We start from the raw sequence: 112,469 nt of genomic DNA, 5'->3' as shown, positions 1-112,469 counted from the left end.
TGGCGTAGGATCGCAAGAATTTGGGGTTCACTATATCTCGTCATCTTCATCAAAAATCTCCTCAGATATCTTGCCGAGAAAATTCTACTTTTGAACACCACTAATTTTAGGGGGGATTACCGGGGGACTACTGCTAATTGCTAAATAAACTGATGCAGGAAACGGACCAAAGCTTCTAAAAAACATGAGTAGTTTAGAACATCACGACCGTCCGAGGGTTTCTTGGGAAGCGTTTTATTACTGTTTATGCCAAAATTTTCTAGATCTAATACAAAGGCGCGCGTCGGTCTGACCAAATTTTAGTTTTGTATTTTTAAGTTAAAGACAGTGAAAGATTTGCGAATGTTGGCCTGTTCTATGAGGTCGTCACTTTTCCCACATGAATTTTATCTCGCACGAGGAGTTCAAAAAAGCTATCCCCCGACATCGGCCGACAAAGTGCGTAGCCTTGGAGCGCGTGACATCCCATGCTTCGAAGGGTGTCGATGTGAAATTGGGTTTCAATGCCCTCAGCGATAACTTCAATATCAAGGGAGCGCCCAATCTCAATTAGAGAAGCAACAATTTTCCGCGCGGACGGGGAGAAACTAATTGGAGTAACAAGTTGATTGTCAATTTTAAGGCGCATGGGGCGAAGCTTTTGTAGGGCAACAATCGACGCGAACCCTGTCCCAAAATCATCGATTTCAATTTCGATTCCCATGTCCTTTATGCCTGCAACATTATCTTTCAGCATCTGATTTTCATCATCCATAAAAATCGATTCTACTAATTCAAAACATATGGAACCACGTGGAATATCCAGTTTTGCGAGGTCATCCAAAATATGTGGACTAGCTATCTGCCTCGCGGACACATTTACCGAAATCCTTGGTACAATGGCTCCCGCCTTTTGCCAGCTAATGCGATCTGCTAAAACACAAAGAAGTATTGCACGGTCAATATCGGCATCTCTTCCTATTTCTTTTGCGTTTTCAAGAAAATCTTTGGGAGTGAGAAGGCCACGGGTTGGGTGGTTCCAACGGGCGAGCGCTTCGACACCAAAAAACGACAAATCCGAACCGCTGTATTGGGGTTGATAATAGGGTATCATTTGCCCTTCTGTCAGCGCGATTTCTATCTCAGATAGAAAACTATTTTTGCGATCTAAAGTGCGTCGAAGTTCTGCGTCGCAGAGTTGAAACTGGCCTCTTCCCAAGATTTTAGCCTCATATAATGCGACATCGGCGTCCCTTAGGATGTTTTGTGGAGTTGTCGTGGAAATAGCGTCCGTAGCAATACCGATCGACGCCCCAATTGTTATTTTTCCATTTGAAACACTGAGAGGTAAGGATAATCGGCGGATTATTTTTTCCGCGAGGGTTTGCAGATGGTTCTCTTGCGCGAAAAAACTCTTACTTTTTCTGCTAATGAAAATGATGAACTCATCTCCACCGAGTCTAATAACATGATCTTGATCGTCAATAAGAGTTCTTAGGATATTGCCGACTTGATTTAGAATATTGTCACCTGCGAAATGGCCTAATGTGTCATTTACAGTCTTAAATCCGTCCAAATCTATCTGGAGAACACCAGCAAAAGCTTCGCCCGCGGCGTAGCTCACTTTGTGTTCTTCAAGGCGTTGATCAAGGAAGCGACGATTGGGAAGTTCAGTAAGTGCGTCGTGGTGAGCAAGGAACTCTACGCGCTGTCTCGCCAGTTCTATTTCAAAGTTTTTCTCTTTTAAATTTTGATTTGCGGCCTCGATCGATTTTTGCATTTCTGTTTCTTCGGTAACATCCCAATTTACTCCAACAATTTTTGTACGCCCTTTGAATTGAATTATGTTTGCTAAAGAACGGACATGGCGAATGCCGCCATTTGGCAATAGGATTCGGTAAACGGATCTAAAATGAACGCGCCCACCAACCCCAGCCTCAAAATCAGCTTCTGCTCGTTCGCGATCTTCCGGGTGAATGCGAGCCGCCCAATCAGTATGGTAGTGTTCCCTAAAGGAGGGGGGGTATCCATATAGTTCATTCATCCGCGCATCCCAGATGATCGTTTTTTTGTCGACATCAAATTCCCAAACTCCAGCCCCAGCGGCTTCCATGGCGAGGTGAAGGCGTCGGGATTGCCGATGTAGATCGCCCTTTTGCTCCGAAAGAACATCAATATACTCATGGCGCTGGTGTATGAGGAATGCGGAGGCAAGCATGGGCGCAATGATCATCAGGGCTGCAACCAAAAACGCACTTCGAAGAAGCCAGAGTGCTGGAGGTATCGTTTTCCAGCCCTCTTTTGGCACCGCTGAAATTCGCCATGCGCCCGTGGGAAGACGAACTTCCATTTGAACGGGGGTGTTCTGAATTGTTTCTATATTCCCAAAAAACATCTTCCGTTCGCCATTTACAGTATCTTGGCTTTCAAGGGCAATGCTGATTTTTGAATACGGATCATAAAGGCCGCTCGTTGAGTAAAGACGGTCCAGATCAATGACGGCTGCAAGGACCCCCCAGAAGGGTTCGGACGGGGCGTGCATGTTGAAAATCGGGTAGCGCCCAATAAAAGCTCGCCCCCCTTGAACAAGTTCGACTGGCCCGGTGAGAACCAATTTTTTTGTGTCACGAGCTTGCAGCACGGACGCCAGCTGATTCGGAAGCGTTCTGTAATCTACGCCGATTGTCGGCTCATTGCCCTTGGTTGGGTAAACGAGTTTGATTATCATGTCTGGCGCGGCGGCCACGTTGCGAACGTTTTTACTATTGCGGAAAAATTCCGCCGCAAGCTCAGTAAAGTTTTCCTGCGACATGTCGGGTTCGACCGAAAGCGCCGCTGCGAGACCCTGCGCGAGGTAGAGGTCGCTGTTGAGGTGAATCTCAAGATTGGCACGTACGTCGTTGGCTAGGGTGCTGACATCATCTCTCAAGGACTGAGCAAAAATCTTTTTAGTTTGAAGCTCCGTCACATACCAAACGGACGCAACCAGAAGCGCGGCAATAATGGCAGGCAATAAAGATAATTTCGGAAAAAACCGTAGTCTGTTTTTCCGGTTTAAGGCGTCTTGAGGCAGTTTGTTTGCTCCTACTGATAATTTTCGTCCAGATTCGGACCTAAGTGAGTTTTGTGCGGCGTGTCCCTATTATGTTCACTGTTTAGAGCAGCGTCGCGGTCTTTATCATATTCGAACCCAGCATGTGTTTTAGCGGCCCAAGTTCAAATTGCTGTTTAAATGCTAACACATAAAAGATTAACGGGGCCTTTCCCTTGGGGCAGCATTGGCTGTGACCGCTTCATCATAGACCTCTGCGCCCAAAGTCAGTTCCAAACAAATTGCCGCTGCGTTAAGTTCCTCTCTAAGAGCGTCAATATTGTCAGTCTCTGCTACGGATTGTGCTGCCGCTAATTTGGCGTGAAGCGCGCTGGCTCCCATTGATGCGCTCAGGCCCGCAAGCCTGTGAATTTGAATGACAAGGTCTTTGGGTTGGCTGGCTGGCGGCTGATTGCTTAAATCTTGGATGAGATCCTGAAACCCCTTTTTCATTTCGCTGCGAAAACGGGCGCAGGTTTTTGCAAAGCGTTCAGGGCCGAGGATGTCCCTAATACTTTCTATCTGTTGGATGTCCAAAAGCTCGCCAGCAAGGGTAGGTGCCTCCGTTTTGGCCACGGGCTTAAATCCCAAGACAGAGAGAATGCCTGCGCGGCTGACTGGCTTAACAAGAACATCATACATCCCCGCAGCAAGGCAATCATCACGGCTTTCTTGGCTTGAATGGGCTGTGAAGCCAATTATTTTTGCATCCGCAGACGCGCCCTTCATATTCCCTCGGAGCATTTTCGTGGCGGCGATGCCGTCTAATACCGGCATGCTGATATCCATGAATATATAGTCAAACTTCGTTGCATTTGCCGCCTCGACTCCCGTTTGCCCGTTTTCTGCAGTCTGCACCTCTAGGCCCACATCCTCAAGAAACTCCAGCATGAGCGTCCTATTGATCGCATTATCCTCCACTAAAAGGGCCCGAATGCCTTGTGAACGGTTCCCAACGGACGGGGGCGCGTTGAAGGCGGGCTCGCCTAGGTTTGTCTCTGGCGATGGGCAATTTACAAACGGAAGCTTTACCCAAAATGTACTCCCCACACCGACTTCGCTTTCAACCCCCATCTCGCCGCTCATCGTTTGAACCATGCGGCGGGTAATGCTGAGCCCAAGGCCGGTTCCATCTGCGTCACGGTCGTATCCAGTGTTCAACCGCACGAAATCGTTGAATATATCCTCTAGCTTGTCTTTGGGAATGCCGAGTCCGTTGTCAGTCACATGCACCTCAAAGCAAACAGTTTCGTCGTCTTGCAAAAATGTGCCAAAATCAATCTGGATGTGCCCATTTTGAGTGAACTTGATCGCGTTCCCCAAAAGATTAATTAAGATGCTCCGAAAACGCCTTTTGTCGCCAATGTAAAAACCGGCATCTGCCCCCGTGAAATCAGCGCCCAACGAATTCCCCCGCGCGCGGGCCAGGGACTGGGCGTTCTCCATAATCTCCTCAATGGCTTCTAGCGGACTAAACCTGTCTTTGCGGGGGGCCGTTTCTGAGGCATCCAAGCTTGCGATGTCTAGAACATCATTGACGTGGCTTAAAAGATGGGCAGCCGACGAGCGCGCGATCGAAAAGAATTTGTTTTGATAGGGCGTAAGCGTCGTGGAGGACAAAACTTCATGTGCGGAAATGACCCCATTTAAAGGCGTACGCATTTCGTGGCTCATAATTGTAATGAAGTCGGATTTGGCCTTGGCCATTTTGAGGGCTTCGTCGCGGGACCGCAGGATATTTTCCTTGATGGCCTCGCGCTCCGAGATGTCGCGCACAAAGGAAATGAAAATCGTTTGGTCGCCATCGACAGCGGGTGCAATCGAAATCTCGATTGGGATGACTTCACCCCCTTTTTTCAACCCGTTAAGTTGCAGGAGCCCCTTTCCAACAAGGGGGCTCTCGCCGGTTTCCAAATGCTGACGGATTTCCGAGCGCATGATCGATCGATTGCTTTCGGGGATAAGGTAGTGAAGGGCCTGTTTGCCCAGAACTTCGTCGCGCGAATAGCCAAAAACATGCTCGGCGGCGCCATTATAATCCAAGAGAACACCATTTTGATCGCTGACAATTACCGCATCAAGCGACGCCCCGATGGTCGACTGCAGGCGCGCTGTGACATTGGTCAGAGTTACTTGAGTTGCCCGTGCTTCACGAACGGAACGATAGAGGAGGACCACGACTGAAATAAACGAAACCGCCAGGAGGAGGGCGATGACCAAAATTTGAATAAGAAGTTTGGACAACTGTGCGCGGTGATCATCAGAAGTTTTGGCAAAAATCTTGGTTGTTTTGCTTGAGAGCTCTTGCAAAAACGTGTCCTGAGCCTCAATTTGCGCATATAGAATTGGAAGGTCATACCGCAGTTCTTTATCCGGCTGGTCGATGATCGTTGCAAGTTCAATTGTTTGGGCTTGGAGTGAATCCAGAAGCGCAATTAGCTGCGCATCTGGCGTAAGATATTTGGAACTCCGCATAGAAGTAACAGTCTCTGAGCGCGAATAATACAAATCAAATCTACGCCGAAGGGGGGCCAAATCCGCATCTGGAGATCGCATTGCCAAAAGGAGAGCTTGTTGCAGACGAGCCTGCTCGACGTTCAGCTGCGTTAGTGTCCATTGTGAGCCACCATTCGGAGAGGACTCAAGCAGTTCAAGATGGTCGCGCACTGATTGACTCAGGGGGATAACCGCCGCGACAAGCCCAAAAATTGCTAGGCTCAGAACAACAAAACGCCACTGTTGGAGGCCGAATTTTCGGATGTTGCTCATTCGGCTCCTTGAAGGTTTCGCGCCTAAACTCCGGAGGTGCGCTTCCGCAAAGCAACCTTAGCGTGCAATCTTCGCGTTGAGGAGAAAAAACTACTCGAGGACTTCAATTTCTTCGAGTTGCCAAATGCTGCGAGTATAAATGGTCTCTGTGCGGTATTTTTTTTGAGTATCAAAGGGATAAACAATCCAAAGTGGGCCTTTGTCTCGCAAGGACATAAGCTCTCTATCCATTTCATACGCAACAATAGGATAGAGATCGTCAGCCTCCGGCGCTGGAAAATTGATGGCATAGTCATTTGCTGCGCGCGCGCGCAGGGTCACCGGCTCAGCGCCATCAATCGACTTAACTTGTGCAAGAAGTGTCGAGAGCGGGACACCTTTAAACCGGTGCACGCCTTCAGTCCATATTGTCGAGGTCACAAAAGTTTCGCTAGGGAGTGCTTGGAGCATATCAATTGAAAACGCAGCACTCCCTTCCTTTTCATACCCCAATATGTTTTGCCCAGACACCGTCAATACAATTTCCGAATGTGGCTGCTGCTCTTGACTCGCGTATGTTATACCCGTGAGTGAGATCGCGAAGATGGCAGCTGTGCCAATTATGGAAACCGGTTTGAAATACATTGACCGTCCTTTTCAATTGTTTTTATTATATAGTCTCTGCGATAAAAAATGTTTTGGCAATTTGGGATAGTTGTCTATACTTTTGTATAGTATTTATTTTTTTTGCGATTTGTATTGGCTTTCTTTTTTCGGCGTAAAGGCTTGCGCGGAAGAGTTTCGGGTTTTGATGGATTTCTAGGAGATATTTTTGCGCGTTCTGGTTATCGATGATCATACAATGGTGCTTGATATGATCTCTTCCCTTCTTGCTAACGAGACAGATATGGATGTTGCTGTGGCAACGGATTTTCCAACCGCGCTTGAGCTTCTCAACACAGGGCGTCCTTATGATCTCACGCTTTTGGATTTTAGTATGCCAGGGATGGTCGGACTTGAAGGCCTTGCCGCAGCGATCAAAGTTTCTCAGGGCAAGCCCGTGGCAATTATGTCGGGTGTGGCCAGCAAAGAAACCGCAGTGGAGGCCATTAACGCGGGGGCCGCTGGGTTTGTCCCAAAAACGATGCATGCAAAATCGCTTGTGAGTGCCGTGCGATTTATGGCGTCGGGCGAAATATTCTTACCTACGGCCTTTATGGAATCCACGGGCGAAAAGGCCGAAGTCCACCCGATAATTAAAGATTTTACGCAACGTGAGTGTGAAGTTCTTGAGGGGGTTTGCCGCGGATTGTCCAATAAGGAAATTGCGCGAGAATTGGATCTGCGCGAGGTGACGATAAAGCTCCATATGAAAAACCTGTCGCGAAAAATTGGGGCGAACAATCGTACACATGCGGCCATGATTGCGCGCAACGCGGGCTTGTTCACGCCCTAGCGAAACCCATGTAGCAACGGGGAAACGGGCGCGCACACACGTATTGCGCAAGCACGCACAGTGTTTTTCCTATTTTTGGTGCCAAAACGCGGCTAGTTTTACCTGACCCCAAAAATTGGACGCCCAAAAATGACAGATTTTTTACTTCTCGCCTTTATCTTCCTCATCGCGGGGGTCTTCTCGGTACCTATTGCGGCACGGCTCGGGTTGGGATCGGTGCTTGGATATTTGATCGCGGGTATCCTCATTTCTCCTTTGCTTGCGCTCCTGCACGTCGATGTCGTGTCGATTCAGCATTTCGCCGAGTTCGGGGTTGTTATGATGCTGTTCCTCGTCGGGTTGGAGCTTGAGCCAAAACTGCTCTGGGCTATGCGGGCAAAACTCCTCGGTCTTGGGGGCGCACAAGTTGCCTTTACGACGGGCGCTGTGATGCTCGCGGCAATGGCACTTGGCCATGTGTGGAGTATTGCCCTCGCGATTGGGCTTGTCTTTGCCCTGTCCTCGACCGCCATTGTGCTGCAAACCCTTGGTGAAAAGGGGTTGATGAAAAGCGATGGCGGGCAGGCCAGTTTTTCTGTGCTGCTGTTCCAAGATATTGCCGTGATCCCGATGCTGGCCCTCATTCCTTTGTTGGCGCTTACCGACCTAACAGATGTGGTGCAGCACGCCGCATCGGTCGCTGACGCCGGTGCACATGAAGATGGGATGAGTCTGGTCGCCGAGTTAAATGCTTGGCAAACCACGCTTGTTACGATTGCTGCCGTTGCTGCCGTCGCCATTGGTGGCAATTATCTGACAGGCCCGATTTTTCGCTTTATCGCGGGTGCCCAATTGCGCGAGTTGTTTACCGCAACGGCGTTGATGATTGTGATCGGCATTGCTTTGCTCATGTCTCTTGTCGGCCTCTCGCCTGCGTTGGGCACGTTTCTCGCCGGCGTTGTCTTGGCCAATAGCCCATACCGCCACGAGCTTGAGTCCGACATCGAACCGTTCAAAGGCCTTTTGCTCGGTCTTTTCTTTATGACCGTTGGTGCCAGCGTAAATTTCCCCCTGCTGTTTGCAAATCTCGGGTCAATCATCGGCCTTACGCTCGGATTGATTGCGATCAAAGCGGGTGTTCTCTTTGTTCTGGGCGTTTTGTTTAAACTCTCTGGAAGTGATCGCTGGCTGTTTGCGATGGGCCTTGCGCAGGCGGGTGAGTTTGGGTTCGTTTTACTGTCCTTCACCGTTGGCGCGAACGTCATTCCCGCAGAAATCGCGGACCAGTTGTTGCTCGTTGTGGCGCTGTCGATGCTCCTGACGCCGGCTTTGTTCATTCTGTACGATCATGTGATTGCGCCGCGCTACCTAGTTGATTTGGAGCGAGAGGCGGATGAGGTTCCCGAGAATAGCCACATCATTATTGCCGGACATGGCCGTGTTGGCGGTATTGTGTCGCGGATTTTACAAAGCGCAGGTTATACGCCGACTGTGATTGATTTTAGCTCCAAGCAGCTCGATATGTTGAGTAAATTTGGCGTCCGGGCCTATTACGGCGACGCGACGCGCCCCGATATGCTCCATTCGGCGGGGATTGATCAGGCCAAGATGTTGGTCGTTGCCATCGACGGCAAAGAAGCGATCACGGAACTGGTGAAATACGTAACACAGACGCATCCGCATGTGCATGTTGTGGCGCGCGCCATCGATCGAAATCATGTGTACGATCTTTGGTTCGCTGGATGTCGAGACGTTATCCGTGAAACCTACGATAGTTCCCTGCGCATGGGGCGCTCTGGTTTGGAGGCTCTGGGGGCCACACGCGCGCAAGCGGATCGTGCGTGTCAGGCCTTTGATGTGAGTGACCGAAAATCAATTCTGGCTATGGCAGAGCACTATGATCCGGAACTTTCCTATGAAGAAAATGACACCTACACATCCAAAGTCCGCGAATATGCACAAGAGTGGGCGGCGGATTTAACCTCGGAAATCGCGGCTATCTTGAGTGAAAAACCAGCCCCAAGGTCGGATGAGGCCGACCCCTTGGCCAAGAAGAAATGAATCTACGTTTTTGGTTAGGGCACAAGGGATCGAAAATTGTACCAATTCTCAATTTGATACTGTAACCTAGAATCCTCATGCTCAATTGTTAGGGCATGATTGACGAGTATCAGGGTTGTGCTTCGGTGCAACCCTTTCCCCAAACGGCAGTCTATCCGTTGAAATAATATAATTTCCTTGATTGTTTACAGTTTGGTGGCAGAATAGAGGGACATAATCTTAAGGAGTAGGCCTATCCTATGTCGGTTTTTGCAATTGCTGCTCAGCTGAAAAAAATGCTTCTCGGGATGGAGAAGGACTTGGGGTTTGACACGTTGTCGGAGTCCGAGAAGTCTATTTTGTATGCTGTCATCGATTTGGAAGGCGGAAGCGCAATTCATTCCAGTTTGATAAAATCCCATGAGTTGACCGACAGCTTGACGAAACCCACATTCCATCGCGCCCTAAAATCCCTGGTTTCAAAAGGGTATATTATTCATGAAGATGGTACGAAAACGGGTCTGTATCGATTTAAGAAAGCTAACTTTAAGACCTCATAAGGCGGGCTGCGCTTAATGGGAGGGAATTTTCAGGTATCTTATTGAAAAGTATTGTTTATTTAAGTTTTTGGCGCGGTGTTCTTTGGGCATAGGATGGTTTGCAAATGTTCCGTGATAGCACTTGGATTGTGCCAATGATTTTGGTCACATCCGCTTATCTAGTTTGTTTTTATGTGACGTTTCTCATTATTTTCCCTTTTCAGAATGCCGTGTTTGGAACCATTCCGGTTTACGCGAGCTTATTGTACTTGCCGCATGGCGTACGGGTTTTGGTGGCCCGTTTTTATGGTTGGAAGGCGGTTGTCTTTCTCGCGCCGGCCACCTTGCAAACCCACTACTACTTAAGCGGTTGGAAAGGCGGGGCTGAAATTAATCTTATCTCCGTGGGTGCAAGCCTTTTGTGTGCCCCTTTGAGTTTCTGGATTTACGAAAAGTTGAAAAACGCTGTGGGTAATGGTGGTAAACCCAATTTCGATTGGCGCAGCCTCTTGATCGTTGGTGTGATGGCATCGTTGATCAATGCTCTGGCGTTGAACCTGTATCATTTTGATCTGGCTCCGATGGAAATGTTGCGCGCATCCCTCGCTTATTCGATCGGCGACATTTCGGGGCAATTCTTGATCATGTTCCTTCTCATGATGAGTTTTCGGTGGGCGCGAAAATTTGAAAGGGCGTAAACATACATCCCTTTAAGTCGCCCAAAACCGAAAAAAAAGGAGCCCCGCGAAGCTCCTTTTCCATTGGTTGGTTGCACAGGTTCGCTAGAAACCCTCGACCACAATTTTCCCTTTAGCAGTGCCCGTTTCAATGAGCTTGTGGGCCGCACGCATATTTTGTGCGTTGATCGGCGAGAGGATTTCGCTGACGGTCGTCCGAATGCGCCCCGCGTCGATTTCACCCGAAACATAGGTGAGCAGTTTGTGCTGCTCTATCATGTCGGGCGTCTCAAACATGGCGCGTGTGAACATGAGTTCCCAATGCAAACTCGCAGCCTTGGTTTTCATTCCCGCCATCGGCATCGGCAAATTGGTGTCGTCGATTGTGACGATTGCTCCTTGGGGACGAATAAGCTCAACCGCTGTATCCCAATGCCGCATGTCATTGAAAATTGCAATATGATCAACATGTTGGAAGCCAAGGGCACGGACTTGCTCTACCATTGGTTGGCGATGGTTCACAACGTGATCCGCCCCAAGTTCCTTAACCCAGCTTACCGTTTCGGGACGGGACGCTGTGGCAATGACCACAAGACCCGCGGCTTTAGCGAGCTGAATGCCGATCGATCCAACACCCCCACCCGCGCCAATAATCAAGAGGGTTTGCCCCTTGTTGGCACCGTCACGGTCGATCCCCAATCGATCAAAAAACGATTCATAAGCTGTAATTGTTGTGAGGGGCAACGCGGCAGCTTCAGCAAAGTTAAGAGATTTTGGCTTTATTCCGACGATACGCTCATCAACGAGTTGAAATTCGGAATTCGACCCCGCGCGTGTGATATCGCCAGCGTAATAGACCGCGTCACCCGGTTTGAAAAGCGTCACTTCTGGCCCCACGGCCTCAACAACACCGCTCGCATCCCAGCCCAAAACGCGTGGCGTTTCTTCCACCGTATCTTTGGGGCTGCGAACTTTTGTGTCGACGGGATTAACGGAAATGGCTTTGACCGCGACCAAAAGATCACGTCCCAGCGCCGTCGGTTTGGGAAGCTCCACATCTAAAAACGAATTTGGATCTTCGATGGGTAGGTAATGTGTAAGGGCAACAGCTTTCATGGTATTTCTCCTAATTTCAATCGTTTAGCTCACGATTGTCATCTCATTCAAAATGAATTCAGCAACCGCACCGTCGGTTGCTTTTTTATAGGCACCAATATGCGGAGCGTTCAAATGCGTTAGCCACAATTCGCGGGTGTCCCAGTTTTCATAGAACATGAAGTGGCTGGGGTTTTCGTTGTCTTGGTGAAGGTCATAGTTGACACAACCGGCCTCTGCGCGGGTCGCATCGATGAGTTTCAATAACTCGGCTTTGACCAACTCGACTTGATCTGGGTTGGCCTTAATATTGGCGACGATGGTAAGTTTGGGCATTTTGACGTTTCCATTGTTGTTGTGTGACATCACTTAACGACTTGCGTGCGGCGGATAAACGGGCAGTATTCGGAATAATAATCCGGAGAAACCGTACAATGTTGCTCAATAATATCGCCCTCTTCTTGCAAATCGTCGAAAAAGGCAGCCTCACTGCTGCTGGCCGCGAATTGAGGCTATCCTCAACCACCGTTTCCGAACGCTTAGCCGCCTTGGAGGCGCATTTCGGGGTCGTTCTTTTGAATCGTACAACGCGCGCAATCAGCCTTACCGAAGAAGGTCGCACGCTTGTTGATGGCGCCAAGCAGGTACTCGGAGAAGTTGAGGACCTTGAAGCGCGTATCCGGTTTGGGGCGCAAACGCTTTCGGGTCCAATCCGCATAAGCGCCCCAAGCAATCTTGGGCGAACCCATATTTCAAGAGGAATCACGGAATTCTTGTCCGATCATCCTGCGATTTCGATCGAATTACTGCTCTCGGACGGATACGTCGATCTCGTGGGGGAGGGGTTTGACATGGCGTTTCGGTTTGGCCCCGCAATAGACAGTTCCCTGCGCTCCAAAAGTTTGGGTCATAGTCGCAGGTTTGTTTGTGCGTCTCCCTCCTATTTGGAAAAACACGGAGCCCCCCAAATCCCTGCCGATCTAAAGGAGCATAATTGCTTGGTGATGCGATTTGGCGCGAAGTTGGATAATGTCTGGCAGTTCGGACCAAGTCCCCTCCCACAAATCGTGTCTGTGCGGGGTAACCGCGTGGCCAATGACAGTGCTCTCGTGCAGCAGTGGTGTCTTGAAGGGCATGGCATCATTCTGAAATCAGAGTTGGATGTAAGTGCTGAGATCAAAGCGGGCAACCTTGTCGCGCTCTTGGAAAATCATCCGCCGTCGCCGACTCTGTTGCAAATGCTTTTTCCGCCAAGCCGCGCACAACCAAGGCGCGTCCGCGCACTCGTGGACAAGCTTTCGCACGTCCTTCAAGAAGCGGAGTGGAGAAAGGGATGATATGCATACCGGTCGGAACAAGTCCTGGAATTTGCATTCGACCGTGAATTAGGATGCGCCTGTGTTGGCTGGACCGAGGCGGAAATTCGCGTGGCAGAAGGGTTTTGGGCCTCTAGCTACGGTGGATGGGCATATTGGAGCGACGTAAAATAGACGAAGCGAAAGAACCATTCGCCTGCTTCCAATGCCAAGTTTGCGTGGAAGCGTCCAGCGATCAAGAGTATGGCTGCGGGGTACCAAGGGTAGTGTGGCCCTTGCCGGTTGAAGACGCCACAATCGACAAGTTTTAATCCAAGACAAGTTAATTGGTTGTGCGCGATGTTTTAAAACGCGCGCCGGACGTCAAACACCTTCAGCATATGATTTACACTTACTTGTTTCGGGATCTGACAGCTGACCGCTTGTTTCAGGTCTGGTGTGGGAGTATTTCAGATATCCGCATGCGGCGTGGGGTCGGTAGTTTTTTTGCCCAGAAACCTTTGTATTACATGTGCTTTGAGTAGTGAATCGGCTGGCAACTTCTGGTGTCTTGGCACCTCTGAACGCGACAAACATGACAGCTGTGTTTTAATTTACCCATTATTGAACTGAGTCTCGGCATTCATCCCTTGAGCGACCAGTTCGCGCTCGGCCCTTTAGAAATTCCTCCTGACAAATAGCACACATAGTTCCCCATGCTTCATTAATACTATTGCCTGCGGAAACACCTTGAAATGACATCCCTTCAACGACCACCATTCTGAAATGGTTCGGAAAAGTCGCCCCCTTTTAGGTTAGAAAAACATAAGCGCCGTGTCTAAGTGGCCCTTTTTTGTCAGGGGCCGGTGCTTCTATTAGAAAGCCGCATTCTCGTATTTCGCTCCAAAGCACATATCGATTGATGCCTGTTTATTTGAATGCCAAAGGGAAAAAATATGGTTCTTCCCATTTAGGCTCAGCATTCAAATACGCTACTTTTAGCGCGGGTCTTTTTCGGAAATTGACACTTTGGCAAGAACGTCGCAGGTTGGAGGTGATTGGGAGAAATTTAGTGCAACATGTTGGTTCAACTGAGAGCGTCACTGCGGGTAACGGTTTGGCATTGCGCGTCCGGTCACTTCTTTGTCGAGTTGCCGAGCAAGCGCCTCCGATCACCTATCAAGGTTTAGCGAAGGCCTTAGACCTCTCGCCGCCAAATACGATCCATCAACTTACAGTCGCGTTAGAGTGCCTGATAGAGGAGGATGTCGCTGCTGCGCGCCCGTTGATCGCTGCCCTCGTGGTTAGCAAAGCGAGGGATGGGTTGCCCGCGCCTGGCTTTTTCGATTGCGCACGCCGTTTTGGGCGCTTTCACGGGGACCCTTCCGGACCCGAGAGTTCGGCGTTCTACGCGGCAGAGTTCGATAAGGCCGTCGAGTTCTGGTGCGTGCCTGCCAATTCCCAGGTTCAATAGCTATCCTGAAAATTGAGCTTGAAGCACTCTGCGGCCCGATTTGACGAATATATTCGGACCCCGAGGAGCGTGGAAAATCTCCCAGTTTTACATGTCTTCTAAGCGCACTCGTTCAGTCGTCGTTTTTAGATTGAGTATCTCAGATACTCTTGAGCAACGCCCCAATTTCAGAGGCGCTCAGAACACGCCCACTTGAGACGACTTTTTCGTCGATCACGAGGCCGGGTGTGGACATGATTCCATAACTGGCGATGGCGACAATATCGGTCACTTTCTCAATGTCCGCATCCAAGGCGGCCGATTGTAAAGCCGTCTTGGTATTCTCCGCCAAGGCCACGCATTTTTTGCAGCCAGATCCCAAAATTTTGATGATCATTCTTCTCTCCCTTTTTAGACGAATAGATGTGCGGTCGCATTGAAAATATAGCCGATCAGGACAATCCCCACGGTGACGATGCCGACAAACACTGCCATCAGGGGCAGTTTTACTACCCGTTTAAGCATGATCATCGACGGTAAAGACAGCGCTGTAACGGCCATCATGAAAGTCAGCGCTGTGCCCAACCCAACGCCCTTTTGCACCAAGGCTTCCGCGATGGGTAGCGTGCCAAAAATATCGGCGTACATCGGAATGCCAGCGAATGTCGCGACCAAAACCGACCACCACTTATCCTGCCCTAGCAGGGCTGAAATGAAGGTTTCCGGAATCCAGTTGTGGATGGCCGCGCCGATACCGACGCCGATCAAAACATAGATCCAAACACGGTGCACAATTTCGATAACTTGATCCGCGGCGTAGCGCAGTCGTTCACGACGGCTTATTGTGCCGTTGTTATCATGGTCGCTGACGGGGCTTTGATAGACAAAGGCCTCAACCTGATTTTCCAGCTTGAGATAGCCGATCAGGGTTCCACCAAGAACGGCCAGTACCAACCCAATCGCTACATAAGCCAATGCGATACTCCAGTTGAAAATACTGGCTAGGAGTATCACCGAGGCCAGATCGACCAGTGGCGAGGAAATCAGAAACGAGAAAGTTACGGCTAGCGGCAGGCCCGCGCTCGTAAAACCAATAAAAAGCGGGATGGAGGAACAGGAGCAAAATGGCGTGATGGTTCCAAGCAAAGCCGCCATAACATTGGCCCCAAGACCTTGCCGCTGCCCAAGAATGCGGCGGGTGCGTTCCGGAGGAAAATAGCTTTGCACATAGGAAATGCTGAAGATCAGAACCGAGAGCAGAATGAATATTTTAATAACATCGTAGATGAAGAAGTGAACGCTTCCCCCTATCTGGCTCGCGGGATTTAGGCCAAAACCTTCGCGCACCAGTAACGTGACCAAATCCGAAAGCCATTGCATGCGCAGTAGCTGGTCGTTCAGCCAGATCAAGACATCACGCATTCATTAGACCCCAAAAAAAGACACTGAGAAAGTCCGCCATCATGGAGGAAGCGTATTGAACCCGATACGAATTGACTTTGATTTCAATCAACCCAAATCAATTTGCGACAATGTGTCCAACTTCTTGAGGGTCTTTGCAGGCATGGACATGACATTCCAATTCAAGTGTGATGTGGGACAGTCCAAACCCGTCGCGCAAAGCGTCCTTAACTGCAAGTTTCACGCGGTCTGCTTCGGTCCAGACGCCAGCCTTAATCACAATATGCGCGTCCACAGCTGACTCGTGTTCCTGCATTTGCCACAGATGCAGATGATGCACGTTCTCCACGCCCGATACCGCGCGTATGGCTTTTAAAATCGCGCGCGTATCAAGATCAGGAGGGCTGCCGAGCATCAAGATACGCACCGCGCCGCCGATTTCAGTCACAGATTGCCAAAGGATATAGCCCGCAATTACCAGCGTAATAAGCGGGTCAATCAGCCGCCAATCATACAATATGATCACGGTGCCCGCGATGATGACCGCAACGGATCCAAGGGCATCAGCGACATTGTGGAGGAACGCCGCGCGAATATTCATACTTTGTTTTGACAACGCGTAGGTCAGAAGAGCGGTGGCAGCATCAACTAAAAGCGCAAAAAACGCGATGACAACTACCAGCCACCCGTCAACGCTGGCAGGATTGAAAAGCCGCGCCACAGCCTCATAGGTCAGATATAATCCGAGCAGGATGAGGGTCGTGTAGTTGATCAAAGCTGCCACAATTTCCGCACGGCCATAGCCAAACGTCATCGTGTCGTCGGCGGGCCTTTGCGCGATCTTGCGTGCCACAAAAGCGAGAATAAGCGAGAGTGCATCCGACATATTGTGAATTGCATCTGCAATCAACGCCAAACTACCAGACAAAATGCCACCGATAATCTGCACGACTGTAAGCAGAATATTGACCGTAATGGCCCAGAAAATCCGCGTATTCCCAGAGTTGGGGTCAATATGATGATGATGTCCTGACAGCTTGAATTCTCCTCTACTGTTCGATTCCCTTAGGCCTAGCATGTCTGCGGTCAGCCGTCAGTGAGTGTGCCAAACTTTTCTGGCTCGGTACGACAAAGTGGAATTTTTGAGTGAAAAAGCGAAAATGGGCGTAACTTGGGGCTAGCATCAATCTATTTTGCAACTACAAGTGCCACCTCGCATCTTGTAAAGAGGTGGCACTTCTTGACAAAATCAAGCGACAATATTCCAGACAATCCCCGCTGCAAACGCGCCCGTCATGGCGATCCCGAGGTAGGCCACAAACACGCGCGGCTTGACTAAGGCCCAGACGGCGAGGGCCGCAGGGATGCAGCTTACCCCCCCAGCGATCGCGAAGGACATGGCCGCGCCGTTGCTCATGCCTTGTTCCAAAAGCGCGTGGATGAGGGGCACGGCGGCGAAACCGTTGAGATAAGCTGGTGCTCCGATCAAAGCGCCGAGCGCGATAGGTTTGAGACCTTCGCCACCAAGGAAACTCGCGATGGTTTCGGCCGGAACATAGCTCAACATCAGGGCTTCGATCAAATACGCAAGCAACAACCATTTCCCCAAAAATAGCGCATTTTCGACCACGGTTTGGCGAAATGCTGTCCGTCTTGGCGCTTCTTTCCAGAATTTCCAAACGGGCTTGCCATCAAAAGGAGAGGGGCCGCAACCACAGCCCGAGGATTGGACCGCTTTGCGCAACGGGTTTGCGAATACGGCGCTTTTGGCAAAGAGTTTTACGGTGAAGCCGCCCATGATCCCCAGGCTGATGGCGGCGATCCCTTTGGCAAAGGCAAATTCCCATCCAAGGGTGCCCGCCGTCACCAAAAACATGGCGGGATCCATCAAGGGAGAGGCCAGCCAAAAGGCCATAACCGCCGAAAGTGGTGCGCCGAGCGCCAAAAGGGCTGCTATAAAAGGAATGACTTCGCAGGAACAAAACGGTGATAAGCCCCCAAGGGCCGCCGCCATAAAGATCATCCGAACTTCGCGCCCTTCAAAGGCTCGCGCCAACAGGGCTTCGGCGCCAGAGGCCTTGAGATATCCCACCATCAGCACAGCAAAAACGATAAAAACGCCCGTGTGAAGGATGGCAGACCCGGCAAAGCTCAGAGTCGGGAAAAATTGTGCAGGATCGAACAGAGCGACGAGCAATGGGATGATGAGGATCGCCACCCACGCCATGTCGAGGCGTTTCCAGAGGGGCGCATTTGGGGAAGGTGTATGCGAATGGGTGTGTGTTGTTTCAGACATGGCTGTGCTCGTGGTCTGTAGAGGGGCAATCGGCGCAACATTCGCGCAAGAGATAGTCGGCAAGCTTTTGCATCTCGGAATAGGCCGCAGCAGCACAAATAACGCTGCGCCCCTTTTTCTCCTGCGTTACAAGGCCCGCTTGGGTGAGTATTTTCAGGTGGTGCGTTAGGGTGGAGCCCGTTACGCCACTGCGTTCGCCCAAGGTGCCAATCGTTGCGCCTTCCGGTCCTGCGCGCACTAAACAGCGTAAAACTTCAAGGCGTTGCTCGCTTCCAAGGGCCGCAAAGCTAGAGGCGGCCACGTGAATATCGAGCGGAGAATCGGGATTTGCATTAGTTGTTTTCATATTTCTATAATTGTAGAAATATAGAAGTTAGTCAAGCCCCTTGAAGCCGCGCATAAATTGGGAAAAACTAACGTATGACTGGCACCCTCCAAGATTTAGACCGCAATATCCGAGGCTGTGTACTGTGCGAGGAGCGCTTTTCGCAAACCTCAACAGCCCATAAACCACGTCCAATTATTTGGTTGAATGGTCGCGCCCCGATTTTGATTGCCGGCCAAGCACCAGGAGCACGGGTTTATAAAAGCGGTATCCCATTTGATGATCCCTCGGGCGAACGCTTGCGAGACTGGATGGGGGTGGAACGCGAAATGTTTTATGACCGCACGCAAGTTTCCATCCTCCCTATGGCGTTTTGCTTTCCGGGGTATGACCAAAAAGGGAGCGATCTTCCACCGCCTGCCGTGTGTCGCAAAACGTGGCATCTTGACATTTTGCAACATTTATCGCCCCGATTAACTCTTTTGGTGGGTGGTTACGCCCATAAATACCACCTTGGGGCCGCAAATGGCGCGAGCGTCTCGGCGACAGTTCAAGATTGGCGCAGTCATGCGCCGCACGTGTTTCCCTTGCCACATCCGTCGTGGCGCAATACTGGCTGGATCAAGAAAAACCCGTGGTTTGAGGCTAACCTTCTTCCGGCCCTGCGCGCGCGTGTTCATGAGGTGCTAAATGAAAACTGAGACTCCCCTCGACGTGGCCTATGCCGCTATGCTGTCCACCCCCGAAAGCGATACCGCGCGGTTGCCGTATTTTGAGCGCCTTGCTGATAGTGAGTTGTTCCTATTGCTTGAAAGGGAAGCGGATGCAGACAAAATCTCACCTGAGCTGTTTGAAACCGAGGAGGGGCGTTTTGTTTTGGCCTTTGATCGTGAGGAACGTCTGGTAGATTTCACCGGACACGCGGCTCCCTATGTGGCGCTCTCGGGGCGGATCATCGCGCATATGGTTGTGGAGCAGGGGATCGGGCTTGGCGTTAATCTGGGGGTTGAGGGGGGCGAAAACCTTCTAGATTCAGAGGCACTTGGCTGGCTTTTGCAAACGCTCGATCACAAGCCAGAAGAGGTTGAGGACGTGCCGCAAGAGCTTAACCCGCCCAAAGGTTTGCCGGATGTGTTGCTCGGCGCGTTAGATCGAAAACTTCCCTCTGCCGTTGGCCTTGCGACCTCCGCGCATTTGGCCGCAGTGACTTATAAATCTGGGCGGCGTGGGCATCTTTTGGCGTTTTTAGACGCAAAGCTCGGGGCCGAAGAAGCGCTGGCGAATGCCGTGAGCGAAGCCCTGACCTTCTCTGGCATTGAGGCGGGGGAGTTGGATGTCGTGTTTGTGGGGCGTGACGACGAGTTGACGGCGCCCTTGTTGCGGGTCGCCTTGAGCTTTGATCTGCCACAACCCGAACGGGCCGAAGCTGTTGAAATCGCGGCCCCAGGGTCCGACCCTAGCAAGCCGCCAATTCTACGTTAGTAGCCCGCAGTGCGGTCCACGAGGAAGAGAAACTCTTGCCCCGCCTCGCCACGTTTGATGTTGTCGGCGATGATTTCACTCGCGGTATCGGCGCGGGTTTCTGAGGCGATATGGGGGGTGATGGTGACGTTTGGATGCGCCCAATAGGGGTGGTCCGAGGGCAGAGGTTCAAGCCAAAACACATCAAGCGTCGCATGCGCGACCTGCCCATTTGAGAGGGCACTTAACAGCGCGTTGTCATCAATCAGTGCGCCGCGACCCGGATTAATAATGACCGCTCCTTTGGGCAAAAGTGCCAGAGCCTCGGCATTGACTATTTTTTCAGTTTGTGGGGTGTGGGGCAGGAGAAGGACGAGAATTTCAGCCTCTGAGAGCAAGGCTTTTAAGCCCGCGTCCCCCGAGAAACTGGTAATTCCGTCAATGTCCTTGGGGCGGCGGCTCCAGCCCAATACATTGAAATTTAGGGCGGCAAGACTACGCGCACAATCTTGGCCAAGCGCGCCAAGCCCCAAAATTCCAACAGTTCGATTTCGCGCCAAAGGTGGAACACTTTGTTTCCAGTCCAAAGGTTTAGCCTGAATATAGGTATCCATTCCGAGATGGTGACGCAGCACATGCCCGCAAACATACTCGCGCATACCTTCGGTAAGGCCGGTGTCAACCATGCGGGCCAGCGGGATGTTGAGGGTAGGATTTCTCGTCAGATTCTCTACTCCAGCCCAGAGGTTAAGAACGGCTTTCGCACCCGTGAACGGGGTGAAATCCGAAACCGGACCATTGGGCGCAAAAACCAGATAGTCCACACTCGCGGGGTCTTCAAATTCGCAGCGTAAATCCACATCCAAACCAGCTTTCTGGAAGCTTGATTTAAGGGCGTCCTTATAAAAACCCCACCGCTCAGGTTTCGCGGAAAAGAGTACATTAATCATGGGGAATCCTATCTCGGACGGTGGATATGGGCGCTTTGGACGAGGCCAAATGCGGCGAGCAAAACGATCATCGCAGATCCGCCGTAGGAAACCAAGGGCAGGGGGACGCCGACCACAGGGGCAAGGCCCATTACCATCGACATATTCACAGCAAAATACAGAAAGAAGGCGGCAGAAATTCCGAGAGTGAGCAGCGATGCAAATCGGTCTTTGTTTTGGAAGGCCGATACCATGCAAAATATAATGATGAGCAAATAGATACTAAGGAGGGAAAAACCGCCAATAAAGCCGAATTCCTCGGCGAGAGTCGTGAAAATAAAATCGGTGTGTTTTTCGGGGAGGAAGTTTAGGCGGCTTTGGGTGCCCTGCATAAAGCCACGCCCCGTCCATCCCCCCGACCCAAAAGCGATTTTGGATTGTGTGATGTGATATCCCGCACCAGAGGGGTCAAATGAAGGGTCGATAAACGTGTCAATCCGACGGTATTGATAGTCCTTAAGGAATTGCCAAGGCGTTCCGCGCACCTTAAAAACTGCAGTGACTGCGCCCACAACAAGGGCGATTACCGCGCCGAAATACCACCAGCTGACCCCCGCCAAAAACATCACGATTGCCCCACCCGTGACCAGTAGGATCGACGTGCCCAAGTCGGGTTGTCGCAATACCAAAGCCGTTGGGACTGCGATTACTAAGAGCGGGAAAAGTACCCACAAGGGATGTGAGGTTTTCTTAATATCGAGCCAGTCGTAGTAGGCAGCGAGCAGCATCACGAGGGAGATTTTCATCAGTTCGGATGGTTGCAGGCGCATGAAACCAAGATCAATCCAGCGTTGCGATCCTTTGCTTTCATCGCCGATTAAATCCACCACAACAAGCAAAACAAGCGTACCAATATAGGCCACCGTCGCGATGTTGCGCCAAAACCAAATCGGCGTCATTGCGATTGCAAACATAAGCACGATACCAAGGCCAAACCGTTTTATCTGCGGCTCGGCCCATGGGAACATGGAACCACCAGCCACCGAATAAAGCATCATAAATCCGACACAGCACACCGTAGCTAGCAGCAGCAAAAGAGGCCAATTGAAATAGAGGATTTTGCGAAAACCCCGTGGCGTCGTTTTGACGTTATACTCAAGATAACTCATACGGGATCTTGCTCAGCTTCGACTTGGTTGGGGTCGAGGGCTTGGATGCGAAGCTGTTGGGTGCGGATGGTGGCGCGGTCGTTGCTGGGATAGGCTTCGAGCGGGGGCGTGCCGCCATAGAGGGCCTGCAACGCAATGTCACGCAGGATCGGAGCAGCCGTTGATGACCCACCGCCACCGTGTTCAACCACAACTGAGATCGCGTATTTCGGTGATTCATATGGGGCAAACCCCGTAAACAACGCGTGGTCGCGTTTGTCCCACTCGACATCGGCATTGCGCACAATACTGTTTCCCGACTGGGACGTGCCAGATTTCCCCGCGATGCGCATGGAATCCTCGACAATACGCGACCCATACCCCGTGCCGCCGGATTCGTTTGAAACGGCGAACATGGCTTTTCGTACCGCCCGCAAATGGTTTTCATTGATCCCCATATCCGTGCCGCCAAGTTCGGGTTGTTTGATCCCATCCAGCGATGCAATCATCCGAGGTTCTACGGATTTTCCGGTGGCCAAACGTGCTGACATGACGGCCACTTGAAGCGGGGTGGCAAGGACGAGGCCCTGTCCGATCGAGACGTTCAAACTGTCGCCAATGACCCACTCTTTGCCAAGTTCCTCGCGTTTCCACGCTTTGTCCGGTGCCACACCAGCCGAAACCGCTGACATTGGGATGTCAAATTTTGTGCCGTACCCAAGACGACGGGCCATTGCGGCAATGTTGTCGATCCCGACACGCTGTGCGACTTCGTAGTAATACACGTCACAGGACATTTTTAGGGAGTTGTGAAGATTCACATTCCCGTGCCCTGCGCGTTTCCAACAGTGAAACCGACGCCCGCCAACTTCAACATAGCCTCGACAGCGGATCGTTTCTTGAGGAGTGATGACGCCTGCCTCTAGGGCGGCAAGAGCCGTCACCATTTTGAAGGTCGATCCGGGAGGGTAGCGGTCTTGTACGGTTTTACTCGCGAGGGGGCGATAGGGGTCTTGGGTGAGGGTTGAATAATCCTTCACTGAGATCCCTTTTACAAACAGGTTCGGATCAAAGGACGGTGCCGAAGCGCAGGCAACCACGTCGCCATTCTCCACATCGATCACAATTGCCGAAGCACTCAGCCCTTCCATTCGCGCTAAGCAATACTTCTGAAGGTCAGCGTCCAACGTCAGTTGAATCGCCTTGCCCGCTTGGCCCTCTTCGCGGTCAATTTCCCGAATAATGCGTCCCGTTGCGTTGACTTCTACACGTTTTACGCCGGCCGACCCGCGCAGGGTTTTCTCGGTTTTTGCTTCGGTTCCAAATTTTCCGATCTGGAACCGAGGGATGCGCAGCAACGGATCTCCGTCATCTATGCGTTGCAAATCATAGTCGCTCACAGGGCCAACATATCCCACCACATGGGCGAAATCCGCGCCATAGGGGTAGGCGCGCGAGAGGCCAACTTCGGGCGTGATCCCCGGTAAGGCGGGCGCGTTCACGGCGATTTTGGCGAAGGCTTCCCACGAGAGGCGGTCCGCGATTGTAACGGGCGCGGATGGTCCCGCATTGCGCAACTCTTTTTTAATCCGCGCGATATCACTGGGCGTCAGGACAACGATGTGGGACAGCCGCTCCAACACAACATCCAAATCGCGGCTGTCTTCCTTACGCACCACCACGCGATAGTTTTGCTGATTTTGCGCAATGACGTTGCCGTTGCGATCATAGATCAGCCCGCGTGCGGGGGCCAAAAGGTGCATGTTGACGCGGTTTTCTTCTGCGAGGTTGCGGAACTGGTCTGCTTGATCCACTTGCAATTGCCGCATCCGCAGAACCAAAAGCCCCATGAAACCAACCTGACTCGCTCCCAGAATAAGGCCACGCCGCGTGATTTTGCGCGCGCTTTCCTCTGTATCTTTTGGAGGCCGCCTCATGACGACCTCCCTTTGGATTCCGCAAGTTTACCGGTTGTGCCAAGAAGGGTGAGCCATCCCAAAAGGACGGTAAAAACCGGATACAGCAACACAGTGCCGATTAAGTGTTGAAGGCTGAGACCGAGTGTTGAGAGGTCGATTGCGACAATGAACAACGTGAACCGATAGCCCAAAAGTACCCCGCAAATGACACTCGCAACCAGCGCCCATTCGACGAAAAACGGCAACTCGCTATTTACGCGCGCGCGGCTGCGCAAAAATTCGGCCCCAATCACAACATAGGCCGTCAGCAACCCCGGGGGGCGCAAAAGAAAGAGGTCAAGAATAATAAAAACACCCGCGATAAGCCCAATCGGAATGGTCTTCGGTCGGCGCATTACAAGAACATAGGTCAAACAGAGTATCACATCAGGTCCAGCCCAACTTGAGGGGGCAGTTGAAAGGGGTAACAGATGCGAGAATAGGGCAATTCCAGCAATTCCTACATATAGGATCACATAAACCCAATTGCCAGTTTCCGAATGCTCACTCACTGATCGCGACCTCCGGCAGGGGAAGTTCTTGCTCAACGAGAGGAGGTAGAAGCGCCTCTCCATTGGGCAAAATGAGCGTGCCGTTCTCCATCAACGAATGGATTGTACCGCTGCGCAAGACGCGCAAAAACTCGAGCCGCTCATTGTCAGCGGCGAGTCGCACTCGCAAGCGTCGATCTGGGCCAAGCGCGAGTTGCCCCACCAAAAGCCCCGCTGGGAAAACGTTGCCATCGCCCGAAGTGACAACTTGATCTCCCGGACGGACAAGCTCGGGGCTCTCGACAAATTCCAAAAGCGGCGCGATTGAGTTGTCGCCATTGAGCAAGGCGCGTTGCCCTGAGGGTTGAATGGTGACGGGGATCGAACTGTTGCTATCGGTCAAAAGAATGACGCGCGATGTGTCCTTCCCGACGCCAGAAATTCGCCCGACAAGGCCAATGCCGTCCATTGTCGCCCAGCCATCATGAATCCCGTCGCGCGACCCAACATTCAACAAAACCGACTGGCGAAACGGGCTGCCACTGTCGGCCAAAACCACGCCGGTGACGTGGGTCAATTTGGGATCAAGACGCACATTGTTTAAATCAAGCAAGCGGGCATTCTTCTGTTCCAGTTGCAGCGCGGCTTCTTTCCAAGCTTTCATTTGTTGTAATTCTCGGCGCAACTCTTGGTTTTGCTCGTATATTTTAGTGTAGCTTTGGAAATCCTCGATCATGTTGCTCGCGGCCGAAACTGGTGCCATTGCCCACGAAAAACTCGGAATAATTGTGTCAATAAATTGAGCGCGAAATCGCTCCATCCGTGGGTTGTCGATCCGCCAAATCAGAAAGAGCACCAGAAGCAGAACAACCATAATCCCGACCAGAATGCGTCTGATCGGGCGGGTGTAGTTTTCTGATGCATTTCTATCCATTACAGCGGTGCCCCCCAAGGGAATTTAGCTGTCGTAATCAATGACGTGGCGGAGTTGCTTCTCGTATTCTAGGGCTTTGCCCGTTCCCAAAGCCACACAGTTTAGACTCTCGTCTGCGACCGAAACCGCGAGGCCAGTTTGCTCGCGCAAGGCTAGATCAAGCTCACCCAAAAGCGCGCCGCCGCCTGTAAGCATAACGCCCCGATCCACAATATCCGCCGCCAAATCTGGAGGGGTTGCTTCAAGCGCGGTCATCACGGCTTCACAGATTTGCTGCACGGGCTCAGCGAGGGCTTCGGCGACCTGCGCTTGGTTGATTTCGATTTCTTTTGGCACACCATTCAAAAGGTCACGCCCCCGAATTTTCATGCTTAACCCACGCCCATCGTCGGGCATCCGCGCCGTACCGATGGAGGTTTTGATCCGTTCTGCCGTCGCTTCGCCGATCAGGAGGTTCTGCTGGCGACGTAGGTAGTTGATGATCGCTTCGTCCATACGGTCGCCACCGACGCGTACCGAACGCGCATAGACGATATCGCCCAAGGAAAGCACGGCCACCTCGGTGGTGCCGCCGCCGATATCGACGACCATGTTGCCAGTTGGATCCGTGATGGGCATTCCCGCGCCAATGGCCGCAGCAATGGGTTCCGCGATCAAGCCTGCACGACGCGCGCCTGCCGACAAAACAGATTGGCGAATGGCGCGTTTTTCAACAGGGGTCGCACCATGGGGCACACAGACGATAATCTTGGGTTTGCTAAACATCGTGCGCCGGTGGACCTTGCGGATGAAGTGTTTAATCATCTCTTCGGCAACGTCAAAATCGGCAATGACACCCTCGCGCATCGGGCGGATGGCCTCAATGCTTCCGGGGGTGCGACCAAGCATCAGTTTTGCGTCTTCTCCGACGGCCAAAACCTGTTTGCGCCCGTCTTTGACGTGATAGGCCACAACCGAGGGTTCGTTCAGAATAATGCCTTTGCCTTTGACATAGACAAGCGTGTTCGCTGTGCCGAGGTCGATTGCCATATCTGTTGAAAACAGTCCGAAAAAACCTGCCATGAAGTTGTGTCCTAAATTGAGTCCGTTCCAGCCCGCGAGTCGCGGACTCAAAAGGCTTACCTGTTATAGGCGTTCATGGTTTATGGGGTAAAGGGCGCATTATAGTTCATTTGGCGGGTTCTTGCCGCTTATACATTTGCAACATTTGGGCTCGAACACTGGCGTCAAAATGCTGTAAAATTTCACATATCCAACAATCCGCAAATTTTCTCATCTCGTTTGACAGAAAAAGGGTACAGAAAAACGACTTTCTGTACCCCAAGCTAGAACTAATTTTAGGCGCGATCTTTGTAGTTAACCGATTTCACGTCCTCGTTCGGCACAGATTTCTCGCGGCGAACGATCAGACGGTTGAGCGCGTTGACATAGGCTTTGACGCTCGCGACGACCGTATCGGTGTCCGCAGACTGGCCTATGGAAATCCGGCCATCCTCTTCCATCCGCACAGAGACAGTTGCTTGTGCATCCGTGCCCTCGGTCACCGCATGCACTTGGTACAGTTGCAAACGCGCGGAATGAGGGAACAGAGCTTTGACCGCATTGAACGACGCGTCAACAGGACCATCCCCAGTGGCAGTTACTGCCTTATCTTCGCCGTCGATTGTGAGGGTCAGGGCTGCTTCTTGTGGGCCTTCTGTGCCGCAAACCACACGCAGGGATTTCACCTTGATGCGGTCATTCTGCTCTGTGGCGTCGCTGTCGCGCATCAGGGCGATCAAGTCATCCTCAAAGATTTCTTTCTTGCGATCCGCCAATTCCTTGAACCGGACGAAAACGTCCTTCAGTTGATTGTCGGCCAATTCAAAACCGAGGTCAGCCAACTTCGAGCGCAACGCGGCACGGCCTGAGTGTTTGCCCATAACAAGATTGGTTTCGGTCAAACCCACGTCCTCGGGGCGCATGATCTCGAAGGTTTCGGCGTTTTTCAACATGCCGTCTTGGTGGATGCCGCTCTCGTGGGCGAAAGCGTTCTTGCCAACAATGGCTTTGTTGTATTGCACAGCAAAGCCAGAAACGGCGGCGACGCGGCGCGAAATTTGCATGATCTTTTTGGTATCGATGCGGGTTTGATAGGGCATGATGTCATTGCGGACTTTGAGCGCCATCACGACTTCTTCTAACGCAGTATTCCCAGCGCGTTCGCCCAGTCCATTGATGGTGCACTCGACTTGACGCGCGCCCGCTTCGACGGCCGCCAAAGAGTTCGCCGTCGCCATGCCAAGATCGTTGTGGCAATGCGTGGCAAAAATGACCTCATCCGCACCTGGAACATTTTCCAGCAAACGGCGGATGATTTCCGCACTTTCGCGCGGGGCGGTATAGCCGACGGTGTCGGGAATGTTGATCGTTGTTGCGCCTGCCTTGATCGCGATTTCTACTACGCGGAACAGGTAGTCCTCTTCGGTGCGGGTGGCATCCATCGGCGACCATTGCACATTGTCACACAGGTTGCGCGCATAGGTGACAGTGTCGTGAATCCGTTCGGCCATCTCGTCTTTGTTCAAGTTCGGGATCGCGCGATGCAGGGGCGACGTACCGATAAACGTGTGGATGCGGGGGCGTGCCGCGTGTTTGACGGCTTCCCAGCAACGATCAATGTCTTTGAAGTTGGCACGCGCCAATCCGCAAATCACCGATTGTTTGGCAAGACGTGAAATCTCGCTCACGGCGGCGAAATCGCCCTCCGAGGCAATGGGGAAGCCGGCTTCAATTATGTCGACGCCCATATCGTCGAGCATCTCGGCGATTTCCAACTTCTCGGTGTTGGTCATGGTCGCGCCTGGGCTTTGTTCGCCGTCACGCAAAGTTGTGTCAAAAATCAAGACTTGGTCTTGTTTGGATTTATCTGTCATGTGTGAAATCTTTCGTCGTTCTTAGCTGTCTGGAAAGAAGCGTATCGCTTCGGTGCATGGCGCGTTGTCCTCCCCTGAGCGTTCGCGCCAAACAGGCACGCTCAGAGGCAGCTAAGAAGGAGGAGGGCACGGAGTCCAAGTGCACGGCCCAAAACGGGCGCGTCTGCGATAATGGAAATATGTGCGTTTGCGTTCATAGGGGGATCATAGCCGCCAAGTGACGAAAGGGAAGAGCAATTCTGAAAAAATATCCGGAGACCGTCTATTCGGATGCGGGGGCCTCGGTAGGTGTGTCGGTCGCGGGGGCAACGTCTTTTGGCGTGAAGGCCCCGTTCGTCCATTCACCCGCTTGTTCTTGTCCTGAAGCAAAGGCCATTGTGCCCTTGCCGTGGCGTTTGCCGCCTGCAAAGTTCCCCGTGTACACATCACCGTTGGCATAGGTCGTCACGCCTTGGCCATGCATCACGCCATCCGCCCAAGACCCAAAGTATTTAAATCCGTCCGGCATCGTGATTTCGCCAATACCCGCGCGTTTGTTGTCTAGAAATTCGCCTGTATAAACAGAGCCGTCGGCGTATTTGACCGTGCCATCACCAGAGCGTTTTCCCGCTTTCCAGCCGCCAATATATTCATAGCCGCTTGGGTAAGTCATTTTGCCGGTCCCATCGTATTGTGCGTCAAGAAAGCCGCCCTCATAGATTAGACCATTTGACTGGGCCGCGCGGCCCTCGCCTTGAATGACACCTCTGCTCCAACCGCCGTCATAGGAACCACCGTCGGAATACTTGATACTTCCGTTGCCATGCGGCAGGCCGTCCAGAAAGCCGCCAGTGTAAACAGATCCGTCGGGATACGTAATTTCGCCCTTGCCCTCGATTTTCCCTGCACGCCACGCACCCGTGTAACGATAGCCCTCAGATCCCGTAAAGGTACCAAGGCCTTCGCGATTATCCGCCTTAAAGGTGCCCACAAACGTGTCGCCGTTTGCATAGGCCACACTTCCTTCGCCCTCGCGCGCTCCGGCCACAAATGTACCCGTGTAGACATCGCCATTGGCTTGCGTCAGAACACCTTCGCCGTGAAATTGATCGTTCTGCCAAGTGCCCGTATAGACAAGCCCGTCGGCCATCGTAAGAGTGCCTAGCCCCGCGCGCAGACCTTCAGAAAGAAGTCCCTCGTAGATCGCACCATCGGGGTAGTTGATTTTGCCCATGCCGTGTTTTGCGCCGTCTTGCCATTCGCCCGCGTAAACATACCCGTTGGGGCTTTGCATGGTGCCGACGCCGTGGTGCAACGCGTTTTTCAAACCGCCCTGAAAGGTCACCCCGTTGGCATATTCAACCACGCCATTACCGGTGATTTCGCCATCAACCCAGTCGCCTTCATAGGTACCGCCATCGGCAAAAGTGATTTTGCCAAATCCATTTGGGCGGCCTTTAGAGAAATTACCTTCGTAAACCGATCCACCGGGGAATTGCGCAATCCCAAGACCACGGATTTCGCCCTCAAACCACTCTCCGTCGTAAACATACCCGTTGGGAAGAGTATAATGTCCGCGACCGTGCTGTTTTCCATCAACGAAAGTGCCCTCATAGAGACCCCCATTTGAATATTCCTTAGCGGATTCCTCCTGCCCAAAGGCAAGTGCAGGGACGAGGCCCACAACAAGGACTGCCGCGCAGAGAAGGGCGGTTGAGGCTCCGAAAATGTCGGAAAAAATGGGCTGAAATTTTTTAACGGTTGTCGCGTAGGGCACAGCTAATCCTCTTGGGTGGCAGGATATTCCATTGGTCATCCCAAGGGATTACCAAGCGATAGCTTAGGCGAGGCTGCATCAGGGGGCAATGCGTTTTGCAACACTCTTAACCCGAAAGCCAGATGCGGGTCTTTCCCTCGCGGTCGCACAGGGGTAAACAACCTCTATTACTCGCAAAAAGCAGGACTGGCCCGTGACATTTCGTTTGACCCTCGCGCAACTTAATCCAACTGTCGGGGCCATAGCCGCCAACATTCAAAAAGCCCGTGATGCATGGGAAATCGCCCGTGAAGCTAAGGCGCACATGCTGGCACTGCCTGAGATGTTCGCGGTGGGCTATCAGACCCAAGACTTAGTGCGGAAACCCGCGTTTTACCTGCACGCAATGCAGGCGATTGAGGGCTTGGCGGAAAGCTGCGCAGAGGGTCCGGCGATTGGCATTGGCGGGCCTTATTTTGACGGCACGAATCTGTTCAACGCCTATTATATCCTCGAACAGGGTAGAATTGCGCATCGGGTCCTCAAGAGTCACCTGCCGAACGAGACAGTGTTCGACGAAGTGCGAATCTTTGAACCCGCACGCGAGAATAGGCCATATAAAATTGGCCCGATGACTATCGGTAGTCCGATTTGCGAAGACAGTTGGCACGCGGGTGTTGCGGAAAGCTTGGCCGGGCAGGGGGCCGAAATTACCCTCGTGCCCAATGGTTCGCCCTATTATCGCAACAAGTTTCCGACGCGCCTAAAGCACATGCGCGCGCGGGTGGCGGCGACGGGCACGCCGTTAATCTATCTTAACATGGTTGGTGGCCAAGACGATCAGGTCTTTGATGGCGGCACTTTCGTCGTCGATACGGATGGCCACGTTGTTGATTGTATGCCTGTGTTTTCCGAAGAAATTCGCCACATTGATTTTGTGAATACCGATGGTCAGTGGAACGTTGCGAAGGGGCAAGTTTCGAAGCATCCGGATGAATGGGAACAGGATTATCACGCGATGGTTCTGTCGCTGCGCGATTACATGTCCAAGACCGGTTTTAAGAAAATCTTGCTAGGTATGTCTGGCGGAATTGACAGTGCGATTGTGGCGACAATCGCCGTAGATGCGCTTGGCCCACAGAACGTACGTTGTGTCATGTTGCCGAGTGAATATACGTCACAGGGCTCGCTTGACGACGCCAAAGAAGCAGCTGAAAATCTGGGCTGCCATTATGATTTTGTCCCCATCGCGCAAGGTCGTGCCGCCATAACAGAGACCTTAGCGCCGCTGTTCCAAGGCTTTGAGGCGGGCCTTGCCGAAGAGAATATCCAATCGCGTTTGCGTGGGCTTTTACTGATGGCCATGTCGAATAAATTTGGCGAAATGCTTTTGACAACGGGCAATAAATCCGAGGTCGCCGTAGGATATGCCACGATCTATGGTGATATGGCTGGTGGATATAACCCCATAAAAGATATGTATAAAACGCGTGTGTTTGAGCAATGCCGTTGGCGCAACGCCCAGCACCGTGACTGGATGATGGGGCCCAAAGGCGCGGTCATTCCCGTGTCTATTATCGATAAGCCACCAAGCGCGGAATTGCGACCTGATCAAAAAGACGAAGACAGCTTGCCGCCCTATGAAGTGCTCGATGCGATCTTAACAGGGCTGGTGGACAACGACCTCTCTGTCGCCGAAATCGTGGCTCAAGGTCATGCGCGCGAGACGGTTAAAAAAGTCGAACACCTGCTGTATATTTCCGAGTATAAACGCTTCCAATCCGCTCCGGGAACCCGCCTCACCAAGGGGGCTTTCTGGTTGGATCGACGCTACCCCATAGTGAACCGTTGGCGCGACGAAGGCTAAGCGGCATTTGCGAAAAGGGAGAGCATTATGGCCAATAAAACGCTACCCACCGATGTACCGGTTGACGATTTTTTGGCCGCCGTTCCCTCCCAGAAAAAAACGCGCCGACGCCGTTGAACTCGACGCACTTTTTCGGCGCGTGACGGGGTTTGATCCGGTGATGTGGGGCCCCAGTATTGTTGGTTATGGGCGGTATCATTACCAATACGAAAGTGGTCGCGAAGGTGATTTTTTGGCGACGGGGTTCTCACCGCGCAAGGCGAATTTCTCGATATATATTCTTCCGGGGTATGCCGATTTTAGCGATATTCTCGCAAGCCTCGGAAAATTTAAAATTGGAAAGTCCTGCCTTTATTTCAATAAGTTGGCGGATATAGATGTCGCGATTCTTGAGCGCCTAATCAGCGCGGGGTTGAAGGATTTAAATACCCGTTGGCCCCTTAACTCAAGTTAACGCGCAGGCTTCTCACTGATCCATAAATGGATCGTGCCCGTCACCACAGCCACCCCCTGCGTATCATGCGCCACCACGGTCACGTCCAAATTTCCCACTTTCCACGCTGATGGATCAACGCTTGCCGTGCAGGTCAAATCCGTATTCGCTTTTGCAGGGTATTCCAACGTCATACCCTTGGGAATCCACCGAAAATTCGCGGGAACCGAGGCTTCCGCCATAAAGCCCATCGCCATTTCCAGACCGTTTGCAATCGCAATCACATGCATTGTGCCAATATGGTTTTGGACCGCACGCCGTTTCTTGATCAGAATATCACAGCGATGAGGCTCAAGCCGCGTCACGAGGGGGCGGACGGTTTTGAAATACGGAGCCTTGCGGGCTGCGTAGGCCGAAAAAAGCTGCGCCCCATAAGGAAGCTTGAGAGCCTTTTTATACGTCCGCATAATGTATGTATCTGTCATGAGACCCCCGTTTTTTGATTCCAATGCCACATTTTGCATTGAATTGCGCCCCTAACGTTGGGTCGTTCGCTTGCTCAGACTAAAATTGCATCGTAGAAGGGACCAACCCTACTTAAAGGCAGTCCCATGACAACCACTCGTTTTGCTCCAAGCCCCACTGGCTATATCCACATTGGTAACCTGCGCACGGCGCTGTTTAACTTCATGATCGCACGGGCTGCGGGGGGAGAATTTATCCTTCGGATTGACGACACCGACCCAGAGCGCAGCAAGCAAGAATATGTGGATGCGCTCAAAGAAGATTTGACGTGGCTGGGCCTCACTTGGGACCGGACCGAACGCCAGTCCGCGCGGATTGATCGCTATGAAGAAGCGGCGCAGAAGTTGCGCGATGATGGTCGCCTTTACGAATGTTTCGAAACACCGGTAGAACTTGATCTAAAACGTAAAAAGCAACTCAACATGGGGAAACCCCCTGTGTATGATCGCTCGGCTTTGGCACTTTCGGAGGCGGAAAAAGACGCGCTTCGGGCGGAACGTGGCGGGCACTGGCGGTTTAAGCTCAAGCAAGAGCGCATCAACTGGAACGACGGTATCCTCGGCGATTTGTCTATCGACGCGGCGAGCGTTTCCGATCCGGTTTTGATCAAGGGCGACGGGCAGTTCCTTTATACTTTGGCGTCCGTTTGCGATGATGTTGATTACGGCGTGACCAACGTGGTGCGTGGCTCCGACCACGTGACCAATACCGCCACCCAAATCCAAATTATCGAGGCTTTGGGCGGCACCGTTCCAAGCTTTGCGCACCACTCCCTTTTGACGGGGCCACAGGGCGAAGCCTTGTCTAAGCGTTTGGGAACACTTTCCCTACGCGATATGCGCGCCGCGGGAATCGCACCGATGGCTATCCTGAGTTTGATGGCGCGGCTCGGGTCATCTGATCCGGTGGAATTGCGCAGTGAAATGAGCGATTTGATTGCCGGTTTCGATATTTCCAATTTTGGGGCCGCACCAACAAAATTCGACTCAGAAGACCTAAAACCTTTGACTGCCAAGCTCCTTGCCGAACAACCGTTCGAGAAAGTTGCGGATGCTATCGCGGCGCTGGGAGTGCCAGACGATATCGCGGCTGATTTCTGGGAGGCAATCCGTGAAAACATCGCCACCATGCGTGATCTGGCACCGTGGTGGGCCTTATTTAGCGAGGGTTGTGATCCCGTCATTGAAGCTGAGGATACGGAGTTTGTGCGCGAAGCCATGGCGTTGTTGCCCGACGGGCCGTTTGATCGTGACACATGGAGCGCTTGGACCACAGCCGTTAAGGAAGCAACGGGACGCAAAGGACGCGGATTGTTTATGCCATTACGCAAGGCACTGACTGGCATGGAACACGGTCCGGACATGAAAACAGTCCTTCCATTATTGCAGGTTATTCGCGCAAAATCCTAAACTCTGTGCGCCAGCGCAGAGTGACGTGTGAATTTTGGACGCTTTCTTTTGATTTCTGCGGCGGTATAGTCGCAGAAAATTGATCGGATTTTCAAATGTCGTCCCCTGCTGCTCAGGCCACCTTCCTTACAGGGAACTTGTTTCGTCATGTCACCGTAATGTCCGTTACGGCCAGTCTTGGGCTGATGGCGGTATTTTTGGTCGACTTTGTCGATATGATTTTCATCTCAATGCTAGGCAAGGCAGAACTAGCGGCGGCCGTGGGCTATGCAGGAGCGATTTTGTTTTTCACCAGTTCCTTTGGGATTGGCATGGCGATCGCTGCGGGGGCTTTGGTCTCACGGGCTTTAGGGTCTGGAGATGCTAATATGGCCAGCCGCCGCGCGGGGACGGCCTTGCTTTATGGTGTGATTTTAGGCGCCATTTTCGCCGCGATTGTTTGGTATTTCGTACCTGTTTTTGCAGCTTGGATGGGAGCCACGGGCGAGGTTCACGGGCTGACGGTCACCTATTTGCGGATCATCGTTCCGAGTCTCCCTTTCCTGATTGTTGGCATGGCTGGCGGTGCGGTTTTACGTGCGCATGGGGCGGCGCGTCACTCGATGATGGCCACGATCATGGGCGGCTTCGTTAACGCGATTTTGGACCCGATTTTGATCTTCGGGTTTGACCTTGAATTGACAGGGGCTGCAATGGCTTCAGTTGCCGCACGGGTTGCTATGGCGGCCTATGCATTGATCATGATTTACAAGCATCACGGGGGGCTGCAAAAGCCAACAAAAGTGGAATTTAGCGCCGATTTCCCCGCCCTCTTTCAAATCGCTATCCCAGCAGTCTTGACCCAACTTTCCACCCCCATCGGCCAAGCCTATGTGATTGCTAGCATGGCGGAATATGGAGAAGAGGCCGTGGCGGGAATGGCCGTTGTTTCGCGCCTTGTGCCCTTATCATTCGCGGTTATTTTTGCCCTGTCTGGTGCAATTGGACCGATCATCGGACAGAACTATGGGGCGGGATCGTTTGATCGCGTGCGCCAAGCTGTGAAAGACGGGTTGCTGTTTATTGCTATCTATACGGTGCTGGCAGCAGGCGTCCTTTTTGCTTTGCGTGGGCCGATTTTGGCATTGTTTAACGCAGACGGTTTGACGGCGGAATTGATCTTGTTGTTCTGTGGGCCGCTCGCATTGTTGTGGTTCTTTAACGGGGTGATTTTCGTGGCAAATGCGGCGTTCAATAATCTTGGGCACCCGTTCTACTCCACTTGGGTGAACTGGCTGCGCCACACGTTGGGAACGATCCCCTTTGTCCTGTTAGGGAGTGCTTGGTATGGTGCCAAAGGCATTCTGATCGGGCAAGCGCTCGGGGGAATTGTTTTTGCTATTGTCGCGCTGGTTCTCGTGCGAAAAGTAATTAGAAAAACCACAACGGGCGACGGGGGTATCGTGATCCAACCAGAACCGTTCGCACGTCAAGCGCGTCAGTTAAGCCTGCTGCGGTTTCATCGCTAGACGGGCTATGAAATCATCCACCAATGCTGTTTGATCTGGACTGAGAATGCGGGCGCGGGGGTATTGCGGCGTGGCGCGATCGTTCAGGATCGGAGTGTCCCAGCCATCGGTGGTCGCAAAAAACCTCGCGACGCCTTCCTCGCCATATTCAAGCAAAAAACCCTGAACCACGACATCCAGATAGCTCAAAAGTATCCTTGGGGCATGGGGCGATTGGAACGGGACTTGAAGAGGCACGGCATAGATCGCAATTTCGGGAGTGTGCGAAAGGGGATGCGCCACCGTGGTCGCGACGTGGCGATCATAACCGCTTTCGCGCTCGTCTAAGGCCTGCCAATTGGCGTTGGGAACTTCCGCAATTAGCCCGTCAATTTCGCTTGCCGCACAAGGGGTTGCTGTGAGCAAAGACACCGGATGATGCGGCGTATGCCGCCATGTGCGACGCCAGCCTGAGATTCGGGCCGTGTGGGCGTTTTCATACAAATGGGTCGATTTATTAACCAGCGAGCCATAGCCAAAAAAGAATGGATTTTTCATATCCCAGCATTTACGCAGTATGCGGCCGAATACAACCCCTTGTCGGATGCGCAATTCAACGGTATTAATTTGGCATCTCAGTGGGAGAATCTATGCAACGTTCGCGTTGCATAGTGCCGAAGGAGCAACCGCCCCGGTAAACTCTCAGGCATCAGGACCACGGGGATGTACGAAAACTCTGGAGAGTGGTCGCAAGGCCCGCCGAAGGGATAACGATCTCAGGCGCAAAAGACAGAGGGGGCATCAGAAAGGCACGCATCGGGCGGGCTTTGAATGGTGCCGCGCGCTTGCACGTGCATCAGAGAATGGGGACGCCAGATGACTGATGCCGTATTAGAACAGACCGTTTTTCATGATTTACACGTCGAGCTTGGGGCCAAAATGGTGCCCTTCGCAGGATACGCAATGCCCGTGCAATATCCGCCGGGCGTGATGAAAGAGCATTTGCATACACGCACCAAAGCGGGGCTATTTGATGTGAGCCACATGGGGCAAGTTTTGCTTCATGGCGATAATCCGGCTGAATCCCTTGAGCGTTTGGTACCTGTGTCGCTTATTCCACTGGCTGAAGGGCGTCAGCGCTATGCGATGTTCACCAATGAAGACGGCGGAATTCTTGATGACTTGATGGTTGCAAACCGTGGCGACCACCTGTTTTTGGTCGTAAATGCGGCCTGCAAAGACGCCGATATCGCGCATATGAAAGCCGGATTGCCAGATTGCCAAATCGAGGTGATTGAAGATCGGGCGCTTTTGGCCCTTCAAGGCCCAGCAGCCGAGTCCGCCCTTTCAGCGCTTGTGCCATCCGCGGCCGAGATGGTGTTTATGGATGTGTCCGTGGTTGCTTCAGAATATGGCGAGTTGTGGATATCACGCTCGGGATACACCGGAGAAGATGGCTATGAAATCTCGGTTTCAAACGAGCAAGCGGTTGCCTTTGCCCAAGCTTTGCTCGCCCAGGATGACGTGGAACCGATCGGCCTTGGCGCGCGCGACAGCCTGCGTCTTGAAGCCGGACTTTGCCTTTATGGCAACGATATCGACACAACAACAACACCCGTTGAGGCCGCGCTGGAATGGGCCGTCCAAAAAGCGCGTCGTCACGGTGGCGCGCGCGAAGGCGGTTTCCCCGGCGCGCAGGTCATCCTTGCGCAGTTTGAAACGGGCGCAAGTCGCCGCCGTGTGGGCATCCTTCCCGAGGGCCGCGCCCCGATGCGCGCGCATACACTTCTTTTCGCCGATGAAGCGGCCACAGAACCTATGGGCGAAGTGACCTCTGGCGCATTTGGCCCGAGCATCGAAGGCCCGATGTCGATGGGTTATGTAGCCACTGAATTCGCCCAAACGGGCACCAAGATTTTCGCCGAACTGCGCGGCAAACGGGTGCATGCAACCGTGGCCGACATGCCGTTCCGCCCATCCACTTATAAACGCTAAAATTCAACAGGAGAAACCCCATGAAATACACTGAAGAACATGAATGGCTGCGCATCGAAGACGACCTTGTTGTTGTTGGAATTACGGCCCACGCCGCAGAGCAACTTGGCGATGTTGTCTTTGTTGAATTGCCCGAAGTTGGCACTATGGTCGTAAAAGACGACGAAATCGTTGTGATCGAAAGCGTGAAAGCGGCGTCCGACATTCTTGCGCCCATCGACGGTGAAATCATGGAAGTGAACGACTCGATCGTAAACGAGCCGGGCAAAGTAAACGACGACCCTGAAAATGACGCTTGGTTCGTGAAGCTTAAGGTCGACGATCTCGGCCCGATGGACGACATGATGGACGAAGCGGCTTATAAAGCCTTTATCGGTTAAGGAAAAAAATGCCCTATCAAACCACTGGTTATAACACCTACGATTTCGCCAACCGTCGCCACATTGGCCCTTCGCCCGAAGAAATGGCGCAGATGCTTGAGGTGATCGGATATCCGTCGCTTGATGCGCTGATTGATGCAACGGTTCCTGACAGTATTCGTCAGACCGAGCCCTTGCCTTGGGCGCCCATGACAGAGCACGGTTTGCTTGCGAAAATGCGTGTGACGGCAAAGAAAAATAAGGTGATGACCAATCTGATCGGGCAGGGGTATTACGGTACCGTGACACCCCCCGCGATTCAACGCAACATTTTGGAAAATCCCGCTTGGTACACGGCCTATACGCCCTACCAACCCGAGATTGCGCAAGGTCGTCTAGAGGCGTTGCTCAACTTCCAGACTGTGGTGTCGGATTTGACTGGTTTGCCGGTCGCGAATGCGTCGCTTTTGGACGAAGCTACGGCCTGTGCCGAAGCGATGGTCATGACGCAACGCGTGGTTAAATCCAAGGCCAACGCCTTCTTTGTGGACGAAAATTGTCATCCCCAAAATATTGCCGTTATTCAAACACGTGCGGCCCCCTTGGGGATCGAAGTGATTGTTGGCAATGTGGATGATCTTAAGGCCGAAGAAGTCTTTGGCGCGATCTTCCAATACCCCGGAACCTTCGGCGTATTGCGGGATTTCACCCCTGAGATCGAAGCGCTTCACGCGGCCAAAGCCGGCGCAACAATGGCAACCGACCTTTTGGCATTGACCATGCTCAAAGAACCCGGCGCGATGGGGGCGGATATCGCCGTTGGGTCGGCGCAGCGCTTTGGCGTGCCTCTCGGATTTGGCGGCCCACACGCGGCCTTCATGTCCTGTGCGGACAACTTCAAACGCTCTATGCCGGGCCGGATTGTTGGGGTCTCAATCGACTCCCAAGGTAACAAGGCTTACCGACTCAGTCTGCAAACTCGAGAGCAACATATCCGCCGCGAAAAAGCCACGTCGAACGTTTGTACAGCCCAAGCCTTGCTGGCCGTTATGGCGAGTTTCTTTGCCGTGTTCCACGGCCCCAAAGGTCTGAAATCTATCGCGGAAATGGTGCATTTTAATGCGCAAGCCTTGGCCAAAGGCCTGACGGACGCGGGCTTTGGAGTTGAGACCAAATCCTTCTTTGACACCGTCACAGTCGAAGTCGGTGCATTCCAAAATGCGATATTGAAGAACGCCGAGGCCGAAGGGATTAACCTGCGGAAAGTTGGGACAACTCGTGTCGGAATTTCTGTGGATGAGGTTGTTGACGCCGCGGTTATTGAAGGCGTTTGGCGTGCCTTTGGATTGGACACAAAGGCTACAGAGTGGCAGGCGAACACTTCCGAAACCCTGTCGCAAAACTTCCCTGATGCGCTTCTGCGGACCAGCGATTTCCTAACTCACCCGATTTTCCACATGAACCGTGCCGAAGCGGAAATGATGCGCTATATGCGTCGCCTCGCGGACCGTGATTTGGCGCTTGATCGCACGATGATCCCGCTTGGATCGTGCACTATGAAGCTCAATGCGGCGGTTGAAATGATGCCGGTGACATGGCCGGAATTCAACTCCATTCACCCCTTCGCGCCTGTCGATCAAACCGCGGGTTACCTTGAAATGATCAAGGATCTGTCGGAGCGGTTGTGCATGATTACGGGCTATGACGCGATGTCGATGCAGCCAAATTCCGGCGCGCAGGGCGAATACGCGGGGCTGCTTGCTATCGCAGCGTACCACCGCTCAAACGGCGATATGAACCGCGACGTCTGCCTCATTCCGGTCTCTGCGCATGGTACAAATCCGGCCTCTGCGCAAATGGTGGGCATGAAGGTTGTTGTGGTCAAATCCGCAGAAAATGGCGACATCGACGTGGAAGATTTCCGCGCCAAAGCCGAAGCCGCAGGCGACAATCTCGCGGCCTGTATGATCACCTATCCCTCCACCCACGGCGTGTTTGAAAAAACAATTAGGGATGTTTGCGAAATCACCCACTCCTACGGCGGCCAGGTTTATATCGACGGCGCGAACCTCAACGCGATGGTCGGTCTGGCTCAACCGGGGAAATTGGGTGGCGACGTAAGCCACCTGAACCTGCACAAAACCTTCTGCATCCCGCACGGCGGTGGTGGTCCCGGAATGGGCCCAATCGGTGTTCGCAAGCACCTTGAGCCTTTCCTTCCAGGACATCCAGAAATGCCTGGTGGCGGCGAAGGCCCTGTTTCCGCAGCACAATTTGGCTCGGCTTCCATCCTGCCAATCAGCTGGGCATATTGCTTGATGATGGGCGGCGAAGGGATCACCAACGCGACCAAAGTTGCCATTCTCAATGCCAACTACATTCGTGCGCGCCTATCGGGGGCCTATGACGTTTTGTTTACGGGCAAGGGCGGCAACGTCGCACACGAGTGTATCCTTGATACGCGCCCGTTTGCGGAATCTGCGCATGTGACTGTGGATGATATCGCCAAGCGCCTAATGGACAGCGGTTTCCACGCGCCCACCATGAGTTGGCCCGTAGCGGGCACGCTGATGATTGAGCCAACCGAGTCCGAGACAAAGGCCGAGTTAGATCGCTTTATCGATGCGATGCTTTCAATTCGTGCTGAGATTGCAGCGATTGAATCCGGTGAAATGGATGCCGACAACAACCCGCTCAAACATGCGCCACATACGGTTGCATCGCTGGTTGGCGACTGGGATCGCCCCTACACGCGTGAGCAGGGTTGTTTCCCTCCCGGATCGTTCAAAGTCGACAAATATTGGCCACCTGTTGGGCGGATCGACAACGTCTTTGGGGATCGGAATTTGATCTGTACCTGCCCACCGCTCGAAAGCTATCTCGACGCGGCGGAATGACCTATTCGGTGGCTGGTGAAAATACGCCGGCCACCGTTTCACACTTAAGTTCGGCGCTTGCGAAGGCCGATTTAAGCGCCCCACATTGCACACAGGTTTCGGGGTTTTCGTGGGTTAACCACACAACCCGCCGATTGGCCCGCGCCTCCTTGATCAATTGTTCTGATGTCGTTTCAATGGGCTGATCTCGCGGCGCTTCCACGCGTTCGGCATCGCGCCGCGCGAACTCAAGGTAGCTGCGATCAAAGGCCCCATCGTAGAAAATGACGTCCGCGTCCTGAAGCCGTTTGACCGACCGCAACGTCATCATATCCCGCCCGCCTTGTCCCGTCGAAACCAAACAAAGCCCTGGTAAATCTTGGGCAGGTGCGCCGCCGTTCGCAATGGCATTTTTGATCGCCAGAGCGGCGGGCCGTTCGCGTCCTGCGGTGAAATCCGCACGCGGGCTGGCCGTAAACACCCAGCGCCAAAGATCGCGCCGTTGAATGGGACCGAGATGATGCGCCGCGCTGTCGCGGAGCCGTCCAACAAGGGCGGCCAAATCGCCGAGGTTTGGTTCGAGCAACTCCTCCATGCGGGTCTTGATTTGCCGCGCTAAAACGGGCGCGGTCCCCTCAGTGCCGATAGCTACCACAACGGGATCTCGATCCACAATAGAAGGGGTCATCGCATCGCAAAGCGCAGGCTGATCAACAACGTTTACAACTGCGCCAGCCGCTTTCGCAATGGCATGAAGAGCTCCGTCCGCCCCTTTGCAGCCCGTTGCGATAAAGACCAAAGCCGCGCCTTCAAACACCTCGACGGTTACGTCCGTGCTATGAAGTTCTGCTTGCCCTTGGGCGATTATACCTGCGAGTTCGTCGTCAAGTTCGCCGCCGGCGGCGATCACAATTTGCGCTTCGGTTTTTAAAGCCAGCCGACATTTTTGCGCCGCTTGTTCGCCGCCGCCACAAATAACGATGCGACGCCCAGCGACTGTCAGGAACATTGGAAATGTTTTCACCGATTTCTCCTACATGGACGGTGTGCGTGCGGCCCAAAGTTGCCGTGCGCGTTCGTCCGCTTGTTGGATTGTCGCGGCTTTTCCAAGCGTTAGCAAGGCGAGCCCGGTTGTACCCGTTACGATGGCTTCGGCAAAAGGATCGGTGATATCGCCGCGCCAGAAAGCCGCGAGGTTGTTGGGCTCTGGCGCGTCTTCTGCCAGCTTGCGGGTTTCCTGCATGAGGGCAGGGGCGATCCCCTCCCATGCGACTGTTTCGCGCAATCCAAAGGCTTGAACATCCTTGGACGGATGGCGCTCAAATTCGCCGCCGCCGCCTTTGATAACAGAGAGAGAGGGGAGGCCCAAAAGCGCGCCTGCATCGGCTTGCAATTCGCGGTAGGATGGATGGAAAACTCCCTGAACAGAAGCCAGTGCCCCCGTTGGATTAAAGACCCGCAACGTGGTGTTCACAGCCGAGCGAAGTCCAAAAACATCCCGCAACTTCAGAACTCTAAAGGCTTCAGGCGAGAGGTCTTCAAGGGGGGCATAGGCCACGCCATTGTGTTGCAGAGCATCGCGGGCTTGTTGCGGGGTTGTGACGGACGCAATGCCCAGTGGAGCGAGTTGTTCGCGTACGGAGGCCAACGGGTTTTGATGCGAATTCCAGCCATGCAAAAGCACAGTTTCTCCACTTTGAGCTACCAGTTTTGCCGCCAGTAGGAAGTAGGGCAAGCCACGTGTGCGTCCCGCCGCATAGGTCGGCCAATCCAGAGAGACAGGCACCGTTTCCCAGCCTAAAATGCGTGCTCTTAGGGCTTGAACACAGCCTGCGATTTCGGCGCTGTTCTCGCCTCGAAACCGCATGAGCATCAACAGGGCCCCGACGGACTCAGGCGCGCAATCCCCGCTTAGAACGAGGGAAAACGCTTCAAAGGCTTCCTCTTGAGTAAGAGAGCGGGAACGTCCCGGCCCCCGCCCAAGTATTCGGACATAGGGGGCAAGTTTTGTCATTCAGCGGCTACTTTCAATGAGGGTACATCTCTTAGTAAAGCTTGAAGTTCTGGCTTGCAAGAGCCGCAGTTCGTTCCCGCGCCCGTGCAGTTTCCAAGGGCCTCGACAGTCATTGATCCCGCATCGATCGCGGCGCGAAGGGTATTTATCCCTACGTTCATACAGGCACAAACCGTCGCGCCCGGATCTGGCTGGTCCGCGCCAGGAACGCCGGCTAAAACATGGGTCGCACCCTTTGATCCGATGAGCGAAATAACAAATCCACGCGCCACCGCGACGGGCGATTTTGCGGCAAAAAATGCGCCTCTAAGGATGCCGTTCTCGACAATTGCGACGCGAACAGTGCCACGATTGATATCCTCAAAAACCATCGCGTCGCCCATCGGGAGCGCAAGCGTTTCGCGTGCTTCCTGCTCCCATGACGTGGGTGGTTTTACGCCAGCGATTTCGGCACGCCAACCGGTATCGCTGCGCATTTTTGCAACATAGGGGCGGTTGGATTGAATTTCATGATCGGTCGCGGCAAAGGCATACCATCCAGCTTCAAACGCTTGCGCGGTCACTTGTGCACCCTTGAGCGCAGGTTGGCCCGAAATTGGATCAACTTGCGAGTCGCCAGCATCATTAATGCGCCCAGTTTTCGAGAAGCTGGCGGTCCAATGCATCGGCGCAAACAGGCTGCCGATCTGGGCGCGTTCCGAAATCATGACCCGCAAAATTGCACTGCCGTTTTGACCAGAAATACGCAAAAGGGTTGCATCGGATACACCGATTTTTTCGGCATCAAGCGGGTGGATTTCGGCGAAGGGTTCGGAAATATGTTGACCCAAACGCGCCGTTTTTCCGGTTCGGGTCATCGTGTGCCATTGGTCGCGGATACGGCCGGAATTTAGCCGGAAACTATGCGCAGAAATAGCGGGTTGTGGCGGCGTAATCGGGATCATTTTTGCCTTGCCGTCAGTGTGATAGAAACCGCCATTGGCGAAAAACCGTTCCTGTGGGATTTGCCCTGTTTTTATGGGCCATTGCACGGGGGCAAGTGTGTCGTAATCTGCTTCGCTTAGGCCCGCGAGGCCGGAAATGTTAAAGTCTTTGCCGAAGTGTCCTGTGGCGGTCGAAAGCTTGGCGTATTCGTCGAAAATTTGTGCGGGACTGGTGAAATTGAACCCCTCAACATAGCCCATGCGTTTGGCCACATCACAGAGGATGCGCCAGTCTGGGCGGGCTTCTTTTGGGCCAGGAATAAACGGCCTTTGGCGGCTTATGCGGCGTTCGGAATTCGTAACAGTCCCTGATTTTTCGCCCCAGCCTGTGGCGGGAAGTAAAACATCAGCAAGCGCCCCCGTGTCGGTATGCTCTATAATATCCGACACAACGGTAAAGGTTACATTTTCAATCGCTTGCGAGACAAACGCCGAATTTGGCATCGACACCGCGGGGTTGGTTGAAATCACCCAGAGCGCCTTGATTTTACCGTCCGCGCAAGCCTGAAATAAGTCGACCGCTTTGAGACCCGCATGGTCGGCCATTACCGGCGCGTTCCATGCGGTTTGCACGGCGTCTCGGTGGGCGGGGTTTTCTAAATCAAGGTGGTTCGCGAGCATATTTGCAAGCCCGCCTACTTCCCGTCCCCCCATAGCGTTTGGTTGGCCAGTGACGCTGAAGGGGCCCATTCCGGCACGGCCAATTCGGCCTGTTGCAAGGTGGCAATTGAGAATGGCATTAACCTTATCTGTCCCGACGGCGGATTGGTTAACGCCTTGCGAATAAATGGTGACGGTTTTTTCAGTTCCGATCCAAAGATCGATGAATTCTGCGATTTCCGCATGGGTCAAACCGCAATCTTTAGGGTTGCTAACGCGGGCCTCAGTTAGGGTCGCGTCAAAGCCTGTAACATGTGCAGCGACATAAGGGGTATTGACGGCACCTCGGTCCTCGATTTCGATCAAAAGCGCGTTAAAGAGGGCGGCATCACCATCGGGTTTAATCGCAAGGTGGAGGTCGGCCAAATCACTGGTGGCTGTGCGCCTTGGGTCAATATTGACAACGCGCATATTGGGGCGTTCGGCTTTGGCTGCGACAAGGCGCTGAAACAGTATTGGGTGGCACCACGCGAGGTTGCTTCCCACCAGAACAACAAGGTCGGCTTGATCGAGGTCTTCATAATTTCCGGGCACGGTATCGGTGCCGAATGCACGCTTGTGGCCCGTCACAGAACTCGCCATGCACAGGCGCGAATTGGTGTCGATGTTGGCGCTTCCAATATAGCCCTTCATCAACTTGTTGGCGACGTAGTAATCTTCGGTCAGCAATTGCCCTGAAACGTAAAACGCCACGGAATCGGGGCCGTGTTCGTCGATTGCGTCGCGAAATTTTCTTGCAACCAGATCGAGTGCATCGTTCCAACTTGCGTCCCGTTTGCCGATCTGCGGTGCGAGAAGACGACCCTCGAAATCGAGGGTTTCGCCGAGCGCCGATCCCTTGGAACACAGGTGCCCGAAATTCGCAGGGTGGTCGGGGTCGCCTTTAATTGTGCCGTCAGCGAAGGCCAAAACCCCGCAGCCAACCCCGCAATAGGGACAGGTTGTTTTAACGGCCTTCATTCAGCCGCCACCTGTGCCAAGACTGCAGAAGCCGCAAGGAGGACGCGTCCATTTTCGACCTTGACTTCATAGGTGCCGACGCATCCTTCATCCGCGCCTTGGGCTTCGCCCGTGGCCAAATCAAAGATCCAATTTCGCATGGGATCGGTCACTTTTTCGTCGTGCTGGATGCCGTTGGAGAGGGGGCCCGCTTTGCCCTCGAGATACTCGTCTACAGCATAGATTGCGCCCGATGCTGTGTGAAAAAGCGCAATGTCGCCTCGCAGAGTCCGCACGATCCGTGCACCGCGAACGGGGATGTCAGTTGTGGCTCCGATGTCGATAAACTGTGTCATTCTGCGGCTACCTTTGTGAAATCTGCGAGGGGTTCAAACTCATGCGCATCAACGCCTTTTTTCGCACGTTCTGCCCATGGATCTATCTGATAAAACTGCTGGGAGTAGCGGAAGCGGGCGGCCAACGCTCCGCGGTTTTCCAAGTCGTCCACAACCTGTTCTTTGACCCAATCAAGGCCGACTTTGTCGATCCATTTGTAGGGGCGGTGCAGGTATTGCGCGCCTTCGCGATAGAGCTGGTAGAAGGCGCAAGCAACGTCGATGGCTTCCTCCTCGGTTTTGGCCACCATCAGCAATTCCGTTTGGCGAAGGTCAAGGCCTGCGGCCCCCCCTACCAAGATTTGATAGCCGCTATCTACGCAGATTATCCCGAGGTCTTTGCAGGTGCTTTCCGCACAATTGCGCGGACAGCCAGACACCGCGAGCTTGAATTTATGCGGTGACCATGCACCCCACATTTCCTTCTCGATTTTGATGCCAAGCCCTGTTGAATCTTGCGTGCCAAAGCGGCAATGATCGGTACCAACGCAGGTTTTTACCGTGCGCAATCCTTTGGCATAGGCTTGCCCTGAGATCATGCCCGCCTCGCCCAAATCATACCAAATGGCGGGCAAATCTTCTTTTTTGATGCCCAGTAAGTCGATCCGTTGCCCGCCTGTGACTTTCACCGTTGGCACGTTGTACTTGTCAGCGGCGTCAGCAATTGCGCGCAATTCATTGGGTGTGGTGATGCCGCCCAACATGCGAGGCACGACGGAATAGGTTCCGTCTTTTTGAATGTTGGCGTGCACACGTTCGTTGATAAAGCGCGAGCGCGAGTCATCCACTTCTTCGCCGGGCCATGCGCAAACCATGTAATAGTTGAGCGCGGGGCGGCACACGTGACAACCACAGGACGTCTTCCAATCCAACTCCTGCATCGCGGCAGGGATGGATTTTAGCTCCTTGGCGATGATCAATTTGCGCACATCGTCATGCGAGAGGTCTGAACATTTACAGATCGTTCCCTTCTCGGGCATTTGGAACGCGTCGCCAAGGGTGAGGCCCAAGACTTGGCTCACAAGACCCACACAGGAGCCACAGGATGATCCCGCTTTGGACGTCACCTTTACAAGGTCCAATGAGTTGGAGCCTGCGTTAATTACGGCGATAATCTCGCCTTTGGAAATGCCGTTACAACCACAGATTTCAGCGTCATCTGGTAAGGCTGCAACGGCCGCCATAGGGTCCAAGGGGGCACCCCCTTGAAAGGCAGGGCCAAAGATCAGCGTGTCTCGCATCTCGCTGATGTCCTCCCTCGATTTGATCAGGCCAAAGAACCAGTTGCTGTCGGCCGTGTCGCCGTACATCACCGCGCCGATCACGGCGTTTTCCTTGAGCACCAACCGTTTGTAAACGCCGCGCGACGGGTCGCGGAAAACGATGTCTTCGCGGTCGCTGGCTTCGGCAAAGTCGCCTGCCGAAAACAGGTCACAGCCTGTTACTTTAAGCTTGGTGGAAATCTCGCGCTGTACGAATTTCGCGTCCTGATTGACCAATGTGCGTGCCAAAACTTTGGCTTGGTCATAAAGCGGTGCGACGAGGCCAAAGATCGCGCCGTCATGCTCCACACATTCGCCAACGGCAAAAATATCGGCGTCCGACGTGATCATTTGATCGTCCACATGGATGCCTTTGCCCACCATCAAGCCGGCCTCGCTGGCGAGGGCAACGTTGGGGCGAATGCCCACGGCCATAACCAGTAAATCACAGGGTAGCTCGGTGCCATCATCCAACACCAACGCCTTTACGTGGCCGTTTTCGCCAGTGATTTCCTTGGAGTTGGCCGAGCAGAGCACAGTGATGCCCTTGTCGATTAAGGCTTTGCGCAGAAGGTATCCTGCGGCCTCATCAAGTTGCCGTTCCATCAAGTGGCCCATGATGTGAACAACCGTGACGTCGACGCCGCGCAGGGCCAAACCCGCCGCTGCTTCAAGACCCAGCAAACCGCCACCAATCACCACGGCTTTGGCGTCTTTTTTGGCGCCAAGTTCGATCATTTTGTTGGTGTCTTCGAGGTCACGATAGGCAATCACGCCTTCCAGATTATGCCCGGGAAGCGGTATGATGAAAGGGTTTGAACCCGTGCCGAAGATCAGCTTGTCGTAAGGGACTTTGTCGCCGTTTTCCGCAATAACAACCTTGCGTTCCCGATCCACTTTCGCGACTTTTTCACCAAAACGGCACGTCACGCCATTTTCGGCATACCAGTCGGACGTGTGGATGATGATGTCTTCAAAGGCCTTGTCCCCAGAGAGAACGGGCGACAACATGATGCGATCATAATTGCCGCGCGCCTCCGCGTTGAAAAGCGTGACGTCGTAGGCGCTAGGGTCGAGTTTGATCAACTCTTCCAAGGCCCGTCCTGACGCCATTCCAGCGCCAATAATAACGAGTTTCTGGGCCATCATGCAGCCTCCTCTTTCGCTTTCTTTGGGTTCTTGCCGTGTTCATATTCCTCAAGGAAATCAAGAACCTCGGCGCGGTAGTTATAATAGTCGGGATGGGCTAGCAGGGCCTTGCGGGTGCGCGGCCGTGGCAAATCAACGTCGACGATTTTTCCGATGGTCGCTTGGGGACCGTTGGTCATCATGACCACGCGATCCGCCAGCAAAATGGCTTCGTCAACATCGTGGGTGACACAAACGGCGGTTACCTTTGTGCGCGACCAGACTTCCATCAAAACTTCCTGCAATTCCCAGCGGGTGAGGCTGTCGAGCATGCCAAAAGGTTCGTCCAGAAGAAGCAGTTTGGGCGACAAGGCAAAGGCGCGGGCGATGCCGACGCGTTGCTTCATCCCGTTGGACATGGAGGTCGCCATTTTGTCCATGGAATCCGTCAAACCGACGCGCTCAAGGTAGTATTCCACGACGTCTTGGCGCTCCGCCATTGAGGCCTTGGGATAGACTTTATCAACCCCAATCGAGACGTTCTCTTTGGCGGTCAGCCACGGGAACAGGTTGGGCGACTGAAACACCACGGCGCGTTCGGGATCAGCGCCTTGAACGTGGCGGCCATCCAGACGAATACCGCCTTTTGAGATATCATTGAGGCCTGCAGCCATGGTCAGAACAGTGGATTTACCGCAGCCAGAGTGCCCGATGAGCGAGATAAATTCGCCGCGGTTCACTTTGAGGTCAAAATCCTCAACCACAGTGAGAGGGCCTTTAGGGGTGGGATAGATTTTGTGCAGTTGCGAGAAATCGAGGAAACGTTCGTCGATTAGGCCCTCTTGGGCTTTGGCAACGGCTGCTGGCACCCCGTGAATGGGGGTGACGTCGGGGAGGGTGCGGGTTCCTTCAACGCGGCCAGTGATGCCCACATTCATGAGGTGTTTGGTGATTGTCGCCCGTAGTGTTTTGAACACAACATCGTCGTTCATATCAATACGGTCGCGGGGGCGCGGGATATTAACCTTGAAGGGCTCTGACAGCGATCCATCGGGGTTGAGGGCGATGATGCGGTCGGCCATGATGATCGCCTCGTCCACGTCATTGGTGATCAGGATCACGGTCTTTTTGTCGGCGTTCCAAATGTCGAGGATTTCATCCGCGAGATTGGCGCGGGTGAGGGCGTCAAGTGCTGACAATGGCTCGTCCAAGAGCAACACTTCTGGGTTCATCGCCAGCGCACGGGCCACCGAAACCCGCTGGCGCATACCGCCGGAAAGCTCTGCTGGACGGCGATCTCCGGCGTGGGAGAGCCCCACCATTTCGATGTATTTGGCGACGATTTCTGCGCGTTCCGCTTTGCTTTTGCTTTTGAAAACCGAGTCCACCGCGAGGGCAACATTTCCAGACACCGTTAGCCATGGCATCAAGGAATAGCTTTGAAACACGAGGCCACGTTCAGGGCCGGGGCCGGTGATGGGCGCGTCTCGGAAAAGGACTTCGCCCTTGTCAGGAGTTGTGAGGCCCGCGACCATGTTCATCAGCGTGGATTTCCCTGTGCCGGAAAATCCGAGGATGGCAAGGAATTCGCCTTCCTCCACTTTAAGGCTCAGATCGTGCAACACGTCGACATGGGCGGTGCCGATGCCAAAGCCTTTAAAAACATTCTTGAATTCTACAACGGCCATGTCGATCACCTGTTCTCTGAGAAGGTAAAGAGCGATTGGATTGTGAACATCAGACGGTCGAGTAAGAAGCCGATAACGCCGATGGTCAGGACCGCAACCATGATTTTTGCGAGGGATTGCGAGGAGCCATTTTGGAATTCATCCCAGACGAATTTCCCTAGACCGGGGTTTTGGGCCAGCATTTCCGCCGCGATCAAAACCATCCAGCCCACACCGAGGGACAAGCGCAATCCGGTGAAAATCAGAGGTAGGGCCGAGGGGAGGACGAGTTTGGTGATTTTGGTGAAGGTCGAGAGCTTAAGGACTTTGCTCACCGAGATCAGGTCTTTGTCGATGCTCGCGACCCCGAGGCTTGTATTGATAAGGGTGGGCCAGAGCGAGCACAGCGTTACCGTGATCGCGGAGGTGAGAAAAGATTTTGAGAACAGGCCGTCGTTGGTGGCATACGTGGCCGAAATGATGATCGTCACGATTGGCAGCCATGCGAGGGGAGAGACGGGCTTGAAAATCTGGATGAGGGGGTTGATCGCCGCGTTCACGATCGGCGAGAGACCCGCAGCAATTCCGAGGGGGATTGCAATCGCCGAGGCAATGAGAAAGCCAAAGAAGACGGTTTGAATGGAGGTCCATATTTGGTCGTAATACGTTGGTTTGCCCGTATAGGCGCGGTCTTTAATCTGGTCCGATTTACCTTCAGCAATCAGTTTCTCGTTGCGGACTGCTAGGCGCTCATAGAATTGTTTTTCTTTTTGACCTTCGCGAATGGCGTCCGCATGGAGCACTTTGGCTTGCTCCCAAACCTGCGCAGGACCAGGAACAGCCCCAAGGGAGGTTTGCACTTTGGGTGCGAGGGCGCCCCAAGCAGCCAAAAACAACACGATCGACAACAGCGGAACGCCCAAGAGCAACCAGATTTGCTTCATTTGGGCCCGTGGGTTGTCTCCAGCGAAGGCTTTCAGAATGGGGGTCATCCACGCAAGGCCCAGCACAGAGAACCATGCGTCGGCTTTGTTGATACGTGTGAAAAGGCGCGCGCGTTTGGCTTCTTTTTCGATATTTGCGGCGAATTCGGGCTCGACTGTGGTCATCTGACCGTCTCCAATCTGGCGTATAGTTTCAAGTGAAGAAACCCAGCTCCCTGAGGGGAGCTGGGGGAGGTATTTTTAATTAGTGATGCCGCTGGGCTGAACGGTTTGCTCGCCTTTGAGGCCGATGATCAGGCTGTCGATATAGGCGTTGGGGGTGCGCCCGTCATAGACAACGCCGTCGATGATATCGCCTTCGGGTGTCTCGACGCGGTAGCCATCAGTGTCCCATGGGAAGTCAGTTTCAGCTGCGAGATCTTCTTCAATCAAGAGCTTTGCTGCGGCGAGGTAAATCTCTGGTTTATAGATGCTTTTTGCTGTTTCATCGTACCAAGCATCGGATTTGCCTTCAGGTATTTGGCCCCATCGGCGCATTTGGGTCAGGTACCAAACCGCGTCGGAATAATAGGGGTACGTCGCGAAATACCGGAAGAAAACATTGAAATCAGGCACGTCGCGCACGTCGCCTTTTTCGTATTCAAATGTGCCGGTCATCGAGGCCGCGATCACGTCGTAATCCGCACCAACATAGTCAGAGCGCGACAGGATTTCCACCGCTGCTGGACGGTTGGCATTGTCGTTTGCATCCAGCCACATCGCAGCGCGGATGAGGGCTTTGGTGACGGCAAGTGTTGTGTTTGGGTTTTCTTCTGCGAATTCTGCTGTGATGCCGAAGACTTTCTCTGGGTTGTTTTTCCAGATTTCATAATCGGTCACAACAGGGACGCCGATGCCTTTAAAGACCGCCGCTTGGTTCCATGGCTCGCCCACGCAATATCCATGGATTGTACCCGCTTCGAGGGTCGCGGGCATCTGTGGCGGGGGGGTGACGGAGAGTAGAACATCAGCCGCGATTTGGCCGGAAACGTCGTCGGGTGAGTAATATCCCGGCTCAATCCCACCCGCAGCCAGCCAGTAGCGCAACTCATAGTTATGAGTAGAAACAGGAAAAACCATGCCCATTTTGAAAGGCTCGCCCTTGTCGGCGAACTCGGTAACAACAGGTTTCAACGAGGCGGCAGAAATTGGGTGAACGGGTTTGCCCGCGTCGTCCATTGGAACGTGTGGCAGCATCTTTTCCCAAATGGCATTGGAAACCGTGATGCCGTTGCCGTTCAAATCCATCGAGAAGGGGGTGATGATGTGGGCCTCTGTGCCATAGCCAATAGTCGCCGCGATAGGTTGCCCTGCAAGCATGTGCGCGCCGTCGAGTTGGCCGTCGATCACACGGTCTAGAAGCACTTTCCAGTTGGCTTGCGGTTCCAATGTGACATAGAGGCCTTCGTCCTCAAAATATCCAAGTTCGTAGGCCACTGCCAACGGAGCCATGTCCGTGAGTTTGATGAAGCCGATTGTAAGCTCATCTTTTTCGAGGTCCAGCATTTCAGCCCATGAGGGAGCCGCGAGGGCAAAGCTCGTCGCCACGGCCATGCTAAGTGCATATTTCATCGAATAATTCCTTCTGTATTGCGCCCCCGATAATGTTGGAGGAAGGGGCAAGAACGAAAAAAGCCGCACGATTCAAGAGACACGGGAGGACATGTCAGAAGAATCGAGCGGCTTTGCTCATGTCGTCCATCGCTGGACGGTATTGACTAAGCGGCGTTGCTCAGCGTTGGTCTATTTGTACGCGGGTTGCTGCGGTGCGGCGAGGCTTTGTGGCCGAATTTTCCGTCAAATTCTGCGACTGCATAATAAATGGGCGCAATTAGGCGTTGAGGTCGAAAATTTCGCCATCAAAGAATGCATCTGGCCCCAGAATCATCTCTCCACGGGTTGAGGCAACGAGCGTTGGAGCAGCAAGGGAGCCCTCCAGTTTTTCAGAGGCTGCGGGCATGTCCACCCCCAGGCCTTCAAGGTTGTGGCGGTATAAATCTGTGCGAAAACAGTTGCGTGCAACCGAACGAGCATGAACGGGGTCAAGACTGTACCGCTTAGCTAATCGCGTCGCGATCCATGCGGCTTGGCTGCGCCACGGGAAATTTGCGGCGGTTCCGTGGAACTGTTGGAACTGTGGAACGTATTGGGGTTGAGCGTTGCGCGTCGGGGCAATTTGCCCTGTCAATGCGCGGTCAATCAGGTGTTCGGGGAGGTCGAGGTATTCTGCGCTTGCGAGGAGGTCGGCGGCGACCATACGGTTGGACGGGTCTTCGAGCCAGCAGGCGGCTTGATAGGTAGCGCGCATCAGGGATTTGGTTTCTTCGGGGTGGTTTTGTGTCCAGTCGTGGCGGGTTGCGAGGACTTTTTCGGGGGCGAAATTCCAAATGGCAGAGCCGGGAAGGATGAGTTCGGCAACACCTTGTTCGACGGCGAGGGACCCCCAAGGTTCTCCAACACAAAAGGCATCGATTTCATCATTGGCGATGGCGTCGGGCATGCGGGGAGGAGGGACGACTTTGATGTCGAGGGCACGCTCTGGGAGGCCGAGGGCGCTGAGCCAGTGGTGTAGCAGTTCGACGTGCATAGCGAAGGGAAAAGGGATGCCCACCCGCAGGGCTTCGCCCGCGGATTTGATCAGGTGAAGGCCCGTCTCGCGCGGGGCTTGGAAGGCCCCACTCCAGCCGTTGCCGCGCATCTTCTGCGCCAGTTTTGGTGCAACGCCGATGTTATTGCCATTGACCGAAAGCACCATCAAAACATCAATTTTTACTGGGAGATTCCCAAGATTTAGCGAGGTGGCGATGGGCGTAGGCGAGAGCATTTGCGCCGCGTCGACTTGCCCTAGGGCGAGACTATCGCGGAGGGAGGACCAACTGGGATGTTTCACCAGATTGAGCTTGAGAGCGTTGGCGCGAGCGAAGCCGAGCTCGTGGGCGACGATGAGGGGGGCGGAGTCAACGAGGGGGACGAAGGCGCAGGAGAGGGGGGTCATTTGAGGAGCTCGCTGGCGGTGACGAGGGCGTGGGCGATGTCGGCGGTTTTACGGCCTTGGTTCATCGCGGTTTTGCGCAGGAGGGCGTAGGCTTCTTCTTCGGAAATGCCCTTGGCGGCGATCAGGAGTCCCTTGGCGCGGTCGATGGTTTTGCGTTCGGCCAGCGCGGCCTTGGCGGCGTCGCGTTCATTGCGGATTTGCGAGACCATATTGAAGCGGGCGATGGCCGCGTCGAGGATGGGTTTGATGCGATTTTTTGTAAGGCCGTCAACGACATAGGCGGAAAGGCCCGCGTCGATTGCGGCTTTGGTTAGCTCGGGGTCGGAGCGGTCTACGAACATGGCGACGGGGCGTTTATTGGCCCCTGAGGCGAGGGAGAGACTTTCGAGGGTGTCGCGGCTGGGATTGGCGATATCGACGAGGACGACGTGAGGGTCTAGCTCGCTAAGGCGTTGATTTAAGGAGGTTTCATTGCCTAGGATGGTGATGGTGAAATCGCCCGCGTCGCAGAGTCCGTCGACGATCATGCGGGCACGCTCGGGATCGGATTCTAGGATGGTTATGCGCAATTTTTGGGCCATATCACGGTGTAGACACGGCGCGCGCGAAGGGACAGATAGGGCGAGATATGGGTGCGGGGGATTGCGGGGTTGTGGGCGAAAATCGGGCAAAAAGGGGCGTGTTGCATGATTTTTGGGCGCTGTCTTAACGCGGTGTGGCAACGGCAAAAGGCGGGGCGTTATTTGCATATGTTTTACATATGATTTCCATAGGGGCGGGATGTGCGGCCGCAGGTTTGCGCGGGCGTTAACGATTTGGTGGGAGGATGGGGCCATATTTTACACAAAATGGAGGCCGCGATGGTCACGCCACACAACAAAAATACTCGGGATAGGATTGAGCCTGCGTCGGATCGACGGGCGACGAAGGAACAGCATCGGCACGTGCGGATGGCGAAGAATACGCTGGCGCGGGTGAGTACGGCGGTGCGGGCGGCGGAACTGCGGCGCGAATTTATCCCAGAGGATTGGGAGGAGATTTCAGAGGCGTTTGGCTTTACGCCGCGCAATGCGCGGGTGACGCTTTTGCTGGAGGAACCTGTGCTGAAATACTACCGCGCTTATGGGGCGGGGTATCAGAAGGTGATGAATGATGTGCTGGCGCTGTTTGCGGAGTTGCGGTTGAGCAAGGTGATCGAGGCGCGGGAAGATCGGGATGAGGAGGGACGGGCGGTTTGAGGATCTGTTCGATTCAAGCAGTATGAAAGCTCGACTGTGCGGGTCTTAGTTTAAGAACGAGAAAACTGAATGGAATTGTGCTATAGTCTCATCAACCTTTCCGCAGGTTTCAAAGAGTAGGGGCGACAATTATCGAGGTAGGCAACGGCATTTCTTAAGGGCAGTATTTTTGTGAACAACAATTATTAGGAGAATAGTATGACTACTCCAAGATATATGATGGTTACTGTTGCTGCCTGTAAGCAGCCCTTTGTGGGGCAAGCCCTTAAACTTCTGTCCAAACTCTGTAGAGAATTAAAGAGCGATGCCGGAGCGCTGACCACACGGTTCGGAGTTCTCGCGACGGGCGAGCAAACTGGGCAATTGATCTTGTTTCAGAGTTACGAAGAGCTGAACGGTATTGATGGAGCCTTTAATGTTTATGCAAAATCGGCAGCCTATAAAGAGCTTGTGGCAGACGGAAATGTCTCGGTTACGCTCCGCAATATACTGAAAATAGAGGACCTTGGATTGTCCAAAACCTCTATGGAGGTTCCTGCCTACGGAGTGGTGACTCGGTGGGGATGCAAGGATTTGAAACTAAAGGCAATGAGCGCTGAAGTTCCGCACTTTGAGAAAAACGGAGCTATGATCATGCGCTATTGCACCATATTAACAGGTCCGGCAGCCGGGCGTCGTTTGTTGGCAGTGGGGTATCCGTCTATGGATTCTATCCAAAAAACATACGAGGCTTTGCGTGCAAGCAAGGGGTATAGCGCTCTCATGAGCGAGTTCGATCTGGATTGGCGAAATGTCATTCGGATGGAGGGGTAGGTATAGCCTGTAGCGGATTGCAACGCGGCTATTTTGAAACTCCAGCGGAGTGCGCAGGCAGGTTTGTTGCCAAACCCGCTGCCGCGCCCCCGTTACTTTTGCTTTGCAAGATCAACGTACGAATTTTTTATGCTTCATCCGCGTAGGCTCAAGGGCATTCGCCCCCAAACGACGTTTTTTGTCTTCCTCATAATCCTCGAAGTTGCCTTCGAACCATTCCACGTGGGCGTCGCCTTCGAAGGCTAGAATATGCGTACAGATGCGGTCGAGGAAGAAGCGGTCGTGGGAGATGACGACGGCGCAGCCTGCGAAATCGACGAGGGCGTCTTCGAGGGCGCGGAGGGTTTCGACGTCGAGGTCATTGGTTGGTTCATCGAGGAGGAGGACGTTGCCGCCTTCTTTTAGGAGGCGCGCCATGTGGACGCGGTTGCGTTCGCCGCCCGACAACATGCCGAGTTTTTTCTGTTGATCGCCGCCTTTGAAGTTGAAGGAGGAGCAGTAGGCGCGGGCGTTGACTTCGGCGTCACCGAGTTTGATGATTTCGCCGCCGTCGCCGATGGCTTCAAACACGGTGGCGTTTGGATCAAGGTCGTCGCGGTTTTGGTCGACGTAAGAGAGTTTGACGGTATCGCCGAATTCAACTGTGCCCTCGTCGGGTTTTTCTTGGCCGGTGAACATGCGGAACAGGGTGGTTTTACCCGCGCCGTTGGGGCCGATCACGCCGACGATGCCACCGGGGGGCAGGGCGAAGCTGAGGTCCTCAACAAGGAGTTTGTCGCCCATGGCTTTTTTGAGGCCTTCGACTTCGATCACTTTGGTGCCAAGGCGGGGGCCGTTGGGGATGATGATCTGGGCTTTGCCGACTTTTTCACGCTCGGATTGATTGGCGAGGTCGTTGTAGGAGTTTATCCGCGCTTTGGATTTGGCTTGGCGAGCTTTTGGTGATTGACGCATCCATTCGAGTTCGCGCTCGAGGGTTTGTTGCTTGGATTTGTCTTCTTTGGCTTCTTTTTCAAGGCGTTTTGCTTTTTGCTCAAGCCAAGCGGAGTAGTTGCCCTCGTAGGGGATGCCTGCGCCGCGGTCGAGTTCCAAGATCCAGCCTGTGATGTCGTCGAGGAAATAGCGGTCGTGGGTGACGCAGAGGATGGTGCCTTTGTAGTCGATCAGGTGTTGTTGGAGCCAAGCGATTGTTTCGGCGTCGAGGTGGTTGGTTGGCTCATCGAGGAGGAGCATATCGGGGGCTTCGAGGAGGAGTTTGCACAGGGCGACGCGGCGTTTTTCACCACCGGAGAGGGTGGAGACATCGGCGTCATCGGGGGGGCAGCGCAGGGCTTCCATGGAGACGTCGATTTGGGCGTCGAGGTCCCAGAGGTTTTGGCTGTCGATCTCATCCTGAAGGGCGGCCATTTCTTCGGCGGTTTCTTCGGAGTAGTTCATCGCGAGTTCGTTGTAGCGATCAAGGATGGCTTTTTTATCGGCGACACCGAGCATCACGTTGCCGCGCACGTCGAGGGTTTCGTCGAGAGTTGGTTCTTGGGGGAGATAGCCGACGCGGGCGCCTTCTGCGAGCCATGCTTCGCCAACGAAATCCTTGTCCATGCCCGCCATGATGCGCATGAGGGTCGATTTACCCGATCCGTTGGAGCCAACGACACCGATTTTCACGCCGGGAAGGAAGTTTAGACGGATGTTTTCAAAACACTTTTTACCACCGGGGTAGGTTTTGGAGACTCCGTCCATGAAGTAGACATATTGATAAGCGGCCATGAGGGTTCTCCGAGGTAAAGGTGGGTTGGCTTTTCGTATAGTTTGTGGGGGTTGAGGGCAAGGGGGCAAAGGGTTTGCGGGGCGAGGGAGAAAAAAGTTTGATCAGCTGCCGGTCGGGGAGTAGGGTCGCTGTGTGGCGGCCTATTGCTGCCAATGGGCGCGTATTAAGGGAAAATTATTATGTCCGTGTTTAAAATTATATCCGTAGCTGCACTCGTTTCAATGAGTGTAACCGGTGCCTTTGCTCAAAATCGTTTTGAAGGAGTTGTCTCCGTTGCGGGGTGGAATATTTGGAAAGATCTCGAAGCTAAAACCTGTTTTATGGAACGCAAGGATGACTTGAATAACGTTGTGCAAATGGGGCGGACGACTGACAATTTATTTGACTATGTCGGGGTGTTCACCCAAACAGAAATTGGCCTTAAAGACGGCGAAATTCAAGAGATTCAAATCGTCGTCGGCGATCATTCTTATAAAAGTAAATCCAAAAGCGTTCGTGGGAAATTAAGCAACGGTTACATGGGGCGCTATTTCTTGTATGACAACGAACAACTCGCAGAAGATATTGCACAACAATATGTTATGTCTGTTTTTTCGGGAAGATCTTACACGCTAGAGATCAATCTGGATGGGACGATGAGGGGCATGGAAGCCGCACGTAAGTGCATGGCGAGCTTCTAGAACCCGCGCGTTTTAGAAAATGGTGGCCCTTCTGTATGTGGGGCCATTTTTATGTCGGAGGAGCGGTGTACAGCGCCACTATTTGCCCGACTAACTGGCGAGCATTCCCTTTTGGCTCTAGACTTCAACCACCGATACCCACTACGAATTCCTCTGACCCAACATTGTTTTGGGGTGCATTCTTAAAAAGGAATATAAAATGATCCCATTGAAAAATCTCGCAATGGCCGCGGCAGTGACATTAACTGCGACGCAAGCTTATGCCGCGGATGAATTCGCCTTTTATGAAACGGTCGAGGGGTGGAATATCTTTGAAGATATCGAAAAACTCTCCTGCTTTATTGAAAAAGCGGATTCAGACGGAAATGTGGTCCAAATGGGCCTAACTGAGGACCGCGCAGTTGGGTACCTCGGCGTTTTTACCACACAAGAAACCAACATCGTAGCGGGCGAAACAAGTGAGATTGGCATCTTGATTGGTGACAATATTTACCTTGGCGAAAGCACAGGGATGCGCGGAAATATCACCGACGGATATTCGGGCGGATACATCCTTTCGGACGACCCGCAATTCGTGACAGACCTCATGCAGCAGTATGAAATGACTGTGTTTCCAGAGTCGGAATTTGCCTTTACGATCAATCTCGACGGCACGTTAAAAGCCATCGAAGCGGCGAAAACCTGTAACGCCAGCCTGTAATAAATCATGCCTTAGGGGGGTAATCCCCTCCTGAGGCTGCTCAAATAAAGGATATTTTCATGGGCTATACCCCTGCTGAAAACCGCTATGAAAAAATGCAATACCGCCGCTGTGGAAAATCCGGACTAAAGCTGCCAGCGCTGTCGCTTGGCCTGTGGCACAATTTTGGCGGCGACACGCCGCATGAGACCAAGCGCGCCATCCTGCAAACGGCGTTTGACAACGGCATCACCCACTTTGATTTGGCGAATAATTACGGCCCCCCTCCCGGCTCCGCAGAGACCGCGTTTGGCGAAATTATGCGCGAAGATTTCGCGGGATATCGCGACGAGATGATCATTTCGAGCAAGGCGGGGTATCTGATGTGGCCCGGCCCTTACGGCGAATTCGGCAGCCGCAAATATCTGGTGTCGTCCTGTGATCAGAGCCTCAAACGGATGGGACTTGATTACGTCGATATCTTCTATTCACACCGTTTTGATCCCGAAACACCGCTCGAAGAAACTATGGGCGCATTGGATTACATCGTGCGGTCGGGGCGCGCGCTTTATGCAGGGATTTCGTCGTATAACTCGGAAAAAACCCGCGAAGCCGTGGCGATTTTGAACGATCTGGGTACGCCCTGTGTGATCCACCAACCCTCGTATAATATGTTCAACCGCTGGGTGGAAACCGATGGTTTGAAGGACACGTTGCAGGAATTGGGCGTCGGATCGATCGCGTTTACGCCGCTGGCACAGGGGATGTTAACCAAGAAATATATTGGCGGTATTCCAGAAGGCAGTCGCGCGACACAGGGCAAATCTCTTTTGCCAAGTCACTTGAATGAAAACACTTTTGCGAGCATCAAATCGCTCAATGAAATGGCCGAAGGTCGTGGGCAAACGCTGGCGCAAATGGCGATTGCATGGGTTCTGCGCGGGGGCGGCATCACGACGGCGCTCATCGGCGCGAGCAAGCCGAGCCAAGTGATTGATTGCGTCGGGGCGGTTGAAAATCTCGACTTTACCGATGCGGAATTGGTGGAAATCGACCGTCTTTCGGGCGAAGCCAATATCAACCTTTGGGCCAAGTCGTCATCGACCGATTAGGCGCTATTTGAGATGTGTTCACATCGGTCGCAAGGCAGCTTGCGGCCGTTTTTTGTTTGAGTTTCGGTGGTTTAAGGGTAGAGACCCCTATGCGGTATGATATTCCCTCTGCGCGCGCTGGTGCGAAAATCGGATTGCTGGGAGGGTCGTTTGATCCGCCCCACGCGGGGCATGTGCATATTTCACGCGCGGCATTAAAGCGGTTTGGTCTGGATGAAGTTTGGTGGTTGGTGTCGCCGGGAAATCCGTTGAAATCCACCGGACCCGCCCCGATTGCGCGGCGTATGGCGGCGGCAAATGCGATGATTACGCACCCGCGGATCAAGGTGACGGATTTTGAGGCCCAAGCGGGCACCCGCTATACCGCGGCGACGCTCAAGGTGTTGTTCGCGGAATATCCTAAGGTGGATTTTACATGGCTTATGGGGGCGGATAACCTCGCGGAATTCCACCTTTGGGGGCAATGGGACTGGATCATGAAAAACGTACGCGTGGGGGTTTTGGCGCGTCCGAGAGATCGGTTGCGGGCCCTGTGCAGCCCGACTGCGCGACGGTTTCGCACCGCGCGTTTGCCGGAAAGCGAGCGGATGTTGCTTGCAAAGGCGCAGCCCCCTGCGTGGTGTTTTGTGAATTTGCCGATGGTGGATATTTCGTCGACGCAACTGCGCGCCAACGGTGGTTGGAAACGCTAGCGCGCCATTGGCGATTACTGTATTCAAGCGCTTGTTTCGCCGCCAATCTGAGGGTTATATGATTTTATGAGTCAGCATTTTTCAAGACGATTTATCCTCGCCGGATTGATGAGCGGCAGCGCGGTCCTTGCACAGGCCGGCGCGCCAGAAACGTCGCTATTTCCACCTGTAAAACCCAAAAATTTCGCGAAATCCGTCGCTAACCCGACTGAGCGGATTGTTGCGGGCGCGGGTTTTAGCGGCGACGTCGGATTTGTGGTGGCGGATGCGACGACGGGCGAGATTTTAGAAAGCCGCAACTCAGGTTTGGCGATGCCGCCTGCGTCGGTGGCGAAGGCGATCACGGCGCTTTATGCGCTGCAGGCGCTGGGTTTGGGGTATGAATTTAGCACACGATTGGTGGCCACGGGACCGATTTCCAACGGCATTTTGAACGGCGATTTGGTGCTTTTGGGGGGTGGCGACCCGACCTTGAACACGGATGCCTTGGCGGTGCTAGCGCAGGGGTTGAAAAACGCAGGGGTGCGAGAGGTGACAGGGGATTTTCTCGTGCATTCGGCGGTCCTGCCCTATGTGCGCTCGATTGATAAAGAACAGCCCGATCACCTTGGGTATAACCCCGCGGTTTCGGGGCTGAACCTGAATTTTAACCGCGTGCATTTTGAGTGGAAACGGGCCAATTCGGGCTATTCCGTCGCGATGGACGCCCGTAGCGACAAATACCGTCCCGAGGTTCATATGGCCAAAATGGTGGTCAAAAAACGCGCGACGCCGATTTATACCTATGCGGACGGTAAAGACAGTGAGCAATGGACGGTGGCGAGTGGCGCGCTGGGGGACGGGGGGAGCCGTTGGCTTCCGGTGCGCAAACCCGAGCTGTATGCGGCGGATGTTTTTAGCACAATGGCGCGTTCGCAAGGTATCAAATTGGGCAAAGAACGTGCGACCGCGACCCTGCCAAAAGGGTCCGTGATCGCGCAGGTGCAAAGCGAGAAATTGCAGTTGATTGTACGCGATATGTTGAAATATTCGACCAACATCACAGCGGAGGTCATCGGCCTTTCGGCGACCCGTGGGCGGGGCATTTCTCCGCGCAACCTTGCGACCTCGGGCGCCAAAATGTCAAGCTGGGCGGGGCCTGCGCTGGGGATGAACACGGCGAAATTTGTCGACCACTCAGGCTTGAGCGGCGATTCAAGAGTTCCCGCGAGCGAGATGGTCTCGGCCCTTGTTGCGGCCAAACCCAATGGCGCATTGCACGGATTGATGAAAAATATCGTCCTGAAGAGTCCCGACGGGAAAAAGCTCAACAATGCCCCAGCGACAGTGCGCGCCAAAACCGGAACCCTCAATTTTGTCAGTGCTTTAGCAGGATATATCACCCTGCCTAATGGACGGGTTTTAGCCTTTGCGATTTTCACAGCAGACCTTAAAAAGCGGACCCAGATCGGCAAAAGCGAACGTGAACGGCCCGCTGGAGGCCGCGCATGGGCGCAGAACTCCCGTAAAATGCAACAGGAATTACTGCAGGGTTGGGCGCGAACCTACGCCAGTTAAAGCGTGGTGTGGCGCGCGCGGCTTCCGCGCTCAATGGCGGCAGCATGCAGGCGATCAAGATCAAGCTCGTAGCGCATTTCTTCTAGAATGCGCAGTTCTTGATCGGTGAGTTTTCCGTCCGAGGCAGCAACATCGCAAGCGAGCGCATAAGCGGTTTCAAACAGTTTTTCGTCCAAGCTTTCGCGGATCAAACCAAACAGCGCGTCGAGGCCGTCTTCTTCGGTAAAAAGGTCAAGCACGGTTTTAGAAATGCCCGCCATACGGTCTTGGTCAAAATCCGCAAAAACGGGTAGGTGATTCACAATCCGTTGGATGGTTACAAGTTCGGATGTGCGGATGTTTTCATCGCTTGCAGAAACAGCAATCATCATTGCGACAAGGGCGTCCTGATGACTCCAAGAGTGGGTAAAATCGTTCATGTGAGATCTCCGATCTACGTGTTTTCGTGTGTAGAATATTGACGCAGCAGGTGGGGCGCAATAGGAGACAGGGTGGATGAGGCATTGGGCCTCATATTAACGAGACGAGTGTTGAAATGTCTGATCTGCGCGAAACTGCGATGAGTTCGAAAGCCTGGCCCTTTGAAGAAGCGCGTCGGGTTTTGAAACGCTATTCCAAGCAGCCGCCCGAGAAGGGATATGTGTTGTTCCAAACCGGCTATGGCCCGTCGGGATTGCCGCATATCGGGACCTTTGGCGAGGTTGCGCGCACAACAATGGTGCGCCGCGCGTTTGAACAGATCAGTGATATTCCAACCAAACTTTTGTGTTTCTCGGACGATATGGACGGTTTTCGCAAGGTGCCGACCAATGTTCCGATGCAGGAAGAATTGAAGCAAGACCTGAATTTGCCGCTGACAAAAGTGCGCGATCCGTTTGGCACGCACGCCGGTTTTGCCCAGCATAATAACGCCCGTCTGTGTGATTTCCTTGATAGCTTCGGGTTTGAGTATGAGTTTGCCAGCTCGACCGAGTATTACACCTCGGGGCGTTTTGACGAGGCGTTGCTGCAGGCCTGTCGGGTCTATGACAAGATCATGGCGATCATGTTGCCAACCCTTGGTGCGGACCGTCAGGCGACCTATTCGCCGTTCCTACCGATCTCGCCGTTGACGGGGCATGTTTTGCAAGTTCCGATGGTGGAAGTGAACGCCGAGAAGGGCACGGTGACCTATGATGAGCCAACCGGCGAGCGCATTGAATTGGCGGTAACTGGCGGCAATGTGAAGATGCAATGGAAGCCTGATTGGGCGATGCGTTGGGCGGCCCTTGGCGTTGATTACGAGATGTCGGGCAAAGATTTGATTGATTCGGTGACGCAGGCGACGAAAATTTGCCGCGCGTTGGGGGCGCAACCGCCCGAATGTTTGACCTATGAGTTGTTTAATGACGAGTTGGGCCAGAAGATTTCCAAGTCCAAGGGCAATGGGTTGTCGATGGAAGAGTGGCTGAAATATGCGGCGCCTGAATCGTTGCAATATTTCATGTTCCAGAAGCCAAAAACGGCCAAACGGTTGCATTTTGATGTGATCCCGAAGGCAGTAGACGAATACCACCAGCAGTTGCGGGCCTATGGCGATCAGGACGAAAAAGCGCGCCTGTCGAACCCCGTTTACCACATGCATGGGCATAAAGTTCCAGCGTCAGATATGTTGGTTCCGTTTGCGATGTTGCTTAATTTGGCGTCGGTTTCGGCGGCCGAAGATAAGGCGCAGATGTGGGGCTTTATTCAGCGTTATTCGCCGGAAGCAACGCCCGAGAGCAACCCTGCGATGGATGCGGCCGCTGGATTTGCGGTGCGGTATTACAACGACTTTGTGAAGCCAGCCAAGACCTATCGTTTGGCCGAGGGCACTGAGATTGCTGCGTTTGCGGATCTTGCGGGGCGGTTGAAGACCTGGGAGGGCGGCGCGGATGCGGATGCGCTTCAGACTTTGGTGTTTTCGGTGGGCAAAGAGCACGGGTTTGAACAATTGCGAGACTGGTTCAAAGCGCTTTACGAAGTGTTGCTGGGCGCGAGCCAAGGGCCACGGTTTGGGGGCTTTATCGCCCTGTATGGTGTGGACGAAAGCATCACGTTGATTGAGGACGGTTTGGCGGGGAAACTCGCCACGTAACGAAATCGTGACTTGGCGCGAGGCCTTTGAAGGCGCATCCTTGCGGTGTGTCTTTACAGGTGAAATTATGCGTTTTCTAAAGATATTGGCGATTGCCGCGGTTATGAACCCTCTTGTGGCGCAGGCCCAAGTCGGAGATCAAGCGCGCGCTTATGGTGCCTTGGAACGCACCGTTTTGGGGCAGATGGAAGCGTTTCGCGACGGCGACCTGACGGCTGCATTCGAGTTTGCATCGGACGATATTCAGCGTTATTTTGGCAGTCCAGAAGTGTTTGGCATGATGGTTGCGCGCGGGTTTTCCATGGTTGTGGATCCCGAGGATGTGACGTTCCTTGATAACCGGCCCGAAGGCCGATCCGTTTGGCAGAAGGTGCTCGTGAAGTCCAAATCGGGCGAAAGTTTTGTGCTGGACTACGAATTGGTGCCAGACAGCGAAGGTTGGAAAATCAACGCTGTGTTACCTGTTCCAGCCACCGGATTATCTGCCTAGGCTTCCCACATATTAACGATAGATTTCATCCTCACTTGGGAAGGCACGGGATTTGACATCCGTGGCATATTCCTCAACCGCTTTTTCGATCATTTCTCCCAAGTTGCCGTAAACCTTGACAAATTTCGGGGTCCAAGGCGAGAGGCCGAGCATATCTTCGAGCACAAGGATTTGCCCATCACACTCTGCAGACGCGCCAATTCCGATGGTTGGAATGGGGATTTGCTTGGTGATTTTGGCCGCCAAAGGCTCGACCATCCCCTCAAGCACAACCGCGAAGGCGCCCGCGTCGGAAACGGCTTGGGCGTCGGCCTCGTGGGCGGCCCATGTGTCCTCATCGCGGCCTTGGGTTTTGAAGCCGCCCATGACGTGGCTGGATTGGGGGGTGAGGCCAATGTGGGCCATCACGGGAATGCCGCGTTCGGTGAGGAAGCGGATGGTTTCGGCCATGCGCGCGCCGCCCTCTAGTTTGACCGCGCCGCACTGTGTTTCTTTCATAATTTTGGCAGCATTTCGGAAGGCCACACTTGGGCTTTCCTCGTAGGAGCCAAAGGGCATATCAACCACCACGAGCGCTTTCTGCGTGCCTTTTACTACGGCGCGACCGTGCATAATCATCAGGTCAAGCGGCACGCCGACCGTACTTTCCATTCCGTGCATCACCATCCCCAAACTGTCGCCAACAAGGATGAAATCGGCGTGTTTGTCGACGATGGCCGCCGTGTGGGCGTGGTAGGATGTGAGGGAGACAATCGGGTCGCCGCCTTTGCGCGCGGCGATTTGGGGGACAGTTGTGCGACGGGTCTTGACTTGTTTAGACATGGCTACCTCGGGGTTGCAACGCGTTGATCAATAAGGAGAATGTCACCAAATTGGACGGAAATCATGATGGCGGTTGGATCTGTGATGGGCCCGCTAATTGGGGCAAGAGTTTCATCATCGACGATATCGAGCCCCTCAAGCGTGCCTCGCGGCTGGGTTGCGATTGTGGCACGGATGCTCTTGGCGAGGTCCGAAACCGTGGTTCCAGACTGCACCGCTTTTTCGGTCACATCAAGCGCTTGGGACAGAATGACGGCGGCGGCGCGGTCGGCAGGCGTTAGGCGGGTGTTGCGCGATGACATGGCTAGACCGTCTGCCTCGCGGATTGTGGGGACGGGCAGGATTTTGATCGGCATGTGCAGGTCGCGCACCATTTTGCGGATGACTTGGAGCTGTTGGTAATCCTTCTCGCCAAAGGCGGCAACATCGGGACCGATGATGTTGAAAAGCTTGGTGACGACGGTGGCGACACCGCGATAATGCCCCGGACGCACAAGGCCGTGTAGCATATTGGCAAGTACAGTGGTCTCGACGATGGTTTCCGCCCCATCGGGGTAAATATCGTCAACCTGCGGCATGAACACTGCCGCGACGCCCGCCGCCTTGAGAAGGGCGAGATCGGCGTCTTCGGTGCGGGGATATTTCGCCAGATCAGCCGCGTCGCCGAATTGGGTTGGATTGACGAAAATTGTTGCAATCACGTTGTCCGCGTGGCGGGCCGCAGCCTTGACGAGGGCGATATGTCCTGCGTGCAGCGCGCCCATGGTGGGAACGAGACCGACGGTTTTTCCCTCCGCGCGCAGAGACGCCACATACGCGCGGATTTGCGGGATTGATCGACAAATTTCCATTGGTGCCCCCGTTTCTCTTGGTTGGCGGAACCATAGCTTTCACGCTGCAACGCGGCAAGTCGCTTGCGCTGAAAACACGAATATTCCCCCGCGCGGCCACAATTTGCCCAAGTTGGGAGGGCATTTGTGGAGGGTATTTTACCGGAGTCCGTCATGCAGCGCGCCTTTCTAGTTGTTTTTGCCTTTATTGCCCTTTCGATGACGTTTGGGTTTGATTTTTTCCAACGCCAGCAGATTGCGAAGGCGACAGGGGAAACCTATGGGGTGTCGGAGTATTTCGCCTCTGCGAAGGCGCGGTATGCAGCGTTCAAAAATGACCCGATAACCTATGATATTGATGACTACGCCCCTAATCCCGCGGATTGGGAAAAACGCGTGTGGACAGTAGGCGATGGCGACCTGTTTTTTGGCCCGCAAAAACCCCTGACTGCGGACCAACTTGCGCAGTTAGAGGCGGTAAAAGATGTAGACAATAATCCGTTTGTGAAGCTTATGCAGGCGGATCTTGAGCGCGGATTAAAAAAAGGCACTTGGGTTTATGAGAAGGGTGACACGATGATCGCGCTTGAGTTGCGGTTCATTCCCGCGCGCCTTCAGACCATGGTTGGCGGCGAACAGTTGAATATGATGCAGGACATGATGCGGATGACTGAAATCAAGAGCGATTTTGCCCGTGTGGGGGGCGTGTTGTTTCAGGAAACCACGCGGGCGGATGAGGCCTTTAGCCGAGAATTAACGGGACATATTGGCCGGCAGATTGATATTGTTTTGCGGGCAATTGGGCCGAGTTCCGATATTTTAACCTTGATGGCGGACATCAATTTTGACGGGTTGAACGGGATGGTAGAAACCCCCATCGAGGGCGTTGGCAATATGCAAGAGATTGCGTTTTTGGCGATGGACAAGGAGCAGGAAGCGGCAGAAAGTCCGAGTGTTTACGCCGCAATGGCCCTGAAAATTCAGGCGATGCTTGCCGCGCGAGTCGTCGAGCAAGTCGAAACGGAGCAGGACGTGGTCGCCCCCAATACCGAGAAGCCAAAAGTACGCCGTTTGGGATCAGGAAGCTGCAGCGGGAGCTCCTTTAAGCGGTGTGTTGCCCGCACAAATTGAGCCGTTTTGAGTGGAAAAATAACCTGAAGCCGACCTTTCAGAAACGGGGGTCGGTTTTTGCATTTATTGCGTCGGAAGAAGGGCGTAAAATCCGCAAGGATAGGCCAATGTGGCGGTCAAAGGAGTGCGCGTTATGAAAACCCATGTAAAAGCTTTGGTTGTTGGCGGCGGAGTCGTTGGAACCTCGATTGCCTATCATTTGGCGCGCGCCGGTTGGGACGACGTGATGTTGCTCGAACGCGACGAATTGACTAGTGGGTCGACGTGGCATGCGGCGGGGCTTTTGCCGTATTTCAACATGTCGTTTGCCACGACCCATATCCATGATTACTCGATCAAGTTCTATAAAACGCTGGAGGAAGAGACCGGATTGAACGCTGGATTTTCCGTTGTGGGGAACCTTCGGATGGCGCAATCAAAGGCGCGGATGGATGAGTATATGCTCTATGCATCGACGGCGGAAACCTGTGGGGTGCCCTATGAATGGATGACGCCCGCGCAGGTCAAAGATCGTTGGCCTTTGGTGCGGACCGATGATCTTGAAGGCGCGATTTTTCACCCAACGGACGGCTATATTAACCCCGCCGACGTGACGATGGCGATGGCCAAGGGCGCGCGGCAACGGGGCGTTGTGATTGAGCGGCGTTGGCAGGTTGATGGCTATCGTTGGGCGGGGTCCGAGTGGATTGTGACCTGTACGAAAATGGTTGAGCGGGGCGGGAATTTGGTGCCGTCGGAGGAGCAGATTGAAATTACCGCCGAGCATGTTGTGACGGCGACGGGAAACCATGCGCAACGCACGGCGCGCCTTTTGGGGATTAAGATTCCGGCGATTCCGGTGGAGCATCAGTTCATTGTGACCGAGCCCGATGCGGCGCTTGTTGAGTATCGCAAAACCCACGGCGAGCATCCTGTTTTGCGCGATGCGGATGCCAAATGGTATGTGCGCGAGGAGCGCGGTGGCTGGATTTTGGGGCCCTATGAAGAGGGGGCTCCGGCGCGGTTTGAATATGGCGTTCCGGACAGTTTCCGCGCCGATCTGTTCCCGCTGGATTTGGAACGGATTGAGGAAGAATACCTGAGCATGATCCACCGCATTCCGTCGTCGGAAACGGTCGGTTTGAAAGATGATTTCAACGGGCCGATTTGTTATACACCCGACGGAAATCCGTTGATTGGGCCTGCGCCGGGACTGCGCAATATGTGGCTTGCTGAAGGGTTTAGTTTTGGCATTACGGCGGCTGGCGGGGCGGGTAAATACCTCGCGGACTTGATGGTGGAGGGCGAGGCCGAGATCGATATGGCGAGCCTTGATCCCAAACGATTTGGCAGTTGGATGACGACCGAATATGCGGCGCGTAAGAACGAAGAGGCCTATGACCACGTTTATGTGTTGCACCATCCCGATGAGGAGCGCCCAGCAGCGCGGCCCTTGCGGACCAGTCCCGCCTATGATCGGCAAAAGGCGGCGGGTGCGCAATTTGGACATGTGAACGGATGGGAGCGGCCAAACTACTTTGCGCCGCTAGAGTTTAGCGACCATGACGCGCGCAGTTTCCGGCGTGGGGGCTGGTGGCAATATGCGGTTAAAGAGGCGAAAGCCATGCGCGAAGGCGTTGGAATGATTGACGCTTCTGCCTTTACCAAACATGTGGTGAAGGGCGCGGGGGCGACGGCATTTCTGGATTGGTTTACCTGTAATAAGTTGCCACGGGTTGGACGGATCAACCTGACTTATGCCCTGACGAGCCATGGCACTGTGCGCACGGAATATACCATCGTACGCGAGGCCGAGGATATTTATCACCTGATTTCTGCGGGAGCTTGGACCTCCTATGACAGCGACTATTTGCGCAAAGCGGTGGAGGATAAAGAAGCCGAGTTTGGCCGCATTGAGGTGCAAAACACCACCACGCAGACAGGGGTTTTTGCCCTTGCGGGACCACGTTCGCGGGACTTGCTCAAGAAGCTGGTGAATGACGCCGACCCCGAGGCGTTCTTTATGAACAAGAACTTCCCGTGGCTTTCGGCCAAGCCGATTGAACTCAAAATGTGCCCTGTGATGGCGATCCGTGTGGCCTATACCGGCGAACTTGGGTGGGAGTTGCATCACCCGGTTGAGATGCAGAATTACCTCTATGATTTGCTTATGGCGGCGGGCGAAGAATTTGGCCTCAAGCTGGTGGGCGCACGGGCGCAGAACTGGCTTCGGCAGGAGAAATCCTATCGCGCGTTCGGGACGGAATTGGGCCGTGATGCCACGCCGCAAGAGGCGGGGTTAGATCGGTTTATTGATCTGGAGAAGGATTTTTACGGCAAGGATGCGATGCTCAAAACCGGTATTCGCAGCCAATGTGTGACGCTGTTGATTGAGGGGCCTGAGGATGCCGATCCGTGGGGGCGCGAAGTGCTCTATGCGGGGGATGTGCGGGTTGGGCGGCTGACGTCTGGTGGGTATTCTGTGGCCTTTGGGAAAAGCATCGGCATGGGGTATGTGAAACCTGAACACGCCGAAGTTGGCAACAAACTGAAGGTCAAAATGTTTGATCAATTGTGGGACGCCGAGATTGTCGAAGACAGCCCCTACGACCCCTCAAATGCGACGATCCGCCAGAACGGTTAGGCGGTCATTTGGTCCCAGCAGTCCAAGGCTTTGGACGCATACATCAGGGACGGGCCGCCGCCCATTTGCAACGCCATGCCAAGCACATCCGCGACTTCTTCGCGGGTGGCGCCGCATTTGATGAGGGCCTCGATGTGAAAGCCGATGCAAGGCTCGCAACGTTCCGCGACGGAAATGCCAAGGGCAACAAACTCTAGTGTTTTATCGTCGACGTGTTGGCTTGATTTCGCGGCCTTTGTGAGGGTACTAAAACCTGCAGAGGTTTCCGGAACAGCGGCGTTAAAGCTGCGGATATTACGCTTCATCCCGCCCGTGAAATCTTTCCAGTCCATACGAATTCCTTTTGCTGATGTTTCTGGTTTTAAACATGAGAAAGTGTAGCGACACTTTGATCCAGAACAAGACAAACGCAAAAAGCCCGAGGTTTCCCCCGGGCTTTTTCTCATCCGATTGAGCCGTTTTTAGTTAGGTAGTTCTGCATCAATGCCTTCGACATAGAAGTTCATGCTTGCAAGGTCGCCATCATTGGCAGTTTCGCCTTCGGCGAGCCAAGGGGTGCCGTCCTGTTTGTTCAAAGGTCCTGTGAACGCGTGGTAGGAGCCATCCGCAAGCGCGTCTTTGAGGGCATTGGCTTCGTCCTGAACAGGTGCTGGAAGTACGTCAGTGAAGTCGCCGATTTTTACCATGCCAGAACCGATACCATTCCATGTATCAACGCTTTCCCATGTACCGTCGATAACCGCTTGTGTGCGCTCAATATAGTAGGGCGCCCAGTTGTCGATGATAGAGGAAACACGTGGCGACGGAGCGTATTGGCCCATATCAGACGCTTGACCGAATGCGATAACGCCTTCGGTTTCGGCGGCTTTTGCCATTGGAGCGGTGGAGTCTGTGTGCTGCATGATCACGTCAACACCTTGCTCGATGAGCGCGGCGGCGGCGTCTGCTTCTTTTGCAGGATCAAACCATGAGAAAACCCAAACGACTTTCATTTCGACTTCTGGGTTTACCTTTTTAGCGTGGATATAGGCGGAGTTGATGCCGCGAATAACTTCAGGAATCGGGAAGGACGCGATATAGCCGATCTTGTTGGATTTGGTCATGCGACCCGCAATGGTTCCGATGACGGCGCGGCCTTCGTAGAAACGTGCGCCATAGGTGGAAACGTTTGGATGCGCGCGGATATAACCTGTTGCGTGCTCAAACTTAATATCAGGGAATTTGGCCGCAACATTGTTTGTTTGGTCCATGTAACCAAAGGATGTGGTGAAGATCAAGTCGTGACCGGACAGCGCCATTTGCGTTAGAACGCGTTCAGCGTCGGGGCCTTCAGCAACACTTTCAACGAAGGTTGTTTCGACTTGGTCGCCAAAATGGGCTTCGACTTCTTTGCGCGCTTGATCGTGCTCATATGTCCAGCCGCCATCGCCTGGCGTGCCGACGTAGACAAAGCCAACCTTTGTGGTGTCGGCCATGGATGGCAAAGCAACGCCGAGCGCGAGCGCCGCAGTTGCGAGTGTTTTCATTAGTTTCATTTAGGTACTCCCCTAGTGGACTTAAGTTTTTGGTTTCTTCTTCGACGGGTGCCGTGGGTGGATATTGGTTTCCACCTCAAGCAAGGCCGTGGTGACAATCGCGGCCGGAACCGCAACAACACCTAGACCGATAAACAGTATAAAACTGGTAAAGACTCGACCCCCAAGCGTTATGGGAACCATATCGCCGTATCCCACCGTGGTAAAGGAGGCGATGGCCCACCAGAAGCTATGCGGAATAGAGGAGAAAACATCGGGTTGAGCTTCGTTTTCAAAGACATAGATCCCCACCGCGCTGACGTAGAGCATGATGACGGCCAAGACCACAAACAGCAGCAATTCGTCGCGGACTTCGTCGAGGGCATGGGCCAATCGATCAAGCGCACGAGAGCTGCGAAACAGTTTTAACAGGCGCAATGCCCGCAACAGTCTAAAGCTGCGTAGGACCGCCCATTCGGGTTTGACCACCGAGAGAATGGGCAAGCAGGACAACAGATCAATGATCCCCCAAAAGCTGATCGCATAGCGCAGTGGGTTGGGCGAACAAATGAGGCGCGTCAGGTATTCCAAAGTGAAAACTACCAGTACGAACCACTCGACGATACTGAGCGTCGTGTAGAGCGCAGGCGAGAGGCCGGGCATGGTTTCCAACGCAATTGCTGCCGCAGAAACACCGATCACGACGTTCAGAAACCACGCAACCGAAGTTCCGAACGCGGGGTCAGTTCCGTCAAGAATATGGATAATTTTCGCGCGGGTCATAGAGGCCTTAGGAGGTCGCGTGGAAGGATTTACCAAGGGACGCTGGGGCTGCCGAGGAACTGCGGGAAATCAAGACCAGAACGATGATTGTGATAATATATGGGCTCATCGACAGGTACTCTACCGGCACCGGTATTCCGGCGACCTGAAGGTTGAGTTGTAGCACGGTGATGCCGCCAAACAGGTAGGCGCCAAAGAGGACACGCTGGGCTTTCCAGCTGGCAAATACCACAATCGCAAGGGCGATCCAACCAGCCCCCGCAGTCATGCCGTCAGTCCATTGCGCGACCCGCACCAGTGAAAGATGCGCGCCGCCAAGGCCCGCACAAGCGCCGCCAAATGCAATGGCAGCGAAGCGAATGCGCACGACTTTATAACCAAGTGCGTGAGCGGCGTCGTGGTTTTCACCAACAGCCCGAAGGACAAGCCCCATGCGCGAATATTTCAGGAAGGCCCAAACCGCGACGAGCAGGAAGAGCGAGAAATAGACGATGGGATCATGCGAAAAGAGCACGCGGCCAAAGAACGGGAGATCCGACAAGACAGGGATGTCGAGTTTTGGGGTTACAGGCGGGCGCGCCTCGGCAAAGGATTGCCCGATGAGGGCCGAGAGGCCGAGGCCAAAGAGCGTGAGCGCAAGGCCCGTCGCCACCTGATTGGACATGAGCTTGAGTGTCAGGAACGCGAAAATCATACTGAGGGCGGCGGAGGCCGTAGCGGCAAAGATGAACCCAAGCAAAGGGCTTCCGGTCGTGTAGGCCACGGCAAAACCCGAGACGGCCCCCGTGATCATCATCCCCTCGACGCCGAGGTTCAGAATGCCCGCTTTTTCCACCACCATTTCGCCAATAGCGGCAAGAAGGATCGGGGTTGCGGCGACCATAAGGGACGCCAAAAGCGCTGCGAAATTAACGGACGAGAGATCCATTATGAAACTCCTTTAAGGATGAGCGTCGTGAGCAGGTAGCCCGTGAGGCTCCCGATGAGGAAGATTGACCAGACAAACGCCGAGAGGCGGCGCGTGGCGGGATCGGGTTCAGGCACAATGATGGGCAAGCGAAACCAGTCGGCAAAATTGCGCAGCATTGTGTGTCCAAACATGGTGGTGCCAACGTAAACAAAGATCATTCCGCTCAGCCAGATTGGGCCAGTGAAAAAACCCATCCCAAGCTGTACAGCAATGGCGCGCCCCATCGTGCCAATCAATCCGCCAAACAAAAGAAAGATGACGAGCGTGAATATACGCGGCCAGAAATCAGGGTTGTGGGCGGGTGTCATACGGTTTCCGATTTCCCGATGCGGACGCGGAAATTAGTGAAAACATCCATCGCCAAGAGGAAGAACAACAGCATCCCTTGGAACACCTGTATCGCGGCGGCGGGAAGGTTGAGCATGAGCTGGGCCAATTCCCCTCCAATATACGTGAGCGCCAGCAAAAGCCCTGCAAACAGGATGCCGACGGGATGCAGACGCCCGAGGAAAGCCACGATAATGGCGGTAAAGCCATAGCCTGCGGCAAAGCTAGTGTTGAGCTGACCCGACGGACCAGCAACCTCAAAAATACCAGCGAGGCCTGCGGTGAGACCAGAAATCCCCATACAAATGATGATCAGAAGTTTTGGACGCACGCCCGAAAACCGTGCCGCGCGGGGACTTTCACCCGTAAGGCGGATTTGAAATCCAAGCAGGTGGCGATTGAGCAGAATATAGGCGGCGATCACAGCGACAAAAGCCGTCAGAACCCCCCAATGCATGCCCGTTCCAGAAATAAGTTCCGCATTATAAACGGCAGGATATTGTTGGAAATTCCGTGAGCCGGGAAACCCCATGCCGTCAGGGTTACGCAGAAGGCCTTGAGAAACAGAGGAAAGTTCGTTGACGGCCACATAGACCAACATGAGCGACACAAGGATTTCGTTGGTTCCGAATTTGGTCTTGAGGAGGGCGGGAATCATAGCCCAGAGAAAGCCACCGACCGCTCCCGCAAGCACCATTAAAGGGAAGACATACCACGCATCCAATGGGTAAAACGCGAGCCCAACTGAGGCACCACAGATCGCGCCAATAATATATTGCCCCTCGGCGCCAATGTTCCAGATGCCTGCGCGAAACCCGATAGAGAGACCGATAGCAATGAGGATCAAAGGGCCGGCCTTAACCAGCAATTGTGGGCGCGAATAGGCGGCAAAATCGGGATGAAACAGCGGATCCCAAAAGATGGTGCGGATGACGATGAAGGGGTCTTTGCCAAGGAAAGCAAACAGTATACCGCCGGCGATCATGGTTAAGAGAACGGCGATAATAGGGGTTACCAGAGTCCACGTGCGTGACGGGGTGGGGCGTTTTTCGAGACGGATCATTGGTGGGGCCCATTTCCTGTGAGTTTGGTTTGTGCGTGGCAGCGAGCGTTAAACATGAGCGGCCTCCATCCCGTGTGCGCCGCCCATCATTAAGCCGATTTCGTCGACCGTCAGACCCTGTACGGGGCGTGGATCGGAGAGACGGCCTTCGTTGAGGGCAGAGAAATTGTCGGAGATTTCCATAAGCTCATCGAGGTCTTGCGAGATGACAATGACCGCCGAGCCTGTGGCTGCGAGATCGAGCAACGCTTGGCGAATATCGGCGGCGGCGGCGGCGTCAACACCCCATGTGGGTTGGTTAACAACAAGCACGTCCGGACGTTGGAGGATTTCGCGACCCACGACAAATTTCTGGAGGTTGCCACCCGAAAGGGCGCGCGCGGCATTATTTGGGCCGGGCGTGCGGACGTCAAAATCGGCGATGATTTTTTCGGCAAAACTTCGTGCCGCGCCCCATTTTATGAAGCCGCGATTGGTCAGGCCTTCGCGAATGGCCCCTGTCATGAGTGCGTTTTCAATGAGGGACATGTCGGGGGCGGCGGCGTGGCCGAGGCGCTCTTCGGGGGCGGTAAGAATGGCGAGCTTGCGGCGTGCGTTCGGCCTCATATGTTGGACTTCTGTTCCATTGACCAAAACGGCGCCTTTGCTAGGGCTGGTTTCGCCCGAAATCGCTGCGAGTAACTCGTCTTGGCCATTGCCCGCGACGCCGCCAATTCCGAGAATTTCACCCGCGTGTACCTTGAACGATACATCCTTGAGGGCGGTTCCAAAGGCGGTGGGGGCACGCATGGACAGGTCGCGCACTTCGATTACAACGTCTTTGAAGTCGTGGGGAACGCGCTCGGGGGTGTGGAGCGTTTGGCCCACCATCATTTCCGCAAGTTCGCGGGAGGTTTTTTCGCGCGGATTACAAATATCGACGACTTTTCCAAGGCGCAGGATTGTAGCGCTATCACAAAGGCTGCGAATTTCGTCGAGCTTGTGGGATATATACAGGATCGACGTGCCCTCGGACGAGAGTTTACGCAGGGTTTCAAACAAGATATCGACTTCTTGCGGGGTCAAAACCGAAGTTGGCTCATCCATGATCAGGATTTTGGGATTTTGCAGAAGACAGCGAATGATTTCAACGCGCTGGCGCTCGCCCGCTGAGAGTTCTCCGACAATACGTTCAGGATCAAGCGGCAGACCATAGAGTTCGGAAACTTCGCGGATGCGGACGCTGAGTACGTTTTGCTTGGGCGGGTTTTCCATGCCTAAGGCGATATTTTCCGCCACCGAAAGCGCGTTGAAAAGCGAGAAATGTTGAAACACCATCGCAACGCCAGAAGCGCGTGCGGCGCGGGGTTCGGCGGGGGTATAAGGCGCGCCCGAGAGTTCCATATAGCCACTATCAGGACGCACAAGCCCGTAGATCATTTTCACGAGGGTTGACTTCCCCGCGCCATTTTCCCCAAGCAAAGCATGCACTTCACCGGCTTTGATCGAAAAGGAGACATCGCTGTTGGCAATCACCCCGGGATAGGCTTTGGTCAGCCCGTTGACCGATAAGAGTGTGTCTTGTGTCATGTCATCTTCCCCATTGTCATGCCGCCCCTTTTTGTGAATCTGGGACGTGTTTTTTGCTTTGACCATCCAGCAATAGCGCGGCGGCAACCGATACGGCAATGGCCTGTGGATGTTTGCCAGTGCTTGGATCACCTATTGGGCAGGCAATGCCGTTTATTTGTGCAGTTTCAAATCCGAACCTTGAAAGGCGACGCTTGAAGCGGGCCCATTTCGTGGCTGAACCAATCAGGCCGATGTCCCGATGCGGGACCTTTAGGAGGGCGGCGCAGAGGGCGAGATCAATCGCGTGATCATAGGTCATGACCAAGTGGCGTGCGGTCGCAGGGGCGTAGGGCACAAGCGTTGGCAAGTCGGCAGCCATGAGGGGCGCGACATTTGGAATGGGGTTTGGAAAGCGGTTTTGGGTGGTGTCGATCAGGGTGACTGCGAACTGGGGTAAAGGCGCGAGGGTTGCCGCAAGGGCGCGCCCAACGTGGCCTGCGCCCCAAATCCAGACGGGCGTTTTGGACGGGCTGACATCTTCAACCAGCCAGCCTTCGCTTAGGCCCGTTTTTGCGGGCTGTGTTGTGGCGGCTTGGTCGGCGATGGGGCGGGCGAATTGGCGGCCTTGGGGTAGGGTTTCCGTTTTGAAAACCTCGGTCACGAGGGTCACGGAGCCGCCGCAACATTGACCCAGATCGGGGCCAAGGGGAATGCGGCGCACAGTGGGGCGGGGCTGGTGGAGGAGGGCTGCGCGAGCATCGTTGACCGCTTGGAATTCAAGCGCACCGCCACCAATGCTGCCGAGTTGATCGTCTTGCCAAACAAAGACTTCGGCCCCCGCTTCGCGCGGCGCGGAGCCTTTCACATCGACAACAACCACACGGGCAACAGGCCCGTGGGAGTGGCACAGCTGGGTAAGCGTTTCGAGGTCGAAACTCATACTCTTACCCGATTGATCGCGGCCAAAATGCCTTCCGCCGTGGCGGGCGCATTCAGCGACGGATAGGTCGCGCCACAGGCTGCGATGGCATCGGAAAGGGCCATCATAACCGAAATACCGTGCATGAACGGCGGTTCGCCCACGGCCTTGGAGCGCGAGATCGTTTCGATGGGATTGGGTCGATCGAATAAGGCAACATTGAGGATATCTGGACGGTCCGAACAGGCGGGAATTTTATAGGTCGAAGGCGCATGCGTCAGCAAACGGCCTTGGTCGTTCCAAACCAATTCTTCGGTAGTGAGCCAGCCTGCACCTTGCACAAAGCCGCCCTCAATTTGGCCGATATCAATCGCCGGATTGATCGAACTGCCCGCGTCATGCAGGATGTCGGTGCGCAGGATGCGGTTTTCACCAGTCAGACGGTCAACGACAACTTCGGAAACGGCGGCGCCATAGGCGAAATAGTAGAAGGGGCGGCCTTTGCCGGCGATACGGTCCCACTTGATTTCGGGGGTTTTATAAAAGCCCGTGGCCGAGAGGCTGATGCGGTTTTCATAGGCGGATTTTACAACATCACACCAATCGCGGGCAGTACCGTTGTGCCAGACTTTATCCTCACTAAAGGTGACACCAGTGCCATCGGGCGTCAAAAATTCCGCCAAACGGCTGCGCAATTCACGACACGCCGCATAGACGGCCATGCCATTCAGATCGGTGCCCGAGCTTGCGGCGGTGGCCGATGTGTTGGGCACTTTGGCGGTGTCGGTTGCGGTGATACGGATGCGTTTCATGGGGATGCCCAACGCTTGCGCGGCAACTTGGGCGACTTTCTGAAACAGGCCTTGGCCCATTTCTGTGCCACCATGATTGAGCGCAACAGAACCATCCTGATAGATATGCACCAAGGCACCCGCTTGGTTTAGGTGGGTCAGGGTGAAGCTAATGCCGAATTTTACAGGCGTGAGGGCGAGACCCTTTTTGAGGATATCGTTTTGAGCATTCCACGCGTCAACTGCGGCGCGACGGGCCTTGTAGTCGGACGATTCTGCAAGGTCATCGACAAGTTGGTTGATCACACAATCGATGACTTTTTGGCGATAGGGCGTTTCTTGGCCCGTGGGTTTAGCGACTCCATCTTGGGGCGCATCGCGATAAAAGTTCACGCGCCGCACCTCGAGGGGGTCTTTGCCGAGGCTGTAGGCGATGTGGTCGAGCACGCGTTCGATGCCCAAAACCCCTTGTGGTCCGCCAAAGCCGCGATAGGCGGTTGCGGATTGGGTGTTGGTGCGCAGGCGGTGACTCTCAATACGCACATTCGGCAGGAAATAGGCGTTGTCGGCATGGAGCATAGCGCGGTCAGCGACGGGTAAACTGAGGTCTTGGGCCCAGCCACAGCGGCACAGATGCAGGAAATCAACGGCGTCGATTTTGCCGCTATCGGAAAATCCGACGGTATAGGAAATGCGGAAATCGTGACGTTTTCCAGTGATGATCATGTCATCGTCGCGATCATAGCGCATTTTGCAGGGCCGACCAGAACGTTGACCGGCAATGGCACAGGCCACAGCGAGCGCGTTTCCTTGGCTCTCTTTGCCGCCAAACCCGCCACCCATACGCCGAATTTCAACGCGCACACTGTGCATGGGCATGCCGAGAGCTTCGGCAACTTTGTGTTGAATTTCGGTTGGATGTTGGGTGCTGGAATTCACCACCATATCGCCGTTGTCTTGGGGCTGGGCAAGGGCGGCTTGGCCTTCGAGATAGAAATGCTCTTGGCCGCCCATCTCAATGGTTCCGGTCACTCGGTGACGCGCGGACTTGAGGGCATCAAGTGGGTTACCGTTGGTATAAATGCGGGGGCCTTCCTCAAAGCGGCTGTCCGCGTTTAAGGCTTGGTCGATGGTGAGTAGGGCGTCGGTTTGTGCATAGGTGATGTCGGCCAAGCGGGCCGCCTTGCGGGCCAGTAGGTGGGTTTTGGCAACCACGAGGAAAATCGGTTGCCCAACGTAATGTACTTTGCCGATGGCCAGCAAAGGCTCGTCGTGGATGGAGGGCGAGACATCGTTTGTGAACGGGAGATCCCCAGCCACAAGGACGTCTGTGACGCCTTCGGCAGTCCGCACTGCGGTGAGGTCGATGGATGTGATTTTTCCGCAAGCAATCGTGGAAAGGCCGAAGGCAAGGTGGAGGGTTCCAACGGGTGTTGGGATATCGTCCACGTAACGCGCGGCCCCTGTTACGTGCAAGGTTGCGGCGTCGTGGGGAAGGGGGGTGTGGGCGCTCATGCGGTCACCTCGTGTAGATCTACGGCTTGGCCTGAGCCCTCAAGGAAAGCCCGCAGGAGCATGTTTCGCGCGGTTTCCAGACGGTAGGCCGCACTTGCACGGGCATCCGACATTGGGGTGAAATCTTGGGCGAAAGCTTTCATTGCAGTGTCTATCGTGGCGCGGGTCCAAGGCTGGCCGATAAGCGCGGCTTCCACGGAACTCGCCCGCTTGGGGGTGCCTGCCATACCGCCAAAGGCGATGCGTGCTTCGGTGATTGTGGTCCCGTCTTGTATGATGTTGAAGCAGCCCAAAACGGCGGAAATATCCTGATCAAACCGCTTGGACAGCTTGTAGCAGCGAAGGGTGTCTGGCTGTTTGGGGATCGAAATACCGATGACAAATTCACCCTCTTGGCGATCCTGTTTGCCATAGTCGATAAAGAAGTCCTCAAGCGGGATGTTGCGGATTTCATCGCCGCGCCGCAGGTGGAGACTTGCACCAAGTGCGATTAGTGCGGGAGGGCCGTCGCCAATGGGCGAACCATTGGCGATATTGCCGCCGATGGTTGCGGCATTGCGGACCTGCGTTGAGCCATAACGCGCGAGCATGCGGGCGAAAAGTGCAAAATGCGGCCGGATGGTTGTGGCGAAATCGGTGATCGTTACGCCCGCACCAAAGTGGAGGTGGCTGGGGGATTCTTCGCCAACTTGAAGGTCTTTAACTTGACCGAGGAAAGCAATTTTTTCGGGTGTCTTGAGGTGTTTTGTCACCCAAAGACCGATATCCGTTGCACCGCCCACAAGGGTGGCATCGGGATTCTTCAAATACCATTGCGCAAGATCATCGCTGGAGGTGGGTTGCACCCAGTTTGCGCCCGAATGGGTGGTTGTGGGGGCGGGGGGCGTTTCAATCATATGGGGCGGGATGGGCGCGGATTGCGATGCTTCGGCAGCGCGAATGATCGGCGCATAGCCGGTGCAGCGACATAGGTTGCCCGCCAGCGTTTCGTCATGGGTTGTGGTGCCGTTGACATGGGCCGTTGCAAGGGAAACCACAAATCCGGGGGTGCAAAAGCCGCATTGGCTGCCGTGATGCTCGACCATGGCGGATTGAACAGGATGCAAGGCACCGTCGGGGGCGGAAATCCCCTCGACGGTGCGCACGGCTTTACCGTTGAGTTGGGGCATAAAGAGAATGCACGCGTTTTGGGCACGGACACCTTTGTCATCCGTGATCATAACGGAACACGCGCCGCAATCGCCTTCGTTGCAGCCCTCCTTTGTGCCTGTCATTTGTTGCGTTTCGCGCAGCCAATCAAGCAATGTCTGCGTTGCCGCGACCTCTTGTAGCTGCACAGTTTCTCCGTTGAGAAGAAACGTGATACCCATGCGAAAACCCGCCACTTTCTTTACATCATTGGAATTTTTGCACCCCTGCCCGATGTGGCGTAAAACAGAGATGCTCCCAGTATTATTGTAGCAAAGCGTAGTTTAGGGGTGTCTGGCAAGAAATCTTTCACAAACGGGTGAAGAAAGAGCTATCTGTTTTATGCGATAATCCGATTTCTGGTGAGTTTTTTCCTAGGTATGCGCGATTGGACGTTTCCCTTACTGAGGAAGGAGGATAGTTTTGCTGGATGTCAGAACCACAGTTTATTCACCTTCGCCTGCATTCGGAATATTCGCTCCTTGAGGGGGCGGTTCCCGTCAAGAAACTCTCGGGATTTTGCGAGCAAAACAACATGCCTGCGGTGGCGTTGACCGATACAAATTCAATGTTCGCAGCCCTTGAGTTTTCCGTCACCGCGAGCAGTTATGGCATCCAGCCGATTCTGGGGTGCCAGGTGGATATCACCTATGATCCCGCCGCTCCCGGAGAAAAACCGCGCCTGCCTGCTCCTGTGGTCTTGTTGGCGCAAAATGAGGCAGGTTACGAAAACCTGATGCATCTTTCGAGCTGTCTTTATATCGACAGCAATGGCGAAGTACCGCAAGTTTCACTGGATCAACTGGAGCAATATGGCGCTGGGCTGATTTGTTTGACGGGAGGAGCTGAGGGGGCGGTTGGCAAGCTTTTACAAGCATCACAGCGGCCAAAAGCCGAGGCGCTCATGGCGCGTTTGGCCGAGATTTACGACGGTCGTCTCTATGTGGAATTGCAACGCCATCCCGGAGAGGGCGGCCAAACAACAGAGGCCGAACAAGGTACCGAGCGTGGGTTTGTCGAGATGGCCTATGCGCGAAATTTGCCGCTGGTGGCGACCAATGATGTCTATTTTCCTAAATCCGATATGTACGCGGCGCATGATGCGCTTATTTGCATCTCTGAGGGGGCCTATGTTGACCAGCAACAACCCCGCCGCAAGCTAACACCGCAGCATTATTTTAAGTCGCAACAGGAGATGATCACCCTGTTTGCGGACCTTCCCGAGGCGATTGAAAATACCGTTGAAATTGCAAAACGCTGCGCCTTTAAGGCGGCGCTGCGGGATCCGATTTTGCCGAAATTCGCCGACGATGAGGTCGTGGAGTTGCGCCGTCAAGCGAATGAGGGCCTACAGGCACGGCTCGCGATTATCCCCCATGCTGTGAGTTTGGAAGCCTATCAAGAGCGGCTGGATTTTGAGTTGGGCATCATTGAGGGCATGGGGTTCCCTGGCTATTTCCTGATCGTTGCCGACTTCATCCACTGGGCCAAGGAACATGACATTCCGGTGGGGCCGGGTCGTGGGTCTGGTGCGGGGTCGTTGGTGGCTTATGCACTGACGATTACCGACCTTGATCCGCTGCGCTACTCCCTTCTTTTTGAAAGGTTTTTGAACCCAGAGCGGGTCTCGATGCCGGATTTCGATATCGATTTTTGCATGGACCGCCGCGAAGAGGTGATCCGCTATGTGCAACAAAAATATGGCCGCGATAAAGTTGGGCAAATCATCACCTTCGGGGCCCTTCTGAGTAAGGCCGCCATCCGCGATATTGGGCGCGTTTTGCAGATGCCCTATGGGCAGGTCGATCGTCTGTCAAAACTGATCCCCGTGGAGGGGGTTAAACCGGTTTCGATCGCACAGGCCCTTAAGGACGAACCGCGTTTGCGTGAAGAAGCGCGCACCGAAGAAGTCGTTGCGCGATTGTTGGATTATGCCCAGCAAGTCGAGGGCTTGTTGCGCAATGCATCGACCCACGCGGCGGGTGTTGTGATCGGGGATCGCCCTCTTGATCAACTCGTTCCGCTCTATCAAGATCCGCGTTCAGATATGCCCGCGACCCAGTTTAATATGAAATGGGTTGAGCAAGCCGGATTGGTGAAATTCGACTTTTTGGGCCTCAAAACGCTGACGGTCATTCAGTCCGCGCTCAACTTGTTGAAGCTTCGCGGAATTGACGTCGATATCGGCACAATTCCTTTGGACGATGAGCTGACTTACAAGCTTTATGCCAGCGCGAAAACGGTCGCGGTTTTTCAGGTTGAGAGCTCGGGCATGATGGATGCGCTTCGGCGTATGAAGCCCAACTGTATTGAGGATATCGTGGCGCTTGTTGCGCTCTATCGGCCCGGTCCGATGGAAAATATTCCGACCTATTGTGAGGTCAAAAATGGCCTGAAGGAAATTGAATCCGTTCACCCGCTGATTGACCATATTCTTGAGGAAACTCAAGGAATTATCGTCTATCAGGAACAGGTGATGCAGATCGCGCAGGTCATGGCTGGCTACTCGCTTGGGGGCGCGGATTTGCTGCGTCGCGCGATGGGTAAAAAGATCAAAGAGGCGATGGACGCTGAGCGGCCAAAATTCGAAAAAGGCGCGGGCGAGAACGGCGTCGCCAAGAAGAAAGCCAGCGAGGTTTTCGACCTTCTTGAGAAATTCGCGAACTACGGGTTCAACAAATCCCATGCAGCGGCCTATGCGGTTGTGTCCTATCAAACAGCGTGGCTAAAAGCCAATCATCCCGTCGAATTTATGGCCGGTGTGATGAACTGTGATTTGCACCTTACGGACAAGCTTTCGGTCTATGCCGAAGAGGTGCGGCGCGGGTTGGATATCGAAATTATCCCGCCCTGTGTGAACCGTTCGTTGGAGACGTTTACCGTTTACGAGGGTAAAGTTGTCTATGCGCTGGGCGGGTTGAAAAACGTCGGTGCGGATGCGATGGGGCTGATCGTAAAGGCCCGCGAGCCGGGACCAGACGGGGCAGGTGGCAAGCCATTTGCGACGCTCTATGATTTCGCACGTCGGGCCGACATGAAACGCATCGGGAAACGCCCTCTTGAAATGCTTGCACGGGCAGGGGCGTTTGATCAACTTGATCCCAATCGGCGGCGGGTTTTTGAAAGCCTTGATGTGTTGGTGGGCTACTCCGCCGCCATACACGAACAGCGCGCGTCAAATCAGGTTTCGCTCTTTGGCGAGGCGGGCGACGACTTGCCCGAACCGCGCCTTTCAGGAGTCGAAGACTGGAATTCTGACGATCGTTTGTCTGAGGAAAATAAAGCGATTGGCTTTTATCTGTCGGGCCACCCGCTGGATGATTATATGGCACCGCTTAAGCGCAAAGGCGTGATTTCCCTCGATGAAGCGCGGGAGAAAGCCGAGCGAACAGGCGCGGCAATTTGCAAAGTCGGAGTGATTGTTTCGGGTCTCCAGCAACGAAAATCCGGACGCGGCACTCAGTTTTTTCGGATGAATATTTCTGACCCAACAAGCCAGATCTCGGGCATGGCGATGTTTTGCAAAGATTTTGAGGCGACCCGCGCGGTTTTGGAGAAAACATCCCGCGTTGTGATGACCATTGAGGCGAAATTCGAGGACGGTCAGTTTGATCCCATCGCCCGCAGCGTGACGCCCATCGACGGGGTCGTCGCGGAGGCTGGCTCCAAGGGTTTGAAAGTGTTTATCGAAACCGTGGAAGCGGCAACTTCGGTTGCGTCGGTTTTGGAGCGCGCGCTTGATGATAAAGCCAATCGCAATCGCGGGCCGATCTCTTTTTGCTTGCTCGATCCGAGCCTTCCAGGGGAGGTTGAGATGGAGTTGGGCAAAGAATATCCGGTAAGCCCGCAGATCAAAAGTGCGCTCAAATCGCTGGGCGGTGTGGTGACTGTGGAAGAGTTTACATAGGCAAACTTCGGGGTCCCTGAAGGCGTTTAATTGCCGAGTTTTAAACGTGGTTATTGCTTTGTGAACCAAAATTCACGTAAAAACACCGTGAATTGAGGGCAAAGAAGGCTGGGGAAACCAGCTCCGCGCCTCTTTTGGGGGATAGAATGACGTTAAAAATGCTCGCGAAACCATGCGTTTGCGCAATGATCATCTTCTTGGCTGGCTGTCAGGCGACGACAACGCCGGTGCAAGAATCAGACGCGCCAGACCAAGAGATCACAACAATCAGCCAACTTGAAGGAGCGCCAAGCGGCGCGAAAACCTCCCTAGTTGCCGATCCAAATGAACAGAGCTTCTTTTCGCGCCTATCTGGAAATAAAGCCAATGATGCGGAGGCCACAATTGCAACGGGGCCAGCGCCGCTGGGCGTGGCTGTCAAAGCATGCGGGATTTCTAAAAGGGCGATGGGAACGAAAATCGAAGGGTATCCGGCAAAGGGCTCGAAACTTTTCCTCTATGATTCTAATCCCTCAACCAAAGCCCCACATGATTTTTACATCACAGGTTTTTCAGACAACTGCCCACGGAAATTTACCGCTGCTGTGGCGATGTTTGGCGACCTACAATTGCATGAAATTATGCGCTATGAAGTGAAAGGGAAATCGGTCCCCTATTCGGATACTGACATTGCCTATGAAGTCATCAAGGGGCAGAAATGTAACGTCGGAAAGGGCGTGGCCTGTGGCGAGAAGAAAATGAATACGCTCGCGAAATCAACTGCTTTGGTTACACTTTATGGAGCGTTTGGTGGTGTTGGAGAATGGGCTGAAGTTTTGCTTCACAATGGTAAAATCCGTGCGAGCACCTTGGTGAAATAACGCTAGATTTCTACCAATGAGGTGGGCGTTGGTCCGTAAGAACCGCGCCGCCGCCCCCTTGAGATTCTCGTTCCGCTTCGCGTTGCAGGAGCATTTGCACACGGTGCTTCAGAAGGCCGTTTTCGGTATCCATACGCGCAACAATATCGGACAGGTCCTCGACCGCGCGGGTCAAATGGGCCATCTCTTCTTCGATTTGCGTGATACGTTTTTCGCTCATAGGCCTGCCATATCACCACAGATCGCTGAATTCTAGAGCCTTTACCTTGCTCCCAAGCGCGTCGCGCGATAAAGCCCAAAGCGTAAACATTGCGATGAGGGCAAGACATGGCCAAGCAGAAAAAACAACCGCGTCCCAAGGCGATTACTCCCAAGGGATTCCGCGATTATTTTGGTGCCGAAGTGACGGCGCGCAAACAGATGCTCGATCAGATTGCCGAAGTGTATCATCGTTACGGATTTGATGCTCTTGAGACTGCTGCCGTTGAGACAGTTGAGGCTTTGGGTAAATTCCTTCCTGATGTTGAGCGCCCGAATGCGGGGGTTTTTGCGTGGGAAGAAGAGGACTCAGGATGGGTGGCGCTGCGCTATGATATGACCGCCCCCTTGGCACGGGTTTTCGCGCAGCACCGCAATGATTTGCCCACGCCGTATCGCCGCTATGCGATGGGGCCAGTTTGGCGCAATGAGAAGCCAGGACCCGGGCGTTTTCGGCAGTTTTATCAGTGCGATGCGGATACTGTTGGCACCGCGAGTGTTGCTGCTGACGCCGAGATTTGCGCGATGTTGTCGGACACGCTTGAGCAGGTCGGAATCGAGCGCGGGGATTATATTGTGCGGGTGAATAACCGTAAGGTTTTGAACGGTGTGATGGAAGTGGCAGGCGTTCTTGACCCGTCTGATCCGGAGAAATTTGAAGCCGAACGCGGGATTGTTTTGCGGGCGATTGATAAGTTGGATCGTCTAGGCGAAACGGGCGTGCGCGCACTTCTTGGCGCGGGCCGTAAAGACGCGAGTGGCGACTTCACCGATGGCGCTGGACTGACAGAGGCGCAGGCGGATGTGGTTATGGGCTTCATGGCGGCCAAGCGCGAAACAGGCGCCTTAACCGTGGCGCGTTTGCGCGAATTGGTCGCGGGGTCGGCCGTTGGTGCTGAAGGTGTCGACGAACTTGAAACGATTGCGGAATTGCTCGCCGCACAGGGCTATGCGAGTGATCGCATTGAGATTGATCCTGCTGTTGTACGTGGATTGGGCTACTATACTGGGCCCGTTTATGAGGCCGAATTGACTTTTGAAGTGCTCGACGAAAAGGGCAATAAGCGCCAGTTTGGCTCCGTCGCAGGCGGAGGTCGTTACGACGATCTTGTGAAGAGATTTACAGGTCAAGAGGTTCCAGCAACGGGAGTTTCGATTGGCGTCGACCGCCTGTTGGCGGCTTTGACGGCCAAGGGACGTGTCGATACCCGCACTGCAGGACCGGTTGTTGTGACCGTGATGGATAAGGCCCGCATGGCCGATTACCAAACAATGGTCGCGGAATTGCGCCAAGCGGGCATTCGCGCCGAAGTCTATTTGGGCAATCCGAAAAACTTTGGCAACCAGTTGAAATATGCGGATAATCGCCATTCCCCGATTGCGATTATTCAGGGAGGCGACGAGGCCGTGGCCGGCGTTGTTCAGATCAAAGACCTCATTTTGGGTGCGAAAATTGCCGAGAATGCGACGCTTGAGGAATGGAAATCCCGCCCGAGCCAAATCGAAGTGCCACGCGACGAATTGGTCGCACAAGTGCAAGCCATGTTAAAGGGGCAGAGCGATGACTCAGAAACCTGAAGTCCGCGACGAAGCCGCCCGTCTTCAGGCGTTTTTTATCGCCGCTGGTGCGCAGGTCGTTGATACCGATATCCTGCAACCCGCCGAAACGCTTTTGGACCTCTATGGTGAGGACATTCGCGCACGCGCTTATGTGACCAACGACCCCTTGCGCGGCGAGCAAATGTTGCGTCCTGATTTCACGGTGCCCGTTGTGCAAATGCATATGAAAAGTGGCGCATCCCCTGCGCGCTATGCCTATGCGGGCGAAGTTTTTCGTCGGCAAGAAGAAGATACTGCACGAGCGAATGAGTATTTTCAAGTTGGCTACGAGTTGTTTGATGGTGCTGATTCAGCGGCCTCCGATGCCGAAGTCTTTGCGTTGTTCCAAGAGGTGCTTTCGCCTTTGGGCCTGCGCGCTGCGACGGGCGATATTGGGATTCTTATGGCGGCGGTCAAAGGGTTGGGAACAACCGAGCGACGCCGCGCGGCCTTGCTGCGCCACATATGGCGTCCTCATCGTTTTCGTGCCCTTCTGGACCGTTTTGGCGGACGTAAACCCGCGCCCGCGAGCCGTCTAAAGATGCTTAAGAAGTTACGCACACTGTCGGCCGAACAGATGATCGAGAATGCAGGAACTTTTGTCGGCCAACGAAGCGCCGCCGAGATCGCAGCACGCCTAAGATATCTGGACGAGGACGCGAAATCTCCCGCGATTTCCGCAGGAGAAGTCGAGATTCTGGAAGAAATTTTGAAGCTGAGGGAAACGGCGCCAAATGTTGTCGAAGCTTTGCATGATATCGCGATTGACTTGCCGTCTATTGGGCCCGCTGTCGAGCAACTGTCCAAACGACTGGACGCGATGTCTGCGCTTGGTGTCGACGTGGATAGTCTCGATTTTGAAACGTCTTATGGGCGCAGCACGATGGAATATTACGATGGATTCGTTTTTGGGTTCTATGTGTCGGGCCGCCCAGATTTACCCCCTGTCGCTACGGGGGGGCGTTATGATGCGTTGACCCGTGTTTTGGGGCAGGGAGCGTCGATTCCCGCGGTTGGAGGCGTCATCAGACCAGGCCTCACTTGGGGCTTAAGGGAGGGCACGGTATGACGATCAAAATTGGTGTCCCCTCCAAAGGGCGGTTGATGGAAAAAACCTTCGACTGGTTTGGCGCGCGGGGAATTTCGCTTCGCCGCACAGGGTCGGAGCGAGAATACGCAGGGGCCATTGACGGTGTGGAAGGCGTTGAACTGGTGCTGATGTCGGCGGGTGAAATTCCGCGCGAATTGGCCGCTGGGCGCATACATCTCGGGGTGACGGGCACAGACCTCATTCGCGAAAAACTGGCCGTCTGGGAAAACCAAGTGGCGGAACTTGCCTTGATGGGTTTTGGACATGCCGACCTTGTTATCGCCGTACCAATCTGTTGGGTCGATGTGGAAACGCTGGACGATCTTGACGCGGTGGCGGCACAGTTTCGCTCCACACACGGAATGCGGCTGAGAATCGCGACAAAGTATCACCGTTTGGTACGAGATTTTCTGCGGGATCATGGGGTGGCCGACTATCAACTCGAGGACAGTCAAGGCGCGACCGAGGGCACGGTAAAGCACGAAACCGCGGAAATGATTGCCGATATTACCTCCACTGGGGATACATTGCGCGCCAACCACCTCAAGGTTTTGGTAGATGGTGTCGTGCATAAATCGCAGGCCACACTGCTGCGCTCCCGCAATGCGGATTGGGGCAATGATGGTCGTAAAATTTTGCGGGACTTGCTCGATAAGCTCGAAATATCGGATTAATTCTGGCCCTAAAGGACGCCGATTTCGCCGAGGGCTGCTGCCAAATGGGCAGGTAATTCATCTTCGGCGCGCGCGCTGCGAAAGAGGTCTGCGGGGGCATCTTCTGGTTTTAGGTAACGCCATCCTTGGAAGGCGCGCCGCGTCGCAGGCTGTGTCCGAATAAGTGCGGGTTCCATCAGGATCGCGCAGCGTCGTATGCCATCTTCGCCGATTCTTTCCTCAAGCGAGTGGATTCGTTGGCGTGCTTGAATAACTCCCTTAATGACCCAATAAAGAGAGCCTCCCTCGAGCAATTCGGGTTCGCGTTTGGGCCACATACGGGTTACATGTTGCGAGGGGGATTCTGGGGAGGTGGCGCGCGCCTCGCGGAATGATTGCAAGTGTTCAAACGACTCGATGCCGACGCACAGCTTTACTAGATGTATGGTCATATTTGCAACGAACCCCAATATATGGACAAATTACTCTTGCCCTAGGCCACAACATACTTCAAGAAGGGGGCTAATTGCAATTGACCCATTTGCAATTAAAGTTTATCAAAATCACCCTGCCACACGCAAACACAGGACTATCTTATGAGCCGTTTCTCTGCCCCTATCGCCGAACAAATTTGGGACATGAAGTATCGCTTCAAAAACGCGGATGGGACGGCCATTGATGCAAGTGTCGAAGATAGTTGGCGCCGGATCGCGCGTTCGCTTGCGTCTGTTGAAAAAACACCTTCCGATTGGGAAGGCAAATTCTATGAAGCGCTTGAAGACTTTAAATATTTGCCAGCAGGCCGGATCACGGCAGGCGCCGGTACAGGGCGTGCTGTAACGCTTTTCAACTGTTTTGTTATGGGCACCGTTCCCGACAGCATGGGCGGAATTTTTGACATGCTTAAAGAGGCCGCGCTGACGATGCAGCAAGGCGGCGGCATTGGCTATGATTTTTCAACAATTCGCCCCAGAGGCGCGGGCGTTATGGGCGTTGCTGCGGATGCATCGGGGCCGTTGTCGTTCATGGATGTGTGGGATTCCATGTGTCGCACGATCATGTCGGCAGGCAGCCGCCGCGGCGCGATGATGGCCACAATGCGGTGCGACCACCCCGATATCGAAGATTTCATCACAGCCAAAAAAGACAGTGCGCGTCTGCGAATGTTTAACCTTTCCGTGCTCATCACCGATGATTTCATGGAAGCGGTGAAAGCAGACGGCAGCTGGGAATTGAAGTTTAACGACACGATTTATCACACAATCCAAGCGCGTGATTTGTGGAATAAAATCATGCAGGGCACCTATGATTATGCCGAGCCTGGTGTGATTTTTATCGACCGGATTAATAAGGCTAATAACCTTAGCTATTGCGAAACAATCGCCGCGACGAACCCCTGTGGCGAACAACCTTTGCCGCCCTATGGCGCGTGCCTTTTGGGCTCGATCAATATGGCGCGGTTGGTGTCTGATCCTTTTGAGACGACCGCGGCATTGGACGAGGCGTTGCTTTCCGATTTGGTCGCAACAGCCGTTCGTATGATGGACAATGTGGTCGACGAAAGCCGCTTCCCCCTTGAGGCGCAAGCCCAAGAAGCGGCTGCGAAACGCCGGATTGGTCTTGGTGTAACAGGCCTTGCAGATGCGCTTTTGATGGTTGGCCAGAAGTATGGTTCCGAGGAAGCCGCGCGTCAGACCGAAGCTTGGATGAAAGCTATTGCGCGCGCGGCCTATCTGGCCTCGGTGGACTTGGCGAAAGAAAAGGGCGCGTTCCCATTGTTTGATGCCGAAAAGTATCTGGCAACCGGCAACATGATGCAAATGGATGACGACGTGCGCGACGCGATCCGCAAACACGGAATTCGCAACGCGCTTTTGACATCCATCGCGCCAACGGGCACGATTTCGCTCTATGCTGGCAATGTTTCAAGTGGAATTGAACCGGTCTTTGCCTATGCCTATACGCGTAAAGTTCTGCAGAAAGATGGCTCGCGCACCGAAGAAGAAGTCGTGGATTACGCGGTGGATATGTGGCGTCAAATTAAAGGTGACGAAGCACTTCCCGATTATTTCGTGAATGCGCAAACCCTTGCGCCCCTTGATCACGTTCGTATGCAAGCGGCAGCGCAGAAATGGATCGATAGCTCGATTTCCAAGACCATCAATTGCCCAGAAGATATCAGCTTTGAGGATTTCAAAGAGGTCTATATGGCCGCATGGGATCAGGGCTGCAAAGGTTGCACAACCTATCGTCCCAATGACGTAACGGGCAGCGTTTTGTCCGTATCGAGCGAGAGCGAAAAAGCACCCGAGGTGGATTCAGGCGCGGACGTTGTTTACATAACGGAGCCATTGGATCGCCCACAAGCTCTTGAAGGAAATACATATAAGCTGAAATGGCCTGACAGCGAGCATGCGATTTACATCACGGTGAATGACGTTGTTATTGGTGGTCATCGTCGTCCGTTTGAGGTGTTTATCAACTCTAAAAATATGGAGCATTTTGCTTGGACGGTTGCCCTTACACGGATGATTTCGGCCGTGTTCCGCCGTGGCGGGGATGTGAGCTTTGTGGTCGAAGAGTTGAAGGCCGTGTTTGATCCTCGGGGTGGCGCGTGGATGGAGGGCAAATATGTGCCTTCAATCCTTGCGGCTATCGGCGGCGTGATCGAACGTCACCTTATCATCACAGGGTTCATTGCCGGCGAAGGTATGGGGCTTAAATCCGATCCACAAGCGGATGTTGTGGCCATTGGTGGCGCTCCACGCGGAAAGGCCTGTCCGTCCTGCGGGCAATATAGCTTGCAAATGAAGGAAGGCTGTATGACGTGTAGCGATTGTGGCCACAGCAAGTGCGGGTAGTTGAGAAACAGTAATCTTGATGTTTGATATGCCAACCCTTTATAGCCCATTTTGGCTGTTTTGACGCCCATCTGCTAGGTCATTAACGCCCATGACTTGTTAACAAATTGATTTTAAATAATAATTTAAAGCGTCGAATTCGAGTGGTCCGGCGCTTTTTCTGAACGTTCTTAGGGTATTGACGTTTGCCTTCTGTTGTCGCTGTCTAAGAGCATGACAACGACTCAGTATATCCACCTCATACGGTTCCCACTGATCTGACCCAAATTGGGCCGGCCATTGAACGCTTGTCATTTCAAACATCACAGTCGAACAAAACCGGTCTTTTTCTTTACCAGATAAGGACGCCGCTATGAAAACCACCAAACTAATCCATGCAACGAACCCTGACACTGACAGGCAGGCTATCACCCAACGCCTAACAGACTATCTTATGAACTTACGCAAAACCCGACTTGCAGCTGATTTCATCGGAGATGATGAGCATTCTATTGATCTCGGACTGGATGACTTTGATAACGTTGCCGACGATCTGTCTGATGGCGTTGAGCTTACTTGGAGAGATAACCGTCGCATCAAACAGCGAGTTCAAGGGATTGTTGATCGACGTAAGGAGGCTTCCGGCCTTGCGCATCTTAAAGACGGGGAGATCAAGCGCCTGCGCCCTCTGTTTGCAGGAATTAAATTGTTTGAACCAAAAAACGAGCACTGGGTTGATGAAAGAATCGCAGCGCTGCACGAGGAGATGCCTTGGATGGCGCCTGCAACCAATGAGGTCTGGTCTGCCCTTCGACAAAACGCCGCCACCGGCGATATCATCAAAATCCCACCTTTAATTTTGATCGGCCCTCCCGGCATTGGAAAGTCGGTATGGGCCAGGCGATTGTCTGAGCTTCCTCATATTCCTAGATGTGAAATTGATGCCAGCCTTGGAGGTGTTGGCTTTAGTGTGGCGGGAACCGAACGAGGTTGGGTGTAAAACGCACTGCAATACTGGGCCACAGAAACAGCCTCGACATATCGCAGTTGTAGCGGAGTAAAATTCCGCCAGTTTGTGTCCTTCGTTTATTCGGAGGGCGGGAGATGTATTCTGTGGATATTTATAGTCGTGTGCGCCGTGCTTGTTTGAAGGACGGCATGTCTGCTCGTGAAGCGGCGCGTTATTTCAACAAGGACCGTAAGACGATAGCGAAGATGCTACGTCATGAACTCCCTCCTGGTTATCGTCGTTCAGAAGCGCCACGTCGCCCCACGCTTGATGATTATGTTGGCATCATCGACGAGATACTTCGGACTGATAAAACCCTGATCAAAAAACAACGCCATACAGCAAAGCGCATCTATGAACGCCTGAGAGCCGAGCATGGATATACTGGCAGCTTGACGACTGTGACGTATTACGTACGCGAGCAAAAGCGGCGCACGAAAGAGGTGTTTGTGCCGTTGTCGCATCGGCCCGGCAACGCGCAGGTTGATTTTGGTGAGACCCTTGGCGTGATTGGCGGCGTAGAATGTAAGATCCACTTCTTCGTGATGAGCCTGCCGCATTCGGACGCAGTGTTTGTGAAGGGATACCCTGCGGAGACGACAGAAGCGTTTTGCGACGGCCACGTGTCAGCCTTTGCGTTCTTCGGCGGCATCCCCCAATCCATTCTCTACGACAACACCAAAATCGCTGTAGCCCGTATCTTAGGGGACAGAACACGCATCCGCACACGTCGGTTTACTGAGTTGCAATCGCATTATCTGTTTGATGACAAGTTCGGCAGGCCTGCGCGGGGGAACGACAAGGGCAATGTCGAAGGCATGGTTGGATATACACGCCGCAACTTCATGGTGCCGGCCCCACGCTATGACAGCTTTGATGATCTGAACGCGCATCTGGAAGCGAAGTGTTTAGCACGTCAGGGCGACAAATTGCGCGGCCACAGCCAAACTATTGGCCAGCGTTTGATGTCCGATCTTGATGCTCTGATGGGATTGCCTGTCTCGGAATATGAAGCTTGCGACCATGTCAGCACGCGGGCCACATCAATCTCGATGGTGCGCTATAAGAGTAATGATTACTCTGTGCCCGTGGCCTATGCCCATCACGACGTCCACGTGCGTGGCTTTGTGCATGAGGTCATTATTGGCTGCGGCAATGAGGTGATAGCACGGCATCAACGGTCTTACGCCAAAGCGGACATGATCTTTGACCCGCTCCACTTCCTGCCTTTGATTGAGCAGAAGGTTGGGGCTTTGGATCAAGCCGCCCCTTTGCAGGGATGGGATCTACCGGATGTCTTCGCCACCCTGCACCGACTGCTCGAAGCCAGAATGGGTAAGCCGGGCAAGCGGGAATATGTTCAAGTCCTGCGCCTGCTGGAAACCTTTGAGAAGGATGTTGTGCAGGGTGCGATCCAGCATGCCATTGATCTGGGCGCGATTGGCTATGATGCGGTAAAACACCTTGTGTTGTGCCGAGTTGAGAAGCGACCACCGCGATTGGATTTGGACTTCTACCCCTATTTACCCAAGGCCAATGTAGCAACGACACGCCCGTCCAGTTACATGAGCCTGATGGGGGCAACGGCATGACAGAGGCTCCCCAAATCCTTCTGCAACATCACCTTAAGAAGTAGCGCTTGCCGACGTTCCAAGGAGAGTACGTAAAGCAAGCGCAGATCTGTGCTGCTGAGAATAAGGATCACATTCATTACCTGGCACGGCTGTGTGAGATGGAGTTGATTGATCGCGAGCGCCGGATGATCGAACGGCGGATCAAAGCGGCAAAGTTCCCCAGTACCAAAAGCCTGGATAGCTTTGACTTCAAGATCATGCCCAGCCTGAACAAACCGCTGACAATGGAGTTGGCACGATGTGATTACATTGATCGCAGAGAAAACATCATCGCCCTTGGGCCATCAGGTACAGGCAAAACGCACATTGCCTTGGGGCTTGGATTGGCGGCCTGTCAAAGAGGGCTGAAAGTGCGCTTCACGACGGCGGCAGCCCTGGTCCATGATCTGATTGAAGCGCAGGATGAGCGGAGATTGCAGCGGCTTCAAAAGCACCTGACGAGCCAGAACCTGTTGATCATTGATGAATTGGGATTTGTGCCCCTCAGCAAATCTGGTGCGGAACTCCTCTTCGAGGTGATATCCCAGTGCTACGAACGCGGCTCAATTATAATCACCTCGAACCTGCCTTTCGATGAGTGGACCGAAGTCTTTGGTTCCGAACGGCTCACAGGCGCTTTGCTGGATCGTTTGACCCATCACGTCCATATCCTGGAGATGAATGGCGAGAGTTACCGGCTCAAACATAGCCGTAAGAGCCGCCAATAACCAAAACACATCAAGATCAGAACAATGTCGGCCCAAGGGCCAACATGCGCTTTGGCACGCGTTAGCTAAATGGGGAGCACACGCGCCAAAGCGCACGACAAACGAGAAGTCAGTGGACCAGTTTTACGCCGCGATCTGGACCCTTTTTACTCTGCGATTGACAGGTGTATTGTCGAATGTCGCCCGTGTTCCTGCCGCGGACATCGTAACTCATGTGCTCGAAGGGGGGCTGTCTCGGGTCGAAACGGGCGCGGAGGTCTTTGCCACAGCACATCTCGTGAGAGGTGTCAGTAGGGTTCGAGCTCCTAAGGCGGGTAATGTGCAAACATTCATTCAACTTTTTGGTTGACTGACGGCGAGGTGTTCTGTTATTCATCCTTATGGTTGAACGAAGTAATCCAGATCGCCTGAGCGAGATACTTAAAGCAGCAAGTGATCCCACACGTCGGGAAATTTTGACGCTTTTAACCCAGCATGGCCCGATGCGTGTCACGGACATTCATCGCCAGTTTGATATGAGCCTCAATTCAGTTTCTAAACATATCAAAGTGTTAGAGCGTGTGGGGCTTGTTCGCCGACGGACAGAATGGCGAGAGCATTTGATCGAAGTTCAGATGGCCCCGCTTTCAGAGATCGACGCTTGGTTTGCTTCGTTACGCTCAATTTGGGACCTCAGGCTTGAGGCGCTCGACAACATTTTTACGCAAGGAGATACGGACGATGACTGAACTTTCCCTCACAGTTGACCGCAAGATTAATGCACCACAGGAAGCCGTGTTTAACGCGTGGCTCAACCCCGATATGCTGCGCAAATTTATGCATCCCGCGGCGGAAATGTCCGTGCCGCGTGCCTCTAACGACCCTAAAGTGGGCGGCGCGTTTGAAGTGGTGATGAAGGTTGGCGGAAACGAGTTGCCGCATTCGGGCAATTACAAAGAAATCTCGCCGCATGAGCGCATCGTTTTTACGTGGATGGGGCATGTATCCGTGGACGATAGCACCGTTACGCTCACCTTTAAGCCGGTAGAAAGTGGAACGCACGTCACCCTAACGCACATCCGATTTATGGACGAAGAAACCCGCGACAATCACCAAGGCGGTTGGATAAATATTCTAGAAAAACTCGACACTGTTTTGTCTGCAAAGTGAGAACATAGATCGACGCCCCGCGCGCAATTGCATGGGGCGTATTGGCGCGTTTGTCTGTGTCCGGAAGGTCGCGCCGCATGAGGAAACGTAAAAACTTACTGGCGTGTAAGAACGACGGCGCGTACATCCGAAGGGAACGCTGGGGGCGGCGAAGGGATATACAATGCGGCAGACACTTTTTTCAACACTCACTTTTCTTGCGGCAATAGCATTATGCTCGGTTGCGCAAGCCGGTGAGAAATTCACCTTCGGGACCGGACGCCTCTTTACCAACGACTATTTGGGCGATGGGAAGGATCGTTGGCGATCTGGAGCTTATGTTATCAGTAAAATGCGTGCCTCTGAAGAATGGGACGGCGCTTACCCTGAAGAGATTGGCGCGATGGTTGAGTGGCGTTTTCGCACCGATATTCTGGCTCCGTCAAATATTGTCAATCCGAACGCCCGTGATCGGCGCTATGCGGGAACGCTAACGTTCGGTTTGCACACCTATTTTGATCGCCAATCCGTCGACTATAATTTCGGCGTCGATCTGGTGGCCGTTGGTCCGTCAACAGGGGTCGGTAGCTTCCAAAGTACAGCACACCGCGTGCTTGGAGCCCCAAAAGTAAGCGACGAAGTTTTGGACATGCAGATTGGCGATAAAATCATGCCCACGATTAGTGGCGCGGCGTCGCAACAGATCCGCTTTGGTGATGCCGAGTCCGTGCGTCCCTTCGCGGAGTTCCGTATTGGCGACGAAAATTTCGCGCGGATTGGTGCGGACTTTATTTTTGGCAAAGTCGGGCAAAATGATCTTTGGCTGCGGGACGTGGGCACGGGGCAGCCTTACCGGGCTACGTTTGAGCGCGCATATGGGGTGTCCTTTCTTGTTGGCGGCGACATCGCTTTTGTAGAAAGCTCGCAATATTTGCCGTCTCAGGACGGAATAACTCTAAACCAAAATCGCGTGCGGGCACGTGCTGGGGTGCAATGGCAGGGCGAGAGCCATTCGGTTTTCTACGGGCTTACCTATTTGGGCAAAGAATTTGACGAACAAAGCGAAGGTCAGGTTGTTGGGTCTGTGGCCCTTAGGCGACGCTTTTAGGTAAAAGATACTTTCCGTTCTTCCCAAAAAGAATCACTGTGTGTTAGCAATTAACGAATAAAAAAAAAGAGCAGGCATACAGGCATATGAAAACGGGCTTTAAAGGCACGTTTGTCATCACTTGGACGCAAACCGCAATAGACGGCGAAAACGCTGCAGATGTGGATGCGTTAACGGTAGGCGCCAACTGGCGTTGGAGCGGAACTTCTGTGCGGGTCGATGGCCCTCAGGGGGTATTGCGCCTTCACGAAGCCAAGGGATCGGCAGACCTCAGAAAACGTGCAGCACGCATGGTACAGCGCCTTATGGGCGATGCGGTCGATGCGACAAGAAATCAGAATATTGATGATATTGAGGGCCAAGGCTCCTCTTTGGATAACGGGTTTACCGTGACCGATGGCCGTCGGACGTACACTGTGACGATGATCGAAATTACTGCATCTCCTCAACCGCTTTTGATGTTCCTCGACGAAGTACCCCCAGCGGATACCGATTTATGGATTGTGCACCGTGTGTTGCGCGATGCGCGACACCAACAAATGTCCAATACCCCTACGAGCGGTATGATTTGTTTTGCTGCGGGTACCTTGATCCGCACAGAGGACGGCCCCCGACTGGTTGAAAGCTTGTCCGTGGGGGATAGCATCCAAACAAAGGACAACGGGTGTCAGCAAATCCAGTGGATTGGGGCACGGCGCATGACGGGCGCGCGCCTTTACGCGATGCCGGAATTTCGCCCCGTGCGTATTCGTGCCGGCGCGTTGAATGATGATGAACCCGAGAGTGATCTTTTAGTGTCACCAAATCACCGGATGCTTGTGAGTGGTCCCGCGGCGCAACTCTTGTTTAATACATCAGAAGTTTTGGTCGCCGCGAAGGACTTGATCAACGACCTGTCGATCACCATTGACCACAAGGTGCGCGAGGTGACCTATGTGCACCTCATGCTCGAAAGCCATCAGATTGTCTGGGCAAATGGGGTTCAAAGCGAGAGTTTCCATCCTGCAAATATGGCGCTAGGGGTGATCGAAGATAGCCAACGTGCGGCGCTTTTGGAGGCATTTCCAAACCTCGCTTATGATACGCACGGGTATGGTGAATATGCGCGGCGCAATCTATCCGCATCTGAAGCCGCAATTTTGCAGCACGATAGTGGGAAATTCCCGCGTCTAGCCCATTGACTCCACTTTCCCAGCTTATATAAGCCCCAAGTTCCCGGCTCTCGTAGTCGAGATATTTCTTTGGTGTTTGAGACTCCCGCAAGGGATGTTCTGTCGCCGAGGGGCCTTTCGGGGTTCATCGGAAAGGAAAGCACCTTTCACAAGCTCGGTTTCGAGCGCACTTGAAAGGATCCAGTCGTGACTAAACGTACGTCTGCCAAACATAAAATCGACCGTCGCATGGGCGAAAACATCTGGGGCCGTCCTAAATCCCCAGTAAATCGTCGCGAATACGGCCCCGGCCAACACGGTCAACGCCGTAAAGGTAAAATTTCCGACTTCGGTACACAGTTGCGCGCCAAGCAGAAGCTTAAAGGCTACTATGGCGACCTGACCGAAAAGCAATTCCGCCGCATCTATGGCGAAGCTGAGCGTGTAAAAGGCGATACAGGTGAAAACTTGATCGGTCTTCTCGAACGCCGCCTCGACGCCGTTGTTTACCGTGCGAAATTCGTTGCAACAGTTTTTGCTGCGCGTCAATTCGTGAACCACGGCCACGTCACAGTGAATGGCAACAAGGTTAACATCCCGTCCTACCGCGTTAAAGAAGGCGACGTGATTGCCGTACGTGATCGTTCGCGTCAAATCGCAGTTGTCATCGAAGCCACACAATTGTCTGAGCGCGATGTGCCTGACTACATGGACGTAGATCACAACAAAATGACAGCGACATTCGTTCGCACGCCAACTCTTGGCGATGTTCCTTACCCAGTTGTTATGGAACCAAACCTTGTTGTGGAATTCTACGCGAAGAACTAATCTTCGCCACACCAGAGTATACGAAATGGGCTGCCTTCGGGTGGCCCTTTTTGCTTTCTACAGGGGAAGGGCGCGCCCTTCGGCGATGCTTTCCATCGCGAAATAACTGGTGACGCCATCCAGTTCGACCCCCTCGATCAAGCGTTGATAAACCTTATCATAGGTATCCATACTCTCGGTCACGACCTTGAGTTGATAGTCATAATCGCCGCCAATTCTGTGAAAATCCACAACCTCTGGAATGGTCAGCACATGGCGTCTGAAGTCTCGCAACCACTCCGCTGAGTGATGACGCGTGCGCAGCATAACGAAAACCACGAGCGTGAGGCCGAGTTTGCGCCGGTCAATCCGCGCGGTCGCGCCTTGCAAGACACCGTCCTGCGTCATGGCCTGAATGCGCCGCCAGCACGCATTTTGCGATAGGCCTACTTTTTCGGCAATCGCGCGCTGGGAAAGCGTCGAATCGCGTTGCAATTCTGCAAGGATGTGGCGGTCTATTTGATCTAATTTTTTTGTAATCATGTGTCATTTGACACAAAAAACTATGAAAACGCAATGAATTTTGGGTAAAATGTGCCGCAATCATGGGGTATTTGTTGGCTAAGTAGTAAGGAAGTATAATGCCACTCACCTCATTTAAGCATGCCATAGATTTTTCAGACCCGATTGCCGCTTTCCGAAATGGTTTGATCGGGGAGGGCATCATGATTCCGGGCCTCAATGGCGACGTGCCGCTGGTCTATGCTGACTACGTGGCATCGGGACGTGCCTTGCAACAAGTCGAAAGTTTTATGCTTGAGGAAGTCCTGCCATATTACGCAAATTCGCATACAGAGGCGTCCTATTGCGGGGCGTATATGACAAAATTGCGCGCGGCAGCACGGGCGGAGATCGCTCGATTGACGGGGGCAGGTCCCGACTGTGCTGTGGTGTTTTCCGGATCGGGGGCGACTGCGGGGATCAACCAGCTTGTGTCCCTGCTTGGCGTGAATGAAGTCAAGAAAGCCGTCGTATTTGTTGGTCCTTATGAGCATCACTCGAACATCCTCCCATGGCGTGAATCTGCGGCAACGGTCGTAGAGATTCCCGAGGCAAGCACTGGTGGTCCCAACCTTACGTATTTGGAAACGGCTCTCGAAACCTATGCCGATTTCGACCTCAAAATTGGGGCGTTCTCAAAGGCGTCGAACGTAACCGGAATCTTAACGGACGACGAACAAACGACAAGGCTGCTTAAATCGCACGGAGCCTTGGCTGTTTGGGATTATGCAGGCGCTGGCCCCTATGTTTCGATCGATATGGGGCAGGGGGATTTGGCCAAGGATGCCGTGGTAATATCACCGCATAAATTTGCGGGAGGTCCGGGGTCGTCGGGTATTTTGGTGCTCCGTCGCGCCAGTGTTGTGCGGGATAAGCCAAGCCGTCCCGGAGGTGGGACGGTTGATTTTGTGTCGCCTTGGGCGCACGCATATTCTCAGAAGGTCGAGGCGCGCGAAGAGGCTGGAACGCCGAATGTCCTCGGTGATATCCGCGCAGCCCTCGCTTTTTTGGTCAAGGAGCGCGTAGGCCATGCTCTGATTTCAGAGCGTGAAACGAAATTTTGTTCCGCAGCGATGGCCGCATTTTTGGCGCATCCACAAATTGAAGTTTTGGGGAATATGACCGCAAAGCGGCTGCCAATTTTCAGTCTGTGTATCACGGATTCAAAGGGTGCGCCGATCCACCAGCAATTGTTCACGCGGATGTTGTCCGACGTCTATGGCGTTCAGGCGCGTGGCGGATGTGCCTGTGCTGGCCCGTATGCGCATCGATTATTGGGGATTGAGCGTCCGGAGTCTGAGGCTTTGTTTGCAGCTATTCGGGGAGGGAAAGAACTGAGTAAACCGGGCTGGGTGCGTCTGAATTTCAGCTATTTGATGGCGGATGAAACTGTACATAAAGTCATTCACAGCGTGATCGAACTGGCGGAGAATGCACAAGAATACATGGCATATTACCAAGCTGACGCAGCGACCGCGCGCTTTGTGGCAGGCGTAAAGCGCGCAAGCTAGAATAGTGGCCCCGCGGCCACGCCTTCCCACAATCGTCAAGTTTTCCACTTACCTTTGCTCTAGCCGCAATTTGCGTATGGAAAAGCTTGGGCTGGCTCGCTAGAACCAGCCCATAAGGGGAGCCTATTATGAGTGCCACTATCCAGCCACAGCCAGGTATTTTGCAAATTGAACTCTACAAATCGGGGAAATCCGCAGTAGAGGGCATGGAGCATGTGGTTAAACTGTCCTCCAATGAAAACCCTTTGGGTGCGTCGGATGCAGCAAAAGTGGCCTACGCGCGCGAAATGCACAGCCTCAATCGCTACCCCTCTTCCGATCACATCGAGCTGCGCACCGCCATTGCACACATTCATGATTTGGACGCGGATCGCATCATTTGCGGCGCGGGTTCGGATGAGGTCATTACCTTTTTGTGCCAAGCCTACGCCGGGCCAGGCGACGAAGTGGTTTACACGGAACATGGCTTTTTGATGTATCCGATTTCGACTCTTGCTGTGGGCGCAACGCCCGTGAAAGTTGCCGAAAAAGAGCGTGTTGCGGATGTGGATGCGATCCTTGCCGCTTGTACGCCCAAGACCAGACTAGTTTTTATCGCGAACCCGAACAACCCAACGGGAACGATGATCAGTGGTCGTGACATGGCACGGTTGGCGGCAGGTATTCCTGAGCAAGCCCTTCTTGTGATTGACGGCGCCTATGCTGAATATGTTGAGGGCTACGACGGCGGCACAGCGTTGGTTGATAAACTCGACAATGTCGTGATGACACGGACGTTTTCCAAGATCTACGGGCTTGGTGGATTGCGGGTTGGCTGGGGCTATGGTCCACGCCACGTGATCGACGTTCTTAACCGTATTCGCGGCCCCTTTAACCTTTCGTCGGCGGGGCTTGCTTCGGCCGAGGCCGCAGTACGTGATGTCGGTTTTGTCGACAAATGCCGTAAAGAAAACGCGCGGATGCGCAAATGGCTCACTTTGGCTTTGTTGGAGCTTGGGATTGATTGCGACACGTCTTTTGCCAATTTCATCTTGGCACGTTTTGCCGATGAAGTGCAGGCAGAAGCTTGTAATCAGGCCCTTGCAAATGAGGGGCTGATTGTGCGTCAGGTGGCGGCCTATGGATTGCCAAATTGCCTGCGGATCACGGTAGGGGATGAGGCGTCTTGTCGTCGTGTCGCGCACACAATTTCCAACTTTTTCAACGCAGTCCTTTCCGAACCGGCGATTGAAGGCCCGCAATGAGCGGATCGGCACCACAGCGCGCACCGGTTTACGGCAAGGTCGCCCTCATTGGATTGGGCTTGATTGCCTCGTCGCTTTTTTGGGCAATGAAACGCGCAAATCTGGCAGGCACCGTGACGGGATATGCGCGTAGCCAAGAAACACGCGATACTGCGCGTGAAATCGGATTGTGCGACGAAGTTTGTGACAGCGCTGCCGAAGCTTGTGAAGGGGCAGACCTTATCGTCCTTTGTGTGCCGATCGGCGCAATGGAATCCGTCGCACAGGAGATTGCTCCCTATTTGAAAAAAGGCGCAACCGTTACGGATGTTGGCTCTGTGAAACGTGCGGTTATCGACTCCGTTGGTCCCCATATTCCAGAGGGAGTGCATTTTATTCCGGGCCATCCTCTTGCAGGGACAGAGCACTCCGGCCCGCGTTCGGGCTTTGCCGAACTCTTTGATAATCGCTGGTGTTTGCTTGTTCCCGTCGAAAACTCCGATGCTGCCGCCATCGCGCAATTGCGCGCGTTGTGGGAAGGTGTGGGTTCAAATGTTGAGGAAATGGACGCGGAGCACCACGATCTTGTCCTCGCCGTAACCAGCCACGCGCCCCACCTCATTGCTTATACAATGGTGGGGGTTGCCGACGATCTGCGACGTGTTACCGACAGCGAAGTGATTAAATACTCGGCGGCAGGTTTTCGCGATTTTACCCGCATCGCCGCAAGTGATCCGACCATGTGGCGCGATGTGTTCCTCAACAACAAGGAAGCCACGCTTGAAATTCTTGGGCGCTTCACCGAGGAACTCTTTGCACTCCAACGCGCAATTCGAACCGGAGATGGCGACCATTTGTTCGATTATTTTACGCATACACGCGCCATTCGACGTGGTATTATCGAAGCAGGGCAGGATACGGACGCCCCAGATTTTGGGCGCGGTAAAAAGGACGTAAAATGAAGTTACTTGGAGCAGGAGTACTTGTCGCATTGTTGGCCAGTGCACCCGTGGTCAGTATTGCCAATGCTCCAACACAGTCGCTTCGTCCCCTTTCTCGTCCGACCGAAGGGGTAGTTTCTAAGACGTCGCCCGTGTCGTCGGAACCGCGGTTGATGCTGGTTCCCGTCTATTATAGTGCCTCCGTACGCCCCGTTCCGCGGCCCGTTGCGCTTGGGGGAACCGCCCCCTTGAAAAAATCAATTCCTATGACCAAAGTTGTCACAAAGACCACTGTCACAATGGTCGCCTCAAATTCTGCCGTCGAACATTCGTTGCGGCCCTTGTCACGGCCTGAGGGGCATATCGTTACGAAATCACGCGCAACGACACAGCAAGAAGTTGTGACGCTCGCAGCAGTGAAAGCGCCACAATCCGTCCCGACCAGCAATAAGGGATCAATTTGTGGAAGCAGTAGAATTCGCGGCCAAACCATGAGTGCCATTCCGGGGAAAATCAAAGGCTGCGGTGTTAAAAATCCTGTATCCGTAACTTCCGTCGCGGGCATTCCCCTTTCGAGAGCCGCCACAATGGATTGCAATACAGCCATAACATTGCACAATTGGGTGGAAAAAGGCGTAAAACCCGCCGTCGGACGCCTTGGCGGCGGGGTCGCACGCATTGACGTTATTTCGGGGTATAGCTGTCGCACGCGCAATAACCAAAAAGGCAAAAGAATTTCAGAGCACGGCAAAGGTAAAGCCGTCGATATTTCCGGTATCACTCTTGCAAATGGCGTCTCAATTTCGGTCCTAAAAGGGTGGAACAGCAAGGCCCAAGGCAAGCTTTTACGCGCCATGCATAAATCCGCTTGCGGCCCCTTCGGGACAGTGCTTGGCCCTTCCGCCAATAGCTTTCATCGTGACCATTTCCATTTTGATACCGCCAAATATCGCAGCGGATCGTATTGCAAATAGCCGTTAGAACGGCGGGATAAAGCCAAGGGGTACGAAGCCCAAAAAGATATTTCCACGATTTACCGTGATGGGCGCATGAATATCGGTTGCGGAACCACTTGTGGTTGCGAGTCCCTTTAACACCGTTTTAACCATATGCGATTGTTCATCGGGGATTGCACCAAGCCCGTCCAGCATCGCAAACCCATCTTCCCAGTTAGGCGTCGAAAACGTGAGCGAACCCGTTGCGAAACCTTCAGAATCAAAGGTGAGCGCACCAGAAAGAGTGATATTCACTTGCCCTTGTGAGAGCGCAAACTGGTTGAGGGTGAGTGCTGTGAGTTTCGCGGGCACTTCGCCTCGACCAAGGGCAGCGTCAAATTCCAGATTGGTGTCAAGCACCACGGTTTCAATCGAAACGGTACCTGTCGGATCCATTATCGATGGCAGAGAGACATCAGACATCTTCCCTGAAAAATCATGAGAAAAGGGCAGAATACCTCGACGAGAAGCCGCCGAAATCGCGCGCGATCGATAGGTCGTGCCCGCGTTCAAGACAACTTTAAGGTCCTCGCCGGTCAATTGAAATCGGTTGAGCGCCAGAGTGGAGTTGGGTTTTACAACGAGGCTTGCCCGAAGGTCCGACGTTGAAATCTGTGCCGAGATACCCTGATATTCAATCAGTTGTTCATGTGGCCAGACGGCGATGATGTGATAGGGCTTATAACTCAAGGCAAAGATTTGGAAAAAAGCAGCTTTCCATCGAAGCCCCGAAAGCGTGAAAACATCGATATCCTTGATTGTCGTGTCAAATCGGTTTGGGAAACCCGCCGTATTCAAGTTGGAATACGAGATTGAATTCCCCGCCTTTGTGGCGTCTTCAATGGCTGAAACTGCCGCTTTTTCCACCGCATTCGCGCCGACAAACCAATAGCCGCCCCAGAGAATCGACATGATAGCCAAAAGCCCAACAAAAAACCGCATATCTGCCCTTTCAAACATATACTGTCTGTTGTTTATAAGGGGGAGCGAGAAAGGACCAGTGCAATGACTGACACGCCCCTTTGGGTTTTTGGCTATGGCTCTCTGATGTGGAGGCCTGGTTTTAAGTACAAAAACCGCCAAGTCGCCCGACTCTCGGGGTACCAGCGCAGTTTTTGCATGTGGTCCATTCACTATCGAGGAACTGTTGAGAGCCCTGGACTTGTGCTGGCTTTGGATCGGGACGAGGCTTCCAGTTGCCTTGGGTTAGGGTTTGAGGTTGCCGCACAAGACGCGGCCGATGCCCTTGAATACCTGCGGGAACGGGAGTTGATTTCTTCGGCCTATCTTGAAGTCGAATTACCGATGGACCTTGACGATGGGCGGCGCGTAACCGCCGTGACCTACGTTATCAACCGCGAGAACAGCCAGTATTGTGGTGGGATTGATTTGCAAAAACAAGCGCAAGTGATCGCGCGTTCGCACGGGGTCATGGGCCCCAACGTGGAATACCTGAAAAATACCGCCGAGCATTTGCGTGAATTAGGGATCGTTGACGCGGATATGGAATGGTTGGTAGCACAGGTTGACAAAGGGGACGGCGAATCGAGTGATTATTGATAAATTTCTAGTAAATCCGGCAGCTTGCCCTTACTCTAAACACAACAAAAACAGCGTCAGGATGTCCAAATGGACTTTATAGATCGCGAGGCCGAGCCGGAATTTACCCTGCCTACCCGCCAAATTACTCTTATGAGTGTGGTTCTGGCCATCATGATGGTTGGGGCATGGTTTGCGTTACCACGCATATTGCCGCTTTTCCTCGCGAATTTGTGGCTAAACGGGTTTATTTGCTTTGTGTTCTTCATCGGGGTCTTGGCGTGCTTTTGGCAAGTCATTCAACTTTATAGCTCTGTGAATTGGATCGAAGGTTTCGTGGTCAACCGCGCAGGGCACGAGATCGTGACGCCGCCGCGTTTGCTCGCGCCCCTTGCGGCACTTTTACGATCACGCGGCGCGCGGATGCAGATTAGCTCGACATCCAGCAGTTCCATTCTGGACTCCGTTGCAACCCGCATTGATGAGGCACGGGATATAACGCGTTATATCGTTAACCTTTTGATTTTTCTGGGACTTTTAGGAACGTTTTACGGTTTGGCGACCACAGTTCCTGCCGTGGTCGACACTATCCGATCCCTCGCACCACAAGAAGGCGATACGGGCGTTAAGGTTTTTGAAAAACTTATGAAGGGGCTTGAGGCCCAGCTTGGCGGTATGGGGACGGCGTTCTCGAGTTCGCTTTTGGGGCTCGCGGGCTCTCTTGTTGTTGGGCTTTTGGAGCTTTTTGCGGGCCACGGTCAAAATCGCTTTTATCGCGAGTTGGAAGAATGGCTTTCAACGATTACTCGACTTGGTTTTTCTTCGGGAGAAAGCGAGAGCGGCGGCGATGCAGGCCATACCGCGGTTGTGTTTGAACATATGGCTGACCATATGGAAGCGATGCGCGCAATGTTCACACAATCGGAGGCAAACCGCACCCTCATAGATGAGCGGATTAGCACCCTAACCACGGCAGTTGAAAGTCTTGCGAGGAACATAGAGCGCGGCCCAGAAAATTCGGCAATTGAGCGTATGCTGGAGGGGCAAGAGCGGTTGATCGAAACCCTTCAATCTAATGAGGACGAGGTGGGGTCTGGTGGAGGGAATTCCGATGCGGAAAGCCGGATGCGTTTGCGCTCGATCGACGTTCAATTGCTGCGTATCCTTGAGGAAATAAGCGCTGGTCGTCAGGAGTCGATTTCGGATTTACGCACGGATATTGCGGGTTTGACCAATGTCATTCGGGCGGCGACGGCGCCGTCACAAGAGGGGTAGGTCGTGGCCTTAAGTCGGCGCACAGGGCAACGTTTTCAAGGGTCGATCTGGCCCGGATTCGTGGATGCGATGACGGCCCTCTTGCTTGTGTTAATGTTTGTCCTCACCATTTTCATGGTGGTCCAATCGGTCCTGCGCGAGACAATTTCTGGACAGGAGACAGAACTTGATGAACTCACGTCGCAGGTTCTAAGTCTTGCGGAAGCCTTGGGTCTTGAGCAAACAACCAACCAACAATTGCAAAGTGAAGTCGTTCGACTTTCTTCAAACCTGCTCGATGCCCGCGATTCGGCAGATATTCAAGCGAGTATGATCGCGTCTTTGACAGTGAAAAATGATGCGCAATCGGTGGAAATTTCTGCGCGCAAGGCAGCAATTGCCAGCTTTGAGGCGCAAGTTGCGACGTTGTTGGCGCAACGGAACAAGGCTCTGGCGGATGGCACGGCGTTGGCAACAACATTGAGTGAAGCCGAGCAAGAGAAAGCACGGCTGATTTCCGAACAGGAAGCGTTGCAATTGGCACTCGCGAGTGTTCGTGAAGAAGTCGACCAAGGGGCCGAGGCCGCCAGGCTAGCCGCCGCAAAACGCGAGGCTCTAGAGGCGCTTATCGCGGATCTACAAGTTGAAAGCGCGCGTGAGAAAACGAGTTTGGCACAAACTTTGGCACGGCTTACGGAGCAAGAAACCTTGAATGCAGGGTTGTCGGATGGGCTTTTGGATGCCCAATCCAAGCTGGACGCAGTGGAAGTTGCACGACTTGCGGAATTAGCCGCGGCCGAGGCTTTGCGACTCCGTCTCGATACTGCAGCGACAGCACTGTCCGAGGAAGAAGCCGCGCGTTTGGCGGAAGCGGCCGCGGCCCAAGCGTTGCGGGATCGATTGGCGAATGCCGACGATGAGATAACCGCGATGAGTTTGGCTCTTGAGGCAAAGCGGCAAGAGGCCGAGGATACGCTCACATTGCTTGCCGCCGCAAATGATGCGCGTGGCGATTTGGACGAACGTTTAGCGGCAGCGCTGGCTGCAAAAATTCTCGCCGATAAAGGCTTGAGCGCGCAGGGGGCGGCAGCGCAAACGTTGGAAACTCAATTGGCTGCGGCTTTGTTGGCGGGCCAAAACTCTGATGACACCCTAGAGAATACCAAAGCAAAACTGGCCAATGCAGAGGCTTCTTTAGCGCTCCTGCAGGAGAAGTTGGCTCAATCGGGCGCGGATGAAGACGATATGCAAAAACGCCTTTTGGCGGTATTAGCCGCAAAAAGCGAAGTTGATGCAAACCTCAACACAATCATGACAGAAGCCGAACAGCGCAGCGCATTGCTCAAAGTTGCGAATGATCGGCTTTCGGCGAAGGAAGCTGAATCCGCCGAAAGTCAGAGAAAAATGGCTGTTTTGAATGAGCAGGTTACGCAGTTGCGCGCTCAATTAGGTTCGTTGCAAAGCGTGTTGGATGCTTCCGCGGCAATTGATGGCGAGTCCAAAATACAGCTTCAGGCCTTAGGCTCACAACTCAATCAAGCCCTTGCCCGTGTGGCGAGCGAAGAGAAAAAACGCCGCGCTCTTGAAGAGGCGGAGCGCAAGCGACTCGAGGCCGAAGCGGAAATTCTCAAGGCCGAAACAAAAAATTTGGCACGATACCGTTCGGAGTTTTTTGGTCGACTGCGCGATCTTTTGGGTACGCAGGAAGGAATGCGTATCGACGGCGACCGGTTTGTATTCTCTTCCGAGGTTTTGTTTGAAACTGGCGCAGTCGAACTTTCTGAAGAAGGCAAGGGCGAGGTTGCGAAAGTCGCGGCGATCTTGAGGTCCGTCGTCGATCAGATTCCCCCGGAAATCGATTGGGTTATACGCGTGGATGGCCACACGGATGACACACCCCTTTTGAGCAACGGGAAATACAGCGATAATTGGGAGTTGTCACAAGGACGCGCCTTATCTGTGGTGCGTTACTTGGTCGACGCATTGGACATTCCGCCCAGCCGACTCGCGGCAAATGGGTTCGGGGAATACCAACCTGTCAACACTGACGACACGCCTGAAGCCCGTGCACAAAATCGGCGAATTGAACTCAAATTTACTGAGAAATAGGTGAGGTTTAAAACGAGCTTCCCTCGATCTAGATTTTTGTTACCCCACTGAACAGTATCGCGGTTTGGGTGTTTTCCTGTATGCCATTTTTCGGCGTTGGCCTCTGTCAACTTTCCGACGCTGCAGGCACGGGCTAGGATCTTCCGCAAATTGGCTTGGCCGCAAAACATGATATCAAATAAAGATGCATCCCTTTCTCGCGGGTTTCGGAGAAAAAACTACCTAAAAGACTGGCCGCCTTGGGGTGTTTTGGGGTGTTTTGGGAGCCATCGAAAAGCCCGCATGTACTTGCGAATATTTAAGGACCGAGTTTGTTTCACCGCTTGGAATAATGACTGCTGAGTTTGATCCCGCTAGATTGCGCGGGTACTGCACTTTTCTTGGGGCTTTATACGATTTCTGGCGACTCAACTGCACGCTGGTCATGTGTAGTATTTGTAGAGACTATCTGTCCTCCTTTTTTTATGAACCTGTCAGGCAAAATCAACGCCTCCTGCATTTCTGCCCTGCCTGACACCGCAAGTTCTGACGGTGTCGTTTTCCAATTTGAGGCGCCACCCCGCATGTTTCCTTTAGCGTTGCCGTTTTGGTGTAGTCAAAGTGCAGATGTGGAAGCGCGACACTGCTAGAAAGGTGACAAAAACAATCAGGGCAACTTGTTTCACAGGGCCGACGACATGTACCACGACATTTTCTTCCGTTATTTTACAGTGAGGCACATGCCCAGAAAACTGAGCTCTCGAAATCTAGAGATACTAAAGTGTGAAGCCAATTGTCGTATTCCTTTCATTGCAGATTTGGTCTTGTCACGGTCTAATTACGGTCCCGTTCGTACTGGGTTTGCCTGCGACTAGCGACGAGACACAGACGAGTTTCGCCGTGATGCTGTGTGTATCGCAACGACCAGCGGCCTAACGCGGCCTCAAGTTTTATCTGATTTGGGCGTAAGTCTTTCGACCCTGAACAAGTGGCTCAAAAGTACTAGGACGATGTTCAAATGCCCGGACCACAGGAAGGCGTCGAGAAAAAGACCGAACGCCTTCGTTAGGAAGTCCACTTGTTGAGCGAGGAGAGGGAAGTGTTCAGGTCGAGGCGTTTAGGATATGATCTGGGGACCATGCTGCGCACAATCCTGCCGGGCAATGGACCATTCCTTGGTTGAAACGTTCTTCAAATCACTCAAGGCAGAGCTGATCTGCCGAAACTGTTGGGAAAGCAGACCATAGGCCAAGGGGATATATTCCAGTATAACAATGGGTTCTACAATCCACGGCGACGACATTCGTCGTTAGGTGGCAAAATCCCCTTGGCCTTCGAACGAAAAGCTGTCTAAATAAACTGAATGACCCGAACGTTAACGTGATAAGACCAGACCCGTGCAGTACCGCTAACAGGTTTCGCTTATCTGGAATGCTCGGCAGGCCAGCGCAAAACTGATCCCATTCATCGCCATCTCCCGTCTTCGAGATGACTTCAGCACCTTTTTTCCCAAGTTCGACACCCACTCGAGCGCATGGCATTCATGCTTTCATCCACTCAGCAAGTCGTTCTGCATGCTCATCTCGGCATATATCTTCTAGAGTGGCCGGTTCTATTTTATCATGGCCACGATCTGTAGGTTGCTAATTAGAGCTGTCTTCATCAAAAATCTCCTTAGATATCTTGCCGAGAAAATTCTACTTTTGAACACTACTATTTGGGGGGGATTGCCTGTACATCTGAATCAACTCAGTACCAGCATCGATAGAATTATCGTTATCAAGCGACGCCTGAAGGATGAGTCGAAAATCTGAAGTGGTCCTGATTTTTAGGACAGGTTTGCGGCTCAGCTAAGATTTAATCTGGTCGGTCTCATGGGGCCTTTTGGGTTCGTTCTGTGTCGAAGAATGTGTCGTTTGGTGATCGTTTGTCGAGGACCGTATGAGGCCGCTCGGAGTTGTAGAAACCAATCCAATCTTTGATCACGCGTTTGGCTTGGAAACCGTCCTGCAATTCGTGCTGATATATGGCCTCCTGTTTGAGCGACCGCCACAGCCGTTCGATGAAGATATTGTCGAGATAACATCCCCGTACGTCCATCGAGATTTTGACGTCAGCATCGGTCAAGGTTGTGACCCAGACGGACCCCGTGAACTGCGATCCTTGGTCGGTATTCATGATCTCGGGCTTGCCGTATTTTGCGATGGCCTCGTTCAAAGCGTCAACACAAAAGCGGGCATCCAACGTGTTCGACACCCCCCAAGCCAGCACCTTGCGTGTCGCCCAATCCATAATCGCCACCAGATACAAGAACCCACGCCGCACTGGAATGTAAGTGATGTAGCTGCACCCGTCGCCCGGCAGCATGTTTACATGCCCGAGAGGAGAACGTGGTTCGGCCGCGTGATTTCTAGCTTCCGTAGCAGAAAGGGATAAATCCGGTGTTGAGGGTGCTTTTTGCTGGTAATTGGCCCTTTATCGATCGCTTGCAGCCCCATCAAACCCATCAGCC

The 112,469-nt window shown here is 53.6% G+C and carries 95 protein-coding genes, 3 pseudogenes and 1 riboswitch (1 of these 99 cut by a window edge); of the genes and pseudogenes, 48 read left to right on the top strand and 50 right to left on the bottom strand.

The features are described from left to right. Positions 1–355 precede the first annotated feature (355 nt). The 4 genes and pseudogenes from AB9F27_RS08065 to AB9F27_RS08050 all read right to left on the bottom strand — a co-directional run bounded on the left by AB9F27_RS08065 (position 356) and on the right by AB9F27_RS08050 (position 6,463). Entirely contained in the window at positions 356–2,212 is a 1,857-nt protein-coding gene (locus tag AB9F27_RS08065; RefSeq protein WP_369757644.1) for a putative bifunctional diguanylate cyclase/phosphodiesterase, read from the bottom strand. Positions 2,213–2,458: 246 nt separating this feature from the next. Next, positions 2,459–2,791 (bottom strand): annotated as a pseudogene (locus tag AB9F27_RS08060) (CHASE domain-containing protein); the annotation flags it as partial. 438 nt (positions 2,792–3,229) lie between these two features. After that, the gene (locus AB9F27_RS08055; RefSeq protein ID WP_369757641.1) at positions 3,230–5,839 is read right to left on the bottom strand and encodes an ATP-binding protein; all 2,610 of its coding nucleotides are present in this window, start codon (positions 5,837–5,839) and stop codon (positions 3,230–3,232) included. A 90-nt stretch (positions 5,840–5,929) separates the two neighbouring features. Next, positions 5,930–6,463 (bottom strand): oxidoreductase, encoded by a 534-nt coding sequence (locus AB9F27_RS08050; RefSeq protein WP_335586789.1) that lies wholly within the window; start codon positions 6,461–6,463, stop codon positions 5,930–5,932. Between the two features lie 187 nt (positions 6,464–6,650). On the opposite strand from AB9F27_RS08050, the gene AB9F27_RS08045 reads away from it, so the two are divergent. From AB9F27_RS08045 to AB9F27_RS08030, 4 genes are all read left to right on the top strand, one after another. After that, positions 6,651–7,274, top strand: a complete 624-nt coding sequence (locus tag AB9F27_RS08045) for a response regulator transcription factor (protein WP_335586788.1) — start codon at positions 6,651–6,653, stop codon at positions 7,272–7,274. 129 nt (positions 7,275–7,403) lie between these two features. Beyond that, positions 7,404–9,314: a cation:proton antiporter gene (locus AB9F27_RS08040; protein WP_335586787.1), complete on the top strand. Its 1,911-nt coding sequence runs from the start codon at positions 7,404–7,406 to the stop codon at positions 9,312–9,314. Positions 9,315–9,553: 239 nt separating this feature from the next. Beyond that, positions 9,554–9,853, top strand: coding sequence for a hypothetical protein (locus AB9F27_RS08035; RefSeq protein WP_335586786.1), 300 nt, complete (start codon positions 9,554–9,556; stop codon positions 9,851–9,853). Positions 9,854–9,957: 104 nt separating this feature from the next. Then, positions 9,958–10,530: a hypothetical protein gene (locus tag AB9F27_RS08030; RefSeq protein WP_335586785.1), complete on the top strand. Its 573-nt coding sequence runs from the start codon at positions 9,958–9,960 to the stop codon at positions 10,528–10,530. A gap of 84 nt (positions 10,531–10,614) precedes the next feature. On the opposite strand, the gene AB9F27_RS08025 is transcribed toward AB9F27_RS08030, so the two are convergent. Together AB9F27_RS08025 and AB9F27_RS08020 are read right to left on the bottom strand one after the other, a co-directional pair. Further along, a complete protein-coding gene (locus tag AB9F27_RS08025; RefSeq protein WP_335586784.1) occupies positions 10,615–11,625 on the bottom strand; it encodes a zinc-binding alcohol dehydrogenase family protein in 1,011 nt (336 codons plus the stop codon). Positions 11,626–11,649: 24 nt separating this feature from the next. Beyond that, positions 11,650–11,940, bottom strand: coding sequence for a putative quinol monooxygenase (locus AB9F27_RS08020; protein WP_335586783.1), 291 nt, complete (start codon positions 11,938–11,940; stop codon positions 11,650–11,652). Between the two features lie 98 nt (positions 11,941–12,038). Between AB9F27_RS08020 and AB9F27_RS08015 the strand changes: the two genes are divergently transcribed. Next, positions 12,039–12,941, top strand: a complete 903-nt coding sequence (locus AB9F27_RS08015; RefSeq protein ID WP_335586782.1) for a LysR family transcriptional regulator — start codon at positions 12,039–12,041, stop codon at positions 12,939–12,941. A 1,030-nt stretch (positions 12,942–13,971) separates the two neighbouring features. Continuing rightward, positions 13,972–14,373 (top strand): hypothetical protein, encoded by a 402-nt coding sequence (locus AB9F27_RS08010; protein WP_335586781.1) that lies wholly within the window; start codon positions 13,972–13,974, stop codon positions 14,371–14,373. A gap of 139 nt (positions 14,374–14,512) precedes the next feature. Here the strand turns inward: AB9F27_RS08010 and AB9F27_RS08005 are convergent, their stop codons facing one another. From AB9F27_RS08005 to AB9F27_RS07985, 5 genes are all read right to left on the bottom strand, one after another. Further along, positions 14,513–14,749: a thioredoxin family protein gene (locus AB9F27_RS08005; RefSeq protein WP_039004477.1), complete on the bottom strand. Its 237-nt coding sequence runs from the start codon at positions 14,747–14,749 to the stop codon at positions 14,513–14,515. Between the two features lie 14 nt (positions 14,750–14,763). Continuing rightward, positions 14,764–15,774, bottom strand: coding sequence for a permease (locus AB9F27_RS08000; RefSeq protein ID WP_335586780.1), 1,011 nt, complete (start codon positions 15,772–15,774; stop codon positions 14,764–14,766). A gap of 97 nt (positions 15,775–15,871) precedes the next feature. Continuing rightward, the gene (locus AB9F27_RS07995; RefSeq protein WP_335586779.1) at positions 15,872–16,831 is read right to left on the bottom strand and encodes a cation diffusion facilitator family transporter; all 960 of its coding nucleotides are present in this window, start codon (positions 16,829–16,831) and stop codon (positions 15,872–15,874) included. A gap of 171 nt (positions 16,832–17,002) precedes the next feature. Further along, positions 17,003–18,049, bottom strand: coding sequence for a permease (locus tag AB9F27_RS07990; protein WP_335586778.1), 1,047 nt, complete (start codon positions 18,047–18,049; stop codon positions 17,003–17,005). After that, positions 18,042–18,395 (bottom strand): metalloregulator ArsR/SmtB family transcription factor, encoded by a 354-nt coding sequence (locus AB9F27_RS07985; RefSeq protein ID WP_335586777.1) that lies wholly within the window; start codon positions 18,393–18,395, stop codon positions 18,042–18,044. Before AB9F27_RS07985 ends, AB9F27_RS07990 begins: the two co-directional genes overlap by 8 nt. A 74-nt stretch (positions 18,396–18,469) precedes the next feature. On the opposite strand from AB9F27_RS07985, the gene AB9F27_RS07980 reads away from it, so the two are divergent. Both AB9F27_RS07980 and AB9F27_RS07975 read left to right on the top strand, forming a co-directional pair. Next, positions 18,470–19,075 carry a uracil-DNA glycosylase family protein gene (locus tag AB9F27_RS07980; protein ID WP_369757640.1) on the top strand — a complete coding sequence of 202 codons (606 nt, stop codon included), beginning with the start codon at positions 18,470–18,472 and terminating at the stop codon, positions 19,073–19,075. Next, positions 19,065–19,856, top strand: coding sequence for an SseB family protein (locus AB9F27_RS07975; protein WP_335585662.1), 792 nt, complete (start codon positions 19,065–19,067; stop codon positions 19,854–19,856). The genes AB9F27_RS07980 and AB9F27_RS07975 overlap by 11 nt, the downstream gene beginning before the upstream one ends. Here AB9F27_RS07975 and AB9F27_RS07970 read toward each other — a convergent pair. The 8 genes from AB9F27_RS07970 to AB9F27_RS07935 form a co-directional block, all read right to left on the bottom strand. After that, on the bottom strand, positions 19,853–20,785 hold the full coding sequence (locus AB9F27_RS07970) for a glyoxylate/hydroxypyruvate reductase A (protein ID WP_335585661.1): 933 nt from the start codon (positions 20,783–20,785) through the stop codon (positions 19,853–19,855). The genes AB9F27_RS07975 and AB9F27_RS07970 overlap by 4 nt on opposite strands. An 8-nt stretch (positions 20,786–20,793) precedes the next feature. After that, a complete protein-coding gene (rodA, locus tag AB9F27_RS07965; protein WP_335585660.1) occupies positions 20,794–21,933 on the bottom strand; it encodes a rod shape-determining protein RodA in 1,140 nt (379 codons plus the stop codon). Beyond that, positions 21,930–23,849 carry a penicillin-binding protein 2 gene (gene mrdA, locus AB9F27_RS07960; RefSeq protein ID WP_335585659.1) on the bottom strand — a complete coding sequence of 640 codons (1,920 nt, stop codon included), beginning with the start codon at positions 23,847–23,849 and terminating at the stop codon, positions 21,930–21,932. Before mrdA ends, rodA begins: the two co-directional genes overlap by 4 nt. Then, a complete protein-coding gene (locus AB9F27_RS07955; protein ID WP_335585658.1) occupies positions 23,846–24,382 on the bottom strand; it encodes a rod shape-determining protein MreD in 537 nt (178 codons plus the stop codon). Before AB9F27_RS07955 ends, mrdA begins: the two co-directional genes overlap by 4 nt. Beyond that, entirely contained in the window at positions 24,375–25,295 is a 921-nt protein-coding gene (gene mreC, locus AB9F27_RS07950; protein ID WP_335585657.1) for a rod shape-determining protein MreC, read from the bottom strand. The genes AB9F27_RS07955 and mreC overlap by 8 nt, the downstream gene beginning before the upstream one ends. 24 nt (positions 25,296–25,319) lie before the next feature. Beyond that, positions 25,320–26,357 (bottom strand): rod shape-determining protein, encoded by a 1,038-nt coding sequence (locus AB9F27_RS07945; RefSeq protein ID WP_039004465.1) that lies wholly within the window; start codon positions 26,355–26,357, stop codon positions 25,320–25,322. Positions 26,358–26,632: 275 nt separating this feature from the next. Continuing rightward, on the bottom strand, positions 26,633–28,210 hold the full coding sequence (locus tag AB9F27_RS07940) for a 2-isopropylmalate synthase (RefSeq protein ID WP_335585656.1): 1,578 nt from the start codon (positions 28,208–28,210) through the stop codon (positions 26,633–26,635). A gap of 262 nt (positions 28,211–28,472) precedes the next feature. Beyond that, positions 28,473–29,873 carry an MORN repeat-containing protein gene (locus tag AB9F27_RS07935; RefSeq protein WP_407067047.1) on the bottom strand — a complete coding sequence of 467 codons (1,401 nt, stop codon included), beginning with the start codon at positions 29,871–29,873 and terminating at the stop codon, positions 28,473–28,475. A gap of 286 nt (positions 29,874–30,159) precedes the next feature. Here AB9F27_RS07935 and AB9F27_RS07930 point away from each other — a divergent pair, with 286 nt between their 5' ends. Continuing rightward, the gene (locus AB9F27_RS07930) at positions 30,160–31,812 is read left to right on the top strand and encodes an NAD+ synthase (protein ID WP_369757639.1); all 1,653 of its coding nucleotides are present in this window, start codon (positions 30,160–30,162) and stop codon (positions 31,810–31,812) included. Between the two features lie 61 nt (positions 31,813–31,873). After that, the gene (locus AB9F27_RS07925) at positions 31,874–32,266 is read left to right on the top strand and encodes a DUF1801 domain-containing protein (RefSeq protein ID WP_335585653.1); all 393 of its coding nucleotides are present in this window, start codon (positions 31,874–31,876) and stop codon (positions 32,264–32,266) included. Here the strand turns inward: AB9F27_RS07925 and AB9F27_RS07920 are convergent. After that, positions 32,263–32,730, bottom strand: coding sequence for a hotdog fold domain-containing protein (locus AB9F27_RS07920; protein ID WP_335585652.1), 468 nt, complete (start codon positions 32,728–32,730; stop codon positions 32,263–32,265). The genes AB9F27_RS07925 and AB9F27_RS07920 overlap by 4 nt on opposite strands. Positions 32,731–32,856: 126 nt before the next feature. Here AB9F27_RS07920 and gltX point away from each other — a divergent pair, with 126 nt between their 5' ends. After that, complete coding sequence (gene gltX / locus AB9F27_RS07915) at positions 32,857–34,179, top strand: glutamate--tRNA ligase (protein ID WP_335585651.1); 1,323 nt, start codon at positions 32,857–32,859, stop codon at positions 34,177–34,179. Between the two features lie 95 nt (positions 34,180–34,274). Further along, positions 34,275–35,687, top strand: coding sequence for an MATE family efflux transporter (locus AB9F27_RS07910; RefSeq protein ID WP_335585650.1), 1,413 nt, complete (start codon positions 34,275–34,277; stop codon positions 35,685–35,687). Here AB9F27_RS07910 and AB9F27_RS07905 read toward each other — a convergent pair. Then, a complete protein-coding gene (locus AB9F27_RS07905) occupies positions 35,661–36,224 on the bottom strand; it encodes a gamma-glutamylcyclotransferase family protein (protein ID WP_335585649.1) in 564 nt (187 codons plus the stop codon). The two genes, AB9F27_RS07910 and AB9F27_RS07905, sit on opposite strands and share 27 nt — an antisense overlap. 71 nt (positions 36,225–36,295) lie before the next feature. Beyond that, positions 36,296–36,394, top strand: a riboswitch (glycine riboswitch). 148 nt (positions 36,395–36,542) lie between these two features. On the opposite strand from AB9F27_RS07905, the gene gcvT reads away from it, so the two are divergent. The 3 genes from gcvT to gcvP are packed head-to-tail and all read left to right on the top strand — an operon-like array spanning position 36,543 to position 40,917. Next, positions 36,543–37,661 (top strand): glycine cleavage system aminomethyltransferase GcvT, encoded by a 1,119-nt coding sequence (gene gcvT, locus AB9F27_RS07900; protein WP_335585647.1) that lies wholly within the window; start codon positions 36,543–36,545, stop codon positions 37,659–37,661. A gap of 20 nt (positions 37,662–37,681) precedes the next feature. After that, on the top strand, positions 37,682–38,041 hold the full coding sequence (gcvH, locus tag AB9F27_RS07895) for a glycine cleavage system protein GcvH (RefSeq protein WP_039004457.1): 360 nt from the start codon (positions 37,682–37,684) through the stop codon (positions 38,039–38,041). Positions 38,042–38,049: 8 nt separating this feature from the next. Further along, on the top strand, positions 38,050–40,917 hold the full coding sequence (gene gcvP / locus AB9F27_RS07890; RefSeq protein WP_335585646.1) for an aminomethyl-transferring glycine dehydrogenase: 2,868 nt from the start codon (positions 38,050–38,052) through the stop codon (positions 40,915–40,917). Position 40,918: 1 nt separating this feature from the next. Here gcvP and AB9F27_RS07885 read toward each other — a convergent pair whose 3' ends face one another. From AB9F27_RS07885 to AB9F27_RS07840, 10 genes are all read right to left on the bottom strand, one after another. Then, positions 40,919–41,920: an NAD(P)-dependent oxidoreductase gene (locus AB9F27_RS07885; protein ID WP_335585645.1), complete on the bottom strand. Its 1,002-nt coding sequence runs from the start codon at positions 41,918–41,920 to the stop codon at positions 40,919–40,921. A gap of 9 nt (positions 41,921–41,929) precedes the next feature. Continuing rightward, positions 41,930–42,910, bottom strand: coding sequence for a glycosyl transferase family protein (locus tag AB9F27_RS07880; RefSeq protein ID WP_335585644.1), 981 nt, complete (start codon positions 42,908–42,910; stop codon positions 41,930–41,932). Further along, the gene (locus AB9F27_RS07875; protein WP_335585643.1) at positions 42,907–45,513 is read right to left on the bottom strand and encodes a molybdopterin-dependent oxidoreductase; all 2,607 of its coding nucleotides are present in this window, start codon (positions 45,511–45,513) and stop codon (positions 42,907–42,909) included. Before AB9F27_RS07875 ends, AB9F27_RS07880 begins: the two co-directional genes overlap by 4 nt. Continuing rightward, positions 45,510–45,848, bottom strand: coding sequence for a nitrite reductase (NAD(P)H) small subunit (locus AB9F27_RS07870; protein ID WP_335585642.1), 339 nt, complete (start codon positions 45,846–45,848; stop codon positions 45,510–45,512). The genes AB9F27_RS07875 and AB9F27_RS07870 overlap by 4 nt, the downstream gene beginning before the upstream one ends. After that, positions 45,845–48,295, bottom strand: coding sequence for a nitrite reductase large subunit NirB (nirB, locus tag AB9F27_RS07865; RefSeq protein ID WP_335585665.1), 2,451 nt, complete (start codon positions 48,293–48,295; stop codon positions 45,845–45,847). Before nirB ends, AB9F27_RS07870 begins: the two co-directional genes overlap by 4 nt. Continuing rightward, positions 48,295–49,965, bottom strand: coding sequence for a nitrate ABC transporter ATP-binding protein (locus tag AB9F27_RS07860; protein WP_335585641.1), 1,671 nt, complete (start codon positions 49,963–49,965; stop codon positions 48,295–48,297). The genes nirB and AB9F27_RS07860 overlap by 1 nt, the downstream gene beginning before the upstream one ends. 5 nt (positions 49,966–49,970) lie before the next feature. Further along, complete coding sequence (locus AB9F27_RS07855) at positions 49,971–51,053, bottom strand: ABC transporter permease (protein ID WP_335585640.1); 1,083 nt, start codon at positions 51,051–51,053, stop codon at positions 49,971–49,973. A gap of 75 nt (positions 51,054–51,128) precedes the next feature. Beyond that, positions 51,129–52,481, bottom strand: a complete 1,353-nt coding sequence (locus AB9F27_RS07850) for a CmpA/NrtA family ABC transporter substrate-binding protein (RefSeq protein WP_369757642.1) — start codon at positions 52,479–52,481, stop codon at positions 51,129–51,131. Positions 52,482–52,758: 277 nt separating this feature from the next. Further along, on the bottom strand, positions 52,759–53,922 hold the full coding sequence (locus AB9F27_RS07845; RefSeq protein WP_335585638.1) for an ABC transporter substrate-binding protein: 1,164 nt from the start codon (positions 53,920–53,922) through the stop codon (positions 52,759–52,761). After that, complete coding sequence (locus AB9F27_RS07840; RefSeq protein ID WP_335585637.1) at positions 53,919–54,503, bottom strand: ANTAR domain-containing protein; 585 nt, start codon at positions 54,501–54,503, stop codon at positions 53,919–53,921. The genes AB9F27_RS07845 and AB9F27_RS07840 overlap by 4 nt, the downstream gene beginning before the upstream one ends. Positions 54,504–54,704: 201 nt before the next feature. Between AB9F27_RS07840 and AB9F27_RS07835 the strand changes: the two genes are divergently transcribed. After that, a complete protein-coding gene (locus AB9F27_RS07835) occupies positions 54,705–55,160 on the top strand; it encodes a BrnA antitoxin family protein (RefSeq protein ID WP_335585636.1) in 456 nt (151 codons plus the stop codon). 198 nt (positions 55,161–55,358) lie between these two features. Continuing rightward, entirely contained in the window at positions 55,359–55,973 is a 615-nt protein-coding gene (locus AB9F27_RS07830; protein WP_335585635.1) for a hypothetical protein, read from the top strand. Between the two features lie 111 nt (positions 55,974–56,084). Here the strand turns inward: AB9F27_RS07830 and ettA are convergent, their stop codons facing one another. Further along, positions 56,085–57,740, bottom strand: a complete 1,656-nt coding sequence (ettA, locus tag AB9F27_RS07825; protein WP_335585634.1) for an energy-dependent translational throttle protein EttA — start codon at positions 57,738–57,740, stop codon at positions 56,085–56,087. A 180-nt stretch (positions 57,741–57,920) separates the two neighbouring features. On the opposite strand from ettA, the gene AB9F27_RS07820 reads away from it, so the two are divergent. From AB9F27_RS07820 to dacB, 5 genes are all read left to right on the top strand, one after another. After that, positions 57,921–58,421 carry a hypothetical protein gene (locus AB9F27_RS07820; protein WP_335585633.1) on the top strand — a complete coding sequence of 167 codons (501 nt, stop codon included), beginning with the start codon at positions 57,921–57,923 and terminating at the stop codon, positions 58,419–58,421. A gap of 199 nt (positions 58,422–58,620) precedes the next feature. Next, entirely contained in the window at positions 58,621–59,121 is a 501-nt protein-coding gene (locus tag AB9F27_RS07815) for a hypothetical protein (protein ID WP_335585632.1), read from the top strand. 59 nt (positions 59,122–59,180) lie between these two features. Then, a complete protein-coding gene (mgrA, locus tag AB9F27_RS07810; protein WP_335585631.1) occupies positions 59,181–60,212 on the top strand; it encodes an L-glyceraldehyde 3-phosphate reductase in 1,032 nt (343 codons plus the stop codon). An 89-nt stretch (positions 60,213–60,301) separates the two neighbouring features. After that, positions 60,302–60,904 (top strand): nicotinate-nucleotide adenylyltransferase, encoded by a 603-nt coding sequence (locus AB9F27_RS07805; RefSeq protein ID WP_335585629.1) that lies wholly within the window; start codon positions 60,302–60,304, stop codon positions 60,902–60,904. 66 nt (positions 60,905–60,970) lie between these two features. Next, positions 60,971–62,461: a D-alanyl-D-alanine carboxypeptidase/D-alanyl-D-alanine-endopeptidase gene (gene dacB / locus AB9F27_RS07800; RefSeq protein WP_335585628.1), complete on the top strand. Its 1,491-nt coding sequence runs from the start codon at positions 60,971–60,973 to the stop codon at positions 62,459–62,461. On the opposite strand, the gene AB9F27_RS07795 is transcribed toward dacB, so the two are convergent. Then, complete coding sequence (locus AB9F27_RS07795) at positions 62,458–62,880, bottom strand: tellurite resistance TerB family protein (protein WP_039004443.1); 423 nt, start codon at positions 62,878–62,880, stop codon at positions 62,458–62,460. The genes dacB and AB9F27_RS07795 overlap by 4 nt on opposite strands. Before the next feature lie 116 nt (positions 62,881–62,996). Here AB9F27_RS07795 and AB9F27_RS07790 point away from each other — a divergent pair, with 116 nt between their 5' ends. Both AB9F27_RS07790 and AB9F27_RS07785 read left to right on the top strand, forming a co-directional pair. Then, on the top strand, positions 62,997–64,577 hold the full coding sequence (locus AB9F27_RS07790) for a lysine--tRNA ligase (protein ID WP_335585627.1): 1,581 nt from the start codon (positions 62,997–62,999) through the stop codon (positions 64,575–64,577). Positions 64,578–64,644: 67 nt separating this feature from the next. After that, a complete protein-coding gene (locus AB9F27_RS07785) occupies positions 64,645–65,067 on the top strand; it encodes a DUF4864 domain-containing protein (protein ID WP_335585626.1) in 423 nt (140 codons plus the stop codon). Positions 65,068–65,079: 12 nt separating this feature from the next. On the opposite strand, the gene panB is transcribed toward AB9F27_RS07785, so the two are convergent. Together panB and panC are read right to left on the bottom strand one after the other, a co-directional pair. Continuing rightward, positions 65,080–65,889: a 3-methyl-2-oxobutanoate hydroxymethyltransferase gene (gene panB, locus AB9F27_RS07780; RefSeq protein ID WP_039004440.1), complete on the bottom strand. Its 810-nt coding sequence runs from the start codon at positions 65,887–65,889 to the stop codon at positions 65,080–65,082. A 2-nt stretch (positions 65,890–65,891) separates the two neighbouring features. Then, positions 65,892–66,740, bottom strand: coding sequence for a pantoate--beta-alanine ligase (gene panC / locus AB9F27_RS07775; protein ID WP_369757638.1), 849 nt, complete (start codon positions 66,738–66,740; stop codon positions 65,892–65,894). A gap of 126 nt (positions 66,741–66,866) precedes the next feature. On the opposite strand from panC, the gene AB9F27_RS07770 reads away from it, so the two are divergent. Continuing rightward, entirely contained in the window at positions 66,867–67,850 is a 984-nt protein-coding gene (locus AB9F27_RS07770) for a hypothetical protein (protein WP_335585624.1), read from the top strand. Between the two features lie 133 nt (positions 67,851–67,983). Next, positions 67,984–70,473: an FAD-dependent oxidoreductase gene (locus AB9F27_RS07765; protein WP_335585623.1), complete on the top strand. Its 2,490-nt coding sequence runs from the start codon at positions 67,984–67,986 to the stop codon at positions 70,471–70,473. Here AB9F27_RS07765 and AB9F27_RS07760 read toward each other — a convergent pair. From AB9F27_RS07760 to xdhA, 10 genes are all read right to left on the bottom strand, one after another. Further along, a complete protein-coding gene (locus AB9F27_RS07760; protein ID WP_335585622.1) occupies positions 70,470–70,805 on the bottom strand; it encodes a carboxymuconolactone decarboxylase family protein in 336 nt (111 codons plus the stop codon). The two genes, AB9F27_RS07765 and AB9F27_RS07760, sit on opposite strands and share 4 nt — an antisense overlap. Positions 70,806–70,934: 129 nt before the next feature. Continuing rightward, entirely contained in the window at positions 70,935–72,008 is a 1,074-nt protein-coding gene (locus AB9F27_RS07755) for a BMP family ABC transporter substrate-binding protein (protein WP_335585621.1), read from the bottom strand. A gap of 21 nt (positions 72,009–72,029) precedes the next feature. After that, positions 72,030–72,770 carry an ion transporter gene (locus AB9F27_RS07750; RefSeq protein ID WP_335585620.1) on the bottom strand — a complete coding sequence of 247 codons (741 nt, stop codon included), beginning with the start codon at positions 72,768–72,770 and terminating at the stop codon, positions 72,030–72,032. A gap of 7 nt (positions 72,771–72,777) precedes the next feature. After that, entirely contained in the window at positions 72,778–73,698 is a 921-nt protein-coding gene (locus tag AB9F27_RS07745; protein WP_335585619.1) for an ABC transporter permease, read from the bottom strand. Further along, positions 73,698–74,048, bottom strand: a complete 351-nt coding sequence (locus tag AB9F27_RS07740; RefSeq protein WP_335585618.1) for a hypothetical protein — start codon at positions 74,046–74,048, stop codon at positions 73,698–73,700. Before AB9F27_RS07740 ends, AB9F27_RS07745 begins: the two co-directional genes overlap by 1 nt. Next, positions 74,045–75,130, bottom strand: coding sequence for an ABC transporter permease (locus AB9F27_RS07735; RefSeq protein WP_335585617.1), 1,086 nt, complete (start codon positions 75,128–75,130; stop codon positions 74,045–74,047). The genes AB9F27_RS07740 and AB9F27_RS07735 overlap by 4 nt, the downstream gene beginning before the upstream one ends. Before the next feature lie 48 nt (positions 75,131–75,178). Continuing rightward, positions 75,179–76,699 (bottom strand): ABC transporter ATP-binding protein, encoded by a 1,521-nt coding sequence (locus AB9F27_RS07730; RefSeq protein WP_335585616.1) that lies wholly within the window; start codon positions 76,697–76,699, stop codon positions 75,179–75,181. A 16-nt stretch (positions 76,700–76,715) separates the two neighbouring features. Beyond that, complete coding sequence (gene xdhC, locus AB9F27_RS07725; RefSeq protein WP_335585615.1) at positions 76,716–77,621, bottom strand: xanthine dehydrogenase accessory protein XdhC; 906 nt, start codon at positions 77,619–77,621, stop codon at positions 76,716–76,718. Next, positions 77,618–79,906 carry a xanthine dehydrogenase molybdopterin binding subunit gene (gene xdhB / locus AB9F27_RS07720; protein WP_335585614.1) on the bottom strand — a complete coding sequence of 763 codons (2,289 nt, stop codon included), beginning with the start codon at positions 79,904–79,906 and terminating at the stop codon, positions 77,618–77,620. Before xdhB ends, xdhC begins: the two co-directional genes overlap by 4 nt. Then, on the bottom strand, positions 79,903–81,276 hold the full coding sequence (gene xdhA, locus AB9F27_RS07715) for a xanthine dehydrogenase small subunit (RefSeq protein ID WP_335585613.1): 1,374 nt from the start codon (positions 81,274–81,276) through the stop codon (positions 79,903–79,905). Before xdhA ends, xdhB begins: the two co-directional genes overlap by 4 nt. Before the next feature lie 248 nt (positions 81,277–81,524). Between xdhA and dnaE the strand changes: the two genes are divergently transcribed. Further along, positions 81,525–85,001 (top strand): DNA polymerase III subunit alpha, encoded by a 3,477-nt coding sequence (gene dnaE, locus AB9F27_RS07710; protein ID WP_335585612.1) that lies wholly within the window; start codon positions 81,525–81,527, stop codon positions 84,999–85,001. A gap of 146 nt (positions 85,002–85,147) precedes the next feature. Then, positions 85,148–85,861 carry a hypothetical protein gene (locus AB9F27_RS07705; protein ID WP_335585611.1) on the top strand — a complete coding sequence of 238 codons (714 nt, stop codon included), beginning with the start codon at positions 85,148–85,150 and terminating at the stop codon, positions 85,859–85,861. Positions 85,862–85,871: 10 nt separating this feature from the next. Here the strand turns inward: AB9F27_RS07705 and AB9F27_RS07700 are convergent, their stop codons facing one another. Further along, positions 85,872–86,081, bottom strand: coding sequence for a SlyX family protein (locus AB9F27_RS07700; RefSeq protein WP_335585610.1), 210 nt, complete (start codon positions 86,079–86,081; stop codon positions 85,872–85,874). A 107-nt stretch (positions 86,082–86,188) separates the two neighbouring features. Between AB9F27_RS07700 and hisS the strand changes: the two genes are divergently transcribed. From hisS to hisG, 3 genes are read left to right on the top strand one after another with little or no spacing between them, the layout of a single operon-like run. After that, positions 86,189–87,697: a histidine--tRNA ligase gene (gene hisS / locus AB9F27_RS07695; RefSeq protein ID WP_039004422.1), complete on the top strand. Its 1,509-nt coding sequence runs from the start codon at positions 86,189–86,191 to the stop codon at positions 87,695–87,697. Continuing rightward, the gene (locus tag AB9F27_RS07690) at positions 87,681–88,787 is read left to right on the top strand and encodes an ATP phosphoribosyltransferase regulatory subunit (RefSeq protein ID WP_335585609.1); all 1,107 of its coding nucleotides are present in this window, start codon (positions 87,681–87,683) and stop codon (positions 88,785–88,787) included. The genes hisS and AB9F27_RS07690 overlap by 17 nt, the downstream gene beginning before the upstream one ends. Next, a complete protein-coding gene (gene hisG / locus AB9F27_RS07685; protein ID WP_335585608.1) occupies positions 88,784–89,482 on the top strand; it encodes an ATP phosphoribosyltransferase in 699 nt (232 codons plus the stop codon). The genes AB9F27_RS07690 and hisG overlap by 4 nt, the downstream gene beginning before the upstream one ends. A gap of 8 nt (positions 89,483–89,490) precedes the next feature. Here the strand turns inward: hisG and AB9F27_RS07680 are convergent, their stop codons facing one another. Then, positions 89,491–89,913 (bottom strand): DUF1489 domain-containing protein, encoded by a 423-nt coding sequence (locus AB9F27_RS07680; protein ID WP_335585607.1) that lies wholly within the window; start codon positions 89,911–89,913, stop codon positions 89,491–89,493. A gap of 144 nt (positions 89,914–90,057) precedes the next feature. Here AB9F27_RS07680 and AB9F27_RS07675 point away from each other — a divergent pair, with 144 nt between their 5' ends. The 9 genes from AB9F27_RS07675 (at position 90,058) to rpsD (ending at position 99,866) form a co-directional block, all read left to right on the top strand. Further along, complete coding sequence (locus tag AB9F27_RS07675; protein WP_335585606.1) at positions 90,058–92,322, top strand: adenosylcobalamin-dependent ribonucleoside-diphosphate reductase; 2,265 nt, start codon at positions 90,058–90,060, stop codon at positions 92,320–92,322. 352 nt (positions 92,323–92,674) lie between these two features. Then, the gene (locus tag AB9F27_RS07670; RefSeq protein WP_369757637.1) at positions 92,675–93,301 is read left to right on the top strand and encodes a hypothetical protein; all 627 of its coding nucleotides are present in this window, start codon (positions 92,675–92,677) and stop codon (positions 93,299–93,301) included. A gap of 104 nt (positions 93,302–93,405) precedes the next feature. Next, positions 93,406–94,902, top strand: a complete 1,497-nt coding sequence (istA, locus tag AB9F27_RS07665; RefSeq protein WP_369757636.1) for an IS21 family transposase — start codon at positions 93,406–93,408, stop codon at positions 94,900–94,902. Between the two features lie 47 nt (positions 94,903–94,949). After that, on the top strand, positions 94,950–95,651 hold the full coding sequence (gene istB, locus AB9F27_RS07660) for an IS21-like element helper ATPase IstB (RefSeq protein WP_369757635.1): 702 nt from the start codon (positions 94,950–94,952) through the stop codon (positions 95,649–95,651). 380 nt (positions 95,652–96,031) lie between these two features. Further along, positions 96,032–96,379: a metalloregulator ArsR/SmtB family transcription factor gene (locus AB9F27_RS07655; protein WP_335585604.1), complete on the top strand. Its 348-nt coding sequence runs from the start codon at positions 96,032–96,034 to the stop codon at positions 96,377–96,379. After that, a complete protein-coding gene (locus AB9F27_RS07650) occupies positions 96,372–96,800 on the top strand; it encodes an SRPBCC domain-containing protein (RefSeq protein ID WP_335585603.1) in 429 nt (142 codons plus the stop codon). The genes AB9F27_RS07655 and AB9F27_RS07650 overlap by 8 nt, the downstream gene beginning before the upstream one ends. Before the next feature lie 163 nt (positions 96,801–96,963). Continuing rightward, positions 96,964–97,887, top strand: coding sequence for a lipid A-modifier LpxR family protein (locus AB9F27_RS07645; RefSeq protein ID WP_335585602.1), 924 nt, complete (start codon positions 96,964–96,966; stop codon positions 97,885–97,887). A gap of 86 nt (positions 97,888–97,973) precedes the next feature. Beyond that, positions 97,974–99,068 carry a Hint domain-containing protein gene (locus AB9F27_RS07640; RefSeq protein WP_369757634.1) on the top strand — a complete coding sequence of 365 codons (1,095 nt, stop codon included), beginning with the start codon at positions 97,974–97,976 and terminating at the stop codon, positions 99,066–99,068. Positions 99,069–99,245: 177 nt separating this feature from the next. Next, entirely contained in the window at positions 99,246–99,866 is a 621-nt protein-coding gene (gene rpsD, locus AB9F27_RS07635; RefSeq protein ID WP_039004416.1) for a 30S ribosomal protein S4, read from the top strand. A 57-nt stretch (positions 99,867–99,923) separates the two neighbouring features. On the opposite strand, the gene AB9F27_RS07630 is transcribed toward rpsD, so the two are convergent. Then, the gene (locus AB9F27_RS07630) at positions 99,924–100,385 is read right to left on the bottom strand and encodes an Lrp/AsnC family transcriptional regulator (protein ID WP_335585664.1); all 462 of its coding nucleotides are present in this window, start codon (positions 100,383–100,385) and stop codon (positions 99,924–99,926) included. Positions 100,386–100,486: 101 nt separating this feature from the next. On the opposite strand from AB9F27_RS07630, the gene AB9F27_RS07625 reads away from it, so the two are divergent. The 4 genes from AB9F27_RS07625 (at position 100,487) to AB9F27_RS07610 (ending at position 105,055) form a co-directional block, all read left to right on the top strand. Further along, entirely contained in the window at positions 100,487–101,917 is a 1,431-nt protein-coding gene (locus AB9F27_RS07625; RefSeq protein ID WP_335585600.1) for an aminotransferase class V-fold PLP-dependent enzyme, read from the top strand. Positions 101,918–102,045: 128 nt separating this feature from the next. Continuing rightward, positions 102,046–103,161, top strand: a complete 1,116-nt coding sequence (hisC, locus tag AB9F27_RS07620; RefSeq protein WP_335585599.1) for a histidinol-phosphate transaminase — start codon at positions 102,046–102,048, stop codon at positions 103,159–103,161. After that, positions 103,158–104,102 carry a prephenate/arogenate dehydrogenase family protein gene (locus AB9F27_RS07615; protein WP_335585598.1) on the top strand — a complete coding sequence of 315 codons (945 nt, stop codon included), beginning with the start codon at positions 103,158–103,160 and terminating at the stop codon, positions 104,100–104,102. The genes hisC and AB9F27_RS07615 overlap by 4 nt, the downstream gene beginning before the upstream one ends. Further along, positions 104,099–105,055 (top strand): extensin family protein, encoded by a 957-nt coding sequence (locus AB9F27_RS07610; RefSeq protein WP_335585597.1) that lies wholly within the window; start codon positions 104,099–104,101, stop codon positions 105,053–105,055. Before AB9F27_RS07615 ends, AB9F27_RS07610 begins: the two co-directional genes overlap by 4 nt. Before the next feature lie 3 nt (positions 105,056–105,058). Here the strand turns inward: AB9F27_RS07610 and AB9F27_RS07605 are convergent, their stop codons facing one another. Next, entirely contained in the window at positions 105,059–106,018 is a 960-nt protein-coding gene (locus AB9F27_RS07605) for a DUF2125 domain-containing protein (protein WP_335585596.1), read from the bottom strand. A 63-nt stretch (positions 106,019–106,081) separates the two neighbouring features. Between AB9F27_RS07605 and AB9F27_RS07600 the strand changes: the two genes are divergently transcribed. The 4 genes and pseudogenes from AB9F27_RS07600 to AB9F27_RS07585 all read left to right on the top strand — a co-directional run. After that, positions 106,082–106,636 (top strand): gamma-glutamylcyclotransferase, encoded by a 555-nt coding sequence (locus AB9F27_RS07600; RefSeq protein ID WP_335585595.1) that lies wholly within the window; start codon positions 106,082–106,084, stop codon positions 106,634–106,636. A gap of 69 nt (positions 106,637–106,705) precedes the next feature. Continuing rightward, positions 106,706–107,890 (top strand): biopolymer transporter ExbB, encoded by a 1,185-nt coding sequence (locus tag AB9F27_RS07595; RefSeq protein WP_335585594.1) that lies wholly within the window; start codon positions 106,706–106,708, stop codon positions 107,888–107,890. A gap of 3 nt (positions 107,891–107,893) precedes the next feature. Further along, the gene (locus tag AB9F27_RS07590) at positions 107,894–109,978 is read left to right on the top strand and encodes a peptidoglycan -binding protein (protein ID WP_335585593.1); all 2,085 of its coding nucleotides are present in this window, start codon (positions 107,894–107,896) and stop codon (positions 109,976–109,978) included. A gap of 1,145 nt (positions 109,979–111,123) precedes the next feature. Next, positions 111,124–111,311: pseudogene (locus AB9F27_RS07585) on the top strand (IS3 family transposase); the annotation flags it as partial. A gap of 518 nt (positions 111,312–111,829) precedes the next feature. Here the strand turns inward: AB9F27_RS07585 and AB9F27_RS07580 are convergent. Beyond that, a pseudogene (locus AB9F27_RS07580) lies at positions 111,830–112,469 on the bottom strand (IS3 family transposase); it runs 465 nt beyond the window's last position.

It is taken from the genome of Falsihalocynthiibacter sp. CO-5D18 (assembly GCF_041205445.1).
Lineage (GTDB): Bacteria > Pseudomonadota > Alphaproteobacteria > Rhodobacterales > Rhodobacteraceae > Falsihalocynthiibacter > Falsihalocynthiibacter arcticus.
Note: the sequence above shows the minus strand (reverse complement) of the source record. Positions and strands in the feature narration are given on the sequence as shown.

Bases quoted from the DNA above. Each gene is read 5' to 3' on its own strand.
- AB9F27_RS08065 (WP_369757644.1), bottom strand. From the start codon at position 2,212: ATGATCATTGCGCCCATGCTTGCCTCCGCATTCCTCATACACCAGCGC.
- AB9F27_RS08055 (WP_369757641.1), bottom strand. From the start codon at position 5,839: ATGAGCAACATCCGAAAATTCGGCCTCCAACAGTGGCGTTTTGTTGTT.
- AB9F27_RS08050 (WP_335586789.1), bottom strand. From the start codon at position 6,463: ATGTATTTCAAACCGGTTTCCATAATTGGCACAGCTGCCATCTTCGCG.
- AB9F27_RS08040 (WP_335586787.1), top strand. From the start codon at position 7,404: ATGACAGATTTTTTACTTCTCGCCTTTATCTTCCTCATCGCGGGGGTC.
- AB9F27_RS08035 (WP_335586786.1), top strand. From the start codon at position 9,554: ATGTCGGTTTTTGCAATTGCTGCTCAGCTGAAAAAAATGCTTCTCGGG.
- AB9F27_RS08030 (WP_335586785.1), top strand. From the start codon at position 9,958: ATGTTCCGTGATAGCACTTGGATTGTGCCAATGATTTTGGTCACATCC.
- AB9F27_RS08025 (WP_335586784.1), bottom strand. From the start codon at position 11,625: ATGAAAGCTGTTGCCCTTACACATTACCTACCCATCGAAGATCCAAAT.
- AB9F27_RS08020 (WP_335586783.1), bottom strand. From the start codon at position 11,940: ATGCCCAAACTTACCATCGTCGCCAATATTAAGGCCAACCCAGATCAA.
- AB9F27_RS08015 (WP_335586782.1), top strand. From the start codon at position 12,039: ATGTTGCTCAATAATATCGCCCTCTTCTTGCAAATCGTCGAAAAAGGC.
- AB9F27_RS08005 (WP_039004477.1), bottom strand. From the start codon at position 14,749: ATGATCATCAAAATTTTGGGATCTGGCTGCAAAAAATGCGTGGCCTTG.
- AB9F27_RS08000 (WP_335586780.1), bottom strand. From the start codon at position 15,774: ATGCGTGATGTCTTGATCTGGCTGAACGACCAGCTACTGCGCATGCAA.
- AB9F27_RS07995 (WP_335586779.1), bottom strand. From the start codon at position 16,831: ATGCTAGGCCTAAGGGAATCGAACAGTAGAGGAGAATTCAAGCTGTCA.
- AB9F27_RS07990 (WP_335586778.1), bottom strand. From the start codon at position 18,049: ATGTCTGAAACAACACACACCCATTCGCATACACCTTCCCCAAATGCG.
- AB9F27_RS07985 (WP_335586777.1), bottom strand. From the start codon at position 18,395: ATGAAAACAACTAATGCAAATCCCGATTCTCCGCTCGATATTCACGTG.
- AB9F27_RS07980 (WP_369757640.1), top strand. From the start codon at position 18,470: ATGACTGGCACCCTCCAAGATTTAGACCGCAATATCCGAGGCTGTGTA.
- AB9F27_RS07975 (WP_335585662.1), top strand. From the start codon at position 19,065: ATGAAAACTGAGACTCCCCTCGACGTGGCCTATGCCGCTATGCTGTCC.
- AB9F27_RS07970 (WP_335585661.1), bottom strand. From the start codon at position 20,785: ATGATTAATGTACTCTTTTCCGCGAAACCTGAGCGGTGGGGTTTTTAT.
- rodA (WP_335585660.1), bottom strand. From the start codon at position 21,933: ATGAGTTATCTTGAGTATAACGTCAAAACGACGCCACGGGGTTTTCGC.
- mrdA (WP_335585659.1), bottom strand. From the start codon at position 23,849: ATGAGGCGGCCTCCAAAAGATACAGAGGAAAGCGCGCGCAAAATCACG.
- mreC (WP_335585657.1), bottom strand. From the start codon at position 25,295: ATGGATAGAAATGCATCAGAAAACTACACCCGCCCGATCAGACGCATT.
- AB9F27_RS07945 (WP_039004465.1), bottom strand. From the start codon at position 26,357: ATGGCAGGTTTTTTCGGACTGTTTTCAACAGATATGGCAATCGACCTC.
- AB9F27_RS07940 (WP_335585656.1), bottom strand. From the start codon at position 28,210: ATGACAGATAAATCCAAACAAGACCAAGTCTTGATTTTTGACACAACT.
- AB9F27_RS07920 (WP_335585652.1), bottom strand. From the start codon at position 32,730: ATGACAGATACATACATTATGCGGACGTATAAAAAGGCTCTCAAGCTT.
- gltX (WP_335585651.1), top strand. From the start codon at position 32,857: ATGACAACCACTCGTTTTGCTCCAAGCCCCACTGGCTATATCCACATT.
- AB9F27_RS07910 (WP_335585650.1), top strand. From the start codon at position 34,275: ATGTCGTCCCCTGCTGCTCAGGCCACCTTCCTTACAGGGAACTTGTTT.
- AB9F27_RS07905 (WP_335585649.1), bottom strand. From the start codon at position 36,224: ATGAAAAATCCATTCTTTTTTGGCTATGGCTCGCTGGTTAATAAATCG.
- gcvT (WP_335585647.1), top strand. From the start codon at position 36,543: ATGACTGATGCCGTATTAGAACAGACCGTTTTTCATGATTTACACGTC.
- gcvH (WP_039004457.1), top strand. From the start codon at position 37,682: ATGAAATACACTGAAGAACATGAATGGCTGCGCATCGAAGACGACCTT.
- gcvP (WP_335585646.1), top strand. From the start codon at position 38,050: ATGCCCTATCAAACCACTGGTTATAACACCTACGATTTCGCCAACCGT.
- AB9F27_RS07880 (WP_335585644.1), bottom strand. From the start codon at position 42,910: ATGACAAAACTTGCCCCCTATGTCCGAATACTTGGGCGGGGGCCGGGA.
- AB9F27_RS07875 (WP_335585643.1), bottom strand. From the start codon at position 45,513: ATGAAGGCCGTTAAAACAACCTGTCCCTATTGCGGGGTTGGCTGCGGG.
- AB9F27_RS07870 (WP_335585642.1), bottom strand. From the start codon at position 45,848: ATGACACAGTTTATCGACATCGGAGCCACAACTGACATCCCCGTTCGC.
- nirB (WP_335585665.1), bottom strand. From the start codon at position 48,295: ATGGCCCAGAAACTCGTTATTATTGGCGCTGGAATGGCGTCAGGACGG.
- AB9F27_RS07860 (WP_335585641.1), bottom strand. From the start codon at position 49,965: ATGGCCGTTGTAGAATTCAAGAATGTTTTTAAAGGCTTTGGCATCGGC.
- AB9F27_RS07855 (WP_335585640.1), bottom strand. From the start codon at position 51,053: ATGACCACAGTCGAGCCCGAATTCGCCGCAAATATCGAAAAAGAAGCC.
- AB9F27_RS07850 (WP_369757642.1), bottom strand. From the start codon at position 52,481: ATGGCCGTGGCGACGAGCTTTGCCCTCGCGGCTCCCTCATGGGCTGAA.
- AB9F27_RS07845 (WP_335585638.1), bottom strand. From the start codon at position 53,922: ATGACCCCCCTCTCCTGCGCCTTCGTCCCCCTCGTTGACTCCGCCCCC.
- AB9F27_RS07840 (WP_335585637.1), bottom strand. From the start codon at position 54,503: ATGGCCCAAAAATTGCGCATAACCATCCTAGAATCCGATCCCGAGCGT.
- AB9F27_RS07830 (WP_335585635.1), top strand. From the start codon at position 55,359: ATGACTACTCCAAGATATATGATGGTTACTGTTGCTGCCTGTAAGCAG.
- ettA (WP_335585634.1), bottom strand. From the start codon at position 57,740: ATGGCCGCTTATCAATATGTCTACTTCATGGACGGAGTCTCCAAAACC.
- AB9F27_RS07820 (WP_335585633.1), top strand. From the start codon at position 57,921: ATGTCCGTGTTTAAAATTATATCCGTAGCTGCACTCGTTTCAATGAGT.
- AB9F27_RS07815 (WP_335585632.1), top strand. From the start codon at position 58,621: ATGATCCCATTGAAAAATCTCGCAATGGCCGCGGCAGTGACATTAACT.
- mgrA (WP_335585631.1), top strand. From the start codon at position 59,181: ATGGGCTATACCCCTGCTGAAAACCGCTATGAAAAAATGCAATACCGC.
- AB9F27_RS07805 (WP_335585629.1), top strand. From the start codon at position 60,302: ATGCGGTATGATATTCCCTCTGCGCGCGCTGGTGCGAAAATCGGATTG.
- dacB (WP_335585628.1), top strand. From the start codon at position 60,971: ATGAGTCAGCATTTTTCAAGACGATTTATCCTCGCCGGATTGATGAGC.
- AB9F27_RS07795 (WP_039004443.1), bottom strand. From the start codon at position 62,880: ATGAACGATTTTACCCACTCTTGGAGTCATCAGGACGCCCTTGTCGCA.
- AB9F27_RS07790 (WP_335585627.1), top strand. From the start codon at position 62,997: ATGTCTGATCTGCGCGAAACTGCGATGAGTTCGAAAGCCTGGCCCTTT.
- AB9F27_RS07785 (WP_335585626.1), top strand. From the start codon at position 64,645: ATGCGTTTTCTAAAGATATTGGCGATTGCCGCGGTTATGAACCCTCTT.
- panB (WP_039004440.1), bottom strand. From the start codon at position 65,889: ATGTCTAAACAAGTCAAGACCCGTCGCACAACTGTCCCCCAAATCGCC.
- panC (WP_369757638.1), bottom strand. From the start codon at position 66,740: ATGGAAATTTGTCGATCAATCCCGCAAATCCGCGCGTATGTGGCGTCT.
- AB9F27_RS07765 (WP_335585623.1), top strand. From the start codon at position 67,984: ATGAAAACCCATGTAAAAGCTTTGGTTGTTGGCGGCGGAGTCGTTGGA.
- AB9F27_RS07760 (WP_335585622.1), bottom strand. From the start codon at position 70,805: ATGGACTGGAAAGATTTCACGGGCGGGATGAAGCGTAATATCCGCAGC.
- AB9F27_RS07755 (WP_335585621.1), bottom strand. From the start codon at position 72,008: ATGAAACTAATGAAAACACTCGCAACTGCGGCGCTCGCGCTCGGCGTT.
- AB9F27_RS07750 (WP_335585620.1), bottom strand. From the start codon at position 72,770: ATGACCCGCGCGAAAATTATCCATATTCTTGACGGAACTGACCCCGCG.
- AB9F27_RS07745 (WP_335585619.1), bottom strand. From the start codon at position 73,698: ATGGATCTCTCGTCCGTTAATTTCGCAGCGCTTTTGGCGTCCCTTATG.
- AB9F27_RS07740 (WP_335585618.1), bottom strand. From the start codon at position 74,048: ATGACACCCGCCCACAACCCTGATTTCTGGCCGCGTATATTCACGCTC.
- AB9F27_RS07735 (WP_335585617.1), bottom strand. From the start codon at position 75,130: ATGATCCGTCTCGAAAAACGCCCCACCCCGTCACGCACGTGGACTCTG.
- AB9F27_RS07730 (WP_335585616.1), bottom strand. From the start codon at position 76,699: ATGACACAAGACACACTCTTATCGGTCAACGGGCTGACCAAAGCCTAT.
- xdhC (WP_335585615.1), bottom strand. From the start codon at position 77,621: ATGAGTTTCGACCTCGAAACGCTTACCCAGCTGTGCCACTCCCACGGG.
- xdhB (WP_335585614.1), bottom strand. From the start codon at position 79,906: ATGAGCGCCCACACCCCCCTTCCCCACGACGCCGCAACCTTGCACGTA.
- xdhA (WP_335585613.1), bottom strand. From the start codon at position 81,276: ATGGGTATCACGTTTCTTCTCAACGGAGAAACTGTGCAGCTACAAGAG.
- dnaE (WP_335585612.1), top strand. From the start codon at position 81,525: ATGTCAGAACCACAGTTTATTCACCTTCGCCTGCATTCGGAATATTCG.
- AB9F27_RS07705 (WP_335585611.1), top strand. From the start codon at position 85,148: ATGACGTTAAAAATGCTCGCGAAACCATGCGTTTGCGCAATGATCATC.
- AB9F27_RS07700 (WP_335585610.1), bottom strand. From the start codon at position 86,081: ATGAGCGAAAAACGTATCACGCAAATCGAAGAAGAGATGGCCCATTTG.
- hisS (WP_039004422.1), top strand. From the start codon at position 86,189: ATGGCCAAGCAGAAAAAACAACCGCGTCCCAAGGCGATTACTCCCAAG.
- AB9F27_RS07690 (WP_335585609.1), top strand. From the start codon at position 87,681: ATGACTCAGAAACCTGAAGTCCGCGACGAAGCCGCCCGTCTTCAGGCG.
- hisG (WP_335585608.1), top strand. From the start codon at position 88,784: ATGACGATCAAAATTGGTGTCCCCTCCAAAGGGCGGTTGATGGAAAAA.
- AB9F27_RS07680 (WP_335585607.1), bottom strand. From the start codon at position 89,913: ATGACCATACATCTAGTAAAGCTGTGCGTCGGCATCGAGTCGTTTGAA.
- AB9F27_RS07675 (WP_335585606.1), top strand. From the start codon at position 90,058: ATGAGCCGTTTCTCTGCCCCTATCGCCGAACAAATTTGGGACATGAAG.
- AB9F27_RS07670 (WP_369757637.1), top strand. From the start codon at position 92,675: ATGAAAACCACCAAACTAATCCATGCAACGAACCCTGACACTGACAGG.
- istA (WP_369757636.1), top strand. From the start codon at position 93,406: ATGTATTCTGTGGATATTTATAGTCGTGTGCGCCGTGCTTGTTTGAAG.
- AB9F27_RS07655 (WP_335585604.1), top strand. From the start codon at position 96,032: ATGGTTGAACGAAGTAATCCAGATCGCCTGAGCGAGATACTTAAAGCA.
- AB9F27_RS07650 (WP_335585603.1), top strand. From the start codon at position 96,372: ATGACTGAACTTTCCCTCACAGTTGACCGCAAGATTAATGCACCACAG.
- AB9F27_RS07645 (WP_335585602.1), top strand. From the start codon at position 96,964: ATGCGGCAGACACTTTTTTCAACACTCACTTTTCTTGCGGCAATAGCA.
- AB9F27_RS07640 (WP_369757634.1), top strand. From the start codon at position 97,974: ATGAAAACGGGCTTTAAAGGCACGTTTGTCATCACTTGGACGCAAACC.
- AB9F27_RS07625 (WP_335585600.1), top strand. From the start codon at position 100,487: ATGCCACTCACCTCATTTAAGCATGCCATAGATTTTTCAGACCCGATT.
- hisC (WP_335585599.1), top strand. From the start codon at position 102,046: ATGAGTGCCACTATCCAGCCACAGCCAGGTATTTTGCAAATTGAACTC.
- AB9F27_RS07615 (WP_335585598.1), top strand. From the start codon at position 103,158: ATGAGCGGATCGGCACCACAGCGCGCACCGGTTTACGGCAAGGTCGCC.
- AB9F27_RS07610 (WP_335585597.1), top strand. From the start codon at position 104,099: ATGAAGTTACTTGGAGCAGGAGTACTTGTCGCATTGTTGGCCAGTGCA.
- AB9F27_RS07605 (WP_335585596.1), bottom strand. From the start codon at position 106,018: ATGCGGTTTTTTGTTGGGCTTTTGGCTATCATGTCGATTCTCTGGGGC.
- AB9F27_RS07600 (WP_335585595.1), top strand. From the start codon at position 106,082: ATGACTGACACGCCCCTTTGGGTTTTTGGCTATGGCTCTCTGATGTGG.
- AB9F27_RS07595 (WP_335585594.1), top strand. From the start codon at position 106,706: ATGGACTTTATAGATCGCGAGGCCGAGCCGGAATTTACCCTGCCTACC.